The sequence below is a fragment of the Chenggangzhangella methanolivorans genome, from assembly GCF_019797865.1.
Lineage (GTDB): Bacteria > Pseudomonadota > Alphaproteobacteria > Rhizobiales > Methylopilaceae > Methylopila > Methylopila methanolivorans.
The window spans coordinates 3,212,705-3,320,686 of sequence record NZ_CP081869.1 but is presented as its reverse complement, the minus strand read 5'-3'; the positions used below and the strand labels follow the sequence as shown (position 1 = coordinate 3,320,686).

At 68.9% G+C, this 107,982-nt stretch carries 114 protein-coding genes, 2 tRNA genes, 13 pseudogenes and 1 CRISPR repeat array (2 of these 130 only partly in view); of the genes and pseudogenes, 68 read left to right on the top strand and 61 right to left on the bottom strand.

Annotated features, from left to right (window positions below; all coding sequences use genetic code 11):
- The 4 genes from K6K41_RS17455 to K6K41_RS17440 all read left to right on the top strand — a co-directional run.
- Window positions 1–192, top strand: the 3' end of a protein-coding gene (locus K6K41_RS17455; protein ID WP_261401569.1) for a Mu-like prophage major head subunit gpT family protein. 1,101 nt of this gene lie to the left of the window's left edge; only the last 192 of its 1,293 coding nucleotides appear in the window; its start codon lies off the left edge, out of view; the stop codon is at window positions 190–192.
- Window positions 189–440, top strand: coding sequence for a phage head-tail joining protein (locus tag K6K41_RS17450; protein WP_261401568.1), 252 nt, complete (start codon window positions 189–191; stop codon window positions 438–440). The genes K6K41_RS17455 and K6K41_RS17450 overlap by 4 nt, the downstream gene beginning before the upstream one ends.
- On the top strand, window positions 433–762 hold the full coding sequence (locus tag K6K41_RS17445; protein ID WP_261401567.1) for a DUF2190 family protein: 330 nt from the start codon (window positions 433–435) through the stop codon (window positions 760–762). Before K6K41_RS17450 ends, K6K41_RS17445 begins: the two co-directional genes overlap by 8 nt.
- A 107-nt stretch (window positions 763–869) precedes the next feature.
- Window positions 870–1,040: a hypothetical protein gene (locus tag K6K41_RS17440; RefSeq protein WP_261401566.1), complete on the top strand. Its 171-nt coding sequence runs from the start codon at window positions 870–872 to the stop codon at window positions 1,038–1,040.
- Here K6K41_RS17440 and K6K41_RS17435 read toward each other — a convergent pair.
- From K6K41_RS17435 to K6K41_RS17430, 3 genes and pseudogenes are all read right to left on the bottom strand, one after another.
- On the bottom strand, window positions 1,037–2,035 hold the full coding sequence (locus K6K41_RS17435; RefSeq protein WP_261401565.1) for a site-specific integrase: 999 nt from the start codon (window positions 2,033–2,035) through the stop codon (window positions 1,037–1,039). The genes K6K41_RS17440 and K6K41_RS17435 overlap by 4 nt on opposite strands.
- Window positions 2,036–2,191: 156 nt before the next feature.
- A pseudogene (locus K6K41_RS29595) lies at window positions 2,192–2,314 on the bottom strand (hypothetical protein); the annotation flags it as partial.
- Window positions 2,315–2,442: 128 nt separating this feature from the next.
- Window positions 2,443–2,532 (bottom strand) — tRNA-Ser (locus K6K41_RS17430).
- 245 nt (window positions 2,533–2,777) lie between these two features.
- Here K6K41_RS17430 and K6K41_RS17425 point away from each other — a divergent pair.
- The 7 genes and pseudogenes from K6K41_RS17425 (at window position 2,778) to K6K41_RS17395 (ending at window position 8,104) form a co-directional block, all read left to right on the top strand.
- Complete coding sequence (locus K6K41_RS17425) at window positions 2,778–3,014, top strand: hypothetical protein (protein WP_261401564.1); 237 nt, start codon at window positions 2,778–2,780, stop codon at window positions 3,012–3,014.
- 59 nt (window positions 3,015–3,073) lie between these two features.
- The gene (msrA, locus tag K6K41_RS17420; RefSeq protein WP_261401563.1) at window positions 3,074–3,730 is read left to right on the top strand and encodes a peptide-methionine (S)-S-oxide reductase MsrA; all 657 of its coding nucleotides are present in this window, start codon (window positions 3,074–3,076) and stop codon (window positions 3,728–3,730) included.
- A gap of 87 nt (window positions 3,731–3,817) precedes the next feature.
- Window positions 3,818–4,465, top strand: coding sequence for a TIGR00645 family protein (locus K6K41_RS17415; protein WP_261405767.1), 648 nt, complete (start codon window positions 3,818–3,820; stop codon window positions 4,463–4,465).
- A gap of 130 nt (window positions 4,466–4,595) precedes the next feature.
- The gene (locus K6K41_RS17410; protein WP_261401562.1) at window positions 4,596–5,363 is read left to right on the top strand and encodes a chorismate mutase; all 768 of its coding nucleotides are present in this window, start codon (window positions 4,596–4,598) and stop codon (window positions 5,361–5,363) included.
- Window positions 5,364–5,429: 66 nt separating this feature from the next.
- Window positions 5,430–6,539, top strand: a complete 1,110-nt coding sequence (locus K6K41_RS17405) for a pyridoxal phosphate-dependent aminotransferase (protein WP_261405766.1) — start codon at window positions 5,430–5,432, stop codon at window positions 6,537–6,539.
- A pseudogene (locus K6K41_RS17400) lies at window positions 6,487–7,498 on the top strand (prephenate/arogenate dehydrogenase family protein). Before K6K41_RS17405 ends, K6K41_RS17400 begins: the two are co-directional and overlap by 53 nt.
- Before the next feature lie 33 nt (window positions 7,499–7,531).
- Window positions 7,532–8,104, top strand: coding sequence for a septation protein A (locus K6K41_RS17395; protein WP_261401561.1), 573 nt, complete (start codon window positions 7,532–7,534; stop codon window positions 8,102–8,104).
- Here the strand turns inward: K6K41_RS17395 and K6K41_RS17390 are convergent.
- Together K6K41_RS17390 and mdoH are read right to left on the bottom strand one after the other, a co-directional pair.
- Window positions 8,083–8,325 (bottom strand): hypothetical protein, encoded by a 243-nt coding sequence (locus K6K41_RS17390; protein ID WP_261401560.1) that lies wholly within the window; start codon window positions 8,323–8,325, stop codon window positions 8,083–8,085. The genes K6K41_RS17395 and K6K41_RS17390 overlap by 22 nt on opposite strands.
- Window positions 8,319–10,010: a glucans biosynthesis glucosyltransferase MdoH gene (gene mdoH / locus K6K41_RS17385; RefSeq protein WP_261401559.1), complete on the bottom strand. Its 1,692-nt coding sequence runs from the start codon at window positions 10,008–10,010 to the stop codon at window positions 8,319–8,321. The genes K6K41_RS17390 and mdoH overlap by 7 nt, the downstream gene beginning before the upstream one ends.
- A gap of 104 nt (window positions 10,011–10,114) precedes the next feature.
- On the opposite strand from mdoH, the pseudogene K6K41_RS30560 reads away from it, so the two are divergent.
- The 5 genes and pseudogenes from K6K41_RS30560 (at window position 10,115) to K6K41_RS17360 (ending at window position 13,430) form a co-directional block, all read left to right on the top strand.
- Window positions 10,115–11,112 (top strand): annotated as a pseudogene (locus K6K41_RS30560) (zinc-dependent alcohol dehydrogenase).
- An 18-nt stretch (window positions 11,113–11,130) separates the two neighbouring features.
- Window positions 11,131–11,541: a 6-pyruvoyl trahydropterin synthase family protein gene (locus K6K41_RS17375; protein ID WP_261401558.1), complete on the top strand. Its 411-nt coding sequence runs from the start codon at window positions 11,131–11,133 to the stop codon at window positions 11,539–11,541.
- Entirely contained in the window at window positions 11,534–12,181 is a 648-nt protein-coding gene (locus tag K6K41_RS17370; RefSeq protein ID WP_261401557.1) for a glycosyltransferase, read from the top strand. Before K6K41_RS17375 ends, K6K41_RS17370 begins: the two co-directional genes overlap by 8 nt.
- Complete coding sequence (locus K6K41_RS17365) at window positions 12,124–12,594, top strand: glycosyltransferase family 4 protein (protein WP_261401556.1); 471 nt, start codon at window positions 12,124–12,126, stop codon at window positions 12,592–12,594. The genes K6K41_RS17370 and K6K41_RS17365 overlap by 58 nt, the downstream gene beginning before the upstream one ends.
- A complete protein-coding gene (locus tag K6K41_RS17360) occupies window positions 12,591–13,430 on the top strand; it encodes a class I SAM-dependent methyltransferase (protein ID WP_261401555.1) in 840 nt (279 codons plus the stop codon). The genes K6K41_RS17365 and K6K41_RS17360 overlap by 4 nt, the downstream gene beginning before the upstream one ends.
- A 16-nt stretch (window positions 13,431–13,446) precedes the next feature.
- Here the strand turns inward: K6K41_RS17360 and K6K41_RS17355 are convergent, their stop codons facing one another.
- The 3 genes from K6K41_RS17355 to K6K41_RS17345 are packed head-to-tail and all read right to left on the bottom strand — an operon-like array spanning window position 13,447 to window position 15,361.
- Window positions 13,447–14,016 carry a cytochrome b gene (locus tag K6K41_RS17355; RefSeq protein ID WP_261401554.1) on the bottom strand — a complete coding sequence of 190 codons (570 nt, stop codon included), beginning with the start codon at window positions 14,014–14,016 and terminating at the stop codon, window positions 13,447–13,449.
- Window positions 14,013–14,504, bottom strand: a complete 492-nt coding sequence (locus K6K41_RS17350; protein ID WP_261401553.1) for a cytochrome b — start codon at window positions 14,502–14,504, stop codon at window positions 14,013–14,015. The genes K6K41_RS17355 and K6K41_RS17350 overlap by 4 nt, the downstream gene beginning before the upstream one ends.
- Complete coding sequence (locus K6K41_RS17345) at window positions 14,489–15,361, bottom strand: RibD family protein (protein ID WP_261401552.1); 873 nt, start codon at window positions 15,359–15,361, stop codon at window positions 14,489–14,491. The genes K6K41_RS17350 and K6K41_RS17345 overlap by 16 nt, the downstream gene beginning before the upstream one ends.
- A 450-nt stretch (window positions 15,362–15,811) precedes the next feature.
- Here K6K41_RS17345 and K6K41_RS29575 point away from each other — a divergent pair.
- From K6K41_RS29575 to fae, 3 genes and pseudogenes are all read left to right on the top strand, one after another.
- Window positions 15,812–15,859, top strand: a pseudogene (locus K6K41_RS29575) (hypothetical protein); the annotation flags it as partial.
- A gap of 43 nt (window positions 15,860–15,902) precedes the next feature.
- Window positions 15,903–16,253 carry a carbonic anhydrase gene (locus K6K41_RS17340; RefSeq protein WP_261401551.1) on the top strand — a complete coding sequence of 117 codons (351 nt, stop codon included), beginning with the start codon at window positions 15,903–15,905 and terminating at the stop codon, window positions 16,251–16,253.
- Window positions 16,254–16,278: 25 nt separating this feature from the next.
- Window positions 16,279–16,817, top strand: a pseudogene (gene fae / locus K6K41_RS17335) (formaldehyde-activating enzyme).
- A gap of 768 nt (window positions 16,818–17,585) precedes the next feature.
- Here fae and K6K41_RS17330 read toward each other — a convergent pair.
- Window positions 17,586–18,617: a hypothetical protein gene (locus tag K6K41_RS17330; protein WP_261401550.1), complete on the bottom strand. Its 1,032-nt coding sequence runs from the start codon at window positions 18,615–18,617 to the stop codon at window positions 17,586–17,588.
- Between the two features lie 226 nt (window positions 18,618–18,843).
- On the opposite strand from K6K41_RS17330, the gene moaB reads away from it, so the two are divergent.
- A complete protein-coding gene (gene moaB, locus K6K41_RS17325) occupies window positions 18,844–19,422 on the top strand; it encodes a molybdenum cofactor biosynthesis protein B (RefSeq protein WP_261401549.1) in 579 nt (192 codons plus the stop codon).
- Window positions 19,423–19,425: 3 nt separating this feature from the next.
- Entirely contained in the window at window positions 19,426–19,833 is a 408-nt protein-coding gene (locus K6K41_RS17320; protein ID WP_261401548.1) for a barstar family protein, read from the top strand.
- Window positions 19,834–19,836: 3 nt separating this feature from the next.
- Here the strand turns inward: K6K41_RS17320 and K6K41_RS17315 are convergent, their stop codons facing one another.
- On the bottom strand, window positions 19,837–20,508 hold the full coding sequence (locus K6K41_RS17315) for a glycosyltransferase (RefSeq protein WP_261401547.1): 672 nt from the start codon (window positions 20,506–20,508) through the stop codon (window positions 19,837–19,839).
- 164 nt (window positions 20,509–20,672) lie between these two features.
- Here K6K41_RS17315 and K6K41_RS17310 point away from each other — a divergent pair.
- The 4 genes and pseudogenes from K6K41_RS17310 to K6K41_RS17295 all read left to right on the top strand — a co-directional run bounded on the left by K6K41_RS17310 (window position 20,673) and on the right by K6K41_RS17295 (window position 23,620).
- A pseudogene (locus K6K41_RS17310) lies at window positions 20,673–21,851 on the top strand (PA0069 family radical SAM protein).
- A gap of 74 nt (window positions 21,852–21,925) precedes the next feature.
- The gene (locus K6K41_RS17305) at window positions 21,926–22,354 is read left to right on the top strand and encodes a VOC family protein (RefSeq protein WP_261401546.1); all 429 of its coding nucleotides are present in this window, start codon (window positions 21,926–21,928) and stop codon (window positions 22,352–22,354) included.
- A 44-nt stretch (window positions 22,355–22,398) separates the two neighbouring features.
- Window positions 22,399–23,067, top strand: a complete 669-nt coding sequence (gene rnhB / locus K6K41_RS17300; RefSeq protein ID WP_261401545.1) for a ribonuclease HII — start codon at window positions 22,399–22,401, stop codon at window positions 23,065–23,067.
- A gap of 57 nt (window positions 23,068–23,124) precedes the next feature.
- Window positions 23,125–23,620, top strand: a pseudogene (locus tag K6K41_RS17295) (GFA family protein).
- 8 nt (window positions 23,621–23,628) lie between these two features.
- Here K6K41_RS17295 and K6K41_RS17290 read toward each other — a convergent pair.
- On the bottom strand, window positions 23,629–23,955 hold the full coding sequence (locus K6K41_RS17290) for a hypothetical protein (RefSeq protein WP_261401544.1): 327 nt from the start codon (window positions 23,953–23,955) through the stop codon (window positions 23,629–23,631).
- A 298-nt stretch (window positions 23,956–24,253) separates the two neighbouring features.
- On the opposite strand from K6K41_RS17290, the gene K6K41_RS17285 reads away from it, so the two are divergent.
- Window positions 24,254–25,396 (top strand): site-specific DNA-methyltransferase, encoded by a 1,143-nt coding sequence (locus K6K41_RS17285; protein ID WP_261401543.1) that lies wholly within the window; start codon window positions 24,254–24,256, stop codon window positions 25,394–25,396.
- On the opposite strand, the gene K6K41_RS17280 is transcribed toward K6K41_RS17285, so the two are convergent.
- Together K6K41_RS17280 and mutY are read right to left on the bottom strand one after the other, a co-directional pair.
- A complete protein-coding gene (locus K6K41_RS17280; RefSeq protein ID WP_261401542.1) occupies window positions 25,371–26,552 on the bottom strand; it encodes an MFS transporter in 1,182 nt (393 codons plus the stop codon). The genes K6K41_RS17285 and K6K41_RS17280 overlap by 26 nt on opposite strands.
- A pseudogene (gene mutY / locus K6K41_RS17275) lies at window positions 26,549–27,675 on the bottom strand (A/G-specific adenine glycosylase). The gene K6K41_RS17280 and the pseudogene mutY overlap by 4 nt, the downstream one beginning before the upstream one ends.
- A gap of 117 nt (window positions 27,676–27,792) precedes the next feature.
- Between mutY and K6K41_RS17270 the strand changes: the two are divergent.
- The 12 genes from K6K41_RS17270 (at window position 27,793) to bla (ending at window position 37,857) form a co-directional block, all read left to right on the top strand.
- Window positions 27,793–28,248 carry a DUF721 domain-containing protein gene (locus K6K41_RS17270; RefSeq protein ID WP_261401541.1) on the top strand — a complete coding sequence of 152 codons (456 nt, stop codon included), beginning with the start codon at window positions 27,793–27,795 and terminating at the stop codon, window positions 28,246–28,248.
- 157 nt (window positions 28,249–28,405) lie between these two features.
- A complete protein-coding gene (locus tag K6K41_RS17265; protein WP_261401540.1) occupies window positions 28,406–29,074 on the top strand; it encodes a DsbA family protein in 669 nt (222 codons plus the stop codon).
- Between the two features lie 234 nt (window positions 29,075–29,308).
- Window positions 29,309–29,722 carry a hypothetical protein gene (locus K6K41_RS17260; protein WP_261401539.1) on the top strand — a complete coding sequence of 138 codons (414 nt, stop codon included), beginning with the start codon at window positions 29,309–29,311 and terminating at the stop codon, window positions 29,720–29,722.
- Window positions 29,723–29,810: 88 nt separating this feature from the next.
- Window positions 29,811–31,655 (top strand): AAA family ATPase, encoded by a 1,845-nt coding sequence (locus tag K6K41_RS30555; RefSeq protein WP_428978530.1) that lies wholly within the window; start codon window positions 29,811–29,813, stop codon window positions 31,653–31,655.
- Window positions 31,556–33,247, top strand: coding sequence for a coiled-coil domain-containing protein (locus K6K41_RS30550; protein ID WP_428978604.1), 1,692 nt, complete (start codon window positions 31,556–31,558; stop codon window positions 33,245–33,247). The genes K6K41_RS30555 and K6K41_RS30550 overlap by 100 nt, the downstream gene beginning before the upstream one ends.
- Before the next feature lie 322 nt (window positions 33,248–33,569).
- Window positions 33,570–33,941 carry an AtpZ/AtpI family protein gene (locus K6K41_RS17250; protein ID WP_261401538.1) on the top strand — a complete coding sequence of 124 codons (372 nt, stop codon included), beginning with the start codon at window positions 33,570–33,572 and terminating at the stop codon, window positions 33,939–33,941.
- A gap of 62 nt (window positions 33,942–34,003) precedes the next feature.
- The gene (locus K6K41_RS17245) at window positions 34,004–34,750 is read left to right on the top strand and encodes a F0F1 ATP synthase subunit A (RefSeq protein WP_261401537.1); all 747 of its coding nucleotides are present in this window, start codon (window positions 34,004–34,006) and stop codon (window positions 34,748–34,750) included.
- A gap of 70 nt (window positions 34,751–34,820) precedes the next feature.
- The gene (locus K6K41_RS17240) at window positions 34,821–35,045 is read left to right on the top strand and encodes a F0F1 ATP synthase subunit C (protein ID WP_261401536.1); all 225 of its coding nucleotides are present in this window, start codon (window positions 34,821–34,823) and stop codon (window positions 35,043–35,045) included.
- Window positions 35,046–35,128: 83 nt separating this feature from the next.
- Window positions 35,129–35,749, top strand: a complete 621-nt coding sequence (locus K6K41_RS17235) for a F0F1 ATP synthase subunit B family protein (protein ID WP_261401535.1) — start codon at window positions 35,129–35,131, stop codon at window positions 35,747–35,749.
- A 12-nt stretch (window positions 35,750–35,761) separates the two neighbouring features.
- A complete protein-coding gene (locus tag K6K41_RS17230) occupies window positions 35,762–36,244 on the top strand; it encodes a F0F1 ATP synthase subunit B family protein (RefSeq protein WP_261401534.1) in 483 nt (160 codons plus the stop codon).
- Window positions 36,245–36,316: 72 nt separating this feature from the next.
- Entirely contained in the window at window positions 36,317–36,946 is a 630-nt protein-coding gene (locus K6K41_RS17225) for a hypothetical protein (protein WP_261401533.1), read from the top strand.
- 29 nt (window positions 36,947–36,975) lie between these two features.
- A complete protein-coding gene (gene bla, locus K6K41_RS17220; protein WP_261401532.1) occupies window positions 36,976–37,857 on the top strand; it encodes a class A beta-lactamase in 882 nt (293 codons plus the stop codon).
- A 125-nt stretch (window positions 37,858–37,982) separates the two neighbouring features.
- Here bla and K6K41_RS17215 read toward each other — a convergent pair whose 3' ends face one another.
- The gene (locus K6K41_RS17215) at window positions 37,983–38,936 is read right to left on the bottom strand and encodes a hypothetical protein (protein ID WP_261401531.1); all 954 of its coding nucleotides are present in this window, start codon (window positions 38,934–38,936) and stop codon (window positions 37,983–37,985) included.
- Window positions 38,937–39,672: 736 nt separating this feature from the next.
- Window positions 39,673–41,463 carry a M3 family oligoendopeptidase gene (locus K6K41_RS17210; RefSeq protein ID WP_378145427.1) on the bottom strand — a complete coding sequence of 597 codons (1,791 nt, stop codon included), beginning with the start codon at window positions 41,461–41,463 and terminating at the stop codon, window positions 39,673–39,675.
- Window positions 41,464–41,632: 169 nt separating this feature from the next.
- Here K6K41_RS17210 and K6K41_RS17205 point away from each other — a divergent pair, with 169 nt between their 5' ends.
- The 4 genes and pseudogenes from K6K41_RS17205 to K6K41_RS17190 all read left to right on the top strand — a co-directional run bounded on the left by K6K41_RS17205 (window position 41,633) and on the right by K6K41_RS17190 (window position 47,342).
- On the top strand, window positions 41,633–43,126 hold the full coding sequence (locus K6K41_RS17205) for a sigma-54-dependent transcriptional regulator (protein WP_261401530.1): 1,494 nt from the start codon (window positions 41,633–41,635) through the stop codon (window positions 43,124–43,126).
- Between the two features lie 82 nt (window positions 43,127–43,208).
- A complete protein-coding gene (locus K6K41_RS17200) occupies window positions 43,209–45,149 on the top strand; it encodes a L,D-transpeptidase family protein (protein ID WP_261401529.1) in 1,941 nt (646 codons plus the stop codon).
- 445 nt (window positions 45,150–45,594) lie between these two features.
- A pseudogene (locus K6K41_RS17195) lies at window positions 45,595–45,864 on the top strand (peptidoglycan L,D-endopeptidase MepK); the annotation flags it as partial.
- A 362-nt stretch (window positions 45,865–46,226) separates the two neighbouring features.
- Complete coding sequence (locus K6K41_RS17190) at window positions 46,227–47,342, top strand: hypothetical protein (protein WP_261401528.1); 1,116 nt, start codon at window positions 46,227–46,229, stop codon at window positions 47,340–47,342.
- A 681-nt stretch (window positions 47,343–48,023) separates the two neighbouring features.
- Here K6K41_RS17190 and K6K41_RS17185 read toward each other — a convergent pair.
- From K6K41_RS17185 to K6K41_RS17145, 9 genes are all read right to left on the bottom strand, one after another.
- On the bottom strand, window positions 48,024–48,281 hold the full coding sequence (locus tag K6K41_RS17185; RefSeq protein ID WP_261401527.1) for a DUF2312 domain-containing protein: 258 nt from the start codon (window positions 48,279–48,281) through the stop codon (window positions 48,024–48,026).
- 108 nt (window positions 48,282–48,389) lie between these two features.
- Entirely contained in the window at window positions 48,390–49,403 is a 1,014-nt protein-coding gene (locus K6K41_RS17180) for an ABC transporter ATP-binding protein (protein WP_261401526.1), read from the bottom strand.
- 8 nt (window positions 49,404–49,411) lie between these two features.
- The gene (locus tag K6K41_RS17175; protein ID WP_261401525.1) at window positions 49,412–50,956 is read right to left on the bottom strand and encodes an ABC transporter permease; all 1,545 of its coding nucleotides are present in this window, start codon (window positions 50,954–50,956) and stop codon (window positions 49,412–49,414) included.
- Window positions 50,953–51,966, bottom strand: a complete 1,014-nt coding sequence (locus K6K41_RS17170) for an extracellular solute-binding protein (protein ID WP_261401524.1) — start codon at window positions 51,964–51,966, stop codon at window positions 50,953–50,955. The genes K6K41_RS17175 and K6K41_RS17170 overlap by 4 nt, the downstream gene beginning before the upstream one ends.
- A 212-nt stretch (window positions 51,967–52,178) precedes the next feature.
- Window positions 52,179–52,805, bottom strand: a complete 627-nt coding sequence (locus tag K6K41_RS17165; protein WP_261401523.1) for a sugar-transfer associated ATP-grasp domain-containing protein — start codon at window positions 52,803–52,805, stop codon at window positions 52,179–52,181.
- On the bottom strand, window positions 52,712–53,374 hold the full coding sequence (locus K6K41_RS17160; protein WP_261401522.1) for an ATP-grasp domain-containing protein: 663 nt from the start codon (window positions 53,372–53,374) through the stop codon (window positions 52,712–52,714). Before K6K41_RS17160 ends, K6K41_RS17165 begins: the two co-directional genes overlap by 94 nt.
- Before the next feature lie 15 nt (window positions 53,375–53,389).
- The gene (locus K6K41_RS17155; RefSeq protein ID WP_261401521.1) at window positions 53,390–53,662 is read right to left on the bottom strand and encodes a hypothetical protein; all 273 of its coding nucleotides are present in this window, start codon (window positions 53,660–53,662) and stop codon (window positions 53,390–53,392) included.
- Window positions 53,659–54,246 (bottom strand): nucleotidyltransferase family protein, encoded by a 588-nt coding sequence (locus K6K41_RS17150; protein ID WP_261401520.1) that lies wholly within the window; start codon window positions 54,244–54,246, stop codon window positions 53,659–53,661. The genes K6K41_RS17155 and K6K41_RS17150 overlap by 4 nt, the downstream gene beginning before the upstream one ends.
- A complete protein-coding gene (locus K6K41_RS17145) occupies window positions 54,243–55,217 on the bottom strand; it encodes a D-alanine--D-alanine ligase family protein (RefSeq protein ID WP_261401519.1) in 975 nt (324 codons plus the stop codon). Before K6K41_RS17145 ends, K6K41_RS17150 begins: the two co-directional genes overlap by 4 nt.
- 191 nt (window positions 55,218–55,408) lie before the next feature.
- Between K6K41_RS17145 and K6K41_RS17140 the strand changes: the two genes are divergently transcribed.
- On the top strand, window positions 55,409–56,599 hold the full coding sequence (locus tag K6K41_RS17140) for a mitochondrial fission ELM1 family protein (RefSeq protein ID WP_261401518.1): 1,191 nt from the start codon (window positions 55,409–55,411) through the stop codon (window positions 56,597–56,599).
- On the opposite strand, the gene K6K41_RS17135 is transcribed toward K6K41_RS17140, so the two are convergent.
- The 7 genes and pseudogenes from K6K41_RS17135 to K6K41_RS17105 form a co-directional block, all read right to left on the bottom strand.
- The gene (locus K6K41_RS17135) at window positions 56,596–57,792 is read right to left on the bottom strand and encodes a beta-ketoacyl-[acyl-carrier-protein] synthase family protein (protein ID WP_261401517.1); all 1,197 of its coding nucleotides are present in this window, start codon (window positions 57,790–57,792) and stop codon (window positions 56,596–56,598) included. The genes K6K41_RS17140 and K6K41_RS17135 overlap by 4 nt on opposite strands.
- Window positions 57,789–58,073 carry an acyl carrier protein gene (locus tag K6K41_RS17130; protein WP_261401516.1) on the bottom strand — a complete coding sequence of 95 codons (285 nt, stop codon included), beginning with the start codon at window positions 58,071–58,073 and terminating at the stop codon, window positions 57,789–57,791. The genes K6K41_RS17135 and K6K41_RS17130 overlap by 4 nt, the downstream gene beginning before the upstream one ends.
- A 172-nt stretch (window positions 58,074–58,245) precedes the next feature.
- Window positions 58,246–59,571 (bottom strand): TRAP transporter large permease, encoded by a 1,326-nt coding sequence (locus tag K6K41_RS17125; protein WP_261401515.1) that lies wholly within the window; start codon window positions 59,569–59,571, stop codon window positions 58,246–58,248.
- Window positions 59,561–60,103, bottom strand: coding sequence for a TRAP transporter small permease subunit (locus K6K41_RS17120; protein ID WP_261401514.1), 543 nt, complete (start codon window positions 60,101–60,103; stop codon window positions 59,561–59,563). Before K6K41_RS17120 ends, K6K41_RS17125 begins: the two co-directional genes overlap by 11 nt.
- Window positions 60,104–60,110: 7 nt before the next feature.
- Entirely contained in the window at window positions 60,111–61,160 is a 1,050-nt protein-coding gene (locus K6K41_RS17115) for a TRAP transporter substrate-binding protein (protein ID WP_261401513.1), read from the bottom strand.
- A gap of 466 nt (window positions 61,161–61,626) precedes the next feature.
- On the bottom strand, window positions 61,627–62,670 hold the full coding sequence (locus K6K41_RS17110) for a flavin monoamine oxidase family protein (RefSeq protein WP_261401512.1): 1,044 nt from the start codon (window positions 62,668–62,670) through the stop codon (window positions 61,627–61,629).
- A 59-nt stretch (window positions 62,671–62,729) separates the two neighbouring features.
- A pseudogene (locus tag K6K41_RS17105) lies at window positions 62,730–62,945 on the bottom strand (FAD-dependent oxidoreductase); the annotation flags it as partial.
- 588 nt (window positions 62,946–63,533) lie between these two features.
- On the opposite strand from K6K41_RS17105, the pseudogene K6K41_RS17100 reads away from it, so the two are divergent.
- The 9 genes and pseudogenes from K6K41_RS17100 to cas2 all read left to right on the top strand — a co-directional run.
- Window positions 63,534–63,986 (top strand): annotated as a pseudogene (locus K6K41_RS17100) (M20/M25/M40 family metallo-hydrolase); the annotation flags it as partial.
- 11 nt (window positions 63,987–63,997) lie between these two features.
- Window positions 63,998–64,582 (top strand): M20/M25/M40 family metallo-hydrolase, encoded by a 585-nt coding sequence (locus K6K41_RS17095; RefSeq protein WP_261401511.1) that lies wholly within the window; start codon window positions 63,998–64,000, stop codon window positions 64,580–64,582.
- Window positions 64,579–65,517, top strand: coding sequence for a phosphotransferase family protein (locus K6K41_RS17090; RefSeq protein ID WP_261401510.1), 939 nt, complete (start codon window positions 64,579–64,581; stop codon window positions 65,515–65,517). The genes K6K41_RS17095 and K6K41_RS17090 overlap by 4 nt, the downstream gene beginning before the upstream one ends.
- A gap of 25 nt (window positions 65,518–65,542) precedes the next feature.
- Window positions 65,543–66,496, top strand: a complete 954-nt coding sequence (locus K6K41_RS17085) for a choline kinase family protein (protein WP_261401509.1) — start codon at window positions 65,543–65,545, stop codon at window positions 66,494–66,496.
- Between the two features lie 189 nt (window positions 66,497–66,685).
- Window positions 66,686–66,949, top strand: a complete 264-nt coding sequence (locus K6K41_RS17080; protein ID WP_261401508.1) for a hypothetical protein — start codon at window positions 66,686–66,688, stop codon at window positions 66,947–66,949.
- Window positions 66,871–68,505 (top strand): putative bifunctional diguanylate cyclase/phosphodiesterase, encoded by a 1,635-nt coding sequence (locus K6K41_RS17075; protein WP_315855231.1) that lies wholly within the window; start codon window positions 66,871–66,873, stop codon window positions 68,503–68,505. Before K6K41_RS17080 ends, K6K41_RS17075 begins: the two co-directional genes overlap by 79 nt.
- A gap of 453 nt (window positions 68,506–68,958) precedes the next feature.
- Window positions 68,959–72,195, top strand: coding sequence for a type II CRISPR RNA-guided endonuclease Cas9 (gene cas9, locus K6K41_RS17070; RefSeq protein WP_261401506.1), 3,237 nt, complete (start codon window positions 68,959–68,961; stop codon window positions 72,193–72,195).
- 4 nt (window positions 72,196–72,199) lie between these two features.
- Window positions 72,200–73,150 (top strand): type II CRISPR-associated endonuclease Cas1, encoded by a 951-nt coding sequence (cas1, locus tag K6K41_RS17065; RefSeq protein WP_261401505.1) that lies wholly within the window; start codon window positions 72,200–72,202, stop codon window positions 73,148–73,150.
- Window positions 73,147–73,503: a CRISPR-associated endonuclease Cas2 gene (gene cas2 / locus K6K41_RS17060; RefSeq protein WP_261401504.1), complete on the top strand. Its 357-nt coding sequence runs from the start codon at window positions 73,147–73,149 to the stop codon at window positions 73,501–73,503. The genes cas1 and cas2 overlap by 4 nt, the downstream gene beginning before the upstream one ends.
- 72 nt (window positions 73,504–73,575) lie before the next feature.
- A CRISPR array of direct repeats spans window positions 73,576–74,470; the repeat unit is 36 nt; unit sequence AGAATAGCCGCTCAGAGATCGCGGTCCAGCGGCAAC.
- Window positions 74,471–74,551: 81 nt separating this feature from the next.
- Here the strand turns inward: cas2 and ggt are convergent.
- Together ggt and K6K41_RS17050 are read right to left on the bottom strand one after the other, a co-directional pair.
- Complete coding sequence (ggt, locus tag K6K41_RS17055) at window positions 74,552–76,324, bottom strand: gamma-glutamyltransferase (protein WP_261401503.1); 1,773 nt, start codon at window positions 76,322–76,324, stop codon at window positions 74,552–74,554.
- A 112-nt stretch (window positions 76,325–76,436) separates the two neighbouring features.
- On the bottom strand, window positions 76,437–76,670 hold the full coding sequence (locus tag K6K41_RS17050) for a hypothetical protein (RefSeq protein ID WP_261401502.1): 234 nt from the start codon (window positions 76,668–76,670) through the stop codon (window positions 76,437–76,439).
- Window positions 76,671–76,862: 192 nt separating this feature from the next.
- Here K6K41_RS17050 and K6K41_RS17045 point away from each other — a divergent pair, with 192 nt between their 5' ends.
- On the top strand, window positions 76,863–77,558 hold the full coding sequence (locus K6K41_RS17045) for a tetratricopeptide repeat protein (RefSeq protein ID WP_261401501.1): 696 nt from the start codon (window positions 76,863–76,865) through the stop codon (window positions 77,556–77,558).
- A 142-nt stretch (window positions 77,559–77,700) separates the two neighbouring features.
- Here K6K41_RS17045 and recR read toward each other — a convergent pair whose 3' ends face one another.
- The 4 genes and pseudogenes from recR to argH all read right to left on the bottom strand — a co-directional run bounded on the left by recR (window position 77,701) and on the right by argH (window position 81,387).
- A complete protein-coding gene (gene recR, locus K6K41_RS17040) occupies window positions 77,701–78,300 on the bottom strand; it encodes a recombination mediator RecR (RefSeq protein WP_261401500.1) in 600 nt (199 codons plus the stop codon).
- Between the two features lie 4 nt (window positions 78,301–78,304).
- A pseudogene (lysA, locus tag K6K41_RS17035) lies at window positions 78,305–79,567 on the bottom strand (diaminopimelate decarboxylase).
- A 28-nt stretch (window positions 79,568–79,595) separates the two neighbouring features.
- A complete protein-coding gene (gene lptM / locus K6K41_RS17030) occupies window positions 79,596–79,787 on the bottom strand; it encodes an LPS translocon maturation chaperone LptM (protein WP_261401499.1) in 192 nt (63 codons plus the stop codon).
- Between the two features lie 197 nt (window positions 79,788–79,984).
- Window positions 79,985–81,387: pseudogene (argH, locus tag K6K41_RS17025) on the bottom strand (argininosuccinate lyase).
- Between the two features lie 51 nt (window positions 81,388–81,438).
- Between argH and tlpA the strand changes: the two are divergent.
- Window positions 81,439–82,086: a thiol:disulfide interchange protein TlpA gene (tlpA, locus tag K6K41_RS17020; RefSeq protein ID WP_261401498.1), complete on the top strand. Its 648-nt coding sequence runs from the start codon at window positions 81,439–81,441 to the stop codon at window positions 82,084–82,086.
- A 257-nt stretch (window positions 82,087–82,343) separates the two neighbouring features.
- Here the strand turns inward: tlpA and K6K41_RS17015 are convergent, their stop codons facing one another.
- The 3 genes from K6K41_RS17015 to K6K41_RS17005 form a co-directional block, all read right to left on the bottom strand.
- Window positions 82,344–82,946: a malonic semialdehyde reductase gene (locus K6K41_RS17015; RefSeq protein WP_261401497.1), complete on the bottom strand. Its 603-nt coding sequence runs from the start codon at window positions 82,944–82,946 to the stop codon at window positions 82,344–82,346.
- Between the two features lie 25 nt (window positions 82,947–82,971).
- Complete coding sequence (locus K6K41_RS17010; RefSeq protein ID WP_261401496.1) at window positions 82,972–83,763, bottom strand: SDR family NAD(P)-dependent oxidoreductase; 792 nt, start codon at window positions 83,761–83,763, stop codon at window positions 82,972–82,974.
- 112 nt (window positions 83,764–83,875) lie between these two features.
- Window positions 83,876–84,253: a DUF779 domain-containing protein gene (locus K6K41_RS17005; protein WP_261401495.1), complete on the bottom strand. Its 378-nt coding sequence runs from the start codon at window positions 84,251–84,253 to the stop codon at window positions 83,876–83,878.
- Between the two features lie 222 nt (window positions 84,254–84,475).
- On the opposite strand from K6K41_RS17005, the gene K6K41_RS17000 reads away from it, so the two are divergent.
- The 4 genes from K6K41_RS17000 (at window position 84,476) to K6K41_RS16985 (ending at window position 86,497) form a co-directional block, all read left to right on the top strand.
- Window positions 84,476–84,551, top strand: a tRNA-Glu gene (locus tag K6K41_RS17000).
- Window positions 84,552–84,981: 430 nt separating this feature from the next.
- On the top strand, window positions 84,982–85,269 hold the full coding sequence (locus K6K41_RS16995; RefSeq protein WP_261401494.1) for a hypothetical protein: 288 nt from the start codon (window positions 84,982–84,984) through the stop codon (window positions 85,267–85,269).
- A 28-nt stretch (window positions 85,270–85,297) separates the two neighbouring features.
- Complete coding sequence (locus tag K6K41_RS16990; protein WP_261401493.1) at window positions 85,298–85,906, top strand: hypothetical protein; 609 nt, start codon at window positions 85,298–85,300, stop codon at window positions 85,904–85,906.
- 381 nt (window positions 85,907–86,287) lie between these two features.
- Window positions 86,288–86,497, top strand: a complete 210-nt coding sequence (locus K6K41_RS16985) for a cold-shock protein (protein WP_261401492.1) — start codon at window positions 86,288–86,290, stop codon at window positions 86,495–86,497.
- A 365-nt stretch (window positions 86,498–86,862) separates the two neighbouring features.
- Here K6K41_RS16985 and K6K41_RS16980 read toward each other — a convergent pair whose 3' ends face one another.
- The 4 genes from K6K41_RS16980 to K6K41_RS16965 form a co-directional block, all read right to left on the bottom strand.
- Window positions 86,863–87,585, bottom strand: coding sequence for a hypothetical protein (locus K6K41_RS16980; protein ID WP_261401491.1), 723 nt, complete (start codon window positions 87,583–87,585; stop codon window positions 86,863–86,865).
- Entirely contained in the window at window positions 87,582–87,794 is a 213-nt protein-coding gene (locus K6K41_RS16975) for a hypothetical protein (RefSeq protein ID WP_261401490.1), read from the bottom strand. The genes K6K41_RS16980 and K6K41_RS16975 overlap by 4 nt, the downstream gene beginning before the upstream one ends.
- Entirely contained in the window at window positions 87,791–88,327 is a 537-nt protein-coding gene (locus K6K41_RS16970) for a hypothetical protein (RefSeq protein WP_261401489.1), read from the bottom strand. Before K6K41_RS16970 ends, K6K41_RS16975 begins: the two co-directional genes overlap by 4 nt.
- A gap of 507 nt (window positions 88,328–88,834) precedes the next feature.
- Entirely contained in the window at window positions 88,835–89,044 is a 210-nt protein-coding gene (locus tag K6K41_RS16965; RefSeq protein ID WP_261401488.1) for a hypothetical protein, read from the bottom strand.
- 36 nt (window positions 89,045–89,080) lie between these two features.
- Here K6K41_RS16965 and K6K41_RS16960 point away from each other — a divergent pair, with 36 nt between their 5' ends.
- The 5 genes from K6K41_RS16960 (at window position 89,081) to K6K41_RS16940 (ending at window position 91,757) form a co-directional block, all read left to right on the top strand.
- A complete protein-coding gene (locus K6K41_RS16960; RefSeq protein ID WP_261401487.1) occupies window positions 89,081–89,680 on the top strand; it encodes a hypothetical protein in 600 nt (199 codons plus the stop codon).
- On the top strand, window positions 89,677–90,495 hold the full coding sequence (locus tag K6K41_RS16955) for a hypothetical protein (protein WP_261401486.1): 819 nt from the start codon (window positions 89,677–89,679) through the stop codon (window positions 90,493–90,495). Before K6K41_RS16960 ends, K6K41_RS16955 begins: the two co-directional genes overlap by 4 nt.
- Window positions 90,496–90,595: 100 nt before the next feature.
- Entirely contained in the window at window positions 90,596–91,075 is a 480-nt protein-coding gene (locus tag K6K41_RS16950; protein WP_261401485.1) for a hypothetical protein, read from the top strand.
- A 65-nt stretch (window positions 91,076–91,140) separates the two neighbouring features.
- Window positions 91,141–91,494, top strand: a complete 354-nt coding sequence (locus K6K41_RS16945; RefSeq protein WP_261401484.1) for a type VI secretion protein — start codon at window positions 91,141–91,143, stop codon at window positions 91,492–91,494.
- 110 nt (window positions 91,495–91,604) lie between these two features.
- Window positions 91,605–91,757 (top strand): hypothetical protein, encoded by a 153-nt coding sequence (locus K6K41_RS16940; RefSeq protein ID WP_261401483.1) that lies wholly within the window; start codon window positions 91,605–91,607, stop codon window positions 91,755–91,757.
- Here the strand turns inward: K6K41_RS16940 and K6K41_RS16935 are convergent.
- The 9 genes from K6K41_RS16935 to K6K41_RS16895 form a co-directional block, all read right to left on the bottom strand.
- Window positions 91,754–92,371 (bottom strand): hypothetical protein, encoded by a 618-nt coding sequence (locus K6K41_RS16935; RefSeq protein ID WP_261401482.1) that lies wholly within the window; start codon window positions 92,369–92,371, stop codon window positions 91,754–91,756. The two genes, K6K41_RS16940 and K6K41_RS16935, sit on opposite strands and share 4 nt — an antisense overlap.
- Window positions 92,372–92,552: 181 nt before the next feature.
- Complete coding sequence (locus tag K6K41_RS16930; RefSeq protein ID WP_261401481.1) at window positions 92,553–92,822, bottom strand: hypothetical protein; 270 nt, start codon at window positions 92,820–92,822, stop codon at window positions 92,553–92,555.
- A complete protein-coding gene (locus K6K41_RS16925) occupies window positions 92,819–93,703 on the bottom strand; it encodes a hypothetical protein (protein ID WP_261401480.1) in 885 nt (294 codons plus the stop codon). Before K6K41_RS16925 ends, K6K41_RS16930 begins: the two co-directional genes overlap by 4 nt.
- Window positions 93,700–94,716, bottom strand: a complete 1,017-nt coding sequence (locus tag K6K41_RS16920; RefSeq protein WP_261401479.1) for a hypothetical protein — start codon at window positions 94,714–94,716, stop codon at window positions 93,700–93,702. The genes K6K41_RS16925 and K6K41_RS16920 overlap by 4 nt, the downstream gene beginning before the upstream one ends.
- Window positions 94,671–95,909 carry a tape measure protein gene (locus K6K41_RS16915; RefSeq protein WP_261401478.1) on the bottom strand — a complete coding sequence of 413 codons (1,239 nt, stop codon included), beginning with the start codon at window positions 95,907–95,909 and terminating at the stop codon, window positions 94,671–94,673. Before K6K41_RS16915 ends, K6K41_RS16920 begins: the two co-directional genes overlap by 46 nt.
- Window positions 95,910–95,960: 51 nt before the next feature.
- The gene (locus K6K41_RS16910) at window positions 95,961–97,331 is read right to left on the bottom strand and encodes a hypothetical protein (RefSeq protein ID WP_261401477.1); all 1,371 of its coding nucleotides are present in this window, start codon (window positions 97,329–97,331) and stop codon (window positions 95,961–95,963) included.
- Between the two features lie 8 nt (window positions 97,332–97,339).
- Entirely contained in the window at window positions 97,340–97,558 is a 219-nt protein-coding gene (locus K6K41_RS16905; protein ID WP_261401476.1) for a hypothetical protein, read from the bottom strand.
- A 100-nt stretch (window positions 97,559–97,658) separates the two neighbouring features.
- Window positions 97,659–97,997 carry a hypothetical protein gene (locus K6K41_RS16900; protein ID WP_261401475.1) on the bottom strand — a complete coding sequence of 113 codons (339 nt, stop codon included), beginning with the start codon at window positions 97,995–97,997 and terminating at the stop codon, window positions 97,659–97,661.
- Window positions 97,998–98,396: 399 nt separating this feature from the next.
- A complete protein-coding gene (locus K6K41_RS16895; RefSeq protein WP_261401474.1) occupies window positions 98,397–98,867 on the bottom strand; it encodes a hypothetical protein in 471 nt (156 codons plus the stop codon).
- 487 nt (window positions 98,868–99,354) lie between these two features.
- Between K6K41_RS16895 and K6K41_RS16890 the strand changes: the two genes are divergently transcribed.
- Entirely contained in the window at window positions 99,355–99,570 is a 216-nt protein-coding gene (locus K6K41_RS16890) for a hypothetical protein (RefSeq protein ID WP_261401473.1), read from the top strand.
- Here K6K41_RS16890 and K6K41_RS16885 read toward each other — a convergent pair.
- The 8 genes from K6K41_RS16885 to K6K41_RS16850 all read right to left on the bottom strand — a co-directional run bounded on the left by K6K41_RS16885 (window position 99,545) and on the right by K6K41_RS16850 (window position 105,223).
- The gene (locus K6K41_RS16885; protein WP_261401472.1) at window positions 99,545–99,802 is read right to left on the bottom strand and encodes a hypothetical protein; all 258 of its coding nucleotides are present in this window, start codon (window positions 99,800–99,802) and stop codon (window positions 99,545–99,547) included. The two genes, K6K41_RS16890 and K6K41_RS16885, sit on opposite strands and share 26 nt — an antisense overlap.
- Window positions 99,799–100,050, bottom strand: a complete 252-nt coding sequence (locus K6K41_RS16880; RefSeq protein WP_261401471.1) for a hypothetical protein — start codon at window positions 100,048–100,050, stop codon at window positions 99,799–99,801. Before K6K41_RS16880 ends, K6K41_RS16885 begins: the two co-directional genes overlap by 4 nt.
- A 112-nt stretch (window positions 100,051–100,162) precedes the next feature.
- Window positions 100,163–101,728, bottom strand: a complete 1,566-nt coding sequence (locus K6K41_RS16875; RefSeq protein WP_261401470.1) for an AAA family ATPase — start codon at window positions 101,726–101,728, stop codon at window positions 100,163–100,165.
- 490 nt (window positions 101,729–102,218) lie between these two features.
- The gene (locus tag K6K41_RS16870) at window positions 102,219–102,416 is read right to left on the bottom strand and encodes a hypothetical protein (RefSeq protein WP_261401469.1); all 198 of its coding nucleotides are present in this window, start codon (window positions 102,414–102,416) and stop codon (window positions 102,219–102,221) included.
- Between the two features lie 105 nt (window positions 102,417–102,521).
- Complete coding sequence (locus K6K41_RS16865; RefSeq protein ID WP_261401468.1) at window positions 102,522–102,704, bottom strand: hypothetical protein; 183 nt, start codon at window positions 102,702–102,704, stop codon at window positions 102,522–102,524.
- A gap of 66 nt (window positions 102,705–102,770) precedes the next feature.
- Entirely contained in the window at window positions 102,771–102,908 is a 138-nt protein-coding gene (locus tag K6K41_RS16860) for a hypothetical protein (protein WP_261401467.1), read from the bottom strand.
- 66 nt (window positions 102,909–102,974) lie between these two features.
- On the bottom strand, window positions 102,975–103,172 hold the full coding sequence (locus K6K41_RS16855) for a helix-turn-helix transcriptional regulator (protein ID WP_261401466.1): 198 nt from the start codon (window positions 103,170–103,172) through the stop codon (window positions 102,975–102,977).
- Window positions 103,173–103,945: 773 nt separating this feature from the next.
- Window positions 103,946–105,223 (bottom strand): tyrosine-type recombinase/integrase, encoded by a 1,278-nt coding sequence (locus K6K41_RS16850; protein WP_261401465.1) that lies wholly within the window; start codon window positions 105,221–105,223, stop codon window positions 103,946–103,948.
- A gap of 499 nt (window positions 105,224–105,722) precedes the next feature.
- Here K6K41_RS16850 and K6K41_RS16845 point away from each other — a divergent pair, with 499 nt between their 5' ends.
- The 4 genes from K6K41_RS16845 to K6K41_RS16830 form a co-directional block, all read left to right on the top strand.
- Window positions 105,723–106,283 (top strand): hypothetical protein, encoded by a 561-nt coding sequence (locus tag K6K41_RS16845; RefSeq protein WP_261401464.1) that lies wholly within the window; start codon window positions 105,723–105,725, stop codon window positions 106,281–106,283.
- Window positions 106,280–106,606, top strand: a complete 327-nt coding sequence (locus K6K41_RS16840) for a YARHG domain-containing protein (protein WP_261401463.1) — start codon at window positions 106,280–106,282, stop codon at window positions 106,604–106,606. The genes K6K41_RS16845 and K6K41_RS16840 overlap by 4 nt, the downstream gene beginning before the upstream one ends.
- A complete protein-coding gene (locus K6K41_RS16835; protein ID WP_261401462.1) occupies window positions 106,594–107,118 on the top strand; it encodes an SH3 domain-containing protein in 525 nt (174 codons plus the stop codon). Before K6K41_RS16840 ends, K6K41_RS16835 begins: the two co-directional genes overlap by 13 nt.
- Window positions 107,119–107,754: 636 nt before the next feature.
- Window positions 107,755–107,982, top strand: partial view of a hypothetical protein gene (locus K6K41_RS16830; RefSeq protein WP_261401461.1) — the 5' portion only. Its footprint extends 99 nt past the window's final position; only the first 228 of its 327 coding nucleotides appear in the window; the start codon lies at window positions 107,755–107,757; its stop codon lies off the right edge, out of view.

Sequence of the window (107,982 nt, the reverse complement as noted above, 5' to 3'; positions counted from 1 at the left end):
GGCTCGTGGTTCGTGTTCGCCGACCCGGCCTCTGCGCCGATCCTCGAATACAGCTACCTGTCGTCGGCTCCCGGGCCGCAGATGTCCGAGCGCGAGGGCTGGGAAGTGCTCAGCCGCGAGTTCCGGGTCGTGCTCGACTTCGGCGCGGGCGCGCTCGACTGGCGCGGCGCGGTCCGGAACCCGGGGCCGTGAACGTACCCGACGAACAGTCCGCCGCCGACCGACTGAAGCGGCTCCAGTGCGCCCGGCGGGACATGGAAGAGGCCCGGTACTCCGGCGCGCGCCGGGTCCGGGACCAGAACGGCGAAGAGATTGAGTTCCGGTCCGACGCCGAACTTGCCCGCGCCATGGTCGCGCTGGACCGCGAGATCGCGGCCATAACCGGCCGCACCCGCAACGCTTTCACCTTCAGAACCTCGAAAGGGCTCGACCATGCGTAACCACGTCCAGAAGGGCGAGAACATCACGATCCCCAGCCCCGCCGTCGTCGCCTCCGGCGACCTCGTGGTGGTCGGCGCGCTGTATGGCGTGGCCGCTGGCGATGCGGAGACCGGGGCCGACCTCGACCTCGTCACCGTTGGTGTCTTCGACCTGCCGAAGGTCTCCGCGCTGGCGATCAACGCGGGCGACAAAGTCTATTACGACTCCACGGCGAAGCTCGTCAGCAAGACCGCCTCCGGCAACACCTACATCGGCGTTGCTGTGACGGCGGCCGTTAACCCTTCCGCCACGGTCAATGTCCGGTTGAACGGGGCGTTTTAGTCAAGTCTCTGGCGCGGATTTATTTCCGCGCTATGCTTGCACCGTCTCCCCGACAAGCCCCCATCAACCTGCCGTTTCGCCTCCGGGCGACGCGGGAAAGGTGCGTCATGACTGCTGAAGAGATCGAAGAGCTTCGCGACATCGTGGCCGAATACACGGCCACGAACCCGTTGCTTGTGCCGGTGTTCGAGGCGTTCGAGCGCGACCTAGCCGAAGCCCGCAAGCGTGAGGCGGCAATCCGCCTTGCCCGGCGGCTCTCCGCACCAGCGCTGATCTAGAGGGCGATCTTCTTGAGCAGCGCCGCCCGGTGCTCCAGCGCGCCGCCCTCGCCGTAGCGCTCCCGTCCCCCCAGGCTGTGGCCCATGAGGTCGCGGCGGATGCGTTCGTCTATCCCGGCCGTGAGCATGCGGTCCTCAAACGAGTGTCGGAGGCTGTAGAGCGAATGTTTGGGCGTCTGCTTCAGCCCATTGTCGGCAAGGAAGGCGTTCACGGTCGCGCTGATCTTGTCCTTGCCCGCGTAGGTCGGGAAGCCGCCCGGGCAGGCCCGGAATGCTTCCAGCGACACGCCCGTGAGAGGAATGAGCCGCTTGCTGGTCTCGTTCTTCAACTGCCGCCCTACGGGCTCAATCGAGATGTGCGGCGTCTTCCCCTCCAGCCGGATATGCTCGCGCAGCAGCCCCGCGCCCTCGCTCGGGCGATAGCCGGTGTTGACCATTCCCAGCACGATCGTGCGAGCTTCCGTGTTGAGGCCGTCGAGCGCGCCGGGCTTCAGCAGGCGGGTCTTGATCCACTCGACGTCGAAGGGCGGCCGGGCGCGTCGCTCGCCTTCTTTGAAGGACAGATCGGAGAGCGGCAGCACGAGTCCCAGCCGCTTCATCTTGTTGACCGTGCGCCAGACGACCGCGAGATGCGTGAGGTCTTTGTTGGCGCTGTTCGCCGTGAGGCCGCCCGTCTCCAGCCGTTCAAGCCACCACTGGCGGAAGTCGAGCATGTCGTCTCCCGTGATGTCCGCGAGGGCCTTGTCTCCGATCTGCGCGACGAAGTTGGCCGTGGCCTTCTTCAGTGGGTTTTCCCAGCGCCGCAGTTGGTCCGCCGACTTGCCGAGCGTCTTGTCCTTCGCCAGCATCCAGTAGAGATCGAGCGCCTTCGTCACCGTGATCTTCGCCTCGGGCACGCCGCCAAGCAGCGCCGCCGCCGCGAGCGGGTCCGGTTCGCCGTTCACGATCGTGGCCCGCACGCGCCGGGCGCGCTCTTCCAGCGGCAGGGCCGCCACGCGATCGGCGGGGAGGAAGTTGAAGCCGAGATGGCCCGCGAGGTCGCGAGCGGCTTCGAAGCGCCGTTCGGCGTCGGAGTACTGCCCCTTAAGGCGGGCTTCCCAGCCTTCTACGAGATGCGACCACACGGCCGCCGCCTTGCGCTCCGCGACGCTGCGGGAATCAGTCTTCAGGCTCTTCAGGACATGCTTGCGCGGCTCGACGGACTCGAACCGCTTCGGGACGCGCCGATAGAGCGACCATCCGCCATTGCGGAGAACGATGATGTCCTGAGCCATCGCGTGTACCTCGTTTTGTACGACGCAATGTATTGCGAAAACGCGCTGAGGGTAAACGCCCCAGCGTTACCGAGGGTTAATTCGGTAATAAAATCAGCAATTTATGCTGCGGTCGGAATAGGAATATATGGCGGAGGGAGCGGGATTCGAACCCGCGATACGGTTTCCCGTATACACACTTTCCAGGCGTGCGCCTTCAACCACTCGGCCACCCCTCCGGAGCCGCTCGACCTAGCAAACCGCGTTGCGCCGGACAAGTGCGGGAACGCGGCGAAACATCAAAGGCCGCAGGGCGACGACGAAGCATTGCCCTCGCCCGGCCGGCGTCGCATCCTCCGGGCCGCCGGCCCAAAGGGGCGGCGCCTCGCCAAACGCCCCTCCCGACACCATGTGACGCCTTCATGATCCGCTTCCTGTTCCGTCTGCTTGGCTTTCTCGTTCTTGCCGCCGGTTCGTGGCGTTGGTGATCGACGGCACCCGCGCCATCGCCTCCGGGGCGGTCGCCTTCACGGCGACCGAGACGAGCTGGGCCGCGGCCTCGCCCGAGACGCTCGCCAGCCTGCGGCAGTCGGCGGGCATGGCGCAGGCGCCGGTCGACTGGATCCTCGCGCAGCCGACCTGCGCGGTGCTCGCGGTGATCGGCGTCGTGTTCATGCTGATCGGCCGCCGCAGACGCCGCCGCGTCGGCGTCGCGCCGTAACGCCGGAGCCCTCGGCGGCGTATCAGGGGAAGATCCATTTCCAGCCAAGGAGACGCCCGATGTTCGGATTCCTCCGCAAGTCCCTCGAACTGCCGACGCGCGAGGAGGCCCTGCCGGGCCGCGACGCGCCGCTTCCCACCGCCGAGCGCCACCACGTCAACGGCTCGCTTCTGAAGGGCCCGCACCCGGACGGCGCCGAGATCGCGATGTTCGGCCTCGGCTGCTTCTGGGGCGCCGAGCGCGCGTTCTGGCAGGCGCCGGGCGTGATCTCGACCGCGGTCGGCTACGCCGGCGGCTTCACGCCGAACCCGACCTATGAGGAGGTCTGCTCCGGCCGCACCGGCCACAACGAGGTGGTGCGCGTGGTGTTCGATCCGGCGAAGACCTCCTACGAGGCGCTGCTGAAGCTGTTCTTCGAGAGCCACAACCCGACGCAGGGCATGCGCCAGGGCAACGACATGGGCACCCAGTACCGTTCGGGCGTCTACGTCTTCGACGACGCGCAGCGACGCGCGGCCGAGGAGACGGCCGCCCGCTACGGCGAGGCGCTCGAAGCCCGCGGCCTCGATGCGGTGACGACCGAGATCCTCGACGCGCCCGAGTTCTACTTCGCCGAGGGCTACCACCAGCAGTATCTCGCCAAGAACCCCGGCGGCTATTGCGGCCTCGGGGGCACGGGCGTCGCGTGCCCGATCCCGACCGGCGTCGCGGCCTAAGGACCAGGCCGCGACTTTTAGACAATCAGCGGCCTGCGGCCGTCGGGCGCCTTGCCCGGCGGCTCGCGCCGTGTCATGCGGCTTTCCATGGCACAGGCGCGCAAGAGCAACGTCTTCGAACGCAAGCTGGAGCGGGGGCTGTTCGCCAGCCGCTGGCTGATGGCGCCGTTCTATGTCGGCCTCGTGGTCGGCCTGGTCGTCCTGCTGCTGAAGTTCGCGCAGGAGCTGCTGCACTTCATCGAGCGCGTCTTCGTCGCGACCGAGAGCGAGACGATCCTCGGCATCCTGTCGCTGATCGACCTGTCGCTGACGGCGAACCTCGTGTTGCTGGTGATCTTCTCGGGCTACGAGAACTTCGTGTCGCGCATGGACCTCGCCGACCAGAGCGAGCGCCCGGAATGGATGGGCAAGATCGACTTCTCGGGCCTGAAGCTGAAGCTTCTCGCCTCGATCGTCGCGATCTCGGCCATCCAGCTCCTCAAGGCCTTCATGGACATCAAGGAGATCGCCGACCGCGATCTCTGGTGGATGGTCGTGGTCCACGCTGTGTTCGTCGCCTCCGGCATCCTGCTTGCGCTCTCCGACTGGGTCAGCGACCACGCGCACTACATCGAGGCGAAGTCGCACGCGCTGCACAAGAAGAACCACACCAAAGAGACCGACGAGGTCGCAGACGAAGACGCGCCGGCGGCCGACGAGAACCACAAGGGTTCGGCTGCGGCCAAGGCGCACTGAACGGCGCCGCGGTCCCTTCGCATTCTTCCGCCATCCGCTTGGCCTTCGCGCCCGCCTTCGTCTATGAAGGCGCGCTTCCGTCCGGATCGGCAGCTGAAAGGCGCGCGGTCCTCCGCCTGGACCGCAGCGCATGACCGACGCACAGCCCGACACGCTTTCTGAGATCCGCCGCGAGATCGACCGGATCGACGAGGCCATGCACCTGCTGCTCATGGAGCGCGGGGCCGTGATCGACCGTCTGATCGAGATCAAGCGCACGGCCGCCACCGGCTCGGCGTTCCGGCCCCAGCGCGAGGCCGACATGATGCGCCGCCTCGCGGCCCGCCATCAGGGACGCCTGCCGCTCGCCACCGCCGAGCATCTCTGGCGCACCATCATCGCGACCTTCACCCATGTGCAGTCGCCCTTCACCGTCCATGTCGAGCAGGGCTCCGACGCGCTCGGCATGCATGACCTCGCGCGGTTCCACCTCGGCTTCGACGTGCCGCTCGTCGGCCACGGCACGCCGCAGCGGGTGATCCAGGCAGTGGCGGGCTCGACCGGCGACCTCGGCCTCGTGCGCATCTCAGCCGAGCCGGGATCGGCCTGGTGGGAGGCGCTTGGCGGCGAAGGCGGCCCGCAGGTGATGGCGCGGTTGCCGTTCCTGGCGCGCGGAAGCCATCCTGCGCCCGCGCCCGCCCTCGTGGTGGCGCGCCCGCTCGGCGAGGCCGCCGCCTCCGAGACCACCGTCTGGGCGATCGAGCACGAGAGCGAGACCGCGCCCGACGACGGAGCCGAGACGCTCGCGAGCGTGAAGCGCAACGGCCGGCTGCTGCGGCTGGCCGCCGCCCATGGCGAGACGCCCCCGGCCGAACACGCCCGCAGGCTCGGCGGCTACGCCTCGCCGCTCGCCGCCTGACGCGCCGCGCCTCGCGGCGGGACGCACGCCGCAGAAACGATCGACTCCATGACGCTCTCCGAACCGATGACGACCGACACCGCCCCCACCCCTCGCCCCGGCGCGCTCGCGATCGACGCCTATGTGCCCGGCAAGTCCAGGGCGCCGGCGGGCGTGAAGCTGCACAAGCTGTCGTCCAACGAGACCCCGCTCGGCCCGAGCCCCAAGGCGATCGCGGCGTTCCGCGAGGCCGCCGGCTCCCTCGAGATCTATCCGGACGGCAGCTCGAGCGCTCTGCGCGAGGCGATCGCGCGCGCCCACGGCCTGGACCCTGAGCGCATCGTCTGCGGCGCGGGCTCCGACGAGCTGCTGTCGCTGCTCGCCTCGGCCTATCTCGCGCCGGGCGACGAGGGCCTGTTCACCGAGCACGGCTTCCTCGTCTACAAGATCGCGATCCTGGCGGCCGGCGGCGCGCCCGTGGTCGCGCCCGAGACCAACCTCACGACCGACGTCGACGCGCTGCTCGCGCGCGTCACCGACCGGACCCGCATCGTCTACATCGCCAACCCCAACAACCCGACCGGCACCTACCTGCCGTTCGACGAGGTGAAGCGGCTGCACGCCGGGCTGCCGAAGTCGACGCTGCTGGTGCTCGACGCGGCCTATTCCGAATATGTCCGCGCCAACGACTACGCGGCGGGCATCGAGCTCGTCTCGGGGTCGGAGAACGTCGTGATGACGCGCACCTTCTCGAAGGTGTTCGGGCTCGCGAGCCTTCGCATCGGCTGGCTCTACGGACCCGAAGGCGTCGTCGACGCGCTCAACCGCATCCGCGGGCCGTTCAACGTCTCGGGGCCCGCGATCGCGGCGGGCGCGGCGGCGGTCGCCGACCGGGCGCATCTCGACGCCGCGGTCGCGCACAATTCGGAATGGCTCGTGAAGCTCACCGAGGGCGTGCGCGCGCTCGGGCTCGAGGTCGCGCCGTCGGTCGCGAACTTCATCCTGATCCGCTTTCCGAAGGACGCCGGCCGCACGGCCGCGGACGCGGACGCGTTCCTCACCTCGCGCGGCCTCGTGTTGCGCGCCGTCGGGGCCTATGGGCTTCCCGACTGCCTCAGGCTCACCATCGGCTCGGCGGAAGCCAATGAGACCGTGCTTGCGGCGCTCGCCGAGTTCACGGGCAAGTCCCGTGGCTGAACCGATCTTCGAACGCGTCGCGATCATCGGCGTCGGCCTCATCGGCTCGTCGATCGCGCATGCGGCGCGGCGCGGCCGGCTCGCGGCCGAGATCGTGGCCACCGACGCAAGCGCCTCGGTGCGCGCCAGGGCAAGCGACCTCGGCCTGTTCGACGCGGTTCTGGAGACCTCGGCCGAGGCCGTCGCGGAGGCCGACCTCGTGGTCGTCTGCACCCCCGTCGGCGTCTGCGGCGCGGTGGCGGCGGAGGTTGGCCCGAAGCTCAAGGTCGGCGCCGTGCTCACCGACGTCGGCTCGGTGAAGGGCGCGTGGTGCGCGACATGGGCCCGCACGTTCCCGCCCACGCCGCCTTCATCCCCGGCCACCCGATCGCCGGCACGGAAGACTCCGGACCGGACGCGGGCTTCGCCGAACTCTTCGACGGCCGCTGGGCGATCCTGACGCCGCTGTCTCCCGCCGACGAGGCGGATGTCGCGAAGCTGCGCGGCTTCTGGGAAGGCATGGGCGCGAACGTCGACACGATGAGCGTCGAGCATCACGACCTCGTCTTCGCGATCGTGAGCCACGTGCCGCATCTGATCGCCTACAACATCGTGGGAACGGCGGCCGACCTCGAGGACGTGACCCAGTCGGAGGTCATCAAGTACTCGGCCTCGGGCTTCCGCGACTTCACCCGCATCGCGGCCTCCGACCCGACGATGTGGCGCGACATCTTCCTCAACAATCGCGACGCGGTGCTCGAGATCCTCGGGCGCTTCGTCGAAGACCTGACGGCGCTGCAACGCGCGATCCGCTGGGCGGAAGGCGACAAGCTGTTCGAGCTTTTCACCCGCACCCGCGCGATCCGCCGCGGCATCATCGAGCAGGGCCAGGACACGCGGCGCCGGATTTCGGCCGCAGGGCGCGCCAGAGACGAAAGGCTGAGGGCCGCACGCATCGCGCGCGCGGTCATCGGGGTTGATCAGCCCGCCATGCGGGCGCAAAGGAAACGCGCATGACCAAGGCCCTCGACCAGAGTCGCGCCGTCAATCCGCTGCTCAAGCTCGCGCTCGAGCTCGGGCCGCTCGTGGTGTTCTTCGTCGCCAACTCCCGCGGCGGGCTGTTCGTCGGCACCGGCGCCTTCATGGTCGCGACCGTGGTGGCGCTCTCGATCTCCTGGGCGCTCACCCGCCGCATCCCGATCATGCCGCTGGTGTCGGGCGCCGTGGTGCTGGTGTTCGGCGGGCTGACGCTCGCGCTTCAGGACGAGCTCTTCATCAAGCTCAAGCCGACGATCGTGAACCTGCTGTTCGCCGGCGCGCTGTTCGGCGGCGTCGCGTTCAACAAGCCGCTGCTCGCGATCGTGTTCGACCAGGCCTTCGACCTCACCCATCAGGGCTGGATGAAGCTCTCGACCCGCTGGGCGTGGTTCTTCGTGTTCCTCGCCGTGGTCAACGAGGTGGTCTGGCGCACGCAGACCACCGATTTCTGGGTCGCGTTCAAGGTGTGGGGCATCATGCCCATCACCCTGATCTTCGCGATGGCGCAGGCGCCGCTGCTGCAGCGCTACTCGGCCGCCGCCGAGTAGGCCGCGCGCTTGGGCTCCGCGTCGAAGCGGAACGGCGACATCGGCGGGGCGTAACCCGCGCCCGCCGCGTCCTCCGGCCCGGCGCTCACCGCCCGGACCTCGACCGGCGTGTCCATCTCCTCGGGAATCGCCACGAGACGGAAGCGCGGCGCGTCGGCGTCCGGCGCGTCGATCGAGGTCATCACCGTGAAGGGCGCGGCGAAGATATAGGCGATCAGCACGGGGGCGGCCCAGGCAGCACGTCGGGCGCCGTCAGCCAGAGCGAGACCGCGAGCGCAACGCCGAACAGCGTCGCGGGCCAGAGCAGGCGCATGGCCTCGCTCCACCGCACGCGGCGGCCGTCGCGGTCCTGCGCCTCCCAACCGAGGGGCTTGCGCAGCACGAAGAGCTGCAGCAGGAACGCGGTCACCGAGAATGAGACGATCGGCGCGAACAGCATGCCGAACGTCACCTCGGCCGCGACGCCGGCCGCGAACACGCCCTGCCCGCCATAGCGACGGCTCTCGGCCGGCTGCAGCAGCACGTCGAGATAGCCCATGATCTTGGGCGCGAAGAGCACCAGCATCATCATGACGACGAGCGCGGTGCTGAGCGTCCAGGGGAACGGATCGTCGCCGCCGCCGCCGATCACCACGGGCGGATCCCAGGCCTGGGCGGCGCCTGCGACCATGAACACGATCCAGGCCGGCGCGCCGGCGTACATCAGGATCGCGATCATCAGGTTCACGCGGCCGAGGAACGGCAGGCCGGGCGAGCCGATGAGGCGCAGATACTGCATGTTGCCCTGGCACCAGCGCAGGTTCCGGCGAAGGAACTCCGGCAGCGAGGCGGGGTTGTCCTCCCACGAGCCGCCCTCTTCGGGCAGCACGCGCACCTCGTAGCCGCCCTTTCGCATCAGCACGGCCTCGAAAAGGTCGTGGCTCAGCACCGCGCCCCCGAGCGGGGCGCCGCCCGGCACGGTCGGCAGCCGGCAGTGGTCGCGGAAGGCCGCGATGCGGATGGCGGCGTTGTGGCCCCAGTAAGGGCCGTTGTCCCCGGCCCACCAGGCCGCGCCCATCGTGTAGGAGCGCATGCTGGCGCGCATGCCGAACTGGAAGGCGCGCGCGAAAATCGTGCGGGCCGGCAGACCCACCACGAGACTCTGCAGGATGCCGAGCTTGGGATTGGCCTGCATGACGCGCACGAGCCGCAGAATCGCCTCGCCCGACATGACGCTGTCGGCGTCGAGGGTGATCATCACGTCATAGGCCGCGCCCTGGTCGAGCACGAAGTCGCGGATGTTGCCGGCCTTGAAGCCCTCGTTGGAGGTGCGGCGGCGGTAGGTCACGCGCTCGGGCCGCGCGAGGCTCTCGCGCCAGCGGGAGATCGTGGCCTCCTCCTCGGCGACGGCGTCGGGCTTCTGGCTGTCGCTCAGCACGAAGACGTCGAAGCGCCCGCCCCAGCCGGTCGCGTCGAGGCTGCGCGTCACCGCGTCGAGGCGGCGCACGACGCGGGCGGGATCCTCGTGGCGCACGCACATCACCACCGCGACGCGGGCGTCGATCGGGCTGTCGGCGGGCGTGTCCGCGATGCAGGGCGCGACGACGCGCATCGGGTCCGGGGCGAAGCGCAGAATCGAGAAACCGACGAGCGCGTTCCAGAATCCGATGACGATCCACGGGGCCGAGATCAGGAAGCACCCGAGCATCACGAATTCGGGAATCGTCCAGCCGTCGACCGCCAGCACCGTCCAGAAGGCCGATCCGAGCGCCGCGACTGTCGCGAGCACGAGCGTCGCGAAAATGATTCGACGCGTCCTGAGGGACCACGCCGCCTGCGACCCCGTGGGAGTCGAGTCGGCGGATCGCTCCGCGTCCTCAGGGTCTTCCGGGGAGGACGCAGGCGTAAGATCGAGGCTAGAACGCATGTCACGCTTTCGGTTTGAGCCGGGCCGCTTATGGCGGCTTTCGACGGCGCCCCTATAACACGTCAGGCGGTCGTCCAACCGGCGCGACCCCACCAATTAGGCGCATGCAGGCGAGCGGCAACGGTCCGGGCGGAGGAGCTCCTCGCGCCCTCTGGTATCTCGGCGACGGACGGGTCGAGCTGCGCGACGGCGCAGCCCTCGGCGCGGCCGGCGACGGAGCTGTCGTGCGCGCGCTGTTTTCGGGGGTGAGCCGCGGCACCGAACGCCTCGTGCTCGACGGCCGCGTGCCCGAAAGCGAGCGGCTCCGGATGCGCGCGCCCCGGCAGGAGGGCGACTTTCCCGGACCCGTGAAGTACGGCTACGCCGCGGTCGGCCGGGTCGAGGACGGTCCGCGCGATCTCGTCGGGCGCCTCGTCTTCTGCCTCCATCCGCACGAGGAGGCGTTCGTCGCTCCTCCCGCCGTCCTCCACCTCCTGCCGCACGGCCTGCCGCCCCGGCGCGACGCTTGCGGCCAACATGGAGACGAGCCTCAACGCGCTCTGGGACGCAGGCGCCGGCGCCTGCGACCGCATCGTCGTGGTGGGCGGCGGGATCGTGGGCCTCCTCGCCGCCTCGCTCGCCGCGGGTCTTCCTGGCGCGCAGGTGACGGTGGTGGACGTCGACGAACGCCGCCGCGCGATCGCCGAGACGCTGGGCGCGGCCTTCGCGACGCCGGCCGAGGCTCCGCGCGACGCCGACGTCGTGCTTCACACCAGCGCGACCGCGGGGCCTCGCCACCGCGCTCGCGGCCGCCGGCGAGGAGGCGGCGGTGGTGGAGATGAGCTGGCACGGCTCCGACGACGTCGCGGCGCCGCTCGGCCGCGCGTTCCATTCCAAGCGCCTGAAGCTGCTGTCGTCGCAGGTGGGGCAGGTGTCGCCGTCGCGCCGGCCGCGCTGGAGCCATCGGCGCAGGCTCGCCGCGGCTCTCGAGCTGCTTGCCGCCGACCCGCGCCTCGACGCGTTGATCGACGTCGAGATCCCCTTTGGCGAGGCGCCGGCGCTGCTGCCCGAGCGTCTCGCGCCCGGCGCAGACGGCCTCGGCGTCGTGCTGACTTACCCTTGAGAGTTCTGGAGTTTTGAGATGTACGCCGTCGAAGTCCGCGACCGCATCATGATCGCCCACAGTCTCAAGGGCGAGGTGTTCGGACCCGCGCAAAAGCTGCATGGCGCGACCTTCGTGGTGGACGTCGCGTTCTTCCGCCAGGAGCTCGACCCGGATTCGATCGTGGTCGACATCGGGCGCGCGACCGAGGAGCTCGCGGCGGCGCTCAAATCCCTGAACTACGCCAATCTCGACGAGGTGGAGGAGCTCAAGGGCAAGCTCACCACCACCGAGTTCCTGAGCCGCCTGATCTTCGACCGCATGGCGGCGGCGCTCAGGGACGGGCGGCTCGGCGCGCATGCCGGCGGGGTGGAGAAGATCCGCGTGACGCTGCAGGAAAGCGACGTCGCGCGAGCCTGGTTCGAGGGGCCGGCAGGCGCGCATGGCTGAGCTCGTCCTCGCCGTCCCGGGCGACATCGCGGCCCCGACCGGCGGTTATCGCTACGACGCCCGGGTGATCGCCGAACTGACAGGCCGCGGACAGGCGGCGCGGGCGCTCTCGCTCCCGGACAACTTCCCGGCGCCGAGCGACGCCTCGATCGCAGGCGCGCTGAAGGCGCTCTCAGGCGTGCCCGCCGAGGCGACGCTCGTGGTCGACGGGCTCGCCTACGGGGCGTTGCCGGCGGAGGGGATCGTCGCGCTCGGCCGTCCGGTCGCGGCGCTCGTCCATCATCCGCTCGCGCTCGAAACCGGCCTGTCGCCGGAAGACGCCGCGCGGCTCGAGGCCTCCGAACGCGCGGCGCTCGCGGCGGCGGCGCTCGTGATCGCGACCAGCGAAGCGACCCGCACGATCCTCGTCGAGCGCTTCGGCCTCGACGGCCGCCGGGTGCGCGTCGCCGAGCCCGGCGTCGATCCCAAGCCCCGCGCCAAGGGCGGCGGCGAGGTTCCCGTGGTGCTCAGCGTCGGAGCCGTGACGCCGCGCAAGAACCACGCGACGCTCGCACGGGCGCTCGCGACGCTCTCCGACCTGCCGTGGCGCTGGGTCGTGGCCGGCGCGCTCGACCGCGCCCCCCCTGCGCCGACGCCCTGAGGGGAGAGATCGCGTCGCTCGGGATTTCGGACCGGACAGAGCTTCTGGGAGCCGTGGACGAGGCGGGCCTCTCCGCGGTCTTCGACGGCGCGGACGTCTTCGCGTTGCCCTCGCGCTTCGAGGGCTACGGCATGGCGGTCGCCGAGGCGCTGGCGCATGGCCTGCCGGTGATCGCCGGTCGTTGCGAGGCCGCGGCGGCGCTGATGTCCGAGCGCGCCGGGGCGCTGGTCGAGCCCGACGACGTCGACGCGCTAGCGCAGGCGCTGCGGGCGCTGCTCGACAATCCCGGCGCGCGCGCCCGCGCCTCGAACGCGGCCCGCACCCGCGCCGCCCGCCTGCCGCGCTGGTTCCAGTGCGCGGACGTGTTCGAGCACCTCATGGACCGCGGCCTGCCGTCTGCGGCGGCGACGTGAGCGGCTTCGATCCGGACTGGCTCGACCTGCGCGAGCCCGCCGACCACAGATCGTTGGCGAACGAACCGCTGGAGCGCATCGCCGCGCTGTTCGCCGGCCGGGAGACCGTCTCCGTCACGGATCTCGGCGCCGGCTCCGGTTCGCTGCTCCGGGCGCTCAGCCCGCGGCTTGGCCCGAAGCAACGCTGGACGCTGGTCGACGCCGACGAGGGGCTGTTGGCCCACGCCCGCACGCGGCTTTCGAAATGGGCGGACGCCTCGTCCGACGCGGGCGGCCGTCTTCTCCTCCAGAAGACCGCGACCGAAATCGAGGTCATGACGCTCGCCCGGGACCTCTCGGCCGATCCGCTGCCTGCGGCGGCGGCGGAGGCCGATCTCGTGACCGCCTCGGCGTTCTTCGATCTCGCAGGCCATGACTGGACCGAAGCCTTCGTCTCCCGGCTCGCCGCCTCCGGAAAGCCGCTCTACGCGCCGCTGGTCTATGCCGGCGAGAAGCGGTTTTCGCCAGCCCATCGGCTCGACGCGGCGGCGCTCGAGGCCTTCAACCGCCACCAGCTTCGCGACAAGGGTCTGGGACCGGCCATGGGGCCGGGAGCGGCGCTCGGGCTCGCCGAGATCGGTCGAGCGGCGGGGCTCGCCTGCCTCTCCTCGCCAAGCCCGTGGCGCCTCGACGAGGCGGATGAGGCGCTCACGCGACGGCTCGCCAGCGACATGGCGCAGGCGATCGCGGAACTGCCGGACGGACCGGAGCTCGGCGAGTGGCTCGCCTTCCGGCTTGAGCATGCGGCGAGCGGCGTCGGGGTCGCGCATGAGGATCTGCTGCTGCAGCCGGGATAGGCGCAGCGCCCTTTCCCTAGTCCGTCTCAGCCGGCGCGGTCGTCATCCGCGCCAGCACGGCGTCCTTCAGCGCGAAACGGTGATAGAGCGCGGCCGCGATGTGAAGCAGGATCAGCGCGCCGGCGATCAGCCCCATCGTGCCGTGGATCCCCAGCAGCGTCTTGGAGAAGTCTTCGTTCTTCGAGGCGATGTCGGGCAGCGTGAACAGGCCGTAGACCGAGACCGGCGCGCCGAAGGCGTTGGAGCCGGCCCAGCCGATTACCGGCATCACAAGAAGCAGCAGATAGAGCGTCCAGTGCACCGCATGGCTCACCCCGACCTGCCAACCCGCGAGCGAGGGCTCGGGAGGCGGCGGCGGCGCGGCCAGCCGGAAGGCGAGCCGGGCGAGCATCAGGACCAGCACGAGAAAGCCCGTGGATTTGTGGGCGGCGTAGAACCCGTCCTGGATCGGGCCCTTGGGCAGGCTCTCGAGCGAGATCCCGACCGGGATCATGCCGAGCACCAGGACGGCCACCGTCCAGTGCAGGATCTTCGCCGGAGTCCGGTAGCCGCCAGCGGCGGGGGCAGGAATTGCGGCGTCGCTCATCGCGCTCCTCCAAGCGTCATGCGGGACAGGACGGCGTCCTTGCGGACGTAACGGTGATGGAGCGCGGCCCCGACATGGAGCACGACGAGCGCCAGCAGCGCGTAGCCGAGGCCCTCGTGCCAGCCGTAGAGCGCCTCTCCGAGCGGCTTGTTCTCCGCCGTCAGCGTCGGAAGGTCGAACAGGCCATACATGCTGACCGGCCGGCCGAGCGCGTTCGAACCGGCCCAGCCGAGCACCGGCATGATCATCAGCAGCGCATAGAAGGCCCAATGCACGACGCCGCTCGCCGCCGCCTGCCAGGCGGGCGTGGAGGGGTCGGGCGGCGGGGGCGGATCGGCGAGCCGCAGGCGAATGCGCAGGAACATGAGGACCAGCACCACGACGCCGGTCGCCTTGTGCAGCATGGTGACGACGTCGCGCTCCGGACCCTTGGGCATGTAGCCGCGGCCGATCCCGACCGCGATCAGCGCGATCACCAGCGCCGCCACGATCCAGTGCAGCGCCCTAGCGGCCGGCGAAATAACCCGCCGCGGGCGTTCGCTCGCTCATGGGCGCTCTCCTGGTCGTGTCGCAGGGTTTCGGCCTCGCGCCGCATGTCGCAGTCGAACAGAACGTCGCCGCCGGGCAGCGGGAAGCTCCGCGTGACGGGCCGCCGCGCATGGACGAGCTCGGCGACTGGCGCAAGCGCGAGGCCCGGCCGGCCGGAGCCGACGATAAGCGGCGCGACCATCACGTGGAGCCGATCGACCGCGTCAGCGGAGACGAAGCGCGAGACCGTGTCGGCCCCGCCCTCTATCAGGACGCGGCGAAAGCCGCGGCGGGCGAGCGCGGCGACGACGTCGCCGGGCGCGATCTGGCCGGCGGTCACCGGCAGATGCACGGTCTCGACGCCCTGGACCTGAGAGCGCCGCGCGCCCTCGGCGCGAATGACGAGGCGGCGGGCGCCGTCGTCGGCGAAGATGCTGGCGTCGTCGGGAACGCGCCCGGCGGGATCAAGCACGACGCGGGCGGGCGACGCGCCCTCGACGCGCCGCACGGTCAGCCGGCAGTCGTCTGCCAGCACCGTGCCGACGCCGACCAGCACGGCGTCCAGCAGCGCGCGCAGGCGGTGCAGATGTTCGACGCCGCCGGGACCGTTGATGAAGTGCGAGGCTCCCGTCACCGTCGCGATGCGGCCGTCGAGCGATTGGCCGAGTTGGGCGACGACGATCGAACGCGCGGTCGCGACCGGCAGCAGCGCCTCGCAAAGCGGATGGCGGCTGAGCGCCGCCGGCACGGTCGCGCCGTGGCGGGCGGCGCGGACCGCCTCCCAGGCGGCTTCGGCGTCGAGGTCGGTCGCGGCCATGGTCGCTTTCGATAGCGGCGCGTGTTTTGAACGCATCCAAATAAGCCCCCGCAGGCGCGTGGAAAGGCGTTCGCGCGCGCTCGTGACGAATTGCTGAGCCGCGCGCCGTCTTCCCTCGGCCTTTGGGGGCGAGGATGCGCAGATGTCGCGGGCGCTCCACAATGATCGCGCCTTGACGGCGGCCGGCCGGCATGATCGGTCGCCGCCGAAAGGCGCGCTGAAACATCAGGAGAGAGCAGATGGGCGAAACTGAACGTCCGGAGCCGGCCGCCGGCTCGCTCGACGCGCTGTTCGACGGCTACCGCCGGTTCCGCGAAAACGCCTGGCCGGAGCTGCAGCGCCGGTTCGAACGGCTCGCCAAGGGCCAGTCGCCGAAGGTCATGGTGGTGGGTTGTTCCGACAGCCGCGTCGACCCCCAGCAGATCCTCGACGCCGCCGGGCGAGCTGTTCGTGCTGAGAAACGTCGCGGCTCTCGTGCCGCCCTACGCGCCTGACCAGCGGCACCACGGCGCGAGCGCCGCGATCGAGTTCGCGGTGCGGGGTGCTGAAGGTGAAGCGCATCGTCGTGCTGGCGCATGCCGGCTGCGGCGGCGTCAACGCGCTGTTCAACGGCGCCCCGCCGGAAGCCCAGGACTTCGTCGCCGGCTGGATGGACATCGCCGCGCGCGCCCGCGCGCACGTCGATCCCGCGCTTCAGGGCGAGGAACGCCAGAGCGCGGCCGAGGAGGCCTGCGTCGACGTCACCGTCGAGAACCTCATGACGTTCCCGTGGCTCGCCGAGCGCGTGAACGCCGGCGACCTCGAGATCACCGGCATGCATTTCGGCGTCGCGAACGGGTGCCTCCGCTGCCGCGACGAGCGCGGCTTCTGGGCCGACGCGCCGGGCCAGTGACCTTCCCTTCCTTCAGGAGACTTCGATGACCGATCTCACCATGCTGACCGGCGAGGCCACCGTGCTCGCGGCCGAGGCCAGGCGACCGACGCCATGCCCGAGATCGTGATCGGCCTGAAGAGCGGCCCGGTCGGCCACGCCTTCGCGTCGATGCTCGCCCAGAGCGTCGGCCACACCTGCATGTTCGCGGTGCGCGACCTCAACCAGCTCGTGAAGCCCGCCACCATGATGACCTCGAAGGTCACGATCCCGAGCGCCGAATACGTCGACCTGCTCGGCGGCGTGGTTCAGGGCGCGATCTCGGATGGCGTGCTCGACAGCGTGATCGAGGGCGTCATCCCGAAGGAGATCGTCGAGGACATCTGTATCGTCGCGACGATCTGGCTCGACCTGCGCTGCGCCGAGGACGAAAACCTCGACAAGGCCGACCTCTACCGGACCAACTACGAGGCGATGAAGCTCGCCATCAAGCGCGCCTTCGCGAGCGAGCCGACGATCGACGAGCTGATCGCCAACCGCAAGACGATCAAGCACTACGCCCTCGACGGCGTGGTGGAGTACTGAGACGACGCCGCCTTTCTTGTCCCGGACTTGATCCGGGACCCAGAACCGTTACGGCGAGACCAGAACGCTGCGAGCGGCGGCGCTTAAGCGAGAAAGCGTGTCGGTTCTGGGTCCCGGATCAAGTCCGGGACAAGGGTCGCGCTACACCCGCGCCGCGAAGAACCTCACGCCCCGCCACGCGACGTTCGAGACCGCGCCCGCGAGCAACCCGCCGAGCCGCCTTTCTTGTTCCGGACTTGATCCGGGACCCAGAACCGATGCGGCGAGACCAGAACGCTGCGAGCGGCTGCGCTTGAGCGAGAAAGCGTGTCGGTTCTGGGTCCCGGATCAAGTCCGGGACAAGGGTCGCGCTACACCCGCGCCGCGAAAAACCTCACGCCCCGCCACGCGACGTTCGAAACCGCGCCCGCGAGCAGCCCGCCGAGCCGCCTTTCTTGTCCCGGACTTGATCCGGGACCCAGAACCGATGCGGCAAGACCAGAACGCTGCGAGCGGCGGCGCTTAGGCGAGAAAGCGTGTCGGTTCTGGGTCCCGGATCAAGTCCGGGACGAGGGTCGCGCTACACCCGCGCCGCGAAGAACCTCACGCCCCGCCACGCGACGTTCGAGACCGCGCCCGCGAGCAGCCCGCCGAGCCACATTTTTTGTCCCGGACTTGATCCGGGACACGGAACCGTTGCGGCGAGACCAGAACACGGCGAGCGGCGGCGCTTAGGCGAGAAAGCGTTTCGGTTCTGGGTCCCGGATCAAGTCCGGGACAAGGGTCGCGCTACACCCGCGCCGCGAAGAACCGCACGCCCCGCCACGCGACGTTCGAGACCGCGCCCGCGAGCAGCCCGCCGAGCCACATTGCGATCGCGATCAGGTGCTTGGCGATGAGCTCGGCGAAGCGCACCGTGGTGCGGAACGCCCGCAGGCTCGCCCGCCCCATCACTTCCGCGACCGCGCGTGAGCGCGCGCCGAAGCGCTCCGCGAAGCGGCGCAGATCCGGCAGGTCGTCGACGGTGCGGACATATTTCATCATCCGCACGGTCTCGGCCGTTCCCACCGCCGAGCCGACCGCGCGCAGATCCGCGGCCGGGCCCGACAGCGCGCCGAGCGCCCGCGCGCCGCGGCTCGCTTCGGGAGCGGCGTCGGCGGTTCGCCCTGCCGCCTTGGCGAAGCGGCGGCCGAGATCGGCGGCGAACTCGGCCGTCATCGCGCCGGTGCGCCGCGCGGCCTTGAGCACCGACAGGCTGAAGCGCGCCGGCGCCGCGCCGCCGGCGCTCACATAGGTCGCGGCCGTCACCGCCACGCCCGCGGCGGCGAGGCCGAGAATGAGGTCGCTGTGCTCCTCGCCCTTGGCGCGCGCGACGCCTTCGCGGGCGAGATCGCGCAGGTCGCCGATCACCGTCAGGTCGGCCGCGATCGCCCCGGCGAGCGAGGCCGTCCCGTCAATCTCGCCGGTGGCGAAGCCGCGCGCCGCGCCGCGGGCGTTGCGCATGGCGACGGCGGCTGGCGCTTCGGCGGCCGAAAGCCGAGCGAGCGTCTCCGCTGTAAGCGGCCGGCCGAGCTGCTGGCCGAGATCCGCGAAGCCGCGGGCGAGATCGACGTCGTCGGCCTCGAGCGCTGCGCGGGCGCGGGCCTCGAGACGCTCCGCCGGGGCGGCCTCTGCGAGCCCGCGCTCGATCGCGACCTCGAGCGGCACGGTGTAGCCGAGGTCCGACGCCGCTCCGACCGCGACCACCACGAGCGAGGCCGCGAGCGCGACCCGGCAACCGCGCGACGTCCAGTCCACGACACGGACCGCCCGCGCGCCCATCAGAACGCCGGCCGGGGATCGAAGGAGGAAACCGCAGGACCGATCATGGAATTCGCGCGCCCGGATGCGTAAGTGCTGGCCTGAAGGAGATGGCGGCTCGAAGCGCCTGCGCAAGCCGTGCTTCCCCGGCGCCGGCGCTCCTCACGAAAGCGCGACCCGCGCGCATTGGTCGCGCCGTCGCCCAAATGCGGTATTATCCGGTTCGACTCGGCGAAAGGTTGCGACCATGGCAGGCATCGACGAGGACCGCCCCTTCGTGCCGCTCGGCATCGCGGTGGTGACCGTGTCGGACACGCGCGGACCGGACGACGACAAGTCCGGCGCGACGCTTCGCGAGCGGATCGAGACGGCCGGCCATCGCGTCTCGGGACGGCAGATCGTGCGCGACGACCGCGAGGCTCTGCGCGCGGCGGTCTCGGGCTTCGTCGCCGATCCGGCGACCGACGTGGTGCTGACCACCGGCGGCACCGGCTTCACCGGCCGCGACCTGAGCCCGGACGCGCTGGAGCCTCTGTTCGAGAAGCGCATGGACGGCTTTTCGGCCCTCTTCCACGATTATTCCAAGGGCACCGTGGGAACCTCGACGCTGCAGTCGCGCGCGACCGCGGGCGTCGCGGGCAAGACCTTCGTGTTCGTGCTGCCGGGCTCGTCCGGCGCCTGCCGCGACGCCTGGGACGGGGTTCTGAAGGCGCAGCTCGACTATCGCCACCGCCCCTGCAACTTCGTCGAGATCCTTCCCCGGCTCGACGAACACCTGAAGCGCGGCAAGCTCAAGGGCGCGGCCCCGCCGCAAGGCGGGGCCTGAACGATGCGCCCGGGCCTCGAAACCTTCCGTTTCGAACCCGACCTCAGCGGCCGGATCAACGGGCGCTCGTTCTACTGGCGGCTTCCGGGCGACATCAGCGCCAAGGACGAACTGTTCGCCGTCTTCTCGAAATCGCTGTGGTTCCCCCGCGACTTCGGATTCGACTGGGACGGTCTTCTGGACTGCCTCTGCGATTTCGGCTGGATGTCGGACCGCAAGATCATCCTGGTGCACGACCGCCTGCCGCGCCTGCCGGAGCGCGAACTCAAGCTCTACCTGATCGTGCTTCGCGACGCCGTGCGCTGGTGGCGCTTCGAAGACCCGCACGAGCTGGAAGTCGTGTTTCCGGAAGACTTGCGCGGGCGGATCGAGGCCTTGCTGGCGGCCGACCCGGCGACGCTCCGGGGCTGACGCTCAGTAGAGCCGCGCGAGCAGGCTCGGCGGCACGCGCAGCATCAGCAGGCCGGCGCACAGCGCGGACTTCAGGCCGCCTGACCGCTCCTTCGGCGTCGCGCCTGCGGGCGCAAGCGCGCGCGCGCGCAGCCGCGTCAGACGCCCGGCCCCGATGCGGCGGACGAGATCGGCCTCCGCCATCACGGCGAGCGGACGGAAACCGCCGGTCTTTTCATAGAAGCTCTTGTGGATCAGCAGCCCCTGTTCGGGCCGCGGCAGGCCGGTGAGCAGCCGCGACAGCGCGGCCGAGACCTCCGCCATCCGCGCCTGCCGGCCGAAGCCGTCCTGCCCGAAGCTGAAGGTCGCGGCGCGGCGGCCAGTCTCGCCCGTGCGCTCCAGCGCGTCGGCGAACTGGCGCGCCTCATGGCGCCAGCTTTCGTCGAGCACGACGCCCGGCTCGAGGAACAGCAGCCACGGCCCCTTGGCCGCGCGGGCGGCGGCGTCGAGGCGCGAGCCGCGGTCGGGCCGGCCCTGCATCACGTCGCAGCCGGCGAGGTCGGCGATCTCGACGGTGGCGTCGGTCGAGCCGGCGTCCGTCACCACGACGTCGCGAACGAGGCCGTCGGCCGCGCCGGGCACAAGGGCCGCGAGCGTCGGCACGAGCCTCGCTTCGTCGTTCCGGGTGGGTATCACCACGCTCAACATGTCAGATCGCTAGCATGCCAGAAGCCTTCTGTCCGTTGCGGTTTTGCCCCTCGGCGTCTCAAAACGGAAACGATGATGAATGTTCTTGATTTGTTCTGACGTCGATCCTAGCTTCGGGACCGCCACGACCCCGCAGGCACTGGAGGCAGCAGATGACCGCAGCCCTGAAGCTCGCTTTCCCGCACCAGAACGCCGCGCCGGTTTCCGGCGCCTCGCTGAAGCCCGCGGCGTCCGAGGTCGAGCCGCTTCCGATCGACCGCTCCCGCCGGCGCGGCCGGGGCACGACGACGAACGCGAGCGGCCGGTTCGAGCCTTATGCGCGCGTCGAGGTCGACGACGGCTGGGAGACCGGCGAGGAGCTGCCGGACTTCCGCACCGAAGTGACGCTCGAGACCGCGCGCACGGCGATCACCCGCAACCAGTCGCCCGACATCGCGTTCGACCGCTCGATCAACCCCTATCGCGGTTGCGAGCACGGTTGCGTCTACTGCTTCGCGCGGCCGACCCACGCGTTTTCTCGGCCTCTCGCCCGGGCTCGATTTCGAGTCGAAGCTGGTGGCCAAGCCCAATGTCGCGGACCTTTTGCGCCGGGAGCTCGCGGCGGCGAGCTACAAGCCCCGCACCATCGCGCTCGGGACCAACACCGACCCCTACCAGCCGATCGAGCGCACCCACCGGCTGACGCGAAAAATCCTCGAGGTGCTGGAGGAGGCGCGCCATCCGGTCGGGATCGTGACGAAGTCGGCGCTCGTGACGCGCGACCTCGACATTCTGGCCCGCATGGCGGCGCAGGGGCTCGCCAAGGTCGCGATCTCGATCACCACGCTCGACCCCGCGCTCTCCCGCGACATGGAGCCGAGGGCCCCGACCCCGGCCAAGCGCCTCGAGACAGTGGCGAAGCTCGCGCAGGCGGGCGTTCCCGTGACGGTGCTGACCGCCCGATCATTCCCTCGCTCAACGACCACGAGATCGACCGGCTGCTCGAAGCCGCGCACGCCGCCGGCGCGACCGAGGCCGGCTATGTGCTGCTGCGCCTGCCGAACGAGATCAAGGATCTCGTCTCCGACTGGCTGCTGGAGCGCCACCCCGCCAAGATGCGGCGCATCCTGTCGCTGGTGCGCGAGACCCGCGGCGGAAAGCTCTACGATTCGGGCTGGGGCGTGCGCCAGACCGGCGAGGGCGTCGTCGCCTGGACGATCGGGCGCCGATTCGAACTCGCGGCGCGACGCCTCAACCTCGCGCGGCGCCATCTCCGGTTGCGCACGGACCTGTTCACGCCGCCCGCACGCGCAAAAGGCGAGGCCAATGACGTCCAGCTGTCGCTATTTTGAACCAAATCCTAAACTCTGCGTAAGATGAGGACCGTTCACGGGCGCCGCACGCCGCGTAACCGAGCGAGGCTTCGATGCCCCTGCCGCTTCGCCTCACCCTGGTGACGCTCGGCGTCTCCGATCTTCCGAAGGCGACGGCGTTCTACGAACAACTCGGCCTCGTGAAATCCTCGCAGAGCAATGACGGCGTCAGTTTCTTCGACGTCGGCGGCGTGGCGCTCGCGCTGTTCGGCCGCGAGGCGCTGGCCGAAGACGCCGGCGTCGAGGCGGAGGGCGAAGGCTTTCGCGCCCAGTCGCTCGCCTGGAACCTCGCTTCGCCGGGCGACGTCGACAAGGCGGTCGTGCGCATGGTGGCGGCTGGCGGCAATCTCGTGAAGGCGGCCGAAAAGACCTTTTGGGGCGGCTACGCCGGCTACGTCTCGGACCCTGACGGCCATCTGTGGGAGCTCGCCCACAACCCGTTCTGGACCGACGCCGAGGGGCAGACGCGTCTGCCGGCCTGAACTTCCGAGGTCGCGCGCCGGCGCGAATCGCCCAATTTCGCGCGATGGAAAACGTCGCGAAGATCTCCAGGCCGAAGACCCGAGCCGCCGCTCCGCGCGTCGCCGCGACTTTCGCGCGTGAGGCCGCCGCGATCGCCGCAGGCGCACGCCTCGTCGCAGGCGTCGACGAGGCAGGGCGCGGGCCGCTGGCCGGCCCCGTCGTCGCGGCCGCGGTCGTGCTCGAACCCACGCGCATCCCCGCGGGCCTCGCCGACTCCAAGGCGTTGACCCGGGAGCGGCGCGAGGCGCTGTTCCCGGAGATCATGGCGAGCGCCAGCGTCTCGTTCGTGGCGGCCTCCACGGTCACCATCGAGCGCCTCAACATCCGGGGCGCGACCCTTTGGGCGATGGCCCGCGCGCTCTCAGGGCTGAACGTTCCGCCCGACCTCGCGCTGATCGACGGAAACGTCGCTCCGCCGGGCCTCGCCTGCCGGGCGGAGGCGGTGGTGGCGGGCGACGCGAGCGTGCAGTCGATCGCCGCCGCCTCGATCGTGGCCAAGGTGATGCGCGACCGGATCATGGCGCGAGTCGCGGAAGAATTCCCGCTCTACGGCTTCGAGCGCCACATGGGCTATGGCGTTCCGGAGCATCTTGCGGCGCTGCGCCGCCATGGCCCCTGCCCCCATCATCGCCGCGGCTTCGCCCCGATCGCGGCGCTCATCGCCGCCGCCTGAGGCGGAACCGGATTGCGGCCCACGGCCTTTTCTTTCCGTGACGGGAAGGAGGTCGCCATGCCGATGACGCTCAAGGGCTCGTGCCGCTGCGGCGGAGTGCGCTTCGTGGTCGAGAGCTCCGGGCCGGCGCCCTACCAGCTCTGTTATTTGCTCGATCTGCCGCAAGACCGCGGGCGGCGGAGGCTACGCCATCAATCTGAGCGCCGACGCGCGCACGCTGAAGGTTTCAGGCGAGATGAGGCCCGCGGTCTACCGCGCCGAAATCGCGGACCAGGACGGGATCTGCGAGACCTCGACCGGCGAGCGCAACTTCTGTCCGCGCTGTGCGACGGCGCTCTGGCTCTACGACCCGTCCTGGCCGGACCTCGTCCATCCCTTCGCCTCGGCGGTCGACACCGAGCTGCCGAAGCCGCCGGCGCGCGCGCATCTGATGTTGCGCTTCAAACCAGAGTGGGTCGACCCGAACGTCGGCCTAGACGACAAGCGCTTTGACCTCTATCCCGACGAGTCGATCGAGGACTGGCACAGGCGCCACGGCCTCTGGATCGACTGATCCGGCGGTCAGGCCGCCGCCGCCGCGACGAAGCGGTTGCGGAACTCGTGGGTCATCGCGGCGAAGAACAGTTTCTGGCTCTCGAGCTCCTCGCCTTCCGGACGCCCCCGCCTGCCCGGCGAGGCCTGCTCCATCGCCTCCGTCGCGGCGTCGAGCCGCTCGAACAGGCTTTCAAAGAACCGCAGCCCGTTGAGGCTCGGCCCGTCGATCGAGGCCGAGATGTAGTCCGCAAGCGCATAGGTGCGCTCGTCGAGGTCCGGCCTGTCGGAAACGGCGTAGTCGGCCGCCTGGGTGGCGATGACCTCCATCGCCTGTCCCACGCTGATCGTCGTCATGGCGCTCTCCGCGACGTGTGATCGGACGACCATCACGCCGGGTCGTGGTTGACGAAGCGTAAAGCGCGAACCGGAACTGCGCGCTTCAAGACGATCCTCGGGCCTTCTCGAGCCGTAAGGGCGGTTCACCCCAAGACGGGCGAGCCTCATGCCGAGGAGCCCGCGCCGAGCGGGCGTCTCGCGGTCCGTTTCAGCCGCGGACGCCGTCAACCTTCCGTTCACCCTGTTTCTTGAGTCCGCCTTTACGTTACCAAAGCGAGACTCGGGGCCGTCAAAGCGTAAACAGGACGGCGGCCACATGGCGTATCGGCGGAACGGAGCGGCGCTCGCGCGCTCGACTGAAGCCCCTGCCCTTCACCCGGATCTGCCGCTCGATCGGATCCTGATCGGCGACTGCATCGCGGAGCTCGAGAAGCTGCCGGCGGCGTCCGTCGATCTCGTCTTCGCCGACCCGCCCTACAATCTCCAGCTTCAGGGCGACCTGCGTCGGCCCGACCAGAGCCTCGTCGACGCCGTCGACGACGCCTGGGACCAGTTCGAGAGCTTTTCGGCCTACGACGCCTTCACCCGCGCCTGGCTCCTGCAGGTGCGCCGCGTGCTGAAGCCGACCGGCACGCTCTGGGTCATCGGCTCCTACCACAACATTTTTCGCGTCGGCTCGGCGCTTCAGGATCTCGGCTACTGGATCCTGAACGACGTCGTGTGGCGCAAGACCAACCCGATGCCGAACTTCCGGGGCCGCCGCTTCACCAACGCCCACGAGACGCTGATCTGGGCCGCGCGCGGCGCGGATTCGAAGGGCTACACCTTCAATTACGAAGCGCTGAAGGCCGGCAACGAGGATCTGCAGCCCCGGTCCGACTGGCTGATCCCGATCTGCTCGGGCGGCGAACGCCTCAAGGGCGACGACGGCAAGAAGGCTCATCCGACCCAGAAGCCCGAGGCGCTGCTCGCCCGCGTGCTGCTGTCGGCCTCGAAGCCCGGCGACGTGGTGCTCGATCCGTTCTTCGGCTCCGGCACGACCGGCGCTGTGGCCAAGCGCCTCGGCCGCCATTTCGTCGGCGTCGAGCGCGACCGGGAGTACGCCGCCTACGCCAAGGCCCGCATCGACGCGGTCGAGCCGGAGGCGCATGAGGCCATCGTCCAGGCGCCGGCGAAACGCGAGGCCGCCCGGGTGGCGTTCTCCGCCGTCGTCGAGCGCGGGCTGGTGAAGCCCGGAACGCGGCTCGTGGACGACCGCGGCCGCTACGAGGCGACCGTGCGCGCCGACGGCACGCTTGCGCTCGGCTCCGTGGTCGGCTCGATCCACCGCATCGGCGCGATCGCGCAGGGGCGCGAGGCCTGCAACGGCTGGACGTTCTGGCACGTCGCCGGGCCGAAGGGGCTGGTCGTGCTCGACGCCTTCCGCGAGACGGTCAGGGCCGAGGAGAAGGCGGGCTGATCGTCCGCCGCGCGAAGAGCGCGACGATCGCCGCGGCGACGACCAGCAGGCCGAAGCCGAAGCGCAGGCCGAAGGCGTCCGACAGGAAGCCGATGGCCGGCGGTCCCAGCAGGCCGCCCGAATAGCCCATCGAGGCCACCATCGCGAGCGCGGCCGCGGGCGCGACGCCGGGCGCGCGGGTCGCGGCGGAAAACAGCGGCGGCACGATGTTGGCGAAGCCGAGCCCCGCCGCGAGAATGCCGGCGAACGCCACCCACGGGTTCGGCGCGAACGTCACGACCAGCAGCGAAACCGCCGCGACCGCTCCCGAAAGCTGCACCGCCCTCGCCGGGCCGAGCGCTTCCACGAAACGGTCGCCGAGAAGGCGCCCAATCGTCATGGTGGCGGAGAAGGCGGCGTAGCCGGCGGCCGCAAGTCCGAGCGACGCGCCCGCGACGTCGCGCAGGAACAGCGCGCTCCACTCCATCATCGCGCCCTCGCAAAGAAACGAGCAGACGGTCAGCAGCCCGAGCAGCAGCACGGCGCGGCTCGGAAGCCTCAGCCCGTGGCCGCCCTCCGTCTCCGGCCTGTCCTCGAAGGCGAGGAAGCGCGCGGCCGCCAGGACGATCAGCGCGACGACCGCTCCGCCGGCCCCCATGCCGAGCTTGGCCCCGACAGCAAGCCCGACGAGACCCGCCGCGCCCGCCGCCCCGAACAGGCCGCCGATGGAGAAGAAGGCGTGGATCGACGACATGATGGGTCGTCCGAAGGCCTTCTCGACCGCGGCCGCATGAGCGTTCATGGCGATGTCGATGCCGCCGAGCGAGAGGCCGAGCAGGAAGGCCGACAGGCCGAGCGTGACCGGATCCGGCATGTGGGGCGGCAGGGCCAGGGCGACCGCGATGGCGAGCCCAGAGGCGATCGAGACCGCGACGGCGCCGAAGCGGTGGATCAGCGCGCCCGAGCACGGCATCGCGACCACCGCGCCGATCCCCATGGCGAGCATCACGAGCCCAAGGGTCGAATCGTCGAGGGCGAGACCCGATTTCAGCAGCGGGATGTGGGCGGCCCAAACGCCCAGAGCCGCCCCGCAGACGAAGAACAGCGCAAGCGTCGCCAGGCGCGCGCGCCACAGCGTGCGCCGCGACGGCGCGATCGGCTCCGCGGCGGCGGTCATCGCGCGGCGCGGCGGCGGATGGGGGCGTCTGTCATCGGGGCGTCTGTCATGGCGGCGCTCTTCGCATGGACGAGCGCCTTGCGGAAGACGGTCGGCAGCGCCTCGCCCGGAAGATCCCCGGCCTGCACCCAGCGCGCGCCTGTCGGGCCGGAACGTCGGCGCCGACCTCCGCCGTCATCACCGCGAGCTCCAGCGAAAAATGGGTGAACACATGGGCGGCGGCTCCCGGAACGCGCCGCCAGCGCGCCGAAAGCGGCGCCTCGGCCGCGAGCGTCTCGCCGGACGCGGAAAGATCGACGTCCTCGGCCCAGCGCCCGGTCGGAATCTCGGCCATGCCGCCGAGCAGGCCCTTGGGCGGACGGTCGCGCAGCAGCGTCGCGCCGTCGGGCCGGGTCGCGACGAAGGCGACGCCGCGGCGGGTGGGCTTGGCGGCCTTCTTGGCCTTGCGCGGATAGGTCTCGGGCGCGCCTTCCGCCCTGGCGGCGCAGGACGCGCTCCACGGACAGAGCGCGCAAGCAGGCTTTCGCGGCGTGCAGATCGTGGCGCCGAGATCCATCGTGGCTTGCGCGAAGTCGCCGTGGCGGCTCTTCGGCGCGAGCGTCGCGGCGAGCCGCCGGATCTCGGGCTTGGCGCCCGGCATCTCCGCCGCCACGGCGAAGAGCCGCGAGACCACACGCTCGACATTGCCGTCCACCACGGTCGCCGGCCTGTCGAAGGCGATCGAGGCGATGGCGGCGGCGGTATAGGGACCGACGCCCGGCAGCGCGAGCAGCTCCGCCTCGCTGCCTGGGAAACGCCCGCCATGGCGCTCGACCACCGCCTTGGCGCAAGCGTGAAGATTGCGGGCCCGCGAATAATAGCCAAGGCCCGCCCAGAGCTTCAGCACGTCGTCGAGCGGGGCCGCGGCGAGCGAAGCGACGTCGGGAAAACGCTCGAGGAAGCGCAGGAAATAGGGGCCGGCGGCCTTCACCGTCGTCTGCTGCAGCATGATCTCGGAGAGCCACACCCGATAGGGCTCGGTGCGGCGGCCCGGCGCGGCGCGCCACGGGAGCGCGCGGCGATGACAATCGTACCAGGCGAGCAGCGCGGCGGGCTCGGGTTTGGGTTGTGCGGCTGCGGCCAAGGTCTAGACTCGGTGAAACGCGGGGGCGGAAGGTCGGCCCGCCACATGATCGGATTCCAAAGTACGATGCTTAAGCCGCGTCCGACCAAGCGCCTGTCTGACCTGTTGCCGCAAGCCATGGGCCCCGCGGCCGCGCGGCAGGGGTTTGCGGGCGCCGAGATCGTGTCGCGCTGGGCGGAGATCGTCGGGCCGGAGCTCGCCGCGGTGTCGGCGCCGCAGAAGCTCGGCGTCCCGGCCCGCGCGCCTGCGCAGGATCCCGACGCCGCCCCGCCGCGCGCGACGCTGACCGTGCGGGCCGAGGGCGCGTTCGCGCTCGAGATCCAGCACCGTTCGGCCGAGATTCTCGAACGGGTCAACGCCCATCTCGGCTGGCCCTGCGTGGGTCAGGTGAAGATCCGGCAGGGCCCGGTCGCGGAGCTGCGGCGGCGCAAGCCCGTCCCGCCCCGGCCGCCCGAGCCGACCGCCGAGGAGCGCGGCCGCGTCGAGACCGCGACCGCGACGATCGAGGACGAGGGGCTGGCGGACGCGCTGAGGCGCCTCGGCGGCGCGGCGCTCGCCCGGTCGAGGCGCTGAGGAGCTTGGTTCAAGAGGGCGTGACGGCGGGCCGACCTCCGTCCAACTTGCTCACGCCACATTCTTCTTGCGAAAAGAGCCGTGGCCCGCGACTTTCGCGCGCCAGAACGTTTTAAGATCGCACGGCCGCCCGGCGGCCCGACCGCGAGGATCCGTCGTGACCCTGACCCGCCGCCGCCTTCTCGAGACCGCAGCCGTCACCGCCGCCGGCTTCGCGGCGCTCTCGCTCGCGCCGAAGCTCGGCTTCCTCGGCGAAGCCCTCGCCCAGGCCCCCGACCCGCAGGAGCTGCTGGTCGCCGGCCCGCTCGGCGAGAAGGCCGAAGGCAAGGACGACGCGCCGGTCACGATGATCGAATACGCCTCGACGACCTGCGGCCACTGCGCCCAGTTCGCGCTCAACACCTTCCCGAAGATCAAGGCCGAATACGTCGACACCGGCAAGCTGCGCTTCATCCTGCGCGAATTCCCGCTCGATCCGCTCTCGGCCGCGGGCTTCATGATCGCGCGCTGCGCCGGCGACGACAAATACTTCGCCGTCGTCGACCTTCTGTTCAAGGAGCAGAAGCAGTGGGCCTACGCCGACAAGCCGGTGGAGGGGCTGCAGAATCTCGTCAGGCAGATCGGCATGTCGCAGCAGAGCTTCGAGCAGTGCCTGTCCAACCAGGAGATCCTGGACGGCGTGAACTGGGTGCGCTCGCGCGCGGCCGAGAAGTTCGGGGTGAATTCGACCCCGACGTTCTTCATCAACGGCAAGATCCAGCGCGGCGCCGTGAGCTTCGAGGACTTCAAGAAGATCATCGACCCACTGGTCGACAAGAAGGCCTGAGGCTCGGGCTGCTTTTTCCTGAGCGATAGCGCTCGCCTCCTCCACCATCGCTGACGCGATGGTCCCCCTCCTCCGCTTCGCAGAGGAGGATCAAGAGAGGGGGCGCGTTCTGTGCGCGGATCCTCCCCTGTCGAAGACGGGGGAGGGGGACCACCCGCAGGGTGGTGGAGGGGGCAGGCGCCGCCGCCCTGGCGTAAAACGCCTCAAGATCCGGCCATCAGGGCCGGCGACCATATGACCGAGAGGCCGATCGATCTCGACGTCGCGCGAGAATTCTCGCTCGCGAACGCCGCACTGAGGGATCTCGCGGCCGGCGACGGAACGCGCTGGAAGGAGGCCGTCGGGGAGCTGCATTCGCAGTATGGCGAGCTTCCCGTCTGGGTCCTGCTCCATGAGGACGACGACCTTCGCCAGACCCATGCGGCGCTATGCGAGACGCTTCGGCCCCATATGGAGCGCCTCGCCCCGTTGCAGATCGTGCTGCTCTACGAGGTCGTGGTCGGCGGCGAGGCGTTCGCCGCGAGGCTCTCGGGCAATGACGCTGTGTTCTCGGCCGCTTCGGGCGGCGACACGCGTCTCACATGGCGCGCCCAGCCGAGGGGCCTCAGCACGGTGTTCAGGTCGCGCGACTGCCGACGGACGACGTAATCGGCGGCCGCGGCTTTGCGGTTCGATTCCCGTGGAAAGGCCCTCCGCGCCTTAAGCGCCCCGCCGGCCTTCGCGCTAAAATCCCCCAATGAACTTCACGCGCCTCAGACTTGCGGGCTTCAAGACCTTCGTCGACGCCACCGACGCGCCGATCGAGCCGGGGCTGACCGGCGTCGTCGGGCCGAACGGCTGCGGCAAGTCGAACCTCGTCGAGGCGCTGCGCTGGGTGATGGGCGAAAGCTCGTTCAAGAGCCTTCGCGCCTCCGGCATGGACGACGTGATCTTCGCCGGCAACACCAGCCGCCCGGCGCGCAACCACGCCGAAGTCTCGCTGATCCTCGACAATTCCGCCGGCCTCGCGCCCGCGCCGTTTCAGAACGCGGCCGAGATCGAGGTCAGCCGCAAGATCTCGCGCGGTCTCGGCTCGAGCTACCGGGTGAACGGACGCGAGGTGCGGGCCCGCGACGTGCAGCTGCTGTTCGCCGACGCCTCTTCGGGCGCGCGCTCGCCCTCGATGGTGGGCCAGGGCCGCATCGGCGAGATCATCAACGCCCGCCCCGACCAGCGCCGCCGCATCCTGGAGGAGGCCGCCGGCATCGCGGGGCTCCACGCCCGCAGGCGCGAGGCCGAGAGCCGCCTCGAGGGCGCGGAAGCGAACCTCGCCCGGGTCGAGGACGTGCTGGTGAAGCTCGGCGAGCGCGCCGAGGCGTTGAAGCGGCAGGCCCGCTCGGCCGAGCGCTACCGGGCGCTCACCGAGGAGATCCGCCAGGCCGAGGCGGCCCTGCTCGTCGCCCGGCATCGCCTGGAAGCCGAGGGCGCTCTCGCCGCCGAGGCCGCCGAGGCGAAGGCGCTTGCGGGCGTCGCCGACGCCGCCCGGGCGCAGGGCGAGGCGGCGCGCGCGGAGGCGGTCGCGGGCCATGCGCTCGGCCCGGCGCGCGAGGCGTCGACCCAGGCCGAAGCCGCCTTGCGCAAGATCGCGGTGACGGCCGGCGAGCTCGAGGGCGAGGAGGCGCGGGCGCGCAAGCGGCTCGCCGAGCTCGTCCAGCGTCTTGCACAGATCGAGCGCGACGGCGCCCGCGAGAGCGCCATGGCGGCCGACGCCGCGACGAGCCTCGAGCGGATCGGCGCCGCGATCGAGGCGCTCGGGCCCGAGGCGGCGGATGACGCGGCGGCGGACGAGGCGGCGCGCGCGCGTCTTTCCGAGACGGAGGCCGCCGTCGGCGAGGCGGAGGCCGCGCTCTCCTCCGCCGCCGCGGCGCAGGCCGCCGGCGCCGCCGAACGGCGCGACCTCGACCGGCGCCGCGCCGACGCCGCCGACAAGCTCGCGCGGCTGGAGCGCGAGGCGCGCGAGATCGACGGCGAGACGGGCCGCCTGAAGGCGGAGGCCGCCCGCGAGGGCGACGCCGCGGCGCTCGCCGTCCGCGTCGAGGCGGCGCGCGGCGCGGCGCAGGCCGCGGAGGATCGCGTGGAGGCCGCCGAGGCGGAGCTCGCCAAGGCGCGCGGCGCCGAATCGGAGGTCCGCGGGCCTTCGGCGCAGGCCGCCTCGCGCGCCGAGCGGACCATGACCGAGGCGCGCACGCTCGCAAAGCTCGTGGCCGACGATCCCGCCCGCAAATATCCGGCGGCCGTCGATCTGCTCGTGGTCGATCCCGGCTACGAGACCGCGCTCGGGGCCGCGCTCGGCGACGACCTCGACGCGGCGGTCGATCCGCGCGCGCCGGCGCGCTGGGCCGGGGTGGAGGCCGACGGCGATCCGGCTCTGCCGGCGTCGACGCGCTCGCCGACCATGTGGTCGCCCCGCCCGAACTCGCCCGGCGCCTCGCGCAGATCGGCGTGGTGGAGCGCGTCGCAGGCCCTGCGCTGTCGCGGAGCCTTCGGCCCGGCCAGCGGCTCGTCAGCCGTCAGGGCGACGTCTGGCGCTGGGACGGGCTGACGCTTGCGGCCGACGCGCCGACGCCTGCGGCCCGCAGGCTCGCGGAGAAGAACCGGCTCGGCGCGGTCGAGCGGCTTGCGGCCGAGGCCCGCGCCGAGGCCGATCGCCTGCGCCAGATCGTCGAGGCCGCCCGCTCGCGCGTCAGCCAGGCGGTCGTCGCCGAGAAGCAGGCGCGCGAGGCCTCGCGCTCGGCCCGGCAAGCCTTCGACTCAGCCCGCGAGGCCCATGGCGCGGCCGAGCGCGCCGGCGCCCGGACCACGGCGCGGCTCTCCGCGCTCGCCGAAGCCGGCGCGCGGGTCGCCGCGGCCCAAGCGGAAGCCGAAGCCGCGCTCGCCGCCGCCGCCGAACGGCTCGCAGCCCTTCCCGTGCAGGACGACGGCGTCCTCGTCCCGTTGCGCGAGCGCGTCGCCGTCGCCCGCAAGGCGGCGGCCGAGCGGCGCGCGGAGTCCGAGGCGCTCGTCGCGGAGCGCCGGCGGCAGGCGGCGCGGCGAGGCGAGCTCGCGGCCGAACGCGACGCCTGGACGCGCCGGCGCGAGGCGGCCGCGGCGCAGCTCGTCGATCTCGAGACGCGCCGGGCCGAAAGCGAGGCCGAACGCGCCGCGCTCGCCGGGCGCCCCGACGAGATCGCGGCCGAGCGCGCGGCGCTCAGGTCGCAGCTCGCCGGCGCCGAACAGCAGGCGCGGGCGGCCGCCGACGCACTCGCTCTCGCCGAGACGCGCCATCGCGAGGCCGACGCGGCCGCCCGGGCGGCGCTCGAAACGCTCGCCGGCGCCCGCGAAGAGACCGCCCGCGCCGGCGCCCGGCTCGAAGCCGCACGCGAGAAACGCGCCGCCGCGGCCGCCCGCATCATGGAGGCGCGCGGCCTCACCCCGCAGGAGCTCGCGGCGACGCTCTCGGGCGCGCCCGCCGTTCCGCCGCAGGAGCTCGAGGAGCGCCTCGCCCGGTCGAGCGCCGCGCGCGAGCGGCTCGGCCCGGTGAACCTTCGCGCCGAACAGGACCTCGAGGAGGCGGAAGGCTCGCGCTCGGCCCTCGTCGCCGAACGCGAAGATTTGACCGAGGCGATCGGGCGCCTGCGCTCGGCCGTCCGCTCGCTCAACAGCGAGGGGCGCGGCCGCCTGCTCGCGGCCTTCGAGCGGGTCGACGCGAACTTCCGAAAGCTGTTCGAAAAGCTGTTCGAGGGCGGCGAGGCGCGGCTGGAGCTCGTCGAGTCCGACGATCCGCTCGAGGCCGGCCTCGAGGTGATCGCGCGCCCGCCCGGCAAGAAGCCCCAGGTGCTGTCGCTGCTGTCGGGCGGCGAGCAGGCGCTCACCGCGCTCGCGTTGATCTTCGGGGTGTTCCTCACGAACCCTGCGCCGGTCTGCGTGCTCGACGAGGTCGACGCGCCGCTCGACGACGCCAATGTCGAGCGCTTCTGCGCGCTCTTGTCGGAGATGGCGGGCGCGACCACGACGCGGTTCCTGACCGTGACCCACAACCCCATCACCATGGCGCATATGGACCGGCTTCTGGGGGTCACGATGTCGGAGCGCGGCGTGAGCCAGCTGGTCTCGGTCGACCTGCGGACCGCGGAGCGGCTGGCCGAGGCGGTGTGAACGGCGCGGGTTCGCGCCTTCTGACGCCCACCCCACCCTGCCCTCCCCTGTCCCAGGGGAGGGAGGCGCCCATGCCGGGAGACGTCCACGCAAGAGGAGGCGCCCTTGCCTCAAGCCCGCGGCGCAAGAGGACGCGCGGGGCGCGCCGGCTCTTTAGTCTTTAGGACATCGCGTCGCGGGCCTCGCAAAAGGCGATTTTTCCTTGCGAATCACATACTTGGCGCTTTGCGGCGGAACCTTGACACGCCAAGGCCCAAAAACTAGGGTGCGCGCGGTTTTCGGGGGTGATCGGCCTGCCGGGGGTCCGGAAAGGCTGACGCGAATGACGCAAGGCTCCGAAGGATCTCCCACGCCGAACAGTTCCCGGACCGACGGCGATCTGGCGGAGCGGCGCGAGCGGCTCGCCCAGGAGCTGAAGCGGCGTTCGGACCTTAGAGAGGCCGAAGACGCCGGAACGCGGAAACCGCGCTCCGACGCCTCCGGCCTTGCGCGCGCGCTGCAACTCAGCTCCGAGTTCGTGGCCGGCGTCATCGCCGGCGGCGTGGTCGGATGGCTGTTCGATCACTTCCTGGGCACGTCGCCCTGGGGGTTGATCGTGTTCCTGCTGCTGGGCTTTGCGGCCGGAACGCTGAACGTGATGCGCTCGGCTGGACTCAAGTCCGGCCCGGGCGGAACGACCAGCGAAGGCCCCTGACGGGGTCCGCCGGTTTGGCGAGGCGACGGCGGCGACGCCGTCCAGGATGAACGACAGGGACGATGGCTGCGGCAAACGATCCGATCCACCAGTTCACCATCGTCCCCCTGATTGGCGACGGCGCTCTCGCTTTCACCAATTCGTCCGCCTACATGGCCGCCACCGTCGCGGTGAGCGTCGGCTTCCTGATGTTCGCGACCGCGAGCCGCACCCTGGTGCCCGGCCGCCTCCAGTCGCTCGCCGAAATGTCCTACGAGTTCGTGGCGAACACGATCGGGCAGACCGCCGGCAAGGCCGGCATGAAGTTCTTCCCGCTGGTGTTTTCGCTCTTCATGTTCGTGCTGGTCGCGAACCTGATCGGCCTCATTCCCTTCAGCTTCACGGTGACGAGCCACATCATCGTCACCTTCGCGCTCGCGATGCTCGTGATCACCACCGTGATCGTCTACGGCTTCATGAAGCACGGCATGCACTTCCTGAAGCTGTTCGTGCCGTCCGGCGTTCCCGGCTACATCCTGCCGCTCGTGGTGCTGATAGAGGTCATCTCGTTCCTCTCGCGCCCGATCAGCCTCTCGGTTCGTCTCTTCGCCAACATGCTGGCCGGCCACATCACCCTGAAGGTGTTCGCGGGCTTCATCGTGATGCTCTCGGGCGCGCTCGGGACCGCGGGCCTGCTCGTCGGCATCCTCCCGCTCGCCATGACCGTCGCGATCACCGCGCTCGAGTTCCTGGTCGCCTTCCTGCAGGCCTACGTCTTCACGATCCTGACCTGCATCTACCTCAACGACGCCATCCACCCCGGCCACTGAGCGCGACCAAGCGCCGGCCGACACCCCGCCGTTCTCGGAAACACACCGGACGACCCGAAGGAGCAGAACTATGGAAGATATGGGCAAGTACATCGGCGCGGGCCTCGCGACCCTCGGCATGGGCGGCGCCGGCATCGGCGTGGGCTCGATCTTCGCGGCCTACCTCGCCGGCGCGCTGCGCAACCCCTCGGCCGCCGACGGCCAGTTCGCCCGCCTGATCTTCGGCTTCGCCGTGACGGAAGCGCTCGGCATCTTCTCGCTGCTCGTCGCGCTGCTCCTCCTGTTCGCCGTCTGAGCGAACACGAAACCGTACGACCTGAAGTCCCGCGTTTGCGCGGCGCCCGATCGAGCGGCGCCGCGTAGGCCTATGGAGCCGTGATGTTCGAGAAGATCGGGCCGTCTGGCCTCTACGTCCTCGCGCAGGCCGACCACGGCGCGCCCGGCCAGTCTGGCGCGGCGCCCGCGGAGACCCATGCGGGAACCGAGGCGCATGGCGGAGCCCACAAGGCGCCGTTCCCGCCGTTCAACAGCGAGACCTTCGCGGGTCAGCTGTTCTGGCTCGCGATCTTCTTCGGCGCGCTCTACCTGCTGATGTCGAAGGTCGCGCTGCCGCGCGTCCAGAACATCCTCGAGGGCCGGGCCGAACGCATCGAGGGCGATCTCGCCGAGGCCAACCGCCTCAAGGCCGAGACCGACGAGGCGATCGCCTCCTACGAGAAGACGCTCGCCGACGCGCGCGCCGAAGGCCACCGCATCGCGGCCGAGGTGCACGAGCAGGTCTCCAAGGAGGCCGACGAGCACCGCGCCAGGCTCGAGAGCGAGCTCAACGCCAAGCTCGACGCCTCGGAGACGCAGATCGCCGACGCCAAGGCGTCCGCGCTCGGCAACGTCCGCGGCATCGCGGTCGACGCGGCCTCGGCGATCGTCGAGCGCCTGACCGGCCGCCCGGCCGAGGGCGGGGCCGTCGAGCAGGCGGTCGACGCCTCGCTCGCGCGCTGAGGAGACAGCACGATGGGTACTCCCGACATCTGGGTGCTGGTCGCCTTCCTGATCTTCATGGGCATCGTGGTCTATGTCGGCGCGCCGGCCAAGATCCTCGGCGCTCTCGACAGCCGCTCGGCCAAGATCAAGGCCGAGCTCGACGAGGCCCGCAGCCTTCGCGAAGACGCCGCCCGCATGCTCGCCGACTACAAGCGCAAGCGTGAGGAGGCCGAGAAGGAGGCGCAGGAGATCGTCGCCAACGCCAAGAAGGACGCGGCCGCCTACGCCGCCGACGCCAAGGCGAAGGCCGAGGAGTTCGTCGCCCGCCGCACCAAGGCGGCCGAGCAGAAGATCGCGCTCGCCGAAAGCCAGGCGGTCGCGGAAGTCCGCTCCGCCGCGGCCGACGCCGCGGTCGCGGCCGCCGAGCGCGTGCTTTCGGGCGAGGCCAAGTCCGGCTTCGGCGACCAGCTCTTCGAGAAGGGCCTGTCGGAAATCCGCGCCAAGCTCAACTGACGCGCTCTTGGCGCGCCTGACGACAAGACGAGGCCGCCGCAAGGCGGCCTTTTCGTTTGCGGGGAGCCCGACATGACGCACGACATCGGCGCAGGGCCGGCCGAGCCCGGGGTCGCGCTCGGCGAGACCCGCTGGCGCTTGCCCGCCGGGGCCCTGCCCTTCCGTCCGTGGTCGGCGATGCAGATGCGGCTCGCAGCGCCCATGCGGGCCGGCGGGAGCATGACGCGCAACGTGATCCTGTGGCTCGTCGTCTTCGCGATCTTCTTCGCCGTCTTCAGCCAGCAGAACGCGATCGGCCTCGACGCCGCGCTCGTCCTCTTCACCGACGGCGGCTGGTCGACGACGTTCAGCGGCTGGGGCGTCGCAGGCCTCGGCGTCGGCCTCGCGCTCGCCGGCATGGCGGCGCTCGCGATCCTCGCCGGCGCGCTCCAGGGCGGCCAGATGCGCCGCATCTACGACAGCCTGCCGACGCTCCAGCGCCCGACGACGCTCGTCATCGGCGACGACGGCGCGGCGCAGGGCGACGAGGCCTACGTGTTCGCCGCGCGATGGGACATGATCACGGAAGAGTTCTCGCAGGACGGCGTCTGGTTCCTGCGGCTCGCGATGGGCGGCGCGCTCTATGTCGAGGAGGCGACGCTCGGCCATGACGGCGCCGCCGTGAAGGCCTTCGTGCGGGAGCGCCTCGGCCGCCCCGCGTGAGGGAGGCGCGACCGAAGAGGGAGACGGCGATGCGGCGGCGGACGGTCCTGACGCTCGGCCTCGCCGCGGCGCTCGCCGGCCGCCTTCCCGCGCGCGCTGAAACGCCGGACGACGCCGCCCGCGACCGTTTCGCCGCGACGCTCGACGCGCTGGAGGCGAAGAGCGGCGGCCGGCTCGGGGTCGCGCTCGTCGAGGTCGGCGGCCCGCGGCGCTGGTCCTCGCGCGGGTCCGAGCGCTTTCCGATCACCTCGACGTTCAAGACGCTGCTCGCCGCGTCCGTGCTCGCGCGGGTCGACGCAGGGACCGAGAGCCTCGACCGGCGCCTGCCCGTCACGGCCGCCGACCTCGTCGAGCATTCGCCCTTCGCGCAGTCGCGCGTGGGCGGCGAGGCGAGCGTCCGGGATCTCTGCGAGGCCACGATGACGCTGAGCGACAACGCCAGCGCCAACCTGCTGCTGCCCTCGGTCGGCGGCCCCAAGGGGCTGACCCGTTTCGCCCGCTCGATCGGCGATCCCGAGAGCCGGCTCGACCGCATCGAGCCCGCGCTCAACGAGGCCGCGCCCGGCGACCCGCGCGACACCACGACGCCCGAGGCGATGGCGCTGTCGGTCGAGCGGCTCGTCTTCGGAGAGGTTCTGACCCCCTCATCGCGGGGCGCGCTGACGCGCTGGCTGGTCGACGGGCGCACGGGCGCGGCGCGGCTCCGCGCAGGCCTGCCGCAAGGCTGGGCCGCGGGCGACAAGACCGGCGGCGGGGCGAACGGCACCGCGAACGACGTCGCGGTGATCTGGCCGCCCGCCGGCGCGCCGCTGGTGCTCGCCTGCTACCTCACCGGCTCAACGCTCGACGGCGACGGCCGCGACGCGATCCACGCCGACGTCGCGCGCGCGGCGGTCGCCGCGGTCGGCTGAAGCGGGACGCTCGTCCGCTCACGCCGCCATGCCCGGCGGAGCCGGGCGTCCGCGACTGTCCAGGAACGTCGGGCGCTACGCCGAAGCCGTGGACGCCCGCGAAGACGCGGGCATGACGTGGCGTGTCATCCTGAAGCCGTCGCGCTCGAGCCCACCAGCCGCCTCAGCGGTTGGCGGTGCGCACCGCCGGCTGCGGCTGGGCGGCGGCCTGCGGCTGGGCCTGCCCACGCGGAGCCGCCTGGCCCTGGCGGCGGGCCTGCGCGGCGCGGACGCGGTCGGCCTGGAGCGCGGTGTCGCGGCGCTCGGTGAAGCCCTGCGCGGCGCGCGCCAGCGGCCCGCCATTGGTCGTGGTGGTGATGGTGGGCGGCGCGGCGAGCGGCCTCGTCGACACCGCCACCGGCGGCTGGGCGGGCTGGGCCGGCTGCTGGCGCGCGGCCGCGGTGCGGGCCTGCCGCACCGCCTTGGCCCGCGCCGAGCGCGAGCGCTTGGACTTGGCGCGGGGGCGGCGCGACCTGTTCGATCTCGCCGTCGTCGCCGGCGGCGTCCGCGACGCTCGCGTCGCCCGGCTCGAGCCCGACCACGATGGTCCAGCCGCCATAGCCGGCGGCGGAGGCCGGCGGCAGCGAGACGTTCTCCTCGACATGGCGGAACGAGACCTTCTGGACCCCTTCCGGCATCTCGACCTTGAGGCTGATCCGCCGGGTCTCGATGGAGCGGCCGTCGCCGTCCTTCACCTCGATGGTCATGGGCGCGTCGATCGCGGCGGCGGCGCCGGCCTTGCGGCGCGCGCCCTCGCCGACGAGCGCGATCTTGCAGATCGTCTCGGCGCCGAGATTGGCGCAGTCGCGGGCGAGGCCGTCGAGCGTGGCCTCGGCGCCGTCGGACCGGCGGCTCTCGCCGGCGGGCGCCATCTCGACCTTCGGGAGCGAGGGATCGTCGGCGGGCTTGGCGGCGACGCCGCCGGAGACGAGCGCGACGGCCTGCGGCGTGGCGGCGGCGTCGACCGCATGCGCGCTGGTCGCCGCCAGGAAGGTGGCGGCGACGCCGAAGGCGAACGCCGCGCTGGACAGGTCGGACATGACGTTGAAGTCCCGATTCCCCAAAAGCCCCGACGCATTAACTCATTGGCGACGAATCAGGCTGAATTGCGGAAAAGACTCAGTCAAGTCAAGACATCGGGTTGCGGAACGTTGTTTTTTCGCTCCTTTGGAGTTTTGGGCGACGGCCCGCGCGGCCCCGGGTCGAAAGGCTTGGCCTCAGACGACGCCGGGGGAAACACGCCCGTCATCCCGGGCTTGACCCGGGATCCAGAACCGACGCCGCGGCGGGAGTCTGGAGCGGCCGGATCGGTTCTGGATCCCGGCTCTGCGGCCGGGATGACGGCGGCGGGGCTCGACGGTCTCCGGGCCGAGACCGCGTCCCCGCCCGGACCGCACCCCTGCCCGATCGACGCGCCCGAACCATCCCCTCATCCCGGGCCTCACCCGGGATCCGGAACCGCCCCCGCGGCAGGATCTGGATCGAACGCCTCGGTTCTGGATCCCGGCTCTTCGGCCGGGATGACGGCGGCGGGGCTCGACGGCCTCCGGGCCGAGACCACGCCCCCGCCTGGACCGCACCCCTGCCCGATCGACGCGCCCGAACCACCCCGTCATCCCGGGCCTGACCCGGGATCCAGAGCCGACGCCGCGGAGGGAGTCTGGAGAAACCGGATCGGATCTGGATCCCGGCTCTTCGGCCGGGATGACGGGCGGCGGTTCGGGAGGGCTCGCGCCGCAGCTCGGCCGGCGCGAGTCTTCGTCAGAGCCGGAGCCCTTACGCCTCCATCGCCTCGAGCTCGCCGATCATGCGCTCGATCAGCCCGAGGCCCGTCGACCAGAAGGCGGGGTCGGCGGCGTCGAGGCCGAAGGGCTTCAGCAGCTCGGAGTGATGCTTGGTGCCGCCGGCCGACAGCAGCGCGAAATAGCGCTCCGCAAAGCCGTCGGAGGCGTTCTCGTAGACGGCGTAGAGCGAGTTCACGAGGCAGTCGCCGAAGGCGTAGGCGTAGACGTAGAACGGCGAATGGGTGAAGTGCGAGATGTAGACCCAGAAGGTCTCGTAGCCCTCGCCGAGATGGATCGAGGGCCCCAGGCTCTCGGACTGCACCTCCATCCAGATCTCGCCGATGCGCTCGGCCGGGATCTCGCCCTCCTTGCGCTCCAGGTGAATCCTGCGCTCGAAGGTGTAGAAGGCGATCTGCCGGACCACCGTGTTCAGCATGTCCTCGACCTTGCCGGCGAGCATCGCCTTGCGTTGGGCGGGATCGGAGGTCTTGGCGAGCATCGCCCGGAAAGTGAGCATCTCGCCGAACACCGACGCGGTCTCGGCGAGCGTCAGCGGCGTCGGGGCCATCAGCGGGCCCTGGACGCCCGCAAGCACCTGATGCACGCCATGGCCGAGCTCATGGGCGAGCGTCATCACGTCGCGCGGGCGGCCGAGATAGTTCAGCAGCACGTAAGGATGGGCCGAGGGCGTGGTGGGATGCGCGAAGGCGCCCGGCGCCTTGCCGGGACGGGCCGGGGCGTCGATCCAGCTCTCGTCGAAGAAGCGGCGGGCGATGTCGGCCATTTCGGGCGCGAAGCCCCCATAGGCGCCGAGCACGGTGTCGCGCGCCTCGTCCCACGGGATGATGCGGCTCTGCGCCGTCGGCAGCGGGGCGTTGCGGTCCCAGTGGTTGAGGCGCTCCATGCCGAACCACTTGGCTTTGAGCGCGTAATAACGGTGCGAGAGCCGCGGATAGGCGTCGCGCACCGCCGAGACCAGCGCGTCCACCACCTCGCGCTCGACGCGGTTTGCGAGATGCCGGCTGTCGGCGACGTCCTCGAAGGAGCGCCAGCGGTCCGAGATCTCCTTGTCCTTGGCCAGCACGTTGGTGATGAGGCCGAAGGTGCGCGTGTTGGCCTTGAAGGTCTCGGCGAGCGCGCCCGCGGCGCGTTCGCGGATGGCGGGATCTGGGTCCTGGAGCTGGTTGAGCGTCGGCTCCAGCGTGAGCGTCTCGTCGCCGACCTTGAACCGCATGGCCGAGACGGTCTCGTCGAACAGGCGCCGCCAGGCCGAGCCGCCGGTGACCGACTTCTCGTGGAAGAGCTGCTCGACCCGGTCCTCGAGCTGGTGCGGGCGCTCCTTGCGGACGTCGTCGAGGAACGGGCGGTAATGCGCCAGGCCCTCGTCCTGAAGCGCCGCGTCCAGCATGGCGTCCTCGAGCCGGTTGAGCTCGAGCGTGAAGAACAGGAGATGCGACCAGACGTCGGTCAGCTTCTGCTGGCAGTCGCCGTAGAACTTGGAGCGCTTCGGGTCGGAGGTGTCCTCCGAATAGACGAGCCCGGCATAGGAGGCGACGCGGCCCGTGAGGTCGTCGAGCGCCTCGAAGTCCTTCACCGCCTTGAGCAGGCCGCCCGAGGCCGCGAGCTCGGCGAGCTCGCCCTTGTAGGCCGCCTCGAAAGCCTTGGCGTCGGCGAGGCAGCGCTCGAAGTCGCGTTTGAGCTCGGGCGCGTCCGTTCCGGCGTAGAGATGGGAGAGGTTCCATTCGGGCAGGGGCCCGAGCGCGGCGGAGGCGGCGGAGGACACGGGGGCGATCGAACCTTCGGTCGTCTTGGGGGACTGGGCCCCCGATATCGCGCGCTGGGCCGCCGCGTTCAACAGGGGCGACCGCGTGAAACGTTCAAGCTTAAGCGCGCGTTTACCCTGAGCCTTGATGCTGCGAAGCCGTGATCAGCCGCCTCGCGAAAGCTCTCGAATGAACGCCGTGGTCCTCATCGTCGACGACGACCCGGTGCAGCGCCGCCTGCTCGAGTCGCAGATCCGCCGGTTCGGCCACGACGCGCGCACCGCCGAGGACGGCGAGGAGGCGATCGAGGCGCTCACCGCGCGCGGCGCGGCCTATGACCTCGTCATTCTCGACCTGTCGATGCCCGGCCTCGACGGCATCGGCGTGATGGGGCGCATGCGCGAACTCGGGATCGCCGCGCCCGTGATCGTCCAGACCGCCAACGGCTCGATCGACGCGGTGGTGGCGGCGATGCGCGCCGGCGCCTCCGACTTCGTGGTGAAGCCCGTCGGCCCGGAGCGGCTCCAGGTCTCGATCCGCAACGCGCTGCGCACCCAGGCGCTGCAGGGCGAGATCCGGCGTCTCGGCCGCCGCGCCAACGGCACGCTGAGCTTCCGCGACCTGCCGAGCCGCGCCCCGACGATGATCGAGGCCCGCAGGCTCGGCGAGCGCGCCGCTGCCTCCAACATCCCGGTGCTGATCGAGGGCGAGTCCGGCGTCGGCAAGGAGCTGCTGGCGCGCGCGATCGCGGGCTCGGGCGAGCGGCGCGGCAAGCCGTTCGTGCCGGTGAACTGCGGGGCGCTGCCCCACAATCTGATCGAATCCATCCTGTTCGGCCACGAGAAGGGCGCGTTCACGGGCGCGACCGACCGGCACGTCGGCAAGTTCGTCGAGGCTCATGGCGGCACGCTGTTCCTCGACGAGATCGGCGAGCTGCCGGCCGACGCGCAGGTGAAGCTGCTGCGCGCGATCCAGGAAGGCGAGGTCGATCCCGTGGGCGCCAAACGCTCGGTGAAGGTCGACATCCGCATCATCTCGGCGACCAACCGCGACCTGCAGGCGCGCGTGCGCCAGGGCGCGTTCCGCGAGGATCTCTACTACCGGCTGAGCGTGTTCCCGCTCGCCGTGCCGCCGCTGCGCCAGCGCCTCTCCGACCTCAAGGACCTCGTGCGCCGCTTCGTGCTGCGGTTCGCCGCCGAAGAAAGCCGCGCCGTCACCGACGTCTCGCCGGCCGCGCTCGCGCTGCTGGAGCGCCACGACTGGCCGGGCAACGTGCGCGAGCTCGAGAACGCGGTGTTCCGCGCCGTGGTGCTGTCGGAGGGCCCGGAGCTCCGGCCCGCCGACTTCCCCCAGATCGCCGCGATGGTCGGCGTGGCGCCGGAGGAGGTCGAGGCGCCCGCGCCGCTGCCCTCGCTCGCCCGCGACCTCGACGAGCCCGAGCTCGAGATCCGCGCCGAGGCGCCGGCGCTGCCGCTGTTTTCCGCCGACGGCGCGCTGCGCCCGCTCGAGGCGATCGAGGCCGACGCGATCCGCTACGCTATCCGCCATCTCGACGGGCAGATGACGGAAGTCGCCCGCCGGCTCGGCATCGGCCGATCGACGCTCTATCGCCGAATCAAGGACCTTGGCCTCGACGGCGAATGTGGCGAGCGCGACACGGGGCGCGGCGAAGCCGTCGCATGAACGCGTTCGTGTTCGACGAAATTGTTGTAATGGATTCCGGGCGCACGCATCGTCCCGGGACGACGAAGGACTGAGGGGGGCCATGGTGACCCAAGCCGACGCGCTCAAGATCAAGCGCCGTTCCGTCGGACGCTTCTCGATGACGCTGCTCGCAGGCGCGGCCGCATGCGCGCTCGCCGCGGCGTCCGTTCGCGCCGAGACCGGCGTCGCCGCGACGCCCGAGCCCGCGCCCGTCGCGATCCCGGCGCCTGCGAACGAGCAGGATTTCGCCACCGGCGCGATCGACGAGGCGACGCCGACCGCGCCCGCCGCGCCGAACGCGCTGACGCCGACGGCTCCTGCGGCGCTGTCGCCGATGGCTCCGCAGCCGATCGCCGAAAACCTCGCGCCGCTGCCGGCCGCGATCGCCGCCCTCCTCGCCGAGACCGGCCCGACCGCGCAGGTGAAGATGTCGGTCGCCGACCGCCAGGCGCTCGTCGCCTTCTACACGGCGCGCAAGGACGAGCCGATCTGGATCAAGGACGGCCACCTTTCGCCCAAGGCCTCCGCCGCCAAGGACCGCATCGCTAAGGCCGCCGACGACGCGCTCGACGCGCGCGACTTCCGCCTGCCCGGCGACCCGGCGACCGGAACCCCGGCCGACGTGGCGCGCGCCGAAGTCCAGATGTCGGCCGTCGCGCTCTCCTACGCCCGCAAGGCGTGGGGCGGGCGCGTGAAGCCGGGCGTGGTCAGCCCCTCGATCACCGTCGAAGGCACGCCGTTCGACGCGGCCCAGGCGCTCGCCTCGCTCGAGCAGAGCCAGGACGTCGCGGCCGCGCTCGACGCGTTCAACCCGCAGGCTCCCCAGTTCCAGGAGCTGCGCAAGCTGCTCCACGCCGCCCGCGCGGACCGCAAGGACCAGCCGGACCTGCCGCGCATCGACTTCGGCAAGCTGATCGAGCCCGGCATGGACGACCCGCGCGTGCCGGCCCTGAGGAAGCGCCTCGGCCTCTTCGGCGCGCCCGACGACCTCTATTACGACAGCGAGCTGCAGGACGCGGTCGTCGCGTTCCAGAAGAAGTCGAAGATCGGCGCCTCGGGGCTCATCAACAAGCAGACGGTGCGCGCGCTCAACGCCGTGTCGCGCCCGCATGACGACGCCGATCTCATCGAGATCAACATGGAGCGGTGGCGCTGGACGCCGCGCGACCTCGGCACCAAGCACGTCTTCGTCGACATCCCGGCCTACCGCCTGCACATCATGCAGGACGGCGCCTCGACCTACGACACCCGCGTGATCGTCGGGAAGTCGACCAACCAGACGCCGATCTTCTCCAACGAGATCGACCACATCGTGGTCAATCCGTACTGGAACGTGCCCTCGACCATCGCGCTCAAGGAGATGCAGGGCTCCTCGCTCAAGGGCTTCGAGGTGGTGGACAGCCGCGGCCGCCCGGCGGCGCTCGACTGGGAAGGCATCCGCACCAACAAGCTGCGCATCCGCCAGCCCCCGGGCGAGCGCAACGCGCTCGGCAACATCAAGTTCATGTTCCCGAACAGCCACGCGGTCTATCTGCACGACACGCCGACCCGGAAGATGTTCGAGCGCAACGAGCGCGCGCTCAGCCACGGCTGCGTGCGCGTCGACCGGCCGCTCGAATTCGCCGACGCGCTGTCGGGCGACCAGGGGCTCTCGGGCGCGAAGCTGAAGTCGATGGTGGGCGGCAAGGAGCGGTCTCTGACGCTCAAGTCGCCGATCCCGGTGCATCTCACCTACTTCACCGCCTGGGTCGGCCCGGACGGCAAGCTCGAGACCCGCAACGACTTCTATTCGCTCGACGGGCGGCTGAAGGCGGCGCTGAAGGGCGAGCCGTTGCCGCCGCTGCCCAAGCCCGCGGCCCCGCAGGTGATCGCCAAGCCGAAGCCGAAGCCGACCGCCGCGCAGACGGCCGAAGCCCAGGCGGCCGCGGTTCCCGCGCCGCAGCAGCAACGGGTCGCGAGCCCCGGCGACTGGCTGTCGCGCATCTTCGGCTCTTCACGCTGAATACTGACGGCGCCCGGGCGATTCGTCCGGGCGTCGTAAATATGTCTAAAAAGAGAACGCTAGATCATTTTCACGGGGCGAACACAATTTCGCGCTGGCTTTTCGGGTAGGGCGCGGCTAGGAAAGCACAGGTCGGGGGATCGGGGGACGGTTTTCGGCGGTTTAGTCACTGCTGGTTAACCACTCTCGCTGAAACTGTTGTTGATCATTAGCGGCGCGCGCGGCGGAAGCGTCGTGCGCGGTCTCTTAGGGTCAGGACAGACCATTGAACGACACCCCTTCGTCTGGACGCACCGTCGCCCGCCGCATTCAGCGCGGCCTCTGCGCGGTCCTTCTCGGCGGCGTCGCGTCCATCGCGGCCTCCGACGGCACCCAGAACGCTCAGGCGAACGGCGATACGCGGTCGCTCACGCTCTATCACACCCATCGCGGCGACAACGTCACGGTGACGTTCAAGCGCAACGGGCGCTACGACGCCGAGGGGCTCCGCCAGCTGAGCTTCTTCCTGCGCGACTGGCGCAACAACAAACAGACGCGCATGGAGCCCAAGCTCTTTGACATCGTCTGGGAAGTGCACCGCCAGGTCGGCCGCGGCGGCATGATCAACATCGTGTCGTCCTACCGCTCGCCCGAGACCAACGCGTATCTGCGCGCCCGTTCGTCGGGCGTCGCGAAGTTCAGCCAGCACATGCTCGGCCGCGCGATGGACTTCTACATCACGGGCGTTCCCGTCTCCTCGGTGCGCGAGGCCGGCATCCGCCTGCAGCGCGGCGCGTCGGCTTCTACCCGACCTCGGGCCGCCCCTTCGTCCATCTCGACGCCGGCAGCATCCGCCGCCTGGCCGCGCATGAGCCGCTCGCAGCTCGCCAAGATCTTCCCGGGCGGCAAGACCGTCCACCAGCCGGCCGAAGGCGGCCAGATGCCGGGCTATCAGCTCGCCGCCGCCGAACTGCGTTCGCGCGGCGAGGTCTCGCTCGACAGCGCCTATGCGGCGGCGGCTCCTCGTCTTCCGGCAAGAGCTTCTTCGCGCGCCTCTTCGGCGGCGCGGACGAGAGCGAGGACGAGGCCTCGACCCAGGTGGCCGCGGCCCCGGCCCGCGGCGGCGCGGCGTCGTCGTCCTCGGGCGACGACGAAGGCGCGGCGGCGGCTCCGGCCCCGACCCGCGTCGCGACCGTCAAGGTCACGCCGATGCCGATGGCGCGCCCCGCCGACATGGTCCGTCCGTCGGCGCCCGCCGCCGCACAGGCCGAGACCGCCGTCGCCAGCGCGGTCGTGCCGATGCCGCCGATCGCGCCGTCGCGTCCGGCCCAGGCCGCGCAGGTCGCCATGGCCTCCGCCGTGCCGCTGCCGCCGGTCGCTCCGACCGCCGTCGCCGGCAAGCCGATCCCGCTGCCGCCCTCGGCCCCGTCCGACGGCTATCAGCTCGCCTCCGCCGAGGACGCCGGCCCGCAGATGGCCTGGAAGACCGGCGCGCAGCCGATGCAGGGCCAGCCGGTGCAGGCCACCGAGCCGGCGCTTGCGCTCGCCTCCAGCATTCCGACGCCGAAGCCGCGCCCGACGCCCGACAGCGCCATCGCGGTGCTGGCCGCGCTCCCGGCGCCGACCGCCGAACAGAAGCCGCGTGAGATCGACCCGAACGCGGCGAGCGCCTACCAGGCCGAGGCCTCGACGTTCCCGCGCCTGCCCGACGCGTTCCTCGGCAAGCGCCGCGTGAACGAGAACGGCGAGCTGTCGCTCGCCTATGCCGCGCCGGGCGTCGACGTCGGAGCCGCCCAGACCCGCGCCGCCGTCGCGCCGCAGACCAAGGTCACGGCCGCGGTGCCGACCGACCCGAACGTGCGCGTGCTGTCGCCCTACGCCACGCCCGCCGCGGTCTACGCCGCCGCCACCGCCCCGATGCGCCGCCGCGCGACGCTCAGCGTCGAGCCGATGGTCTCGACCCCGCTCGACGAGGCGAGCTACTCGGCCTTCCTGACCGAGGCGCGCGCCGAGTATTCGATGGAGATGCACCATCCGGCGCACGCCGCGGGGCTCTTCGTGTCGCCGACCGCGGCGCTCGCCGGCGGCTTCACGGCCGCCGTCGTCGGCGCCCGCTGCGACAAGTTTCAGGGCTCGTCGGTGATGCTGCTGCGCACGCAGTCGTTCATGACCGGCGACAATCTCGCGGCCAAGCCCGTCCGCCATCACGGCTGAGCGCGTCGCGCGTCGCCTGAAACGAAAGACAAAGCCCCGGACCCTGCAGTCCGGGGCTTTTGTTTTGCGCAACCGAACCACGCCGCCCCTCCCCTCAGAGCGCCCGAACCACGCCCGTCATCCCGGGCATGACCCGGGATCCAGAGCCGACGCCGCGACGGGAGTCTGGAACGGCCGGATCGGCTCTGGATCCCGGCTCTGCGGCCGGGATGACCCGGCGGCGGGTCGGTCGAGCCTTCGCGCCAAGCGCCACGGCCCCCTCCCCCCAGCGCGCCTGAACCACCCCGTCATCCCGAGCCTGACTCGGGATCCAGAACCGACGCCGCGACGGGAGTCTGGAACGGCCGGATCGGTTCTAGATCCCGGCTCTGCGGCCGGGATGACGCGGCGGCGGAGGGTCGGGCCTTTGCGCCAAACCAAGACCGCCCCCCCCCAGCGCGCCTGAACCATCCCCGTCATCCCGGGCTTGACCCGGGATCCAGAACCGACGCCGCGGCGGGAGTCTGGAACAGCCGGATCGGTTCTGGATCCCGGGTCAAGCCCGGGATGACGCCGCGGCGGCGAGTCGACGCGGCGGCGGGTCGGCGGCGGGTCGGCCGCCCGCCGTCTCTGCGACCGCCACGAAAAAGCCCCGGACCTCACGGCCCGGGGCTTTTTCACATCCGCGCGGCGAACCGCCTGTCAGTCGGCCTGCATGCCGAGCGCGGAGAGATAGAGGTCGAGGATCGCCTCCTGCTCGGCGCGCTCGCTGGCGTCCTGCTTGCGGACCGAGATGACCTTGCGGAGCACCTTGACGTCGAAGCCGTTGCCCTTGGCCTCGGCGTAGACCTCCTTGATGTCGTCCGCGATGCCCTTTTTCTCTTCCTCGAGCCGCTCGATGCGCTCGACGAAGGCCACGAGCTGGTCCTTGGCGACCTCATCCGGGTTGACCGTGCTCATCTGATCCCGCGCCTTTCCTTGGAAACCGAAGCGCATCCGGTTCGCAGACGCAACCGAGTCGGTCAAGCGTCCGGCATGTGGAAAGCGGGCGCAGAGCAGCCCGGCCGGTCAGGCGACAGGCGGAAACGCCACGCACGGCCCCTCGATCCGCAGGCGGATCGCGTCGAGGCCGCTGTCGGGATGCGCAGGCGCCCGCACCGACAGGCGCCGCTCGCCGACCGTCACGGTGAGGAGGTCGTGGTCGCCGCGGAAACTTCGCTCGACCACCGTCGCGGCCTGTCCGGGCGCGCCGAGAACGATCTGCTCCGGCCGCACGCAGACCGACGCGCGGCCGTCGCCCTGCGGCGGCGCGGCGACAAGCGCGGCGGGCCCGAGCGGGGTTTCGGCGGCCGCGCCCGTCACGGTCGCCTCGAGAAAGATCGCGCCGCCGGTGATGCGCGCGACCGCGGCGCTCGCAGGCCGGCGGTAGACGGCGCGGGGCTCGTCCTGCTGGGCGATGCGGCCCTCCTGCATGACGGCGACGACGTCGGCCGAGGCGAAGGCCTCTTCGGGGTCGTGCGTCACGAGCACCGCGGAGGCGCCGGCGCGCTGGAGCGCCGCGGTGACTTCGGCGCAGAGGCTGCGGCGCAGGTCGAGGTCGAGGCCGTTGAACGGCTCGTCCAGCACCACGAGCTTCGGCCCGGGCGCAAGCGCGCGGGCGAGCGCGACGCGCTGCTGCTGGCCGCCGGACAGCTGGTGAGGATAGCGCTCCATCAGCGCCTCGAGCCCGACGAGCGCCAGCGCCGCGCCGATGCGCTCCCTGGTGCGCTCGCGGCGCTTCAGGCCGTAGCCGACATTGCCGGCGACGGTGAGATGGGGAAACAGCGCGCCTTCCTGAGGCACATAGCCGACGCGGCGCTTTTCGGGCGGCAGGTGCGAGCCGGAGCCCGACACACGCGCGCCGTCGATCAGGATCTCGCCGCCGTCGATCCGATCAAAGCCCGCGATGGCGCGCAGCAGCGTGGTCTTTCCGCAGCCGGAAGGCCCGAGCAACGCCGCTATCTTGCCGGGCTCCACCGCGAAATCGACGCCGCGCAGCACGGCGTGGCCGGCGAAGGCCTTCGACACGTCGCGGACTTGCACGCTTTTCGTCACAGGTCGTGAAGCTCCAGGCTGCGGCGCGTGAAGACATAGACCGGCAGAGCCGAAAGCGCGACCAGAAGCGCGGCGAAGGGAGCGGCGGCGGCGTATTGGCCGTCGTTGGCCCGCGACCAGACTTCGGTGGCGAGCGTCGTGACGCCGATGGGCGCGAGCAGCAGGGTCGCGGTGAGCTCTCGGGCGAGCTCCAGCGTCATCAGCGCAAGCGACGCCCCGACGCCTGGCAGGATCGCGGGCAGCGTCACCGAGACGAAGGCGAGGAACGGGCCCTTGCCCAAGCTGCGCGCGACCTCCTCCAGCCGCGGCGGCGCGAGCTCCACCGAGGCCCTGAGCGCCGATTGGGCGAGCGGCAGGAACAGGGCGGCGTAGGCGGCGAAGAGCAGCGCGGAGGTCTGGTAGAGGTCGGGCAGGAAACGGATCGCGAAGAAGGTGAGCGCGAGCGCCACCACCACGCCCGGCAGGCCATGGACGACGTAAGGCAGCCGGTCGACGAGCCGCGACGCCGGGCCCGGATGGCGGATGGCGGCGAGCACCAGCGGCAGCGCGAGCGCCGTGACGATCACCGCGCCAGGCAGAGCGAGCGAGAGCGTGCCGCCGATCGCCGGCCAGATGTCCGGCAGGCCCCGCGTGGTCGAGGCGCCCACCGCGGCCCAATAGACCAGCATCCCGGCCGGGACCGCCGTCGAAAGCGCGATCAGCGCGGCGAGGCCCGCCAGCACGAAGGGTTTGGCGCGCCCGAGCGCGATCGCCCGTTGCGTGCGCCGCGCGCCGCGGCCGGACCGCGAGACGCGCACGCCGCGCCGCAGCCGCATCTCGCCGAAGGCCGCCGGAAGCGTCAGCGCCAGCAGCACCGCGGACTGAAGCGCGGCGGTCGCGCTGTCGAACTGGAGTTCGTAGGAGGCGAAGATCGCGGTCGTGAAGGTCTGGACGCGCAGCAGCGCCAGCGCGCCGAACTCGGCGAGCATGTGGGTCAACACCAGCAGGGCGCCCGCCCCCAGCGCCGGCCAGGCCTGCGGCAGCACCACGCCGAAGAAGGTTCTGGCGGGCGAGCGCCCGAGCGAGCGCGACACGTCCTCGAAGGCCGGGTCCATGCCCCTGAGCGCCGCGGCGACCGGCAGATAGACGAGCGGAAAATGCGACAGCGACAGGATCAGGATCGCGCCCGCCATCCCCTGGAACGCGACGTCGATCGAGGCCCAGGCGAAGCTCGCGACGAAGGCCGGCACCGCAAGCGGCAGCGCCGCGGCGATGCGCCAGAACGGGCGGAACGGAATGTCGGAGCGCTCGACGCACCAGGCGGCCGCGACGCCGAGCACGGACGAAATCACGGTGACGGACACGCCGAGCGCGACGGTGTTGAGCAGAAGCTCGAGCGTGCGCGGGCGAATGAGCTCGGCGGCGACGCCTGCGGCCCCGGCCTCGCTCGCGCGCAGGGCCACATAGACCAGCGGCAGCGCGATCAGCAGGCAGGGGACGAGCGCGGCGAGCGCGAGCCAGAGCGGCGGCGCGCTCTCCCACCGCCGCGACGCAAGGCTCATGCGAGCCCGGCTTCGCGCTGGAGCGAGAGCGCCTCGACCGCGTCGCTGACGTCGTCGGGCGTGAGATCCGGCGGGTCGAGCTGGTCGAGGGGCTTGAGGTCGTAAGGAGAGGCGACGCCGGGCCGCACCGGATATTCGGCCACCGCCTCGACGATCGCCTTCTGGCCGGCGTCGCCGGTCATGAAGGCGAGGAAGCGCTGGGCGAGCTCGGGCTTCTTGCTGGAGGCGAGCGCGCCGGCGGCGGAGAGCGTCACCAGCGCTCCGGGGTCTTTCTTGCCGAGATAATGCAGCTCGCAGCGCATGTTTTCCGGGCCGATCTCGTCGGCGACCGCATACCAGTAGTAGGAGTTGACGAGCGCCGTCGCGATCTCGCCGCGCTGCACCGCCTGCACGGCCGCGACGTTGCCGTTGTAGACGCGTCCGTTCTCCTTCAGCCCCTTCAGCCAGCCGAGCGCGGCGTCGCGCCCCTTCAGCCTCAGGATCGCGAGCGACTGGCTCTGGAACTCGCCGCTCGTCGGCACATAGGCGACGCGATCCTTGAAGGCGGGCGTGGCGAAATCGAGCACCGAGGCCGGCAGCTCTTCCGCCTTCACGGCCTGCTTGTCGTAGGCCACCACCCGGCAGCGCGCCGTGACGCCGATCCAGCGGCCGTCATTGGCCGCATAGCGGGCGGGGATCTGGTCGAGCGTCGCCTTGTCGACCGGCGCCAGCAGCTTCCGCGCGGCGAGCGTGGTGACGGGCGCGGTCTCTTCGGAGAAGAACACGTCGGCGGGAGAGCGCGCGCCCTCCTCGACGATCTGGTTCGCGAGCTGAGCGCTGCCGCCTTTCCGGATCGCGACCGTCACGCCGGTCGCCGCCATGAAGGCGTGGACGACCGCGGTCGCGGGCTCGGCGTGCTGGCCGTTGTAGAGCACGAGCGTCTCGGCCGCGAAGGCGCGGGCCGGCAGCAGCGCGGGCGCCGCGAGCGCGACCCCGGCGCGGAGAACGTCGCGCCTGTGCAGAGGCTTCATTAGAATAACTCTAAGAACACCAAAGTCATCTCATGCCGGAAGAAGGTCTTCCGGGGAGACATGTCAAGCGCGACGCCCCTTGTCCCGGCCTTGAGCCGGGACCCAGAACCGAGACGGTTCGAAGAACAAACGGCGCGCGTCCTGCGACTTTCGGAAACGGCGTCGGCTCTGGGTCCCGGCTCAAGGCCGGGACAAGGGCGCGGTTCCTGCGCTCAGACCGACAGAGCCGCGCGTTCCACCAGCGCCGGCTCTTGGCCCCGCGGCTCGCCCTCAATGGGTTTCGCCGCCCGCCATGCCTCGGGAGACGCCGCGCCGAGATGATGCCGGTAGAGCGCCCCGAGCCGCGTGTCCCCGAGCGCCCTTCCGAACACCAGCGCCAGGATGTCGGAGCCCGGGCTCCAGTTGCCCTCGATCAGCACCGGGCCGGTCTCCGAAAGCCCGACGTCCCAGCCGATCACCGAAAACCCATGCCGGAACGCCTCATGGGCGCGCGACGCGAGCGCAAGCGCGGCGTCGAGGTCGGGCGGGCGGCGGCCCTTCAGCACCGCGCCGGTCGACGGATGGCGCTCCACCTCGACCACGCGCCCCCCCGCGCGGCGGAACGCGCGGGCGATGCGGCCGTCTTCGTCGAGGCCCGCCACGATGTTGCCGGCGTTGAAATTGTCGACCGCGCGCGGGCCGCCGGCCGAGAGGCGGATGACGCGGTCGCAGACCTCGGCCCGGCCGGCCTCGTCGATCGCGGTCATCACCCGAAGCGTCGGCAGCGCGCCGGGGGAGAGATCATGGAGATCGGGATGCGCGAGGCACGCGCGTTGCAGCACGCCGCCGCGGGAAAGCATCTCCGTCGCGCCCGCGATCGCCTCGGCGGCGCCGATCGGTCGCCGTCGCGCAGCCAGCCGCCGCGCTCGCGGCGAAAGCCCAGAATGCCCTGCCCCTTCGAGGCGTAATTGGGCTTGGCCAGAAATGCGCTCAGCCCGTCGAGCCAAGGCGCAAGCGCATCGGAAGGGCCGTCGAACTGCTCCGGGACGGCGAGCCCGGCCTGCCGGCAACGGGCGGCGAACAGGCGCTTGTTCTTGAGCGGGTTTTGCGCCAGCGGAAACGCGCCGGGATTGATCAGCCGGTGCACGCCCTTGCGCGCCGCCATTGAGAGATGCGCGCGCCGGTCGAGCCCGGGCTCCAGCAGCGCCTCTTCGGCCGCGTTCCAGCCATTCGCCCAGGCGCCGTTTCGGCCGAGCGCCGGAAGGTTCGCGAGCGCGGCGGCGGCCGACAGAGCAAGCGCGAGCGCGCGGTCGGAGGCGGACCAATGGCGGCGGAGAGCTTCGAAATAGAGGGCTGCGAGATCGGCGTCGGCGGAGCCTCGCGGCTTGGCGAACAGCAGCCGCGGAGGAATCACGCGAAGCGTCAGCACGGCGGCAGGCGCCCGTCAGGCCGCGGCGGGCGCGCGGCGGGAAGCGGTCTCGTCGGTCGCGGCGCGGCGGCGGGCGATGACCTCTTCGGCGACCTTCAGGCTGCGTTCGGCGTCGACGTCGATCGCGGTCGCGCCGTCGCTCACCACCACGGGGCGGATGTCGAGGCCGAAGCGCTTCGACAGCCGCGCGCAGCCCTGCTCGAGCGTGCCGAGGCCGAAGCGGAAGCGCACCAGCTCGAACAGCCCCGCGACGCCGAGCGCGCCGATGACGCGGCTCGGATGCTTCACGAACTGCCCGCCGGTGCGGAACAGCTCCGCGGGCGCGAGCGCCGAGCGCGCGCCGATCCAGTAGCTGTTGCAGTTGGAGTAGTAGCCGCAGCCGAAGCGGTAGAACCGGCGCTGGCCGTCCGGATGGGCGGCGAGCACGTCCTCGCGCCGGCGAGCGCGACCGCGACGTCGGCGCCGCGGGCGCGCGCCGCGCCGTCGATCTCGCGGACCGTGGCGGGCGTCAGCAGCACGTTGTCGGCGGTGGTGATCAGGACCGGGAACTCCTGGCCCTCGAGCGCGAAGAACACGCTGTCGACGAGGTTCGGACGCGCGTCGCGGATGTCGAGCCGGCCGTCGCGGATGAGCGCCGCGACCTCGGGCAGGGACTCGATTCCCGAACCAGCGTTGATCGAAACCACGATCCGGCCGACCGTCGGGGTCTTGGCGAGCGTCGTCAGCGCGTGGAGCAGCATCGGGCAGCCCGCGACCGGAACCATGGCCTTCAACGTGACGCCCGTGGCCTCGGCGAGCGGATCGACGCGGCCCTCGCGCTGGCCGGCGAGCAGGAGGACGGTGAGCGGCCGCCCTGCAGGGACCTCGGTCACGCCGCCCGTTCCATCAGCGCGGCGGAGATGACGCCCTGCCGGCGCATGCTGTGGGCGACGATCGATTCGACGAGCGTGGCGTGGTCCATCCCGATGCTGGCGGCCGAGCGCGAGATGCTCTTCCGGGACCACAGATTGCAGGACAGGTTCACTTCCATGAAGCTGATCGCGCCGGATTTCGGATCGAAGCGGAACTCGAAGCGCCCGTAGTCGAACGGCCAGAGCTCGGCGCAGAGCCGGCGGGAATAGTCGTTGAGGCGCTCGACGACGTCGCGGTCCTCGACCACCGACAGCGGATCGGACCCGGCGAGCGTCGGCACAAGCGCGCGCTTCTCTTCATAGGAGCGGAGCTCGCCCGGCGTCTCGGGCGTGTGCGCCATCGGCGGCAGCAGCCACGGCTCGGGCCCATCGCCGCCGATCACCGGCACGGCGACGTCGAGGATCGGATGATACTCCTCCACCACCACGTCGTGGCCGAGCGCGTGCAGACGCTCGACATGCTCGCGGGCCGAGGCCCAGTCGTCGACGATCTTCACGCCCCAGGAGGCTGAGGAGGCGTTGGGCTTCACGACCAGACGCTCGGCGCGGAAGCCGGGCTCGACGACCGGCTGGCCGAGGCGGCACGAGATCCAGCGCGCTGTCGGCACGCCGTGGCGCGCGGCCACGACCTTGCTGAGATGCTTGTCGTCGGCGAGGCCCCGGATGATCGGGCTCGCGCCGAGGAACGGCACGCCGCGGCGCGCGAGCAGCAGCGGGGCCAGCATCTCGGAGTTCTGGAAACCGGCGCGGTTCAGCAGCGTGAACACGAAGTCGGCCCTGACCTCGCCCTCGACGGAAGAGAAGTCCTGAGCCGGCGTAACGTCCAGGCCGATCGCCTCGAGCGTCGTGCGGAGCTCATGGTGGTAGATGGCGTGGTTGCCGTCGACCTGATCGGGCGCGCCTGTGCTCGCGGCGTGCTTGGCGAGCAGCATGACGCGCAGCCGATCCTTGTCGGACTGGGCGATGCGGGGGGCGCGTGTGTGAGACGGTTCAGCATGGATGCAAGCTTAGACGTGCGCCGCGACAGTTTAGAGACGATCAACCCTTTGGATCGTCACCGACCTGTCGCTTTCCTGTCACCAGAATCGGCATAGGTCTTCGGTTCACCTGATTTATCACGCAGATGTTCCAAGCATTCCGTCCCGCCGCCCAAGCCGCGCCGGTCGTCTGGGCGCTGCTCGCGAGGCGGCCGGGCGACAACGCGCAGATCGAGACGCTCGCAGCCGCCACCGGGCTGCCGGTCGTCGTCAAGCGTCTTGAGTTGCGCAAGGGGCTCGAGGCGCTGCCCAATCTCAGGCGGACAGGATCGCTGTTCTCCTACGACGCCGCGACGCAGGACGCGCTGCGCGCCGCGCCGCCGCCGGACCTCGTGATCGCAGCCGGCAAACGGTCCGCGCCGGCCGCGCTCTGGCTCAAGGCGCGGCGAGGCAGCCGGCTCCTGCATCTTGGCCGCAGCTGGGCACCGGGCGCGTGGTTCGACGCGGTCCTCACCACGCCGCAATACGGCCAGCCTCCGGGTCCGAACGTCGTCGTCAACCTGTTTCCATTGACGCCGCCGCGCGCCGAAGCGGCGGGAGACCCCGGCGACCTCGCCGCGCTTGCGCGCCCGAGGCTGCTCGTCGCCGCGGGCGGAGACGCCGCGGGACTGCGTTTCGGCCCCGCGGAGGCCGCGGCGCTCGCCCGGCGCGCGCTCGAGCGCCAGCGCGACGACGGCGGCGCCCTGATGGTCGCGACCTCGCCGCGCACCAGCGCCGCGGCGGCGGAGGCGCTCAAAGCCGCGATCCCGCCCTCGGGCGACCGGCTGGTCTCGATCTTCGGCGAGGACCCGAACCGCTACCGCGACTTCCTCGCGGCCGCCGACGCCGCGATCGTCACCGAGGACAGCGTCTCGATGGCGGCCGACGCCGCTGCGACCGGGCGTCCGGTCGAATTCTTTTCGCTCACGCCCCGGCGCGACGGCTCCGGTCTGCTGCGCAGCGCGCTCGGCGCGATCGGCCTCGACCGCCGCGGCCGCCGCCGGCCTCATCGATTCCGGGCGCGAGATCCGCGCGCATATGAGCGCGCTGAAGACCCGGCGGCTGGCTCGACGGGTCCGCCCCGGCGCGGATCGAGGCGGAGCTCGCCGCCGCCGCGGCGCTCGCCCGCAGGCTGGCGGCGCAAGCGCGCTGAGCTCCGAGAGAACCACCGCGTCATGCCCGCGCTCTTGGCGCGGGTATCCACGACTTCGGCGTCGCGCCCGGCGATCCCAGAAAGTCGTGGATGCCCGGCTCCGCCGGGCATGACGGCTGCGGGCGGTCTCGCCTGGCGGCGCTAGCCGAGGGCGCGGAAGGCGAGCGCGGCGTTCAGCCCGCCGAACGCGAAGGAGTTCGACAGAGCGGCCGGGATCGCCATCTCGCGCGCGACGTTGGGGACGCAGTCGATGTCGCAGCGCGGGTCGGGCGCGTCGAAATTCGCGGTCGGCGGGGCGACGGAGCGCCGCATCGCCAGCACCGTCGCCACCGCCTCGATCGCGCCGGCGGCGCCGAGCGAATGGCCGGTCACGCCCTTGATCGAGGAGACCGGCGGAACGCGCCCGGCGCCGAACAGCGCGTTTAGCGCCTCGGCCTCGGCGACGTCGTTGGCGGCCGTTCCGGTGCCGTGGGCGTTCACATAGGCGATCTCGCCTGCGTCGAGCCCGCCATCCTCGATCGCGAGCCGCATCGCCGCCGTCATGCCCTCGACGCTCGGCGCGAGCAGGCTGCCGGCGTCGGCGGTCGCGCCGTAGCCCGCGAGCTCGATCGCGGCCTCCGCGCCGCGGCGGCGCGCATGCGCCTCGGTCTCCAGGATGATCGCGCCCGCGCCTTCGCCCAGCATCAGCCCGTCGCGCCCGCGCGCGAACGGTCTGCAGGCGGTCGAGGTCATGATCTTCATGGCCTCCCAGGAGTTGAGGCAGCCAAGCGACAGCGGCGCCTCGGTCCCGCCCGCGATCGCGACGTCGGCGACGCCGGCCCGCAGAAGCTGGAGCGCAACGCCGATCGCGTGGGTGGCGGAGGCGCAGGCGCTCGAGGTGACGAAGCAGGGCCCGCGCGCGCCCGTGGTCATCGACACCCAGCTCGCCGAGGAGCTCACCATCACCTTCGACACGGTGCGCGGATGTGGCCGCGCGGAGGGATCGGCGGAGCGGCGGGCGTATTGCTCCTCGACGCTCATGATGCCGCCGCCGCCGCAGCCGATGATCGCCGCGACGCGGTCCGGCCGCTCGAACGGCCCCGAAAAGCCGGCGTCGGCCAGCGCCTCGCGCGCCGCGCCGACGGCCAGCAGCGCGCTGCGGTCGCAGGCCGCGAGATTGACGCCGAGATGCTGGAACGGCTCCGGATCGAGGATCTCGGCGACCAAGACCCCGCTCCCGGGCGCGCCCGAGGCCTCGCGGAACGTCGGCCTCGCCGAGATCAACGACGACCAGAACCGGCCGGCGTCGAGCCCGGCAGCCGACATGACGCCGACGCCTGTGACGAGGATGCGCGTCACGCGGTCTTCTTGGCCTCGACGAGCGCCACGACCTTGTCCGCGAGCAGCCCCACGGTGCTGATGTCCGAGAAGCTCGCGTTCGCGTTGTAGTCGATCTCGACGCCGTATTTCTCTTCGATCTTGAAGACGATTTCGACGAAGTCGAAGGAATCGACGCCGATCTTGTCGAGTTGGGTCGCGGCGCTGAGCTCCTTGACCTTGGCGTAGCCCCGGATGATGTCGATCACGCCGTCCCGCACGGCGTCCCGGTCGACGGGCGTCCCTTCGACTTGCGCGGACATGTCCCCCTCGCACCGCAAGCGGCCGCCTCCTAAGCTTTCGGCGGCGGACACAATTTCTCCGGGAACAACTGTCTCAGCGGCCTTGGCGGAAAGCAAGCAGGAAGGTTGGAGGGTGGCGGACGCCTTTCGGATCGAGAGATCCGGGCGAACGCCGCCCGGATCTCGCGGTCGCTCACCAGCCGATCGCCGTCGGCAGCCATGTGGCGATGCCGGGGAAGGCGAACACCAGCACGAGCGCGATGAGCTGGAGGCCGATGAACGGCACGACGCCCTTGTAGATGTCGAGCGTCGTCACCTCCGGGGGCGCGACGCCCCGGAGGTAGAACAGCGCCCAGCCGAAGGGCGGCGTCAGGAACGAGGTCTGGAGCACCACCGCGATGAGGGAGGCGGCCCAGACGATGTTGACGCCGTCGGCGAGCATCAGCGGCAGGAACATCGGCACGACGATGTAGCTGATCTCGATCCACTCGATGAAGAAGCCGAGCACGAAGATGATCGCCAGCATGAAGATCAGCATGCCGGTGGCCCCGCCCGGAACGAGCTCGAAGGCGTCGTGGACGAGCTTCTCGCCGCCGAGCCCGCGGAAGGCGAGCGCGAACACCTGCGAGCAGATCAGGATGAAGAACATCGTGGCGGTGATGCGCGCGGTGGAGTTCACCACGTCCACGAGCGTCTTCATCGTCAGCCGTCCGGCGACCGCGGCCACGATGATCGAGCCCACCGCGCCCATCGAGGCGGCCTCGGTCGGCGCCGCGACGCCGCCGATGATCGAGCCGAGCACCGCAAGCACCAGCGCGATCGGCGGCACGCCGACCTTCAGCGTCTTCTTCAGCAGCTCCTTTCGCGGCATCGCCTGGCGTTCGGCGAGCGGAATGGCGGGCGCCATCTCTGGCTTGAACACGCCGACGAGCAAGATGTAGCCGCCGAGGATCGCGGTCAGCAGCAGGCCGGGGAAGACGGCCGCGGCGAACAGCGTGCCGACCGACTCTCCCATGATGTCGGCGAGCAGGATGATGACCGTCGATGGCGGGATGAGCTGGCCGAGAGAGCCCGACGCGCAGATCGCCCCGCAGGACAGTTGCTTGTCGTATCCGCGGCGCAGCAGCGTCGGGAGCGTGAGGAGGCCGAGCGTCACGATGGTGGCGCCCACGATGCCCGTGGTCGCGCCCATCAGCGCGCCGACCAGCACGATGCCGAGCCCCATGCCGCCGCGAAGGCCGCCGGCCAGATAGCCGATCACCTCCATCAACTCGTCGGCCATGCGCGATTTCTCGAGCATGACCCCCATGAAGACGAAGAGCGGGATGGCGATCAGCGTGTAGTTCGCGGTCACGCCGTAGATGCGCGCCGGCAAGAGGTTGAAGAGGCCCGTCCCAAAGCCGATCCAGCCGAACACGAAGCCGGAGATGGCGAGCGTCAGCGCGACCGGCACGCCGACGAACAGGAGCACGAAGAAGGATGCGATGCAGGCGATCGCGAGGATCTCGTTAACCGGCATTGATCGACGCCGTCTTGAGACCGTCGCGACCGCCGAAGAACGGCTTCAGCGCGCGCAGAACCGCGCCCAGGCTCTGAACGCCGAACAGGACGAAGCCCGCCGGGATCATGGCCTTGATAATCCAGCGATAGGGCAGCCCGCCGGGGTCCGGAGAGCCTTCGCCAATGCGGTAGGATTGCATGACGTAGGGGATCGAGATCTTGACCACGATCACCGCGAGCGCGAGCGCGCAGAGCGCCGAGAACAGGTCGATGAGACGGCGCGCCATCTCGGGCAGGCGCGAATAGAGCACGTCGACGCGGACGTGCCCGTCATGCTTGATCGCGTAGGCGATGCACAGCAGCGTCAGCGGCGCCATCAGGTGCCATTCAAGCTCCTGCGTGGCGACCGACCCCACTTTGAACAGGTAGCGGGCCACGACGTTGCCCGCCATGACGAGGACGAGCGCAAGGCCCGTCCACGCCGCGACGCGGCCCAGAACCTCGACGACGGCGTCAAGGCCCCGGGCCCATTTTTCCAGAAGCTCGGGCATGTGAGGATCAGACGCCGCCGACGCGGATCTGGTCCTGATAGACGGCCTCCGAGACGCCGGCCCAGGCGTCGTGCTTGGCCTTGAAGGCCAGGAACGAGTCATAGACCTTCTTGATCTTCGGATCGGAGGCGGCGAGGCCCTCGAGCGTCTTCTTGGTGACGCCGCGCAGGCCCTCGACCACGTCCTTGGGCAGCGGCTGGGCGATGACGCCCTGGTTCTTGACGAGGTCGTCGAGCGCGTCCGAGTTGGTCGCCTCGCACCAGGTCTGGCTGATCGTGTTGCAGGCGTAGGCCGCCGAGCGGACGATCGCCTTCAGGTCGTCGGGCAGCGAGTCCCAGGCGGCCTGGTTCACCACGAGCTCGGTGACGTTGTTCGGCTCGTGCCAGCCGGTGGTGTAGTAATACTTCGCCGCCTTCTGGAGGCCGAGGCGACGGTCCTGGAACGGGCCGACGAACTCGGCCGCGTCGATCACGCCGCGTTCCAGCGCCGGGAAGATCTCGCCCGCGGGCAGCAGCTTCACGTCGACGCCGAGCTGGGCGTAGACCTTCCCCGCAAGGCCCGCGATGCGCATCTTGAGGCCCTTGAAGTCCTCGAGCTTCTCGATCGGCTTGCGGAACCAGCCGGTCATCTGCACGCCGGTGTTGCCCATCGGCATGGGGACGAGGTTGAAGGGCTTGTAGAGCTCCTCCCACAGCGCGAGCCCTCCGCCGTGCAGGATCCACGCGGTCTGCCCCTGGAAGTTGAGCCCGAACGGAACCGTGGTGAAGAACTGGGCGGCCGGCACCTTTCCTGCCCAAAAGTATGAGTTCGCCGCGTTCATCTCGACCGTGCCGGCCGAGCAGGCGTCGAAGCCCTCGAGCGCCGGGATGAGCTCGCCGGCGGCGAAGTGCTGGATGGTCAGGCGCCCTCCCGACATCTGCTTCACCAGCTCGCAGAAATGCGTCGGCGAGCCGGGGCCGGTCACGTAGAACGGCGCGCCCGGGCCGTAGGCGTTGGTCATCTTCCAGGAGAAGGTCTGCTGGGCGCGGGCGACCGCCGGCGCTGCGAGGGACGCCACGGCGCCGAGCGCGCCCGCGGACAAGACTTTACGACGATCCATTGCTGCCTCGCTTGGCCGCCCCCGACGGCGGCGCAGATCACATTGCCAAGCGCCACCAGCAAGTGGCATGCCACCCCGATCGGGTGAGCGGCTCACGCTTTCGGGATCGCCCGGTCGCGCCGTCGGCGAGGCGGACGGGTGCGGGTCGCGCTGGGGAGAACTCCGGATCGGCGAGATCGATCGCGTTCGTCTGGAACGTGGCGCGCAGGCGCGGCCGTGCGCGGACCTGATCGCGGCCTCGACGGCGTCCGGGTCGAGACGGCCCGGCCGAGGGTCGATGGCGACGAAGCGCGGAAGCGGGCCTGCGAGCCAGGGCCGCTCCGTCATCCCCCGAGGCGCCGGAGCACAGCCCGGGGGAGCAAGGCCAGGCGAAGCCGCGCGGCCGGGAAGGCGGAGATCCGCCCGCCCGGCCGAACAGGCCGCCTCAGCGGCCGCCGCTGAGCTGCTCGGCCGACGGGTCGATCTGACGGGCCGCGCGCAGGCCGGACTCGATCGCGCCCTCGACCCAGCCGGTCTTGAGCGTGGTGAAGTCGCCGGCGAAATGGATGCGTCCTTCCGGCTGCGTCCATTCGCGGATCATCCAGCCGCCGCCGATGGGCGGGCCGCCGAACGAGCCCTTGATCCAGGGCTGCTCGCTCCAGGCGAAGTCGCTGACGCTGACCACCTCGCCGAGGAGACCCGGCGCGTCCTTCTCGAACTGGCTCACGATGCGCGGGCCGCGCTCGGCGCGCGGCAGCGCCAGCACCGCGTCGGCGTTGTCGCCGTTCAGATAGAAGAAGCCGCTGCCGTGGCCGCCCGGCTCGTTGCCGGTGATGTCGATGAAGCGCTCCCACGGCCGGTCGCCGCCGGCCATCGGCCAGCCGCGGACGGTCTGCGCGAGCCAGGACGGCGACTTGGTCTTGACGATGATCTTCACCGTCTTGTCCCACTCCATCTCGGCGAACATGCGCGCCTTGCCGGCCGACCAGCCGGGCTTGACCGCGATCTCGTCCATCACGCTGAACGGGATGGTGGAGACGATCGCGTCGCCCTCGAACTGCTTGCCGTCCGCAGTGCTGACGCGCACGCGGTCGCCGCTCTGGTCGATCTCGGCCACCTGAGCGTTCAGCACGATCTTGTCCGGCCCGATCGCGGCCGCCATGGCGAGCGGCAGGCGGTTGTTGCCGCCGCGGATGCGGAACACGTTCTGGTCGCCGAAGTGGTAGGCGAGGTCGGCCACGATGCCGAGCGCCTGGGACGAGGGCGTGAAGGTGCCGCCATGGGCGCCGAGCAGCTTGCAGAAGTCGTCCGAAGCGCCGACGTAGCGCGCAGCAGGTCGCCGAGCACGATGTTGTCGAGCTTCTCGAGCACGTCGGGGTTCGGCCAGGCGGCGTCGAGCACCGTCTGGGTGTCGAGGCCCGCACGGAACAGATACTGGTTGAGGCTCGAGGCGATCGAGACGTTGCGCTCGGACGGGTTCAGCCGCCACGGCCAGTCGGCGAGGTTGGCGGACTTCGCCTGCTTGCCGTCGACCATGTAGAGCGGCAGGCCGTCGTTGAGGCTGAGCAGCGGCAGGTTGAAGTGCCGCACATAGTCCAGCACCAGCGGCATGTTGGAGCGGAAGTGGCCGCCGCCGGCCTCGGTGAACATGCCGTCGCCGAGCGGGACCGAGAGCAGGCGACCGCCGATGCGGTTCTGGCGCTCGAGCAGCGTCACCTTGTGGCCGCGGCGCTGAAGCGAGATCGCGGCGGTGAGGCCCGCCATGCCGGCGCCCAGGATCAGGATCTCGCGCGCGCCCGTCCGGCTCTGCGCGACGACCGGCGAGGCCAGGGGCGCGGCGGCGGCGGCGGCTGCGGAGCCCGCGAGGAGCCCGCGGCGGGAAAGGACCGCTCGCGGCGGCTGGACAGGAGACATGACTGGAGATCCGGGATCGAACGCGACCGCCGGAAGATGCATGCGCGGGATTTAAGAAAGTCTGCGCGGCCGCCGACTACCTCGCCGTCGGCGCCGCCGATGCTGCGGCGCCGCAACGCAATTGCGGCCGCGCGACCGCCCGGCTAAGGTTCGGCCGGAATTTATACATCCATGACAGGCATTTAACTTGTTTTTCGACCCAGGGTTTGAAAAGGATTCTTGGCGATTTCTGATCCCTCCCTGTTCGACGCCTTCGCGGCCTGCGGCGCGACCGCCGCAGGCGGCGTCCACCGGCCTTGCGCGAGCGCGGCCGACGGCGCGGCGCGGGACGTGCTCGAGGCGGCGCTGAACGCGGCCGGCGCGCAGACCCGCACCGACGCCGTGGGCAACCAGTTCGGGCTCTTTCGCCTCGCCGAGGCGCCGGACGCGCCGCTCGTGATGATGGGCTCGCATCTTGACAGCCAGCCGAACGGCGGCCGCTTCGACGGCGCGCTCGGGGTCGCGGCCGCGGTCCATGTCGGCGCGGCGCTGATGCGCCTGAAGCGCGAGGGCGCGCGCTTTTCCGCCGACTTCTGCGCCGTGAACTGGACCAACGAGGAAGGCGCGCGCTTCCGCCCGAGCCTGCTCGGCAGCGGCGTCTATGTCGGACGCCACACAGCCGACGAGGCGCTGGCGGCGCTCGACGACGACGGCGTCACGCTGCGCGACGCGCTCTCGGCGATCGGCCGGAACGGCGGCGACCAGGCCCCGCCGCTTCCCGCCTGCTATCTCGAGCTCCATGTCGAGCAGGGCGTCACGCTGGAGCAGGCGGGCGTCGCGGTCGGCGTCGTCACGCGGAACTGGGGCGCGACCAAGTTCGACGTGACGTACAAGGGCGAGCAGGCCCACACCGGGCCCTGCCGATGGGGCTTCGCCGCGACGCGCTGCTCGCCGCCTCCCACCTCATCGTCGAGGCCCGCGCGATCGCGGACCGCTGGCCGGGCAAGGTCCATTCCTCGGTCGGGCGTCTCGTGGTCGCGCCGAACTCCGCCAATGTGGTGCCGTGCGAGACGCGGCTCTCGCTCGAGATCCGCTCGAACGACGACGGCGTGTTGGCTGAGGCGAGCGCGCTGGCCGACGCCGCGATCGCGACGGCCGCCGAACGCGCCGCCGTCGAGGTCGCCTCGGTGGTCCGCAACGAGCGCGCCATCCGCCCGATGCCGGCGGCCGTCAGCGACCTCGTCGAGGCCTCGGCCGCAGCGCTCGGCGCGCCGAGCCTTCGCCTCGACACGGTCGCGGGCCACGACGCGATCAGCCTGCTCGGCCATTGCCCGACCGGGCTCGTCTTCGTGCCGAGCGCCGGCGGGATCGCGCACAACGAGGCTGAGTTCACCGCCCCCAAGGACGTCGAGACGGGCTTTTCCGTCTGCCTCGAGGCCGCCGCGCGGCTCTGCCGGGCCGCCGGCTCGCCCGAGCGCGCGCTCGATCAGCAGGGGCTTGCGGCGTGACGGGGCTCGAAGAGCGCGTCGGGGCCGCGGTCGCGCGCCTTCCGGGCCTCGGCGAGATCGCGGGCTTCGAGCTCGCGGCCGCGCCCGTCGCCTCGCCGACGCATCGCGCCACCGTCTCGGACTGCGTCCGGCTCGACCCGCGGGACGCATCGCCCGTCTTCCTCAAGATCCGGCACGCCGACTGCGCCGCCGACGTCTCGCCGGTCGCGGCCGAGGCCGCCGCGCGGGCCGCCGAAGCCGGCGTCGCGCCGAACGTCGTCGCGACGGCCGAGGGCGCGCTCGCGACAGAGTTTCTCGCCCCGCTTTGGCGCTACGCCCGGGTCGGCGACCTTCAGGACGTCGAACTCCTCTCGGAGACGCTCGCGGCGAAGCGGCGCCTGCACGCGGCCTCGCCGATCGGCTGGCGCTTCGATCCGTTCGAGCGCGTGCGCGCGCTCGCCGCCGAAGCCGCGGCGCTTGGCGCGCCCCTGCCCGACGGCGCGGCCGAGATGGCGGCGGCCTGCGATCTCGCGGGCGCGGCGATCGCGGCGGCGGGCGTCGACCTCGCCTTCTGCCACAATGACGGCGTCGCCTCGAACGTGATGCTGCGCGACGGCCCCGCGGGCGATCGCGTGCGGCTCGTCGATTTCGATCTCGCCGGCGACAACGACCCGTGGTTCGACGTCGGGGCGCTCATCAACGAGGCCTGCCGCTTCGAGGCCGAGCGCCGCGCCGCCATCGAGGCCTATGCGGGCGCCTGCGTCGAGCGGATCTACAATCGCTGCCGGCTCTACGGCGCCGTCGACGACGTCATGTGGGGGCTCTGGGGGATCGTGCGCGCCGTCGGCTCGAAGCGGCCCGGGATCGAGTTCTACAAATACGGCACGTGGCGGCTCTCGCACGCCCGGGCGACGCTCGGCGAGCGGGGCTTCGAGGAATGGCTGCGGCGGCTGTGACGCGGACGGGGAACGGGACAGGCCGATGAGCGCAGCCGCCAACTGGAAACGTCCCGGCGAGGCCGCGACCGACTCCGAGCGCGCGCTCGAAGGCGTGCTGGCCCAGGTCGAGCGCTGGCGCGGCGCGGCGCTGCGCTACCGACCGGTCTCGGGCGGCATCAGCAACACCAACTGGCGCATCGGCGTCGAGGGCGCGGGCGGCGACTACTTCCTGAAAGTGCCGGGCCGCGGCACCGACATGTTCATCGAGCGCGGAGCCGCCAACGACGCCAGCCGCCGCGCCCACGCCTGCGGCTTCGGGGTCGAGGTCGTCGACTTCCTGCCCGGCCCCGGCGTCGAGATCTTCGCCTTCGTGGAGGGCTTCCGCGCCTCCACCAATCTCGATTTCCTGCGCCCCGCGGTGCGCCAAAACGCCGTGACGGCGCTGCGCGCCTTCAACGACTCTCCCGCGCTCGGCCTCACCAAGACCGTGTTCGACATGATCGACGAACATGTGGAGCAGGTGGCGATGGTGGGCGGGCGCCTTCCCGCCGACCAGCCTTTCCTGATGCGCCGCCTGGAGGAGGCGAGAGCCGCGCTCACCGCCTCCGGCCTCGACCTCGTTCCCTGCATGAACGACACGCTGGCGGGCAATTTCATGATCGACGGCGACGACCGCGTGCTGCTGGTCGACTTCGAGTACGCCTCCAACAACGAGCGGGCCTACGAGCTCGCGCTCTGGTTCGACGAGATGGCGTTTCCGGAGGCGATCGAGCGCGAGCTGACCGAGGCCTATTTCGGGGCCTGGACGCCGGCGATCGACGCGCGCGTCAATGTGCTGAAGGCGCTCGGCGACCTGAAGTGGTCGACCTGGGCGATGATCCAGGACGCGGTCTCGACGCTCGACTTCGACTACTACAAATACGGCATGTGGAAATACATGCGCGCCCGCGCAGTGTTCCATCACCCCGACTGGGCGTCCTGGCTGCGGCGCGTGTGACGACCACCTCCGGCACCCACGTCCTGCCTTGCAGGCACATATGCAACACTTTCTGCGTGTGTGGTAACGTAATTGGAAAGCTTTCCAAAATAATCGTACGGCGTAACGTTCGCTCATCCGGCGCCCTTCTCCGAAGCCGGACCCACGAAAGGCCGCCCGGTCGTCGGGCGCTCTCGTCAGCGCGGCCGCATGTTTCTGAACCTGCAGAAGCAGATACTGGAGATGATCGCCCGCGGGTCGCCGCTTGCCGAAACCGCGCGGCGCATCTGCGAAGAGGCCGAACGCCTCGCGCCGAGCTCGATCTGCTCCATCCTTCTGATCGACCCTGACGGCCGGCTTCGCGGGCTCGCCGCGCCGAGCCTGCCCGCCGCCTTCTGCGACGCGATCGAGGGCGTCGCGATCGGCCCGACGTCGGATCCTGCGGCGCCGCCGCCTATCGCCGCGAGCCGGTGACCGTCGTCGACATCGCGACCGACCCGCTGTGGGAGCGCTATCGGCATCTCGCCTTGCCGCTCGGCCTTCAGGCCTGCTGGTCCTGCCCGATCCTGGGGACGCAGGGCGAGACGCTCGGCACCTTCGCGTTCTATTTCCGCACCAGGCGCGGCCCCAACGAGGACGAGGAGCAGGTGGTCGAGACCTGCGTCGATCTCTGCGCCATCGCGATCGAGCGGCACGAGGCCGAGCGCGAGATCCATCGCCTGGCCTATTTCGACACGCTGACCGGCCTCGGAAACCGCGCGAGCTTCGACATCGCGCTCGAGGCGCTCGAGGGAACCGGCGGCGCCGGGCTGCTGCTGATCGACGTCGACCGCCTGAAGATCGTCAACGACACTTTGGGCCACGCCGCCGGCGACGACCTCTTGCGCGAGATCGGCCGCCGCATCGGCGAGACCGCGCCGGACGGCGCCTACCGCATCAGCGGCGACGAATTCGCGGTCGTGCTGCGCGGGGCCAACGTCGCCGAGGCGATGCCCTGGGTCGCCGACCGCCTGCTCGAGGCGATGCAGCCGCAGGCGCTCTGCGGCGGCCGCCCGCACCGGCTCGCCGTCACGGTCGGCGGCGCGGTGCTCGGCGAGGACGGCGCAACGGTCGAGAGCCTCCGCCAGAAGGCCGACATCGCGCTCTATCACGCCAAGGACGCCCATCGCGGCGGCTTCGCGCGCTTCACCGAGGGGCTCGGCGACGCCGCCGCGCGCCGCCTCCAGGCCATCCGCGACGTCCGCGAGGCGCTCGACGAGGACCGCGTCGAGGCGTATTTCCAGCCGATCGCGCGGCTCGACACCGGGGACTTCATCGGCCTCGAGGCGCTCTGCCGCGTGTTCGGCCGCGACGGCGCGCGCATGGCCGAGGCGCCGTTCCAGCTCGCCATGACCGACGGCGTCGCCGCGACGCTGCTCACCGAACGCATGCTGACCCAGGTCGCCCGCGCGATCCGAAGCTGGCTCGACGACGGCGTCAACTTCCAGCATGTCGGGGTGAACGTGAGCGCCGGCGACTTCCATGTCGGCGCGCTGGAGAAGCGCATCTCCGGCGTGTTCGAACGCTACGGCGTGCCGCTGAGGCACGTGATCCTCGAGGTGACCGAGCTCGTCTATCTCGGCAAGAAGGACAATCTGGTGGGCGAGGCCGTGAAGGCGCTGCGCGCCCGCGGCCTGCTCGTCGCGCTCGACGACTTCGGCACCGGCTACGCCTCGCTCACCCACCTCGTGACCTTCCCCGTGGACATCATCAAGATCGACAAGTCGTTCGTTGCCGATCTCGGCGAGGGGGGACCGGGCGCGGCCATCGTCGGCGGACTGATCGACATCGCCCGCAAGCTTGGCATGAAGATCGTGGCGGAGGGCGTGGAGACCGCCGAGCAGGCCCGCCTTCTGGAGGCCCTCGGCTGCCGGCTGGGACAGGGGTTTTTCTACGCCCGCCCGGGCGACTTCGACCTCACCACCAAGCGGCTGCGCGAACGCGGCCAGCCGCTGCCCGACGCGGCGCCGGCCCGGCTGACGGCTGGCTGAGCGGGGCTTTCGCCGGGGACGCCGGCCGCGCCGCAACGATCGTCGAAAGCCGGCGAAACAAAAAAGGCGACGCCGGAGCGTCGCCCTTATTTGGTGCGTACTGACGCTTGTTAACCGCCAGACCGCGATCTCTGAGAAGGGTAGAATAACCTGGCGTCCGGCCGCGTCAAGCGGCGGACGACCTCACCGGGCCGCGACCGGAACCCTCGGTTGCAAAGTCGGCCAGCCCTGATCTAGCATCGAAGAAACAACCTGATTTCACAGGCTCCGGCAGAAGAGCGCAGCGACGACGGCGCCGCCGAGTTACAATTTTTGATTGCATAGATGCTCGGTCCTTGCCGACATTTCGCGGACGCTACGGCTCGGGAAATGGCGGCGCGACTGGATCGACGGGCAAAGCGGGGAGATTTTCGTGCGTTTCGCGTTCGATCTCGGAACCAACAGCCTCGGCTGGTGCGTCTTCGCGCTCAAGGCGACGGCGCGCCGGAGCGCATCGTCGCCATGGGCTCGCGCATCTTCTCCGATGGCCGCGACCCGAAGTCAGGCGCCTCGCTCGCCGTCGACCGGCGCGGCGCTCGCGCCATGCGGCGGCGGCGCGACCGGTTAAAGCAGCGGCAGGCCGCGCTGCTGAAGCACCTGACGCGGCTCGGCCTGTTTCCCGCCGAAGAGGCCGGGCGCAAGGCGCTCGAAGGCCTCGACCCTTACGAGCTTCGCGCCCGGGCGCTGTCCGAAGAACTGACGCTCGCCGAGATCGGCCGGGCGCTGTTCCACCTCAACCAGCGCCGCGGCTTCAAGTCGAACCGAAAGGCCGAGCGCGGCAAGGACGAGGACGCCGGAAAGATCGCGCTCGGCGTCGAAGCGCTGCGGGAAGCCATGGACGAGGCGGGCGCGGAGACGCTCGGGGCCTTCCTGTACGGCCGCCGAGTCTCTGCGCCCAACGACAACGAGATCCCCTGGGTGCGCACGCGCCTGAAGGCCGGCTCGGCCGACGCCTATGACTTCTATCCCTCGCGCGCGATCCTCGAGGACGAGTTCCAGACCATCTGGGAGCGGCAGTCTCCGTATCATCCGGACGTATTGACCGAGGAGGCGCATGACTGCCTCTACGAGATCGTCTTCCACCAGCGCCCGCTGAAGGCGCCGAAGATCGGGCGGTGCACGCTGGTTTCGGACGAGGAGCGGCTGCCCAAGGCCCATCCGCTCTTCCAGCGCCGCCGGCTGCTGGAAGAGGTGAACGCTCTCCAGATCGTGCGGCCGGGCGAGAAGGCCGAGCGGCTGACCCGCGAGCAGCGCGACACGCTGCTGCTCAAGCTGCACGACAAGCGCCGCGTCTCTTTCGAGAGCCTTCGAAAGGCGCTGAAGCTCGACCCCGACGCGCGCTTCAACAAGGAGAGCGAGAACCGCAAGGAGCTGATCGGCGACGAGATCGCGGCGGCGTTCTCGGACAAGAAGCGGTTCGGAAAGCTCTGGCTGCACCTGACGCCCGAGGAGCAGTGGGAGGTCGTGGAGACGCTGCAGGACCTCGAAACCGATGAGGACGAGCAGAATTTCCGGACTTGGCTGCGCGAGACCTACAAGCTCGACGACGAAGCCGCCCGCGCGGTCTGCGGCGCGCCTGTCCCGGAAGGCTTCGGGCGGTTCGGTTCAACGGCGACGACAAGACTGATCGAGGCGCTGAAGGCGGAGGTGATCGTCTACAGCGAAGCGGTGGAGACCGCGGGCTTCACCCACCATTCCGATTTCCGCACCGGCGAGATCTTCGAAGACGCCAAAACAGGCCGCCCGGCCCTGCCCTATTACGGCGTCGCGCTCGAGCGCCACATTCTCCCCGGCACCGCCGACCCGAACGAGATCGACGACGCGCTGCGCATCGGCCGGCTGACCAACCCGACCGTCCATATCGGCCTGAACCAGCTCCGCAAGGTCGTGAACGACCTGATCGGCCGCTTCGGCCCGCCGGAGGAGATTGCGATCGAACTCGCGCGCGAGCTCAAGCTTGACGAGGACGAGAAGAAGAAGCGCAACCGCGAGAACAACGAGAACCGCATCGCGGCCGAGAAGCGCTCCAAGAAGCTGATTGAACTTCGCCAGCCCGACACCGGCGGCAACCGCGCGCTGCTGAAGCTGTGGGAGGAGCTCAACCTCGAGAACGTGCTCGACCGCCGCTGCCCTTATTCCGGCCGTCAGATCAGCGCCGAGATGCTGTTCAACGGCACGGTCGACGTCGACCACATCCTGCCCTTCACCAAGACGCTCGACGACTCCAACGCCAACAAGACCGTCTGCCTGCGCGAGGCCAACAGGCTGAAGCGCAACCGCTCGCCCTTCGAGGCGCAGGCCGATTTCGCGCGCCAGTTCGGCGCCGACGCCGAATGGGAGGCGATCGGCGCGCGCGCCGCCAAGATGCCGAGGAACAAGCGCTGGCGCTTCGAGCCGGACGCGATGCAGAAATTCGACAGCGACGATCCGGAATTCGGCAAGAGCTTCATCGCCCGGCAGCTCACCGACACCCAGCACCTGTCGCGGCTCGCGCGCGAGTATCTCTCCGCGCTCTATCCCCATCGCGGCGAGGGCAGTTCGAGAGTCTGGGTCTCGCCCGGGCGCCTGACCGAGATGGTGCGTCGCAAGCTCGGGCTGAACGACCTCCTGCACGACCACAATCTCGGGGCCGACCAGCCCAAGAACCGCAAGGACCACCGCCACCACGCCATCGACGCCGCGGTGATCGGGATCGTGGACCGCGGCATGCTGCAGGCGGCCGCGCGCGCCTCCGGCCAGGAGGGCGCGGACGGGCGCGAGAAAATCGTGTTCCCCGAACCGTGGGAGGGGTTTCGCGAGGATCTGCGCCGCGCCGTCAACGCCATCGTGGTGAGCCACCGGCCCGACCACGGCACGGTCTCCAAGGCGAGCCTCGCGAAAGGCGCGGACAAGACCGCCGGCCGCCTGCACAACGACACGGCCTATGGGCTCACGGGGCAAAAGGACGCCCGTGGGAACGACATCGTGGTCCACCGCGCGCCGCTCTCCTCGTTCAAGAAACCGGCCGACCTCGAAGATATTCGCGACGAGCACCTGAAGCAGGCGCTGAAGGACTGGACGGCCGGCAAGGAGGGCGCGGCCTTCGAGCAGGCGTTGCGCGCGTTCGGCGACAAGGAGCTCGGCCCGCGCAGCTACCCCAACATCCGCCGCGTGCGGATGGTCGAGCCGCTTAAGGTGATCCCGATCCGCGACAGGAACGGGCGCGCCTACAAGGGCTACAAGGGCGATTCGAACTATCGCTACGACGTCTGGGAGCTGAAGGACGGCAAGTGGGTGTCGGAGGTCGTCTCGATGTTCGACGCCCACAGCGCCGCCTGGAGCTCGGCGATCCGCGCCGCGAATCCGACGGCCAAGAAGGTGCTGAGCCTGCACAGGGACGATGTTCTGGCGATCGAGCGCGAAGGCGCCGTCGAGCTGATGCGGATCGTCAAGTTCTCCGAAAAGCAGTTCGCGCTCGCAGCCCCCAATGAGGCCGGCGCTCTCAAAGCGCGGGACGCCGACAAGTCGGACCCCTTCAAATACGTTTATCCCTCTCCCAACACGCTGAAGGCGTGGCGCGCGCGACAAATCCGCGTCGATCCCCTCGGCCGCGTCAGCGACCCCGGCTTCCCGGCCCGCACGGCCGTGCGGCGCACCAAGCCGAAAGCCTGAGCCGATGGAGCGCGTCGTCGACATCGCCACCGACGGCCGCCATCTCTCCGCCCATCGCGGCTTCCTGATCGTGAGCGAAGACCGCGCCGAGGTCGGCCGCGTGCCGCTCGACGACGTCGCGGCCGTCATCGTCCACGCCCATGGCGTGACCTGGACCACGAGCCTCGTGGCGAGCCTCGCCGAACGCGGCGCGCCGGTGGTGCTGTGCGGCGCGAACCACGCCCCGGTCGCCGTGTGCCTGCCGATCGACGGCCATCATGGCCAGAACGCCCGCATGCGCGCGCAATGGGAGGCCGGAAAGCCGCTCGCCAAGCAGATCTGGCGCGAGATCGTCATCGCCAAGATCCGCTGGCAGGACGCCGCGCTCGACGCGCTCGGCCGCCGGGTTCTGGCGCTCGAGATGATGTCGCGGCGCGTGCGCTCGGGCGACCCCGAAAACATCGAGGCGCAGGCCGCGCGCCGCTACTGGCCGGCGCTGATGGGCGCCGACTTCCGCCGCGACCGCGCGCTCGAGGGACCCAACGCCCTGCTCAACTACGGCTACACGGTGATGCGGGCGCTCGTCTCGCGCTCGCTCGTGGCGAGCGGGCTGCACCCGTCGATCGGCGTCCACCACGCCAATCGCGGCAGCGCCTTCGCGCTCGCCGACGACCTGATGGAGCCCTTTCGGCCGCTGGTCGATCTCGTGGCCGTCCGCCTGCTGGAGCGCGGCGTCGACACCGTCACGCCCGAGGCCAAGCGCGCCTTCGCGACGCTGATCGCCCTCGACCTGCCCGGCGAGGCCGGCGTCACCACCGTGTCCACCGCCGCCATCCGGGCCGCGCAGTCGCTCGCCCGCAGCTTCGAGACCGGCCGGGCGAGCGAACTCCGCCTGCCGCGCCCGCCGTCGGCGCTCGAGCTCGCCGCGCTTGGCGCGCCGGCGCCGGTCGCGGCCATTGCGGACGACATGGGATGACCGTCGCGGAGGCGTTCTCCGCCGCCCAGCTCAGCGGCTACCGGCTCATGTGGATCTTCGTGATGTTCGACCTGCCGGTGACGACCAAGGCGCAGTCGCGCGCCGCCACGAAATTCCGGCAGTTCCTGCTCGACGAGGGCTTCGAGAAGAGTCAGTTTTCGGTCTATGCGCGCTTCTGCAACGGCAAGGAGCAGTTCGAAGCCTATATGCGGCGGATCGAGCGCGCTTTGCCCGACCGCGGCGACGTGCACGTCCTCACCTTCACGGACCGGCAATATGAAAACATCGTCCGTTTCTCCGGCCAGCGCCGTCGCCGCCCGCGCAAGAACCCGGACCAACTCGCTTTGTTCTAGGGGTCAGGCTGGTTTCGCCGGCCTGGATGCGGCTGCTTTCCCGTTGTTTTGCAACGGGTTGGCAGCCGCTCCAGAATAGCCGCTCAGAGATCGCGGTCCAGCGGCAACGACGCGAGCGATGTCCTCCGCCATTCGCTTAGAATAGCCGCTCAGAGATCGCGGTCCAGCGGCAACACGGCCAGATCCGGGGCGCTGCGATCCACCAGAATAGCCGCTCAGAGATCGCGGTCCAGCGGCAACTTCCAGCCGCGCTCGGCGTGCCAGCCGCGGAAGAATAGCCGCTCAGAGATCGCGGTCCAGCGGCAACTCAGCGAATTCATTAGCGATAGGGACGGGCAGAATAGCCGCTCAGAGATCGCGGTCCAGCGGCAACGCGGCGGCCCTCCGCGGCGAAGGCGCGAGAGAATAGCCGCTCAGAGATCGCGGTCCAGCGGCAACTGATCGTGACGCGTGGAGCCCACGCGCGGGAGAATAGCCGCTCAGAGATCGCGGTCCAGCGGCAACGAGGCCGACGAGCGGCCCCAAGCCGAAGGCAGAATAGCCGCTCAGAGATCGCGGTCCAGCGGCAACCGATCAGGCCAACTGCCTTGAGGCCACCCTAGAATAGCCGCTCAGAGATCGCGGTCCAGCGGCAACAACGGCGATCCCACATATCAGCTTGGCGTTAGAATAGCCGCTCAGAGATCGCGGTCCAGCGGCAACGGCCGGGTCTCCGAGGCCTTCCGTTCGATGAGAATAGCCGCTCAGAGATCGCGGTCCAGCGGCAACTGTCACAACGGGCGGCACAACTGGTAGGAAAGAATAGCCGCTCAGAGATCGCGGTCCAGCGGCAACTGGGTGCTACGTGATAATGGTTATTACACGAGAATAGCCGCTCAGAGATCGCGGTCCAGCGGCAACTCTGCCGGCGACGCGCTGGGCGGCTCCTCGAAGAATAGCCGCTCAGAGATCGCGGTCCAGCGGCAACGAGAAGCGCGGTGAGGCCCGACGACCAATCAGAACAGCCGCTCAGAGCGCGCGCTCAACGGCGCCGCCGCGCGGGGCGCCGTCACTCGCCGACCGCAAGACCCTCGCGGCGGGGGTCGACGCCGCCGGTCAGGCCATCGGGCGAGATCGCGATCGCTTGCACGCCCGAGGTCATGTCGGAGATCCTGGTCTCGAAGCCGAGCGCCCCCAGCGGCCCGGCCAGCTTGTCGGCGGCCGGGCCCGTCTCCAGCTCGAACGGGCCGTTGCGGTTCAGCATGTTGGGCAGCGCCGCCGCGCGGCCGACGTCCATGCCCCAGTCGAGATGGGCGATGAGCGTCTTGGCCACATAGCCGATGATCTGGCTGCCGCCGGGCGAGCCGAGGCTGAGAACCGGGCGGCCGTCCTTCAGCACGATGGTGGGGGCCATGGAGGAGCGCGGCCGCTTGCCCGGCTCGACGCGGTTGGCCACCGGAACGCCCTCGCGATGCGAGCGGAAGGAGAAGTCGGTGAGCTCGTTGTTGAGCAGGAAGCCGCGCGCCATCAGCCGCGAGCCGAAGCCGGCCTCGATCGTGGTCGTCATCGAGACCACGTCGCCGGCGCCGTCGACGATCGACAGATGGCTGGTGCCCGGAAGCTCGATCGCGGGATCGGGCGCGAAGCGCAAGGCGTGCGACCATTTCGGGCTGCCGGCCGGCGCCTCGGCGAGCGCGCGCTCGCCGGCGAGCAACGTCGCGCGCTCGGCGAGATAGTCGCGCGCCAGAAGGCCCTTGGTCGGCTGCGGCACGAAGGCCGGATCGGCGACGTAGCGCTCGCGGTCCGCGAAGGCGAGGCGCGAGGCGTCGCCGATGAGCCGCCAGGCCTTCGCGCTGTCGGGGCCGAGCGCCGTGAGGTCGGTCCCCTCCAGCATGCCGAGGATCTGCGCGACCGCGATGCCGCCCGAGGAGGGCGGGCCGATGCCGCAGACCTGATAGGCGCGATAGGCGCCGCAGACCGCTTCGCGCTCGACCACGGCGTAGCGGGCGAGGTCGTCGGCCGCGAGCACGCCCGGGTTCTTGGCGTTGCGCACCGCCGAGACGATGTCGGCGGCGATCGGTCCCTCGTAGAAGGCGTTCGCGCCGCCGTCGCGCAGCGCCTTCAGCGTCTCGGCGTAGGCCGGGTTCACGAGCCGCCGGCCTTGTTGCAGCGGCTCGCCGCCGGGCAGGAAATAGGCGGCGGCCGCCGGATCGCGGGCGAGCCGCTGCGCGTCCGCGGCGATCTGGGCGGCAAGCCGCGGCGAGACGTCAAAACCCTGTTGGGCGAGCCGGATGGCCGGCGCGAACAGGTCCGCCCAGGCGAGCTTGCCGAAGCGGCGATGCGCGGCCTCGAGCAGCCGCGGCGTGCCGGGCGCCCCGACCGAGCGCCCGCCCACCACGGCGTCCATGAAGGCGAGCGGCTCGCCGGCCTCGGTCTGGAACAGCGTGGGCGTCGCGGCCGCGGGCGCGGTCTCGCGGCCGTCGAGCGTCGTCAGCCTGCCCTCGCCCGCGTCCCAGTGGACAAGGAACGCGCCGCCGCCAAGGCCGGAGGACTGCGGCTCCACGAGCCCGAGCACCAGTTGGGCCGCGATCGCGGCGTCGACGGCGCTGCCGCCCCGGCGCAGCATGTCGGCGGCGGCGGCGGTCGCGTGCGGGTTCGCGGCGGCGGCCATCCAGTTCCTGGCGGAGACGAGCGGCTTGGGCTGAAGGCCGCTCGCGATCTCGGGCGCGAGCGCGTCGGAGGCCTGCGGCGCGAACTGGGCGGCGGCGGGCGCGGCGAGAAGCGCGAAGCTTGCAAGGATGCTTGCGAACAGGCTCGCAAGGGCTGCGGCGGCGCGGCGCATGGCTGGCTCCATCCTCGGGCGGCGGGGCGAGACAGCGATGATCGGGCGGCGCCGGGCCGGATCAAGTCTCGGCGGCCCGGCGCGTTTTCCAGACGCGCCGGTTGCGCTCGCCTTACGCGGCCTGCGCCAGCGCCTCGCCCGCCGCGAGCGCGATCCTGTCGCGGATGGCCGCCGGCACCTGTCGCGAGCTCATGGCGCGCGGCTCGTCGCGCTCGGCGATCACGTCGGCGGTCGCGCCGTAGAGCGCCTCGAACTCGGCGAAGTTGTCGAAGGCGCGGCGGGCGACAGGGTCGGCGAGGCCTGTCCGCACAAGAGATAATGGCCGGCCGCCCCTCAGACGAGCCAACGGCGTCAGCCGGCGCTCCATAGGGTCAGGGCCGTCTCGCAGCGGCGCAAAGGCCGGCGCGAGAGCGGCGCAAAACGTTGTCGTCGCAGCGTTTTAACATGCCCGTCGCGTCATTAACCGGCCGTTAGGGTTAACGCTTTATCACCGTCGGCGAGCGGCCCTGCCATCGGGGCCGAAACAGGGGTTTTCGCCATGTCCGAGGTCCGGTCCGTCGCGGTCCGTCTCGCGGCGGTCGTCGTGCTCGGCGCGACGCTCGCCGGCTGCATGACCGACAAGGACGTCACCGGCTCGATCCAGCCGACCTCGGCGAGCCGCGAAGTCGCGACGGGCGCAGGCTCCGAGGCGCGCTGGCGCGAGCTCGCGGCGCGATACGGCCCGGCCTACGAGAAAAACCCGAACGACGCGGCCACCGCCTATGCCTATGGCGTGACCCTGCGCGCGCTCGGCCAGCGCGCCCAGGCGCTCGCCGTGCTCGAGGCCGCAAGCCTCAGGAACCCGAACCAGAAGCAGATCCTGGCCGCCTATGGCCGCGCGCTCGCGGACGCCGGGCGGTTCGACGACGCGCTCGCCGTGCTCGGCAAGGCCCATACGCCCGACGCGCCGGACTGGCGCATCCTCAACGCGCAGGGCGCGATCCTCGACCAGCTCGGCCGCTCCGACGAGGCCCGCGCGCATTACGACAGCGCGCTCAAGATCGCCCCGGGCGAGCCCTCGGTCCTGTCCAATCTCGGCCTGTCCTACGCGCTGTCGAAGGACCTGACGAAGGCCGAGGCGACGCTCGCCCAGGCGGCGCTCAGCCCCAAGGCCGACGAAAAGGTGCGGGCGAACCTCGCGATGGTTCAGCGCCTCAAGGCCGGCGCGGCGCTGGCGCCGAAGCGGAACGGCTGATCGACCGGGACTGCGTGCTTCGAGACGCCTGCTTCGCAGGCTCCTCAGCATGAGGACGGTCTTGGCTCTCCAACGGTACTCATGCTGAGGAGCCGGCCAACCGGCCGGCGTCTCGAAGCACGCAGCGTCGCGTCAGCCCCGTTCAGAACGTCGTGCGGCTGCGGATCGCGGCCGCGAGCGTGCCGTCGTCGAGATAATCGAGCTCGCCGCCGACCGGCACGCCATGGGCGAGGCGCGTGACCTTCACCTCGGCGTCGGTCAGAAGATCCGTGACGTAGTGCGCCGTGGTCTGGCCCTCGACGGTGGCGTTGACCGCAAGGATGACTTCCTTGACCTCCGGCGCCCGGGCCCGCTCGGCGAGCGTGCCTAGATTGAGGTCTTCCGGCCCCCGTCCGTCGAGCGCCGACAGCGTGCCGCCGAGCACATGGTAGCGCGCCGAGATCGCGGCCGAGCGCTCGAGCGCCCAGAGATCGGAGACGTCCTCCACCACCACGATGGTCGAGGGGTCGCGCCGGCCGTCGCGGCAGATGGAACAGGGGTTCTGGGTGTCGACGTTCGCGCAGGTCGAGCAGACCTCGACGCGCTCGCAGGCGATGCGCATGGCCTCCGAGAGCGGCTCCAGCAGCTGGCCCCGGCGGGTCAGCAGGTGGAGCGCCGCGCGCCGCGCCGAGCGGGGCCCGAGGCCCGGCAGCTTCGCTAGAAGCTGGATCAGCCGTTCGATCTCGGGGCCGGCCGCCGCCATCGGCTCAGAGCCAGTCCGGGACGCGGTCGAGGGCGATGAGCTCCTCGACGCTCGGGCGCGGCCGCACCACGGCGTAGCGGTCGCCGTCGACCAGGACCTCGGGCACGAGCGGGCGCGAATTGTAGGTCGAGGCCTGCGTCGCCCCAGGCGCCGGCCGACATCACCGCGATGAGGTCTCCGGCCTGCGGCAGCGCCATGTCGCGAGAGAGCGCCAGATAGTCGCCGGTCTCGCAGACCGGGCCCACGACGTCGGCGCGCACGCGCTCGGCGTCGTCGGCGGCTCCGAAACCGGCCAGATCTCGTGATGGGCGTCGTAGAGCGTCGGGCGGATCAAGTCGTTCATGCCGGCGTCGACGATCGCGAAGGTCTTGTCGGCGCCGTCCTTGACGTAGATGACGCGGGAAAGCAGCACGCCGGCGTTGCCGACGATGAGGCGGCCCGGCTCGAAGATCAAACGGGCGTCGATGTCTTTCGTGCGCCGCTTCACCATCTCGGCGTAGTCGACGGGGAGCGGCGGCGCGGCGTTCGAGTCGCGATAGGGGATGCCGAGCCCGCCGCCGACGTCGACATGGTCGATCCGGTGGCCGTCCTGGCGAAGCTCGCCGACGAACGCCACCAGGCGCTCGATCGCCTGATCGAAGGGCGCGAGGTCGGTGATCTGGCTGCCGATGTGCATGTCGACGCCCGAGACCTCGATCCCCGGCAGGCGCGCGGCTTCGGCGTAGACGGCGCGCGCGCGGGCGATCGGCACGCCGAACTTGGTCTCCGACGAGCCCGTCGAAATCTTGGCGTGGCTCTTGGCGTCGACGTCGGGGTTCACGCGCAGCGCGATGTGGGCGGTCTTGGCCCTCTGCGCGGCGATCTGCGACAGCAGGCGCAGCTCCGGCTCGCTCTCGACGTTGAAGCAGAGGATCCCGGCGTCCAGCGCCTGGGCGAGCTCGGCCGCGGTCTTGCCGACGCCCGAGAAGGTGACGCGGTCGGCCGGACATCCCGCGGCGAGCGCCCGGGAGAGCTCCCCGCCCGAGACCACGTCCATGCCGCAGCCGAGCTTGGCCAGCAGGCTCAGCACCGCCTGGTTCGAGAGCGCCTTCGCGGCGTAGCAGATCAGGTGGTCGACGCCCGCGAAGGCCTCGTCGAAGACGCGGACGTGCCGCGTCAGCGTCGCGCGCGAATAGACATAGACCGGGGTGCCGACCTCGTCGGCGATGCGGGAGAGAGGGACGCCCTCCGCATGGAGCGCGCCGTCCACATAATCGAAATGATGCATGGCGTGTCGGCCGCTCCGGTCCGGCCGGTCAGTTCAGCAGGCCGTCGAGCACGAACGGACGGTCGGGGCGCTTCGGTTTCTCGACGGTCGAGCCGTCGGGCTGGGTGCGCTTCTCCATCTGCGTGCCGGACGGATATTCGGGATCGCCCTTCTTGCCGCAGGCGGCGAGCGCCGTCGCGGTCGCGACGATCAGGGCGAGGGCGGCGGCGCGGGTCAGCACGTGGCGGATCCTCGGATCGGGAGAAGCGACGGTCGTCCTGCCCCGGATAAACCGGGGGACGGCGGCCGTCGAGGGCAAATGCGCTTGAGGAAAGGGAGCGCGTGCTTCGATAAGGAAGGTCTGGCTTGACTGAAGCAGTCCTCATGCTGAGGAGCCTGGCGTAAGCCAAGCGTCTCGAAGCACGCAGTTCCGATCCATCAGCCCTCGAGCTTCGCCGCCTCCTTGGCGAGCCGCCGCTTCCAACGCTGGGCTTGCGCGCGCACGTTCTTCGGGGCCGTGCCGCCATAGCTCACGCGGCTGCGGACCGAGTTTCGGACGCCGAGCACCGCGAACACCTCCTCGACGATGCGCGGCTCGACCTCCTGCATGGCTTCGAGCGAAAGCCGCTCGAGCGGGACCTTGGCCTCGGACGCCTTAGCGACCAGACGGCCCGTGACGTGATGGGCCTCCGGAACGGCATGCCGACGACCCGCACCAGCCAGTCGGCGAGGTCGGTGGCGGTGGAGAAGCCCGCGCCTGCGGCCCGGCGCATGGCGGACAGGTTCGGCTCCATGTCCTCGACCATGCCGGCGGTCGCGGCGATCGACAGCGAGAGCGTGTCGAGCGCGTCGAACAGCCCTTCCTTGTCCTCCTGCATGTCCTTCGAATAGGCGAGCGGCAGGCCCTTCATGACGGTGAGCATGCCGACCAGCGCGCCGACCACGCGCCCGGTCTTGCCGCGCACGAGTTCGGCGGCGTCCGGATTGCGCTTCTGCGGCATGATCGAGGAGCCGGTCGAGAACCGGTCCGACAGGCGGATGAAGCCGAACTGCGGCGTCGACCACAGCACCAGCTCCTCGGCGAAGCGCGACAGGTGCCCGGCGCAGATCGCGGCGAGCGACAGCGTCTCCAGCACGAAGTCGCGATCGGAGACGGCGTCGAGCGAATTCGCCGTCGGCCGGTCGAAGCCGAGCGCGCGCGCCGTCATCTCGCGGTCGATCGGGAACGAGGTTCCGGCGAGCGCGGCCGAGCCCAGCGGGCACTCGTTCATGCGCTTGCGGGCGTCGGCGACGCGGCCGCGGTCGCGCCCGATCATCTCCACATAGGCCATGAGGTGATGGCCGAAGGTGACGGGCTGCGCGCTCTGCAGATGGGTGAAGCCCGGCATCACGTCGCCGGCGTGTTTCAGCGCCTTGTCGACCAGCGCCTGCTGCAGCCCGAGCAGCTGGCCGTCGAGCCCGTCGAGCGCGTCGCGCACGAACAGCTTGAAGTCGGTCGCCACCTGGTCGTTGCGCGAACGCGCGGTGTGGAGGCGCCCGGCCGGCGCGCCGATCTTGTCGGCGAGGCGGCTCTCGACGTTCATATGGATGTCCTCGAGCGCCTTCGAGAACGTGAAGCTCCCGGACTCGATTTCGGCCAGAACCTCGTCCAGACCCTTCTCGATCGCGGCCGCGTCGTCCCAGGAGACGATGCCGGCGGCGGCCAGCATGCCGACGTGGGCCTTGGACCCGGCGATGTCCTGGGCGTAGAAGCGGCGGTCGAAATCGATCGAGGCGTTGATCGCCTCCAGCACCGCGTCCGGCCCTTCGGCGAACCGCCCGCCCCACATCGCGTTGCTCATCGGATTGGTCCTTCGCCCGCGCCTCGCGCGCCGGCACTATCGAGGTCAGACATGCCGGAAACCGGCGAAACGCCGCGCCGCTCCTTCGCAAAGCCCCTGATGCTCGGGGCGCTCGGGCTTCTGGGCGTCGGCGCGCTCGCCCTATACGGGATCGGCGGCCGCGACAAGGCTGAGGCCGCCTGCCACGCGACCTCCGAGACGCTGGCCTCCATCAAGGCCGCGGCCAAGGGCGAGGTCGCGGGCGTCGCGACGCCGTCCTCGCCCCGCCCCCTCCCCGCGCTCTCCTTCAAGGACGCGAGCGGCGCGGACGTCGGCCTCGACAGGTTCCGCGGCAAGGTCGTGCTGCTGAACCTCTGGGCCACCTGGTGCGCGCCCTGCCGCAAGGAGATGCCGGCGCTCGACAGGCTCGAGGCCGAGGAAGGCGGCGACGGCTTCGAGGTCGTCCCCGTGTCGCTCGATTTCGGCGGCGACGAGAAGCCCAAGAAGTTCCTGACCGAGATCGGCGCAACCAAGCTGCCGTTCTTCCACGACCCCTCGGGCAAGGTGCTCTCGACGCTGAAGAGCGTCGGACGCGGCACGGGGCTGCCGACGACCCTGCTCATCGACCGCGCCGGCTGCGAGATCGGCTACCTGCCGGGCCCCGCCGAATGGGCGAGCGAGGACGCCAAGTCGCTGATCAAGGCGGCGCTGGGGAAGTGACGGTCTGAGGAACCTCAGTCCGTCATGGTCCGGTCGGAACGCTTGACCGGACTATCCATGCCCGCCGTAGAGCTCGTTGCTTTCGGTGAGGCTCCGGAAACGCCGGCGCCTTGTCCCGGACTTGATCCGGGACCCAGAACCGATAACGGCGCCCGGGTGAACGCCGAACCCGTGCCGTCTTTCCCGGAGCCCGCATCGGTTCTGGGTCCCGGGTCAGGCCCGGGACACGGCGGTGGTTCAAGCGCCTTCGAGGCCCCTCACACGATCTTGCAGAACTCGTCGAAGTCCGGCCGCGGCAGGCGGTCGAACATCTTCTGGCCGTCGCCATAGCCGAGATTGATCAGGAAGTTCGACTTCAGCTTTCCGTCCGGGAAGAACGCCGCGTCGACCTTGGCCTTGTCGAAGCCCGACATCGCGCCGGTGTCGAGGCCGAGCGCGCGCGCCGCGAGGATGAGGTAGCCGCCCATCAGCGTGCCGTTGCGGAACGCGGTCTCGGCGATCAGCGCGTCGTTTCCGGCGAACCAGCTCTTGGCGTCGGCGTGCGGGAAGAAGCGCGGCAGGTTCTCGTGCCACTCCGGGTCGTGCGCCACGATGACGGTGACGGGCGCCTTCAGGGTCTTCTCGCGGTTTGTGGCCGAGAGCGCCGGCTCGAGCTTGGCCTTGCCCTCTTTCGAGGTCACGAACACGAAGCGGCCCGGCAGGCCGTTGGCGCTCGTCGGGCCCATCTTCACGAGCTCGAAAAGCGCCCGCAGCGTCACCTCGGAGACCGGCTCGTCCTTGAACGAGTTGTGGGTGCGCGCGGTGCGGAACAGCGCGTCGAGGGCCGCGTCGTCGAGCGGAGGATGGTTCTGGACGGTCATTGGAAACTCCTACTCGGGCGAAGGCTCAGATCGTGTCCGCGACGCCGCCGTCGACGCGAAGCGCCGCGCCGGTCGTCGCCGATGCCTGCTTGGAGCAGACATACACCACCATGTTGGCGACCTCCTCCACTTCCGCCGCGCGCTGGATGATCGAGGATGGGCGATGCGCCTTCACGAAGTCCGCGCCGACCTCGGCGAGGCTCTTGCCCGTCTTCTCCGTCTCGTCCTTCAGCATCTCGGCGACGCCTTCCGAGAGCGTCGGGCCGGGCAGCACCGAGTTCACCGTCACGCCCGTGCCGGCGAGCGTCTTGGCGAGGCCGCGCGAGACCGCGAGCTGGGCGGTCTTGGTGAAGCCGTAATGCACCATCTCGACCGGCGTGTTGATCGCGCTTTCCGACGAGATGAACACCACGCGGCCCCAGCCGCGCTCCTTCATGCCCTGGGCGTAGGCGCGCGAGAGCCGCACGCCCGACATCACGTTGATCTCGAAGAAGCGCGTCCACTCCTCGTCCGGCACCTCGAAGAAGGGTTGCGGATTGAAGATGCCGACATTGTTGACGAGCACGTCGACGGCCGGCAGCGCCGCGACCATGGCCGAGACGCCGTCGGCCGTGCCGAGATCGGCCGCGATCCCCTCGACCTTGGCGTCCGGCACTTCCGCCTTGATCGCCGCGATCGCCTTGTCGACGGCGTCCTGCTTGCGCCCGTTCACCACCACGGTCGCGCCGGTGGTCGCCAATCCCTTGGCGATCGCGAGCCCGATGCCGAGCGTGGAGCCCGTGACGAGGGCGGTCTTGTCCGAGAGGTCGATCTTCATGGCGCGGAGACTCCGGCGGTCCAGCAGGGATTGTGAACCGCTAGATTGGCGCCCGCGCGCGAATGTGAAGCCGGCGGGCGCGCCTGACGATGCTTGCGCCGGCGCGCGCCGCTCAGGCCGCGGCTTCCTCGAGCGCGCGCACCTCGGCGTCGGAGAAGATCCGCGAGCGGATGTGGAAGCGCTCCTCGCGGCCGTTCTCGAGGCTGAACATGCCGCCCCGGCCCGGCACCACGTCGAGGGTGAGGTGGGTGTGCTTCCAGTATTCGAACTGCGAGGGGCTCATGTAGAACTTCGCCCCTCCGACCTCGCCGAGCTTCACGTCGTCGTCGGAGATCATGTAGTCGCCGACCGCGTAGCACATCGGCGAGGAGCCGTCGCAGCAGCCGCCGGACTGGTGGAACAGCACGTCGCCGTGCTGGTCCTGAAGCTCTTTGATCAGGTCGAGCGCCTTGGTCGTGGCTTCGACGCGGAGCGGAACGTTGCTGGTCATGACGAGGACTCCTCTCGTCCCGAAGATAGCGCGCAGGCGGAGCGCTGCGAAGGGTCCGAAGGGCCAAGGCGACGCGTCGTCTTTCTGGAGACGCCCCGGCATGCCGCTCCGACCGGGCGCGCTCATGACGTGACGGTCCGGAGCGCTGTCTGCGCGCATTTTCCCGCGACGACGGCTTGATGCGCCGGATCGACCCGTTTATAGAGCGCCTTCCCGCGAGCGGCTCCCATCGTCTAGCGGTCTAGGACGTCGCCCTCTCACGGCGAAAACAGGGGTTCGAGTCCCCTTGGGAGCGCCAGGGATTTCAGGCACTTAGCTAGTTTGAAGAGATCCGTGTCCAACGGATGTCCAATACGCGCGTATGGACATAGTTGCGCGCCAGAAACTATCGCATCAAAATTACGCAGCTTGGCCGGGGCGGCTAGCGCGGAAATTTAATCCGCATGATGGGCTGAAGAGGCGCGGCGAGGATCCAGAGTCCATGCTTAGAGCAGTTCCCTATTATCTCAGATTTAAGAGTAAAGACTTAATAACAATCACACCGCTTTCTGCCGCATTTAGTCTTTCCGTTGATATAGCAAGCGTAATAGGCGGAATCTGTCTATATTCAGCGATGTTTTTTTTGATTTTAGCTGTTTTTTCTACGATCTTGAGGTATCGGAGCGGGGGCTCTGGCTATGTAAAACTGCAATGCTTCAGCTGCTGCTGCGTCGCTCTACTTCTTTTTTTTGTTTTTGCAAAAGTTGACTGGCGATGAAGAAAACGGGATAGTTGCACGGCTCTTGCCGCAAGTAAAAGAAATCCAGGTGGAGTTGATTGGCGTTAAGCAGGGAGTTGCGGAACTGTTAGCTGTAAATAAATCTGTGCAGGCAGACGTTAACGAGATTTCGACAAATACTGGATTAATCGCTGAAATTTCTCGAGAAAATAAAAAAGAAATTCAACTTCAATCTCAGACCATAAAGCAAAGTATTTTAACCTCGAATATCATTCAGGAATCAAACAGATCGCATTGATGCTAGAATACGCGACTTCAATGCCGAAATGAGGAAGCATATTGCCAAGACTCCTCCGCGAGTTTCATCTCCATCTCTTTCTCTTTCGAAGCAAAGTTATGTTCCAAAAATAGCTGAGTTTATAAGGTATAATTATAGCACTAAGAACCGTAAAGCAATCGATATACTTGAAAAATATAATGGCAAGTTTGTTACGATTGGCTATTTAATCGAGGATATCAGTATATCCGATAAGCGTGCATGGAATATATTTGAATATTGTACAGACGGACCTGCTGAGGAGAAAGAAGCAGAGAAGCGTCAGAATGTGATTGAGGAAATTGTTTTAGAATGGGAAAGAGCTAACGGGAAAGAAATGACGTACGAGCAAAGGGTTGAAATCTCAGATAGGATTAATGGTGATAGCGAAGATCTAGTTTGGAAATATGAGTTTCCGATTCCTGTGCCCACTGACGAAAACGATGACACCCCCGGGTGCCAGTATCATGCAACGATGTATTTTAACGGTGGAAAAGTGCTCTCCGGAACGGGTGGCGGCACTGGCGTATGGCGGCTGCAGATCGACACAACATTTCAGGTGAAGAGATCCAACATTGGGACAGCGGTATTTTATAACTTAGTGGAAGCAAGTCCTTGAATGGGTTGCGCTTAGTGCAGGTAATGCCGACCCAACTTCCGCAGGGCCGGGCCGGCTGGCGGCTAGGTGAGCTTTTGCCCGAAAAGCCAGTTTTGCCAATAAGCTATTCAGCTTGTTGGGCTTTTAGATAGGCGGGGCTTCGGCTCCGCCTATCGTCCCCTCCACATTGTCGAGATTGGATGCTGCGGCTTTGGACAGCATGTGACGACTTACGTGTCCTGCTCATTCCGCTAGCGGGCGGCGAACGAGTGGTTATGCCGAGTCGTAAGGCCGCCCCTGCCCCGCGAATCGAGCGCAAACCTGCTTCCGATTTTTGGCCCGCGGGATTAGACAGCATCCGATCCGAGGCGGCTCAGCGCCTCAACGTCAAGGAACGCGGCGATGGCCACCGGCACTGTGAAATTCTTCAACACCCAGAAGGGTTATGGCTTCATCGTTCAGGACCAGGGCGGTCCGGACGTGTTTGTCCATATCTCGGCCGTCGAGCGCTCGGGCCTGCACACCCTCCTCGAGGGACAGAAGGTCAGCTACGACGTCGTCCAGGACCGCCGTTCGGGTAAGAGCACGGCTGACAACCTGAAGGCTGAGTGAGCCTCACGACCTTAAGTTAAGGCCCGGCCCCCGCGGGTGCAGGGTCGGGCCTCATTCATTTTCAAGTGACGGTCGCCCTCACCTCTGCGGCGGATCGATCTGCGGCTGCTCAGGTGGCGTTGGCTCCGGAGACGGGGGCGTCGGGTTCGGAACGATGTCCGGCCCCGGCTCCGGGACATTGTCAGGCGATGGGGTCGGAGAGATCGGCCCACCCGGAGGCGGCACTTCCGGGCCGCCGGGATTTCCTACGTCGGACATTGAGGTCACTCCTCTCGAGCATTCTGCTTCTTGTCCAACAGCTCTGGAGCGCGGTCGTTCCTGAAGGTGGCCGACCCCACTTTCGCAGGGTCGGGCCGGTTGTCGTGTCAGTGAATGCTCAGCACAGAGCGATCTGAGGACGTTCCGCAAATGCGGAGCGCATCGGCCATGACGACGATCGTCGCGCTGTTCAGGTTGCCGCCGTAATGATCGGCGCGCTTGAGCGCTTCCCAGGCGCGCACCTTTAGCGTCAGCTCGGACAGCGTTTCGATCCGGAAATCGATGACAGCGCGCGCCGCTCTTTGGGCGATGTACTCGGTTCGCGACACTTCGTGTTCAGCCGCCTCAAGCCCCGATCGCTTGAGCGCCTCCACCTTTTTCACCTCGTAAGCGATGGCTGCCGAAACCCGCGTGCTGAGATATTCGGCGCTCGAGGTATCGCCGCGGATCAACCGCTCATGAGTGCGAAGATGCTGAGTTCGAGCGGCGTCGATGACCCATCGCCTTCGCTCGACCCCATCGCTAGAGCGGTCGAAAAGCTCAAAGCGAAAGCCCGCGTAGTCGAACATGTCGGGTTGTCCGCCGATGTCGAGACGCCGGTCAACGGCGCCGTGCCAGCGAGCTAACGGCGGCGGATCGCCAATAAGTGCGATCATTCTGACCTTGGCCTGATCCCGCTCGTTAAGAGCAAGAATGTGGACCTTATCAGCCGCAAACGCGGTATCGGCCAGCGTCACCAATTCCACGGACGCACCGGCGGCTGCACCGGCGAAGGGGACGACTAGCAGCGGCGTCGCCGCGGTCGCCGTCAGGAAGCCGCGCCGGTTCATGACGCACCTCCATTAAGTCCGTGCAGCCGCTCGCTCAGTTGGCGAAGGAGATCGCTGACGGTTGCGGCAACGAAGGCGCGACCTTCCTTCACCTCGCTATGTGTTGGCGCGCCGACCAGATCGACGACTGCCGCGAGAGCTGAAAGCTCGTCGACCATATCAGAGAAGGTCACGACGTCGCCGGTGTATCCCTTGATCGGCGCGCTCATGGACGGATCCTCCGCGTGACGCGGAAGCGCCATTCCTGACTGTCGCCGCCGTCCTGATCGACGATCGCGCCTTCGGTGTCGCCGCCCTCTTCCTCGTCGTCTCCTGAGCACGCGACGAAGCCGGCGCCGGCGCGCTCGGGCGCGGTGGCCTCGCACTCGTCGGCTTTGGCGGACATAGGAACACCGTTCCAGTAGGTGCCCGAACCGACCGCGCCGTTGTAGGCGTTCACGCTCCCGAGCGTCGGCTCGTCGTCTGGATCGCCGTCGCCCTCCTCGAAGTCGAGTTCGTCGCCCTCGTCCTCAAGTTCGGTGTCGTCGTCCTCGAGATCGACGGTCGCGGCTTCGATCGTGTCGAGCCGTTCGATCAGGACATGGATGATGTGATTGAGGCGGGCTCGGGCGCCATCGGCGCGCTTGAGTTCGCGCTCGGCGATCAGGACCAGCCGGTCCATCCGATCCGCCTGGGCGGACAGGATTGCGCAAGCGAGCGCCGTCGCGGGCGCTCCCGGCGGGATATAGGAGATGGTTTGCATTGATCAGTCTCGCGGATTGAGACCCGTTCCGCTTTCCAGGGCTTCCCGGGCCTTGCGCCAGCGACAGGCTGGCACCGGGAGTCTGGAAACACGTCCGCGAGAACGTGCGCCACAGCCTTCACCCGAAGGCTATTGTATAGCCGTGGCACTCCCGGCATAGTGAGCCGGTCACGCCCACAGCTATGGGGCGCGGCAAGACTTCAGCGGTGCTCATGACCCGGCAAGGTCGCGGCGCCGCCTATCGCGGCTGAGACGCTATCCCCGGCAAGGGACCGTCTCGGGAGTTTCCAGGCTCCGCGATCCAAGTTGCCCTATTCGCGCATCGACGACAAGCACCGACCCCGGCAAGGGCCGGACGCTTGCGCGCGCGTGGCGCTCGGATAGGCTGCACCACCACAGCGCGAGGGCGTCCCGGTGCAGAATCGTCAGTATCGCTTTCAGGTCGGTGACGAAGTGCGCCTTGTCGTCGGCACGACCCTCTGGGGCGGACATCCCGAGCTTCACGACCTAACCGGCCGGGTCGCCGCGCATGTCGATGACGGAACGTCGATGAATAGGATCGACGTCGAGTTCGGCGGCGAGAGGGTTTTTCGCGGCATCTCCGAAGGGCAGTTCGAGCCAGCCTAACAGCGGACGGTTCCCGTGAATAAACCTCGCGACCCACTCCCTCCCTATCCGGGCAAGGGTGACGCCGGCGACGCCTTCCATGAGGGCCATAAGCTCACCCTTCAGGCCCTTGACCTCGTCGTTCCAATGACCGGCACGATCGCCAGCAAGGTCATTGAACACTTCATAGGCTCGCCGCTCCAAGCTCGCCGGGACGCGTGGTTCACCGACCTCGGAGGTCGGATTGCAGGTCTGCTTGAGAAGGGCGTGCTGACTGAGGCAGACCTCGCCGGAAACGAGGAGTTCGTGAGCGTTGTTGCCGACGCCACCGCGGCAGCAATGCGCACGCACCATGAAGCGAAGCGCGAAGCTCTGGCAAACGCGGCCATCAATACGGCGATTGGCGTCACGATGGACGAGGTCGTGCGAGCGTCCTTCATGGCCTACATCGAGAGATATTCGCCATTACACCTAGAAGTCCTTCGTATCCTAGCAAACCCCGGCGCTCACGAACGAATGTCCGCCGCAGCAAAGAAGGTTTATATCGGCTCGTCAGTGACCGTCCTCATTGAGGCTCTGAACGGGCCAACCGAGGACGTGGTGGCGCGCGTGCTCCGGGATCTCGACAGCGACGGACTCACGAATGGGAGCGCTATGGGCGCCATGGCGACCGGGGGCTCGATGCTCGACAAGCGCACGAGCTCAATCGGCGACGCGTTCCTGCGGTTTATTTCAACGCCCGCATGATCCGCAGGAGCGCCCGCCTCACTGTCACGCTTGGCCTTATGGCGACGCTTGCCTCATTGGGTGAGGGTCAAGTATCCGGCCGCGCAGTAGCTCAGGAGGCCCGCCAAGAGCAGCGCGAGGCCGATCGCGACCCGCTTGCGAGTGCGATAGGGCATCTGCCAAGCCCCTATCGCAATGACGAGCGGTGCGAGAGCGACGAGGCCGCCAACGGCCCAGACATTTGCGCGCAATGGACCGCCGCCAACGCCGCCCGACGATCGGCCGAATTGGCTTGGTGGGCGATCTTCTGGGTGGTGGTCTCGGTATTGGTGGGCGGCTTGTCGGTCGTCGGAACGCTCTGGGCGGCCTGGGCCGCCACTCGAGCGGCGAGCGCTGCCCAAGAGACCGCCAAGACCATGATCCGGCAAGAAGCTCCGCTGCTGTACCTCGCCAACGTGCGCTACAGCGGCCAGCAAGTCATTTTCGACATGTTCAATGCCGGCCGGACAGTCGCCCTTGTTTATCAGGCTTGCTTGGGGTCTCGGTTTTCTACCGATCCCCCCAGCGAATCCGATTTCAGGCGTTTCACGGCAGCTTCCATTCCCATCAAACCAGAAAAGATGGAAATGGCCGGAAATATTACGACCGAGTTTACGACCATGGAGATGCACGACCGCTTTCGGGCTGGTGAAGTCCACTTTTGGCACTACGGCGTGGTTCGGTATCGAACAGTCTTCGACGACAAGGTTGAAGTGCGGTTTTGTCGTGTAAGCCGTAAGAACGGCCCATGGTCCGATGAACCCGAGGCCTACAACTATACAAAGAAGATCACCTAGAATGATGCTCATCCAGCCTCCTGCGCACTTAAGTCTAGGATCTTCAGACCGACGAGGCGCGGAAGGTTGCGCCCCGTGAGGGGTCCGCTACCGTGGCGGGATGCGCCTCGTCCTCGCCGCCCTCGCCCTAGTCGTCGCCGTCCCGGCATTCGGACAATCGGCGCCAGGCTTCACCTTCAGCGGAACTGAGGTGCGGGGCCCCAGACCGGGCCAGGTCGTCTCGCTCCGGGGGCGGGTTTCGCTCGAGGATCTGACCAACCGGCTTGCGCCGCTGAAGGTGCAACTCGGGAATGAGTGCGACGGGTTTTGCGTCCGCGTCACGTCTGGCAACCGCGAGATGCTTCAGATTTTCCTCGACGAGCGCAAAGGCGCGATCTCGTCCATTCGCTCTTATGATCCCGAAGCGCGCGACGTCTTAGGCAATAAGGTCGGCGGCGCCTTCGTGAAGGCGGTGGGAGACGATCCGGTGTCATGCGACCGCGGCGAGTCGACCCTTTGCCAGTCGAAGAAAACCCGTTTTGCAGGTGATGCCGACGTACAGCGAGCGTTGCGATATCGTCCAAGTCGCTGGCGGCTCTAAGCCACGCTACCGCGCGCCCGCCTGCGTCAAAATCGAAGGCTTTGCAATCTACCGATAGGCTTAGGATGCCGATGCGACTGATGTCTGGCTGCCTCGCGCTCGTCGCCGGGCTCGCGGCAAGCTCTGCGAACGCCGCAGACGATCCGAAAGACTGTGCGGTCAAGGCGACCGACGCCGAGCGGCTGTCTTGCTATGACGCAATCTACAGGGTGACGCCGTCCGCGCCGGTAACGGCGGGCGCGTGGATTATCCAGCGCGAAGTATCAAAAATCGACGACACCGAGAACGTAATGGCTCTCGTCGAGTCCAGAGAGCCTCATATCGCAAAATTTGGCCGAGCGGAGAAGCTGAGCCTTATATTGATGTGCCGAGAGCACGAACTGATGGCATATTATTTTTGCAGATGTCTTTATGTCTAACCTTAATGAGGGCGGCAAGGTTACTTACAGAGTAGATAAACAAAGCGCAAACCCTCAATTTTCGTCAAAGCAACGATCATAAGGCGCTTGGCCTATGGTCAAAATCTGAAATGCTCCCCTTCGTTCGCCAACTGAAGGGCTCGCAAAACCTCTACGTCAGCGCCGTTCCCTTCAGCGACAACACGGTTTCGGGCGAGTTTGCGATGGCGGGCGTGGACAATGCGCTAAAGCAGGTTCTCGAGGCCTGCGGGGCGAAGTTCTAAGCCAAGGCGAGCGAGGGCGCGTCCGATAGATCTTCGTACCGATCGCCGACCGTATCCTGCCACTCCGCCACCCTCTCGGTCGTCACGCCGTATTCGCTGATGGTCGTGACCTCGCACGCGCCGCCGATCAGCGGCTGGCCCTGCAGAGCGCTTTCCAGCGCATGGCGCGCGCCGGCTCGCTGGCCCTCCATCACTTGCCGACAGAACCCGTGGACGCCGTGTTGAGCGATCGCGGCAATTACGGTCGCAGCATCGAAAACCACGGGCTTATCGTCCGCTACCATCTCGGGCGCGGTGAACAGCGCGACTTCGATCGGTTCGAAGGCCTTCGAGCCCGGGCACAGGCTGTCGTCCGCCGTCCGAACCGCGTAGGCGGCGAAGCGCCCTTCACGCTCCGAATAGCCCCCGAAGACGAGGCCGGCATGCGGCCCGCCCACGCGACCCTCCTGGCGGCTGAGAGCCTCGTGGATGGCGCGCATCAGGTCGGGCGCGCGATCCCTTGCCTCGTCGAGATCGACGTCTGAAAGAGCCTCATAGGTCATCTGGTAGACGGCGAGGCTTCCGCTTGCGGCAACCGCAAAGCGCTTCTCGGCATTGACGATCTGCTTCGACATGAAGCCGATCACCCGGCCGTCGCGAACGTCGTAGAACAGCGTGTCCGACCAGAGAACGACGCCGGCCGGATCGCAGAGGACGTTGGTCGCGGTCATCGAAAGTGGATCTGCCCGACGGTCAGCGAACCGGCGCCGGTGACGAGCGCCGAACCACCGATCAGCGCGACAATTGCTTGAGGCATCATCTCTCTCCGATTTCGATCGCTCGCGTCGCCAGACTTAGGCGGCGATCCATCTCCTTGGTTGCGGCAGCCGTAAACGCTGCCACCCCCTCCTGCCCGACGCCCGCCTCTCGAAGCTCGGCGACGCGAGTGTTGAAGTCACTTGCCATCGAGGCGTTTGCCTTGGACGGAAGCGCGCCGTCCGACTTCACCGCCTCGACGATGGCGCGCTGAGCCCAGACAGCGCCCCAGCGGCGGCCGATGTCACTGACGTTGAGACGTTCGATCACTCGAACCGCCAGCTGTTCTCGCGGTCATACCGCGCCTGATCCGCCATCTCCCGCCGGTTGCGCGCCATGGCGGCCTCAAGATCCGGCATCGTGTTCTTGTCCACGTTGCCCTGGATGATGATGTCGCCGCCGCGGTAGCTGGACGAGCGCGAGCCGCCGCCCGACGGGCCCGGGAGCGAAGGCCGTTTGATCATCGCAAGCGTCTCGCGACGCGAGGTGACGGAAGCAGGGCCGCGCACGAGCTCAAGGCCGCGTTCACCGGCGATGCCCCATTTTCCGGCCCCGATGGAGCCGCCCTCATCGAAGAGACCAGCAAACCCGCTGAAGAGGCTGAAGATGCCTCCGAGGATGCCCGCGCCGCCGCCCTGCCCTCCCACACCGGATAGCGCGTTTCCAAATTGGCCAAGGCCCTGCCCGAAGGTGCCGAGCCCCTGCGTCGCGGGGTTCAAGTTCGCGGTGAAATCCTGAACCTGCTGGGTGGACTGCTTGAGGGCTTGCGGAAGCTGCGAGGCACCCGGCGAGTTGTAGGCCTCACGCAGCCAGCCCGGCGCATTCGCGCCGCGCCCGCCCGCTCCCCAGACGCCGGGGGAGCCAAAGCCGACATGCATGCTGCCGCGCTGCATGTAACCCGGCCCCGCACCGAAGCCGGTGACGCCGTTCGCGCGCGCCTGGCTGACAATGTCCTGAAAGATCGGCTGATCCTGCGGATTGGCCCAATCGAGGCGGCGGCCGTCTTTCGAGAAAAAGACATCGGCCGCCATGCCGTGGTCGTGGCGGGTAGACCCCACTCGCGGAAGGCCCGAACCCTTGCCGGGCTGGCCGCCCGAAAAGACCTCCATCTGAATGCCCCTGTCCTTCAGGAAGCTGAAGGCCTCGGTCAACTTGGGGTCCAAAGGCTGCGGGTGGCGCCCTGGTTGGCGTATTTGAGCCAGCCGCCAGCGTCGGCTACAGCGTCACGCCTAGCGCCAAAGCCACCCATCTTCTGATTGAGCAAGCTAGGTCCGGCGTCGAAAGGCAGATTGCTGCCGACGCCCCCGAACGTCACGAACAACGCGTTGTTCGCCGACGAGCCGTCTCGCTTGAAACCTAGCCCGGCTGCCGGCCCGCCTCCCATCAACGTGGATACGGCCTTGCTCGAAAGGTCTCGCAGGGCTTGGTTCATCATGTCTTCGCCCAGCTTGCCAAGCTGGTTTCCGAGGGCTTGCGTCCACTTTACGCCATTGCGGAGGTCGGAGAAAAAGCCGGTCGTGAAATCGCCTGCGATCTGCTGCGCTTCGCGAAGCTGATCGTTGAACCGCATCTGGGCCGCTATCGCGTTGTTGATCGGCCCCTCCATCTCGCCGTTGGCGTTCAAGAGCCCGGCGCTATTCATGCGGCTGTAGATGCCTTGTTCGGCCTCAGACCGCCCTAGGTTCTGCCTTTCGAAGATGGCGTCGCGATAGAGGTCCGCCTGCTTGGCCTTCTCGGCGAGGGTGCCGACAAGCGCGGCCTCCTGCTGTAGGCCCTGCACTCGCTGCCGGGCCCACTCGGCGCCGTTCTCCGCAGCCTGACGCTCGATCTCGAACAGCTTCTCTCGGGCGTAGCGGGTCGCCTCGATCGCCTTCACGCCGGCGCCGGCCATCATGAGATTCAGGTCCTGCTGGCTCGCCCGGATCGACTGCTGCGAGCGAAGGTCGTCGTCCCGATCGCGCGCCGCCTGCCGCTGGCGCTCCAGCTGCATTGTCAGCGCCGCGATCTGCCTGCCTTCCTTGGACGCCGCATCGGCATTCACGCGCCGCAGGTTCGCCGACACCTCCTGCTGCACGGCTGAAAGGCCCGAAACCCTGATCTCTTCCTCGAGGTCCGAGATCAGTTCCTTGATGCGGTTCGACTGGCGTTCGGCGGCCTTGTCCACGCCGCCGTCGACCTTGTAGTCGGCGAGACTGATCCGCTTCGCCCCGCTCTTCCCGCCGGCATCGAAAACCCCGGAAGGTCCGCAACCGGCGTGGCGTCCATGATCGCCTGCGCGGTCCCGCCAAGCCCAGCGCCCGCCGCAGCCCGACGCATCGTGTCGAGCTTTGCCGTCGCGCGATCGATCTCCTGGCCCATAGCCGTCAGCGTGGTCGCGAAGTTGGGGTTGTCGCCCATAACCTTGTTGAGTTCGGCCTTGCGCGCCGTCAGCGAGGCGATCCCGCGCTCGAGCGCCTCGACCGACGCCTGAGCCTTCAGGCCCGCCATCTCGTTGCCGTCGCTAAGCCCGGCAAGCGAGCTCAGCGTCTCGCCGATGATCTTCAGGCCAGTCAGGCGGCCGATGGCGTCCGCAAGATAGTCGACCTTGGCCTTGACGCCATCGAGGAAGCGGCCGGCGGCGGCGAACTCCGTGCTGAACTTGCCGATCAGATTCTCGGTGGCCTTGATCGCGCTGGTAAGGTTTTCGAAGCCGGCCACGAGATCGTCGGAGAACCCGGACGCATTGTCGATCGCGCCGACGAGGTTCGTCAGGGCGGTCCGGACGTTCGTCAGCGAGCCACCGACGGTCGTCGTCGAACTCGCGAGCTTGGTCTCGAAGGCTTGCGCGCCAACCTGCGCGCCCTCAAAGAACGCCTTGTTGGAGACCTGGCCGGCGGCGACCAGCTGCTTGAGCTTGGAGATCGACCCACCGGCCTCGTCGATGCCGTCAGCGGCGGCCTGCATCAGCGGCCGGATGCCTTCGGCGACCGAGTTGAACTCCTCCGCCTGCACCCGCGACGAGCCGAGCATCTGCCCAAGCTGGAGCAGCGCGCCGGACGCGGCCTCGGGGCTCGTGCCCGCGATCCGCATCGCCTGCGCGACCACGTTGGTGAATTTCAGGATGTCCTGCGTCGACGCCCCGAGATCCTTGGCGGCCTGAGAGGTCGACGAGAACAGCCCGACCATCGCCTCGACGGGCGCGAAGTTGCGTTCGGCCTGAGCGGTCAGCGTCTTGTAGACGGCGGTCAGTTCGGCGCCGGCGAGGCCCGCAACCTTGAGGCTGTTCTGAAGCCCGCGGTACTTGTCCGAGAGGTTGACCACCTGCATCGCTGCGAGGCCGAAGCCACCCGCCGCGAGAGCCGTACCTGCGGACGTCATCGACGTGCGAAACGCGCCGCCGCGCGCTTACCGAAGGCCGCCGTCTCGCGGTCAGCCGCAGCGAGCGCGGCGCGGAGCGGCGCAAGGTTCGCGGTGATCTCGACCTGAAGCTGGGAAAGCGTGCGGCTGTTCATCAGGCGCGGCCTCCCAAGAGATGCGCGGCCACGGGCGTCCGGGCTTAGCGACGCTATGGCCCCACACCATTTCGAACAGCCGAGCCCGAGCCCGCGTCGGTGAGGCGCCGGAGGCGACGAGGCGGTCGACCGCGTCCTGCGGGACATTCAGCGGGGCGACGCGCCGGGCGTCAGCGACCATGGTCTCGAGGTCGGCACGGGTGGCGGGGGCTTCGCAGTCCATCAAGCCGCCCTCCGCTCGAGCTCGGCGCGGGCGACGGCTTCCGCGTCGCGCGCGGAAGTCCGCTGGCGCTCTTCCTCGGCCTCCGCGAGCGCCCGTAAATCGACGCCGAGATCGGTGACCCTCGACCCTGTCGAACAAGTTCTCGGCTGGCGTCGCCTCACGCTTGCGCTCCCACTGGTTTCGGGCCGTCTGCGTCGCGATGCTCGGCGCATCTTCCGCCAGCCCTTTGGCGACTGCCGCGACCGCTACGGGCTCCGGCAGATAGCAGTCCAGAGGCGTCACGCGGCGCGCCTGGCCGTGGTGGTCGACGTAGGAGAAGCACGCGCTCGGATGGACGGGGATCGCGGGCGGCTCGCTAGCATGAATACGCGGTCCACTGGCGCGCCATTCGGCCAGAGCGCCGGCATGGCCATCGCGGACTTCAGTAGCGATATCGCGGAGACGCTCGGCAGCTGCAGCGCCGGCATCCGCGGCCGAACGACCTTCGACGGTGCGCTCGCGGGTGTAATGCGCGGGATAGAGATCGGCGCGAACCCCAATGTCCGGCAGCGCCGCGACCAGCGCCTCGAGCAGCACGCCATCGGCGAACTGCACAGGGCTCAGGCTCTCGCGGTTCGCCATAACCTGAGGCGCGGCCTTCGCGGACACCGCCAGCTGCATGCGGGCATGGGCCTTGGCGACCGCCTCGACCGCGGCTGCCATGTCCTTCGCCGCGGCCACGATCGCCTTGGCGCTGTCCTCCAGCCCCTTGGCGACCGCTTCGCGCTCGGCCTGGGCGGCTTCGGCGTCACGGCGGGCGACGGCGTCGGTAAGACGGCGCTCGACCTCAGCGAGGGCGTCGGCGACGGCCGCGAGGTCATCCTCTGCCTGGCGAGCCCGGTTCGCGGCGTGTCCGGCCTCGACGCCCGAGATCAGCGCCTCGCGCCGTTCGTCGAGCGCGGCAGCCTTCGCGGCCTCTAGCGAGGGCAACTTGGCCTCGAGGTCGGCCTTGGTCTTCTCCAGACCGCGGATGACGTCCTCGGCGGACTGCTTGCCGGTCAGGCGATCGATAAGCTTGCGGGCCATGCGGTTCCTCAGAGCACGCGCGAGCGACCGCCACGGGTCGCGACGCGCATTAGGTTGGGGAGTGGGCGGAAGGGGACGCCGTCGAGCATCAGGCGCGCCATGGTCGCGCCGCGGAGATAGTCGGCGGCCGTCAGGCCGCGAGCCTCGGCGGCGCGACGAACGGCGTCAGCCAGTTCGGTCGGAACTGCTGCGGTAAGTCTGGCGGGAAAGGAGATGATCTCGGCCATGCCCGCAGAAATCGCGCGAGCGCGGGGGTCAGGTCGACTGGCCAAAACTGGACATTGGGGTGGTCAAAAGTGGACACTTCGTCCCGAGACAGACGTCAGATCATCTTGGGAAAAACTGAATGCTCATGGTCCCGCCGTTAATATTGCAGAAGGCCGGATTGCCAAACTTTCTGAAGTCCGCCCTGACCAGGACTTGATAGGTCTGCTTTCCTGGCTTGACTTCGAAGGTTTTGGATAATGGTGCCGGAACTAAGAATGTCCGTGAGATCTGCGCGAAGCCAACTTCACGCGGCACATAATTGATAGCGGTGTCACCGACAGTTAGTGCGCCGGGCGCGTTGTATACAATGGACTGAGAGCCCTGAGTAATAGCGAGATCGACAAATGTAGACGTCTCACCCACACGCAGATTGTACTGAGTTGGCCCCACGTCTGGCACACTCATAACGTCGCAAAAGACCGACCCATTCCAGTTAACTACAGCCGTCCCTTTGGACGGAAAATTTACTGAGTAGACCGTAGCTAGCTTTGGCCCCCGATCGTCCGGCTTTAAACTTAGGCAGAAATACAAGTTTTCCTTCCGTGCCACAAGGCTTGCTTACCTTAGCGAACGGCGCGGCTTTGCTTGCGGCGCTTGACTGAACGTCGCTATCTTCAGCATAAGCGGCTCCGCTCATCAAAGTAAGCGAGCCCACGACGGCGGCGGCAAGCGCAGACTTCATGAGAACCACCCTCGAGAGCGTCTGCATCGACGCGAGGTGGTGACTTTAGGAGGGCTTCGTCAAACCGCAACTGAAAGCTTTGACGGCCCATCATAGGGCCGATCTGGAGGCTCGCTCTATCGTGGCAGACACCCAACCACCTTCGTCGCCGCGAGCTCGTTCAACGCCTGCCAGACGCCGGTTTCGAGAACCGCTCGCGTCTCCGCGATCGACTGAGCTTCGACCGCCTGCGGGGCTAGAGCGGCCGGCAGCGCCAAGAGTTTTGCGCGGACGCGACCGAACGCAGTCGCCACCGCGGTCCGGACATCTTCGCGCTCGAGCAGGCTTTCGCGCATCGTCGCGTTCTTCATCGCCTGAGCGTCGGCTTGCTCGCTAGCCAATCGAGCGCGAGCCTGGCTGAGGTCTGGCGCGTCCTCGCCGCGGCTGGCAGCGACCTCAAGGAGGTGCGCGAGGTACTGCTCGCGGATCGCGGCGAGATCGTATGAGCCGCGAGCCTGACGGGTGAGGATCCCCTGCTCGAGCAGTTCGTGGAAGCGGCGTGGCTTCAGGAAGAGGTGCTCGGCGCACTGTGCGGCTGTCGCCATCATCGGCCTCCAAGGTGCGGACATGTCCGCAGTGCATGAATGCAAAGCAGTTCGAATATCAGCGATCATCGGCTTGCGAATTTGCTGCGGACCCCTTTAGGAGGGCTGTGCCTAGAAAGGTGCCGGGCTCGCGAATTACCCTTGGTGGTTTTGGGGTCCAGGGGCCCCGTCAGAGTCTGCGACGAAGGCTGGCTGTCCATCCAACGTCCAGACGCCTACGTCCTTGGCTTCGGCTTTGCGCAACGAGATCGCCAGATTGCGGGCGGCATCGGATGTCGGAGCCGATATCTCGAACGTCGCAGAGCCGTCGGAAAACCTGATGATGTACGCCATGGCACCTCGCCGTCGTGCGAGATACTCGTGGGGACGGATTGCGGATGCACACCTGACTGTACGGCGGAATGACAGACGGCGGTGGGCGCTGAACGACTTGTAAAGCAACCATCGTCTATATGGTGAACCTTCGGCCTCCCTTGCGCGTCGCAGTTGCATGGAAAGTGATCTTGGATACGCAGAGCGCAAGGTTGCTGAAGCTGAGGATGCCCTCAGTAATGCGATCGCCATGTCATTCTCGGTGAAAAAATTTGGCTTGGAGACGGACTTCGGCGTTGCTGCGCGACAAGCGGATCTTCGGCAGTGGCGCGAGTTCCGGACACTGGTGTTGATTCGAAACGGCATGCTCAACACGGCGGGACTATCGGACTGATCAGCCCCTCCCTGATCGCCGCCTGCTCCGCAGCCTCAAGCGCCTCAATCATGGACCGCAGGAGATCTGGCCGGATTGAGACGCCGACGCTGGTAGCGGCGAAGCCTTTCTCGAAGACCGGGTCGTCGTAGACCCTCACGTCGACACAGCGCCGGCCGCGAAAGGTGGTGAGGCGGACGACCAGACTTGAGAGGTCGTTCTTCCGCAGATGGGCGACGATGCGATCTCTCATGGCGCCACCGTCCGCAGCTTGGCGCGCTCGATGTACCAGACGCCTCCAACCTTGAAGCCGAGCTTCTTGGCCCACCGTCGAGCGGTCTTCTCGCTCCAGCCGGTTTCGGCCTGCGCCTGCTTCAGGCGAAGCGCGTCGGTCGGAGCGACGTGAGGCCGCTCGCCATGCAGCACGGCACGGAGCGCTTCGGCAGCCTGCTCGGCGGCGTCGAGCGCAGCCTGACAGGCCGCGATCTCGGCGGCGGTCATGGGCGACCTCCTGCCGTGCCGTACCTCTGTAAGGAAAGCCGCCGTGCCGCAGTAGCCGCGCCGCACTTATAAGAGGTGCGGCACGGCACCTTTTCTGCCGTGGTGCCGTACCTCATTGCCGTACTCCGGCAGAGCTACGGCAACCGTCATCGCCGGAGCCAACGCGGACGTATTTTTTGACCTCGCGGTGGTCGTCTTTCTCCTCGTAAATTTCGAGCGCGCCGCTCGCGTACCAGACGGCTAGCAGTCGACGGATGCGAGCCCGATGGCCCTTGTTCATCGCGTCGAGCTCGAGCACGTCGGCCACGACGCCACCGACCCATTCGGCTGAGTTGTAGCTTTCACGGAACTTGCCGCGCCCCACCCGCCGCTGGATCTCCTCCAGCTGCGCCACGTTGTCGACGTGGCTCATGAGGCTCGGCGGCTCCCAGGTCTCGACGACGCCGACCCAATCGCTGAGATCCGGCGCCATGTTCTGGAAGGCGTTGCCGCCGGCCGGCTTGCCGTTCTCGAGGCAGACCGACGCCAGCCGATACCAATGCGTCTTGTCGGTCGGAGGCGCGAGGTTGTGCTTGCCGGCGCTGTCGGCGCCGCCGATCCGAAAGAACCGATTGGGCTCTTCGACGCCAAGTTCGTCGGCCTGCGCCTTCGTCATCTTGTTCATGGCGCGCCCAATGCGGCAGGCGTCCATGAGCGAGCTCGCGCCGCGGCTCTTTTCCGTCGTGACGGTCTCGCCGCCCGGCTTGCTGGAGTGGTGCGCAAGGCCGATCGCGGCGTTGGTGCGTTCGGCGATCGCGCCCCATTGCCGGGCGACAAGGTTGATGGCGACGTTGTCGTTCTCGCCGACGCCGTGGGTCGAGACGAACGGGTCGACGAGCATCGCGCCGATCTCGTTCTCGACCATCTGGGCGACGATCGCCTCGACGACGGGCGTCGCGACCTTGGCGCGCCCGTCAGCCATGTCCGCAATGCTGATCGGCACGTCGCGGCCCGACGTCAGGAAAAGTCGCCCGTCGACCTCCACTGGAGCGATGCCGTAGTGCTTCATGGCCGCGAGGACGCGGCGCTCGGTTTCTTCCTGAGGATCCTCGCCGCCATAGTACCAAACCTTGACCGTCTCGCGCGGCGCGGTCCCGAGCAAAGGCCTACCGGTGACGAGCACAAGCGCCTCTGCAAGCATCAAGCCGGACTTCCCCGACGCGCCCGGGGCGATGAGGCCCGACAGGTAGCGCCGGCAGTAGTCGTGCCCGAGCAGCCATTCGCGACGGGGGAACTGCGAAGGGTCGCGCCAGGTGAAGGGCGTGGCTTTGATTGCGTTCGGGGCCGGGGCTGTCGGTGCGACATTTGGCTGAGCGGCGGCGGGGTCAAATTTTGGAGTCGCCTTGGCGATCCCCAGAAGGTCGCTCGGCGGGTCGAGGGTGTCTCCGATCGAGTCGACGACCGCTCTAGGCTTATGGCCCGCATCGAGCCAATCTGAGACGTCGCCTTTCGGCGGCAGACCAGGCAGGCGCACGATGCTGACGCTCGCGGCGACCGGATGCAGGTGACGCGCGACGTCGAGGGCGTGCGCCTCGCCGGCCTCGTCATTGTCCGCGAGGATCCAGACAGTGCGTCCTTCGAACCACTGGTCGAGGTCCGACGTCCATTTCCCGGCGCCCTCGGATGCGCTCGTCGCCACGAAGCCGAGCGAGGCGAGCCGATCGACGTCCTTCTCGCCTTCGCAGACAAAAACGCCTTCCTGCGACGCGGCGAGGAGCTCCGGAAGCCGATATGGGATCTTCGGACCGGCCGGCTTTCCCTTCGCCCCACGCGAAGCCGTCCCAGTGGTGCTGAGGAAAGTCCTTCGACTTCGTCCGGCGGACGCGCAGGTACGGCGAGCCGTCCGGCTGACGGTAGACGTACTCGTGAGTCCACCACTGGTCTCGGTTCGCGGGAGCAGCGGGCTGGAAGGCCGGAAGACCCAATTTTTCGCGAACAGTCCCGACAGGCGATGGGATCGTCTGTCGAGAACGAGTGCACCACGAAACCGTCGGTCGCCATGGGCGAGAGCTTGACCGCAAGCGAGCGGTCGTTCGCGGAGTGAAGGGGGCCAGGCGCAAGCACCTGACCACCGGAAACGTCGCCGCCGAGCGCCTTGGCGACTGATGCGAGATCAAGGGAGTGCACGTTCACGCCGCGCCTCCATGATCCTCGACGCACCACAGCCGAACCTGGCCGCACTGCCGGTGAGCGGCATTCCGCCGCCTCGCGATGTCCTGTGCGAACACTTCGCGGTAGGCGATGCGGAAGCCCTCGGCGAACTCCGTGGCCTCGTCGGGGTCTGGGAAGCTCTCGATCAGGTGCTCGCCGTTGTGGTCGAGCGCCATGACACGCCAGAAGCAGAGCTCGCCGCCGCGCGTCCAATGCTCACGAACTTCGACGCGGGGAATGAATCTGGGCCGGCGACGTGGGGAAGAAGAGGATCTTCGCGCTCATCGGCCGCCTCCCATGTCGGGATTGGCCGCCATCCAGCGATCGGCGAAAGCTTCCGCCTCGAACGCGTTGTTGAAGGTGCCGAGCACGTCGAACCCGTCGGGCCCGTCGTGACGCACATACTCGACGTCAAAGACGATGAGGTCGGGTCGACCGTCGGGGTGATGACCGCAGACGTCCACCCGCGGCAGCGGGAGGACCTGACATCGGAGCGCTGGAGCGCGGACGGAAGGGAAGGATGCTCGCGCTCATCGCCGCGCCTCCCGCGGACCGATGCCCGCAAGCTGAGCGACCAGCGACGCGACCTCGGCGGAGAGGCCGAAGCGCTGTCTGAGATTGACGACAGCGACAGGGAGAGTATTTTCGGAAGCGTCGATCGTGCCCACGAAGACAGCTTCCGAGACCCGCCGGCGTGCCACCGCCGCGCGGGTTTCGCATTTGGAGGCCATGGATCAAGCGGCCTCCTGGCGGGAGGTGATGGCCTCGGCTTCACGCTCAGCGACCCACTCGCGGTCAGCCGTCTCCGAGATCCGCGTGACGGCGCCCACCTTCATCAGGCGCGGGCCTTTGCCGGCTTTCTGGAGATTGTAGAAGGTCGAACGGCAGAGACCGTGCCGCTTGCACCAGTCTTCGATCGTAAGGCTTTGCATCTGCTAACACCCTATTGAGGGCGGGTGCTTGGCTAGCGAGATGCTTCCGCGCTGCATCTCTGAACACCCGCGTTCATTGCGGTGTTCGGATGCTCGCGCTGATCTAAGCCACGAAAATCGCCATTAAATTAGCCATTGGCGTTTGTTTTAATGGGTTTACCTAAACCATTGCCACGCCACACGTTTCGTATCGCGTTCTCCATAGAGGTCGGCTTCAGTTGTGCCGCTTGGGGGTGTCGTTCAGCAAGCCATGCTGAGAGCGCCTGCGCTTGTTTCGCTAGCGTTGGCTCTAGCTGACCGTCAGCTATTCGGGCGTGAAGTTCTCCGATCACTAGGTCGGTGCTTGTCGGTCTGCCTGGCGCTCCTGTCCGATAAATTACAGCCGAAGCCGGTTCGCCAAGTTTAAGATCGCCCGTGGTGGGCTCAGGATCTGACCGGCTTGCATCGTCTGCGTTCTTCAGGAATACGTCCGCATACTTGTCCGGGCCTCTTTCGGGGTGGACGGTCGCTGTGGATCCAACTCGAGTAGACGGTTCGCACACGTCCGCGCTGCCATAGCCGCCCTTCTCGTAAGGTTTGCATAGCATCGGCGCGGCGCCAGCGATCAGTCATTAGGTCGACCATCCTGCCTGTCGACGGATTGACGGCGACCGCTGTGCGCTCCCCTGCTTCGAGCAGGGTCAGGAGCTCTTCATAGGCATCGTCTTCGAAGCCTAATTCAGCCGTCCTCTCCTGAATGAACTGAGCGATCGTTGTGCAACCTGAAGGCACCCTCACTTCGCGGCCCTCATTTGCTCGACATTGTCCCCGCCACCTCCAAACTTCGGCGCACCAGCCCTGATGGCGTCGATGACGAAGGACGGAGCGAGGTGGCCGTAATGCTTCTCGACCATGCGCGTGTCGGCGTGCCCGAGGTTCCTCGCGACGACGAGCAGCGGCACGCCGTTCATGACCGCATGAGACGCCCAGGTATGGCGCATGCCGTGGAATGAGATCGGCGGCGTGACCTTGCCGTTCGCGCATGCTTCGGCCATGGGCCGCGCTTGCCGCGAAGCCTTCCACGGCTCTCCATCGAAGCGGACAAACATCACTTCACGACCGTCGCGGCCTGCGACGTGGCGCTTGAAGAACGCCGCCCCCTCGACGGTCAGGATGATGTGGCGCGGCGAGCCCGACTTTGATCTCCGGATCGCGATCGTACCGCTGTCGACATTGAAGTCCGACACCTCCAGCGCGCAGAGCTCGCCATACCGGGCGCCGGTCTCGAGCGCGCCGCGAAGCAAAGCTCGGAACGACGGCTCGGCGGCGTTCAGGAGCCGGCCGGCTTCGGCAAGCGACAGGTAACGCACGCGCGCGGCGTCGACATTCTCGAAGGGCTCTACGCGCCGCCATGCTGTGTCCGACGACACGCGGCCGGCCCGCCACTGGCGATTGAGAGCCGCCTTCAGGATCGTCAGCGTTCGATTGGCGGAAGCGCGACGACGACGCCTACCCTCGTCATCATCAGCCACCGGCTTGAAGCGCTGGTCGCGCCCCTTCTTGCTTCGGATCCTTGCGGGAGCCAGGGCGAGATCGCGAAGCCATTTGGTAATTTCGCGATCAGTCAATTTCTCGATTTCATTGGCGCCGAACGTCGGCAGGATGAATGCGTTGGCCCGAGCTCGGGCGTCGACGCCTGACCGGCGGTTCGCATCAACGAAATCGAGATAGTCGGCGATGGCATCGGCGACTGTCAGCGGGCCCGTCTTGCCTGCTGCGGCATGCGCCCGGCTGACCATGCGGGCGCGGGCCAAATCAAGCGCTTGCCGATAGCTGAGGATCGCGACGCCGTCCGCGTCCGAGAAATCGTCGGCTGTCGCCAGCGTCTCGGTTTCATAGTCGCGCTCTCCGACATAGTGCCGGGCGACCCACTTCCCGGCGCCTTTCGCCGGCTTGCGATAACCGATGTGAAGCCCGGGCTCTAAGTTCCGGTAATAAGGCTTACCGCGGGGCGTCAGACGCGCTCGCGCAGTCCTCGTTTCAAGATTGGCGTCCCGTACCGTCTTCGCCACGCGCGCCCCGCTTCGTGTCCAACACGTGTCCAATATATACGGGAGAACATAAGTGAACAACGGTGGACGCGCATATACGAACCCCTTCAGAAATCAGCATTTGATGTGGACAGCGGTGGACGCTGAAGAACGCCGAAATGTCCCTCTCACGGCGAAAACAGGGGTTCGAGTCCCCTTGGGAGCGCCAGGGATCTCAATCACTTAACTGGCATCTTTGCGTCCGCGTCCAGCGGACGTCCGACAAGCGCGCGCGGACGGCGGCGGCGTGAGCCGCTCCAGCCAGTCACGCGTCTCGCCTCGCCGCTTCACAGACACGGTCGGTACTTTCGAACCGACACGGCGCTTGAAGAATGTCGAAGTCACGTTTTGCATGAAGATGTTTGACTTTCGGTGGCGACGCGACCGGCGGCGGAATATCCAAGAGCCGTCGGTGGCCGAAGCGAGCCGGGCATGTCCGTCGAACTTCGGATCGAACATCCTCACCTCATCGCTCACTTGAGTGTCGGCGGCGCTTACGCTGCGTCCTCCGGCTCATCTCTGGCGCCGCACCCCTCATCGCTCCAGTGAGCGTCGCGAGGCCCGCCAATATGATCGGCGCTTAGTCGATCCAAATAAAAATCCGACGCATAATTACGTTTATCGCTCGACAATTTCTTCGGCGGGCGTTGACGGTATCAAGATAATTCCGCATCACCACTGCGCGATATCTTTTGCATTGAGGGCACTCATGAAGAATTATTTTGCATGCGCAGTCGTCACTGCGCTGTCGATCGCGTTTGCGCTTAGCTCCGCGGACGCCGCCAATCGCAAAGTCAATATTCGCAACAAAACCTCTCAGACCATGACAGAGTTTTACGCGTCAAATACCGGCTCGCAAGATTGGGAAGAGGACATCCTGGGCTCCCAGGAGCTGGAGCCCGGCGAAAAAATCGAAATCGACATCGATGACGGCAGCGGAAAGTGCAAGTTCGATTTTCAGGGAGTGTTCGCCGACGGAGAGAAGGTGATAAAGCGCAACATCAACGTCTGCCAAATCGAGACATTTTCCTTCACCGAATGAATTCGGCGACTGAGCATGGGGGATTCGTCATCACAAAAAATGCAAGAATACTCAGATTCTGCCTCGGCGTAATTGGATTTGCGTCGCTTCTGTCCTTGAGCGCGCCTGCATATGCGGACTTTCCATGTGACGAACTGGAGGGCGAGCGAAACGCGGTCTACAAGGACGCGGGCTATTGTTTCAAAACAACGCGGGCTATTCGCGCCTTCGGCAATGAAGGCTGCCAGTTCAAAAGACTTGAAGATGTGCCGTTGTCGGCGGGCGACCGCAAGAAGGTCGCGGAAATTCAAGAACAGGAGCGTGAAAACAAATGTCCGCGTTGATCCGGCTCGGCGCGCCGTTGGCGCTCGGCGTTCTGGCGGGAGCTCTGACCGCTCCGGCGTCCCGCGCGCAGGAACTCGATGAGCGGTGCCAGAAGATCGTTTCTGCGATCTGTGACGGCAAGCGGCTTGGGCGATGCTTTCAGAACGAAAAGATGTGGGATGACGTGCCGGCGCGCTGTCAGGGCGACGTTCAGACCATGATCGAGATGGAGCGCGAGGCGCTGCAGGAGCAAAAGCAGGAACGTCGTGAGGAGCGTCGCAAGGCGCGTCGCGGGGAAGGCCTCAGCTACGCCTGCGGCGGGATCATCCGCAGCCGCGCCTCCGGCTCCTCGGCCAAGGTCGGCAGCGTGCAGGAAGGCGAAGAAATCGAGGTTCTCGAAGAGACGGGCGTCTGGACCGACGACTTCCAGTGGTTCCGCATCCGGTACAACGGCCTCGAAGGCTACCAGTGGGGCGGCATCTTCTGGACCCAGGGCGGCCGCAAAGGCACGATCCCGAGCTGCAACGGATAGGTGAAAAGGCGGCCGAGGGGGGCACGTCGGCCGCACGCGCCTGGACGCCCGGAACTGCCGCAAGGCGTTCTTCCGCGTCTCGATCGAGGGGGTTGAGCAGCCGGAGGAGGCCCTCCCGATCGCCATCTGATCCGCCCAGCATGGCGGCCGCGGGTCTGGCTCGCAGCCTCGAGACCCGCGGCGCTCCATAATAAAAATTAATGAAATGGACGAAGCGCAGCCCGGCATCCATCCTCGTCACGAGTATGGAGACAGCAATGCGAGCGAATTCATCTTTCTCTGCTCTTATTACGTCCGTCTTATGCTGTCTCGGCACGGCGTCTCTGGCTGACGTCGCCGGCGTCAAAGGGCAGACCTTCGATCGGCTCACCTTCGAGGCCCCGTCCGGCAAGGAGATGCGGATCACGGCGCGCGGCATGGCCGTGATGCGCCACGCCGACAGCGCGGCCACCATCACGGTCATCGACAACGGGGCCCAGCGCCTGGGGCCGGAGACCGTCAGCCAGGAGCGCTGGACCAGGACGATCTCGATCACGGGCGCGGGCGCGCATGACGTGCTGCTGCTGTGCCAGGGCGTGAAGGCGTCGCCGGTCTATTGCGGGCTGACGCTCGAGACGAACAGGCTCGTCCGGCCGAATGAGGCATACGGCGCAGCGGCGTGTCGGCTACGCTTCGGCGTCGGTCGACGTGGTTTACCTCGAGGGCGCGTCGACGCCTCCCGAGGACGAACGTTTCCTGGTCGTGGAGTGGGTCCAGTCCGGCGCCGGCTGCCAGGTCCGGCACGAGCCGCCCGGCCTGCGCTACGTCGTCAGCCCGGACAAGCATGCGTTCTGGATGAGCGAGGCCAAGCATCTCGCCCGCAGG

Excerpts from the sequence above, each read along its gene's own strand:
- K6K41_RS17140 (WP_261401518.1), top strand. The coding sequence starts at position 55,409 with ATGTTCCAAGCATTCCGTCCCGCCGCCCAAGCCGCGCCGGTCGTCTGG.
- recR (WP_261401500.1), bottom strand. The coding sequence starts at position 78,300 with ATGGCGGCGGCCGGCCCCGAGATCGAACGGCTGATCCAGCTTCTAGCG.
- K6K41_RS17290 (WP_261401544.1), bottom strand. The coding sequence starts at position 23,955 with ATGACGACGATCAGCGTGGGACAGGCGATGGAGGTCATCGCCACCCAG.
- K6K41_RS16985 (WP_261401492.1), top strand. The coding sequence starts at position 86,288 with ATGGCCACCGGCACTGTGAAATTCTTCAACACCCAGAAGGGTTATGGC.
- K6K41_RS16970 (WP_261401489.1), bottom strand. The coding sequence starts at position 88,327 with ATGCAAACCATCTCCTATATCCCGCCGGGAGCGCCCGCGACGGCGCTC.
- K6K41_RS30555 (WP_428978530.1), top strand. The coding sequence starts at position 29,811 with ATGAACTTCACGCGCCTCAGACTTGCGGGCTTCAAGACCTTCGTCGAC.
- tlpA (WP_261401498.1), top strand. The coding sequence starts at position 81,439 with ATGCCGGAAACCGGCGAAACGCCGCGCCGCTCCTTCGCAAAGCCCCTG.
- K6K41_RS16870 (WP_261401469.1), bottom strand. The coding sequence starts at position 102,416 with ATGGCGCTCGACCACAACGGCGAGCACCTGATCGAGAGCTTCCCAGAC.
- K6K41_RS16890 (WP_261401473.1), top strand. The coding sequence starts at position 99,355 with ATGGAAAGTGATCTTGGATACGCAGAGCGCAAGGTTGCTGAAGCTGAG.
- msrA (WP_261401563.1), top strand. The coding sequence starts at position 3,074 with ATGTTCGGATTCCTCCGCAAGTCCCTCGAACTGCCGACGCGCGAGGAG.
- moaB (WP_261401549.1), top strand. The coding sequence starts at position 18,844 with ATGGCAGGCATCGACGAGGACCGCCCCTTCGTGCCGCTCGGCATCGCG.
- K6K41_RS17225 (WP_261401533.1), top strand. The coding sequence starts at position 36,317 with ATGACGCACGACATCGGCGCAGGGCCGGCCGAGCCCGGGGTCGCGCTC.
- bla (WP_261401532.1), top strand. The coding sequence starts at position 36,976 with ATGCGGCGGCGGACGGTCCTGACGCTCGGCCTCGCCGCGGCGCTCGCC.
- ggt (WP_261401503.1), bottom strand. The coding sequence starts at position 76,324 with ATGCGCCGCGCCGCCGCAGCCCTTGCGAGCCTGTTCGCAAGCATCCTT.
- K6K41_RS16975 (WP_261401490.1), bottom strand. The coding sequence starts at position 87,794 with ATGAGCGCGCCGATCAAGGGATACACCGGCGACGTCGTGACCTTCTCT.
- K6K41_RS16835 (WP_261401462.1), top strand. The coding sequence starts at position 106,594 with ATGTCCGCGTTGATCCGGCTCGGCGCGCCGTTGGCGCTCGGCGTTCTG.
- K6K41_RS17185 (WP_261401527.1), bottom strand. The coding sequence starts at position 48,281 with ATGAGCACGGTCAACCCGGATGAGGTCGCCAAGGACCAGCTCGTGGCC.
- K6K41_RS17130 (WP_261401516.1), bottom strand. The coding sequence starts at position 58,073 with ATGTCCGCGCAAGTCGAAGGGACGCCCGTCGACCGGGACGCCGTGCGG.
- rnhB (WP_261401545.1), top strand. The coding sequence starts at position 22,399 with ATGGAAAACGTCGCGAAGATCTCCAGGCCGAAGACCCGAGCCGCCGCT.
- K6K41_RS17240 (WP_261401536.1), top strand. The coding sequence starts at position 34,821 with ATGGAAGATATGGGCAAGTACATCGGCGCGGGCCTCGCGACCCTCGGC.
- K6K41_RS17080 (WP_261401508.1), top strand. The coding sequence starts at position 66,686 with ATGTTTCTGAACCTGCAGAAGCAGATACTGGAGATGATCGCCCGCGGG.
- K6K41_RS17440 (WP_261401566.1), top strand. The coding sequence starts at position 870 with ATGACTGCTGAAGAGATCGAAGAGCTTCGCGACATCGTGGCCGAATAC.
- K6K41_RS17355 (WP_261401554.1), bottom strand. The coding sequence starts at position 14,016 with ATGAGCGACGCCGCAATTCCTGCCCCCGCCGCTGGCGGCTACCGGACT.
- K6K41_RS16855 (WP_261401466.1), bottom strand. The coding sequence starts at position 103,172 with ATGCAAAGCCTTACGATCGAAGACTGGTGCAAGCGGCACGGTCTCTGC.
- K6K41_RS16950 (WP_261401485.1), top strand. The coding sequence starts at position 90,596 with ATGCGCCTCGTCCTCGCCGCCCTCGCCCTAGTCGTCGCCGTCCCGGCA.
- K6K41_RS17165 (WP_261401523.1), bottom strand. The coding sequence starts at position 52,805 with ATGCTTTCCCGCGGCGGCGTGCTGCAACGCGCGTGCCTCGCGCATCCC.
- K6K41_RS17205 (WP_261401530.1), top strand. The coding sequence starts at position 41,633 with ATGAACGCCGTGGTCCTCATCGTCGACGACGACCCGGTGCAGCGCCGC.
- K6K41_RS17280 (WP_261401542.1), bottom strand. The coding sequence starts at position 26,552 with ATGACCGCCGCCGCGGAGCCGATCGCGCCGTCGCGGCGCACGCTGTGG.
- K6K41_RS17015 (WP_261401497.1), bottom strand. The coding sequence starts at position 82,946 with ATGACCGTCCAGAACCATCCTCCGCTCGACGACGCGGCCCTCGACGCG.
- K6K41_RS17305 (WP_261401546.1), top strand. The coding sequence starts at position 21,926 with ATGCCCCTGCCGCTTCGCCTCACCCTGGTGACGCTCGGCGTCTCCGAT.
- K6K41_RS17270 (WP_261401541.1), top strand. The coding sequence starts at position 27,793 with ATGGGCCCCGCGGCCGCGCGGCAGGGGTTTGCGGGCGCCGAGATCGTG.
- K6K41_RS17405 (WP_261405766.1), top strand. The coding sequence starts at position 5,430 with ATGACGACCGACACCGCCCCCACCCCTCGCCCCGGCGCGCTCGCGATC.
- K6K41_RS17125 (WP_261401515.1), bottom strand. The coding sequence starts at position 59,571 with ATGCCGGTTAACGAGATCCTCGCGATCGCCTGCATCGCATCCTTCTTC.
- K6K41_RS16960 (WP_261401487.1), top strand. The coding sequence starts at position 89,081 with ATGACCGGCACGATCGCCAGCAAGGTCATTGAACACTTCATAGGCTCG.
- K6K41_RS17250 (WP_261401538.1), top strand. The coding sequence starts at position 33,570 with ATGACGCAAGGCTCCGAAGGATCTCCCACGCCGAACAGTTCCCGGACC.
- K6K41_RS16980 (WP_261401491.1), bottom strand. The coding sequence starts at position 87,585 with ATGAACCGGCGCGGCTTCCTGACGGCGACCGCGGCGACGCCGCTGCTA.
- K6K41_RS17370 (WP_261401557.1), top strand. The coding sequence starts at position 11,534 with ATGGCTGAGCTCGTCCTCGCCGTCCCGGGCGACATCGCGGCCCCGACC.
- K6K41_RS17170 (WP_261401524.1), bottom strand. The coding sequence starts at position 51,966 with ATGAAGCCTCTGCACAGGCGCGACGTTCTCCGCGCCGGGGTCGCGCTC.
- mdoH (WP_261401559.1), bottom strand. The coding sequence starts at position 10,010 with ATGCGTTCTAGCCTCGATCTTACGCCTGCGTCCTCCCCGGAAGACCCT.
- K6K41_RS16905 (WP_261401476.1), bottom strand. The coding sequence starts at position 97,558 with ATGGCCGAGATCATCTCCTTTCCCGCCAGACTTACCGCAGCAGTTCCG.
- K6K41_RS17045 (WP_261401501.1), top strand. The coding sequence starts at position 76,863 with ATGTCCGAGGTCCGGTCCGTCGCGGTCCGTCTCGCGGCGGTCGTCGTG.
- K6K41_RS17235 (WP_261401535.1), top strand. The coding sequence starts at position 35,129 with ATGTTCGAGAAGATCGGGCCGTCTGGCCTCTACGTCCTCGCGCAGGCC.
- K6K41_RS17085 (WP_261401509.1), top strand. The coding sequence starts at position 65,543 with ATGAGCGCAGCCGCCAACTGGAAACGTCCCGGCGAGGCCGCGACCGAC.
- cas1 (WP_261401505.1), top strand. The coding sequence starts at position 72,200 with ATGGAGCGCGTCGTCGACATCGCCACCGACGGCCGCCATCTCTCCGCC.
- K6K41_RS16895 (WP_261401474.1), bottom strand. The coding sequence starts at position 98,867 with ATGATGGCGACAGCCGCACAGTGCGCCGAGCACCTCTTCCTGAAGCCA.
- K6K41_RS17410 (WP_261401562.1), top strand. The coding sequence starts at position 4,596 with ATGACCGACGCACAGCCCGACACGCTTTCTGAGATCCGCCGCGAGATC.
- K6K41_RS16840 (WP_261401463.1), top strand. The coding sequence starts at position 106,280 with ATGAATTCGGCGACTGAGCATGGGGGATTCGTCATCACAAAAAATGCA.
- cas2 (WP_261401504.1), top strand. The coding sequence starts at position 73,147 with ATGACCGTCGCGGAGGCGTTCTCCGCCGCCCAGCTCAGCGGCTACCGG.
- K6K41_RS16880 (WP_261401471.1), bottom strand. The coding sequence starts at position 100,050 with ATGACCGCCGCCGAGATCGCGGCCTGTCAGGCTGCGCTCGACGCCGCC.
- K6K41_RS16885 (WP_261401472.1), bottom strand. The coding sequence starts at position 99,802 with ATGAGAGATCGCATCGTCGCCCATCTGCGGAAGAACGACCTCTCAAGT.
- K6K41_RS16915 (WP_261401478.1), bottom strand. The coding sequence starts at position 95,909 with ATGACGTCCGCAGGTACGGCTCTCGCGGCGGGTGGCTTCGGCCTCGCA.
- K6K41_RS17285 (WP_261401543.1), top strand. The coding sequence starts at position 24,254 with ATGGCGTATCGGCGGAACGGAGCGGCGCTCGCGCGCTCGACTGAAGCC.
- K6K41_RS17415 (WP_261405767.1), top strand. The coding sequence starts at position 3,818 with ATGGCACAGGCGCGCAAGAGCAACGTCTTCGAACGCAAGCTGGAGCGG.
- K6K41_RS16940 (WP_261401483.1), top strand. The coding sequence starts at position 91,605 with ATGCTCCCCTTCGTTCGCCAACTGAAGGGCTCGCAAAACCTCTACGTC.
- K6K41_RS17215 (WP_261401531.1), bottom strand. The coding sequence starts at position 38,936 with ATGTCCGACCTGTCCAGCGCGGCGTTCGCCTTCGGCGTCGCCGCCACC.
- K6K41_RS17175 (WP_261401525.1), bottom strand. The coding sequence starts at position 50,956 with ATGAGCCTTGCGTCGCGGCGGTGGGAGAGCGCGCCGCCGCTCTGGCTC.
- K6K41_RS16945 (WP_261401484.1), top strand. The coding sequence starts at position 91,141 with ATGCCGATGCGACTGATGTCTGGCTGCCTCGCGCTCGTCGCCGGGCTC.
- K6K41_RS17095 (WP_261401511.1), top strand. The coding sequence starts at position 63,998 with ATGGGGCTTCGCCGCGACGCGCTGCTCGCCGCCTCCCACCTCATCGTC.
- K6K41_RS17375 (WP_261401558.1), top strand. The coding sequence starts at position 11,131 with ATGTACGCCGTCGAAGTCCGCGACCGCATCATGATCGCCCACAGTCTC.
- K6K41_RS17395 (WP_261401561.1), top strand. The coding sequence starts at position 7,532 with ATGACCAAGGCCCTCGACCAGAGTCGCGCCGTCAATCCGCTGCTCAAG.
- K6K41_RS16955 (WP_261401486.1), top strand. The coding sequence starts at position 89,677 with ATGATCCGCAGGAGCGCCCGCCTCACTGTCACGCTTGGCCTTATGGCG.
- K6K41_RS17230 (WP_261401534.1), top strand. The coding sequence starts at position 35,762 with ATGGGTACTCCCGACATCTGGGTGCTGGTCGCCTTCCTGATCTTCATG.
- K6K41_RS17245 (WP_261401537.1), top strand. The coding sequence starts at position 34,004 with ATGGCTGCGGCAAACGATCCGATCCACCAGTTCACCATCGTCCCCCTG.
- K6K41_RS16965 (WP_261401488.1), bottom strand. The coding sequence starts at position 89,044 with ATGGCCCTCATGGAAGGCGTCGCCGGCGTCACCCTTGCCCGGATAGGG.
- K6K41_RS17330 (WP_261401550.1), bottom strand. The coding sequence starts at position 18,617 with ATGGGCGCGCGGGCGGTCCGTGTCGTGGACTGGACGTCGCGCGGTTGC.
- K6K41_RS16910 (WP_261401477.1), bottom strand. The coding sequence starts at position 97,331 with ATGGCCCGCAAGCTTATCGATCGCCTGACCGGCAAGCAGTCCGCCGAG.
- K6K41_RS16935 (WP_261401482.1), bottom strand. The coding sequence starts at position 92,371 with ATGTCGAAGCAGATCGTCAATGCCGAGAAGCGCTTTGCGGTTGCCGCA.
- K6K41_RS17445 (WP_261401567.1), top strand. The coding sequence starts at position 433 with ATGCGTAACCACGTCCAGAAGGGCGAGAACATCACGATCCCCAGCCCC.
- K6K41_RS17320 (WP_261401548.1), top strand. The coding sequence starts at position 19,426 with ATGCGCCCGGGCCTCGAAACCTTCCGTTTCGAACCCGACCTCAGCGGC.
- K6K41_RS17260 (WP_261401539.1), top strand. The coding sequence starts at position 29,309 with ATGACCGAGAGGCCGATCGATCTCGACGTCGCGCGAGAATTCTCGCTC.
- K6K41_RS17200 (WP_261401529.1), top strand. The coding sequence starts at position 43,209 with ATGGTGACCCAAGCCGACGCGCTCAAGATCAAGCGCCGTTCCGTCGGA.
- K6K41_RS16990 (WP_261401493.1), top strand. The coding sequence starts at position 85,298 with ATGAGGAAGCATATTGCCAAGACTCCTCCGCGAGTTTCATCTCCATCT.
- K6K41_RS17345 (WP_261401552.1), bottom strand. The coding sequence starts at position 15,361 with ATGGCCGCGACCGACCTCGACGCCGAAGCCGCCTGGGAGGCGGTCCGC.
- K6K41_RS17005 (WP_261401495.1), bottom strand. The coding sequence starts at position 84,253 with ATGACCAGCAACGTTCCGCTCCGCGTCGAAGCCACGACCAAGGCGCTC.
- K6K41_RS17120 (WP_261401514.1), bottom strand. The coding sequence starts at position 60,103 with ATGCCCGAGCTTCTGGAAAAATGGGCCCGGGGCCTTGACGCCGTCGTC.
- K6K41_RS17145 (WP_261401519.1), bottom strand. The coding sequence starts at position 55,217 with ATGCTGCTCGCCAAGCACGCCGCGAGCACAGGCGCGCCCGATCAGGTC.
- K6K41_RS17010 (WP_261401496.1), bottom strand. The coding sequence starts at position 83,763 with ATGAAGATCGACCTCTCGGACAAGACCGCCCTCGTCACGGGCTCCACG.